The sequence below is a fragment of the Streptomyces sp. NPDC015171 genome, assembly GCF_043079545.1.
GTDB lineage: Bacteria > Actinomycetota > Actinomycetes > Streptomycetales > Streptomycetaceae > Streptomyces.
In genome coordinates this window covers 70,258-160,468 of sequence record NZ_JBIBUO010000005.1, presented here as the reverse complement: position 1 = coordinate 160,468, position 90,211 = coordinate 70,258, and the positions used below count along the sequence as shown (strand labels likewise).

Here is a 90,211-nt window from a genome sequence, read left to right as displayed (position 1 = left end):
GCAGGCGGGGGCAGGCCCCAGACCCCACGGCGCACAGCCGGGCCGCCCGCCAGGGCGCCAGGGGCGCGGGGAACTGCGCGAGGCGGAGCCACCGGCCGCGGGTGAGGACGGGGGGCGGCCCCGACGATGCCGCCAAGGCCGCGCCTAGCGACTCCGCTGGGAGCGCCAGAGCAGGTAGAGGGCCGAGGCGACCGCCGCGCCCCGGACGACCCACGGCCACGTCCCCGAGACCGCGTCCGCCATATGGCCCTCGGCGATCGGGGCACCCCAGCGCCCCTCCTCGCGGCCCCACAGCCACACCAGGCCGGCCGCGACCGCCGCACCGGGCAGCACCATCACCGCCCACTGGACCTCACCCCGGGTCAGCCGGCGCGAGCCGTACGCGATGGCCCAGCCGAGGAGCAGCGCGAACCAGTTCCCGAGCACGGCCCCGGCGACCAGCGCGGCGGCGGCCAGCAGCAGCAGCGGGTTGGACCAGCCGGCCGCCGGTCCGGGCAGGAGCCGGCGGGGCGCGGGCACGGCGCCGTCCGCCGGGACGCTCGCGCGGGCGGGGCGCAGGCCCAGCAGCCTGCGGCGCGGGGCGGCGGCAGGCGCGGCGACGGGCACGGCCTCGGCGGGCTCAGCGTCCTCGGCGTCATCCTCCAGCGGAGGCCGCTTGAGCAGCTCCGGGATCTCCACCCCGCCGACGAACCCCGGCACCGGATCCGTGTCCGCCATCGGCCCCGCCGTGCTCACCCGCCACCAGTCGGGCGACACCGCGCTGCCCCCCAGCTCGTGCGCGGGCGCCAGATGCGGCGGGGCCGGCGCGTCCGGCACGGACGGCTCCGGCTCGGCGGGGCGCGGGCGCGGCACGACCCGGCGCAGCCCCTTCGGCCGCTCCCGCTCCCGCTCCCGGGGCGCCGCGGGCTGTGCCGGTACGGCGGTGGACGGCGAGCGCGGCCCCCCGCCACCGGCCGCCGCCACCACGTCGTCGGGGCTCCCCAGCCGTTCCAGGATGCGGCGGACCGCCGCCGGCGAGTCCACCGCGGCCTGCGACCGATGCCGGTCGATCTCGTTCCGCAGCTCCGACACGAGCCGCATCCGGGTCGACGACGGCAGCTGCCGCTGCTGCGCGACGTCGCCGACGCGGCTCAGATACTCGTAGACGACCTGGTCGCTCTCGATCCCCACGGAACCCCTCCGGCGTGCGCCGACCGATACCCCGTGAGGACGGTACCGGTTCTCCCCCGCCGCCCGGGACGCCGTGACTGTCCCCTCCGGTCCGGCCGGGATGTCCGCTAACGTTGGCCGGATGAGCCCCGAGGCCCACTCAGCCCCTCGGTCCCTGGCGGAGGCGCTCCGCGCCCGGGACGACGCCTCCCTGGCCGCGCTGCTGCGCAGCCGCCCGGACCTCATCACCCCGGTCCCCACCGATCTCACCCAGCTCGCCACCCGCGCCGGCACCCGCGCCTCGGTGCTGCGCGCCCTGGAACGCCTCGACCGGTTCGCGCTGCAGACCGCCGAGGCGCTGGCCGTGGCCCCGGACCCGGCGTCGTACGCCACCCTGCTCGGGCTGATGGCCGGGGACGCGGGCGACGAGCAGGTCGCCGGCGCGCTGCCGCGGGCCGTCGCCACCCTGCGCGAACAGGCGCTGGTGTGGGGCGGGGACGACCGGCTGCGGCTGGTGCGCACCGCCCGCGAGCTGCTCGCCCCCGCGCCGCAGCACCCCTCGCCGACCGGCCTCGGGCCGAGCGTGCAGGAGGCCACCGCGGGCATGTCACCGGGGCGGATCCAGGAGATCGTGACGTCGGCCGGGCTGCCGTCGACGCACGACTCGGTGTCCGCCGCGGCCGCGCTGACCGCCCTTTTCAGCCACCGGAAGAAGATGGCGAAGCTGCTCGCCGGGGCCCCGGAGGCCGCCCGCGAGGTGCTGTCCCGGCTGGTGTGGGGGCCGCCGTACGGGCAGGTCACCGCGGATCCGGCGGCGCATCTGCGCTGGCTGCTCGACCGCGGCCTGCTGCTGCCGACCGCGCCCGGCACGGTCGTGCTGCCCCGCGAGGTCGCCCTGCATCTGCGCGAGGGCCGCGCCCATCGCGCGCCCGAGCCGCTGCCGCCCGCCGTGGCGCCGGGCGCCGCCCACAGCCGCCAGGTGGTGGACGCCACGGCGGCCGGGCAGGCGTACACCGCCCTGGCCACGGTGGAGGAGCTGCTGAAGGACTGGGACGAGGGCGGTCCCGCCGTGCTGCGCGCGGGCGGGCTGAGCGTGCGCGACCTGAAGCGGACCGCCGTGGCGCTCGACGTGTCCGAGCCGGTCGCCGCCTTCTGGACCGAGCTGGCGTACGCGGCCGGCCTGATCGCCTCCGACGGCGAGGCCGACGAGCGGTACGCGGCCACGCCCGCCTACGACGAGTGGCTGGAAATGCCCCCCGCTGTGCGCTGGGGCCTGCTCGCCCAGGCATGGCTGACGGCCACCCGCGCGCCGGGGCTCGTCGGCGGCCGGGACGCCAAGGACCGCACGCTGTCGGCGCTCGGTCCGGGCCTGGACCGGTCGGCCGCGCCCGAGGTACGGCACCGGGTGCTGGTGCTGCTCGCCGGGCTGCCGCAGGGCACGGCCCCGGACGCCGGGTCGGTGCTGGAACGGCTGCACTGGGAACGGCCGCTGCGCGGTGCCGAGCGGCCCGAGGGCGACGACCTGCGCTCCCGGCTGGCCCGCTGGGCCCTGTCGGAGGCGGAACTGCTGGGCGTGACCGGACGGGGAGCGCTGTCGGGCCACGGGCGCGCGCTGCTCGGCGCCGCGGCCGACGCTTCCGCGGCCGGCGGCCCGAAGTCCGGCGCGGCCACCGGGTCCGGCGCGGCCTCCGGGTCCGCCTCCGCCTCCGCGGAACCCGCCGGTCCCGGGGACAAACTCCCGGTGCACCACCACCGGGCGCCCGACCGGCCCGCGACGCTCTCCGCCGCCGAGCGGGCCGCCGCGACCGCGGCGGCGGTCCGGCTGCTCGCCCCGCTGCTGCCCGAGCCGCTGGACCATGTGCTGCTCCAGGCCGACCTGACGGCGGTGGCCCCCGGCCCGCTGCGCCGCCCGCTCGCGGACACGCTGGGCGTGCTCGCGGACGTGGAGTCCAAGGGCGGCGCGACCGTGTACCGGTTCACCCCGGCGTCCGTGCGGCGGGCCCTCGACGCCGGCCGGACCGCCGCCGACCTGCACGCCTTCCTCACCGAGCACTCCCGCACCCCGGTACCGCAGCCGCTCGCCTATCTGATCGACGACGTGGCCCGCCGGCACGGCCATCTGCGGGTCGGCGCGGCCTCGGCGTACGTGCGCTGCGACGACGACGCCCTGCTGAACGAGATCCTCGCCGACAAGCGGGCCGCCGCGCTGCGGCTGCGCCGGCTGGCCCCGACCGTGCTGGCCGCGCCGGTCGATCCGGCGGCGCTGCTGGAGGGGCTGCGCACGATGGGGTACGCGCCCGCCGCCGAGTCGGCCGAGGGCGATGTCCTGATCACCCGCGCCCACGCCCACCGCACCCCGCCGCGCACCGCGCCCGAGCCGGTGCCGGACGGCCCGCCGCCGCCCGACACCACCCTGCTCTCGGCGGCCGTCCGCGCGATCCGGGCCGGAGACCTGGCCGCCACCGCCCCGCGCAAGCCCGTGGGCGAGCCCCTGGCGGGCGGCGACCTGCCCCGCACCTCCTCGGCCGAGACCCTGGCCACCATGCAGGCCGCCGTCCTGACCGGCGAGTCCGTATGGATCGGCTACGTCAACGCCGAGGGCGCGGCCAGCCAGCGGGTCATCGCGCCGGTCCGGGTGGAGGGCGGCTTCGTGACGGCGTACGACCACACGGCGGACGAGGTCCGCACGTACCCCCTGCACCGCGTCACCGGCGTGGCGGAACTGGCGGACGACTGAGCCTCCCCCGGCGGTCGCGCCCACCGGCCCGCGCCGGCGGCAGGCGGCCCGTCCGCTCGCCGCACCTCCTGGCACCCCCGCCCGATGAGGCACACTGGAGGTTTGGTGTTGACGAAAGGGCGTGCCGCGCGTGAATGGTCCACTGATCGTCCAGTCCGACAAGACCCTGCTGCTGGAAGTCGACCACGAGCGGGCCGACGACTGCCGGCGGGCCATCGCGCCCTTCGCCGAGCTGGAGCGGGCGCCCGAGCACATCCACACCTACCGGGTGACGCCGCTCGGCCTGTGGAACGCGCGCGCCGCCGGGCATGACGCCGAGCAGGTCGTGGACGCCCTCGTGCAGTTCAGCCGCTACCCGGTGCCGCACGCGCTGCTCGTGGACATCGCCGAGACGATGGACCGCTACGGCCGCCTCACCCTCAGCAAGCACCCCACGCACGGACTGGTCCTCACCACCACCGACCGCCCGGTGCTGGAGGAGGTGCTGAAGTCCAAGCGGATCGCCCCGCTGGTGGGGACGCGGATCGACCCGGACACCGTGCTCGTGCACCCCTCCGAGCGCGGGCAGATCAAGCAGACGCTGCTGAAGCTGGGCTGGCCGGCCGAGGACCTCGCCGGGTACGTCGACGGCGAGGCGCACCCGATCGAGCTGCTGGAGGACGGCTGGGCGCTGCGCCCGTACCAGCGGCAGGCCGTGGAGAACTTCTGGCACGGCGGCAGCGGAGTCGTGGTGCTGCCCTGCGGCGCCGGAAAGACGCTGGTCGGGGCCGGGTCCATGGCCCAGGCGAAGTCGACCACGCTGATCCTCGTCACCAACACCGTCTCCGCCCGGCAGTGGAAGCACGAGCTGGTGAAGCGGACCTCGCTGACCGAGGAGGAGATCGGCGAGTACAGCGGCACGCGCAAGGAGATCCGCCCGGTCACCATCGCCACCTACCAGGTGCTGACGACCAAGCGGAAGGGCGTCTACCCGCACCTGGAGCTGTTCGACTCCCGGGACTGGGGGCTGATCGTCTACGACGAGGTGCACCTGCTGCCGGCGCCGGTCTTCAAGTTCACCGCCGACCTCCAGGCCCGCCGCCGGCTGGGGCTCACCGCCACCCTGGTGCGCGAGGACGGCCGGGAGTCGGACGTGTTCTCCCTCATCGGGCCCAAGCGGTTCGACGCGCCCTGGAAGGAGATCGAGGCGCAGGGCTACATCGCGCCCGCCGACTGCGTCGAGGTCCGGGTGAACCTCACCGACTCCGAGCGGCTCGCGTACGCGACCGCCGAGGCCGAGGAGAAGTACCGCTTCTGCGCGACCACCGAGACCAAGCGCAAGGTCACGGAGGCGATCGTGCGCCGGTTCGCCGGGCAGCAGATCCTCGTCATCGGCCAGTACATCGACCAGCTCGACGAGCTGGGCGAGCATCTGAACGCCCCGGTGATCAAGGGCGAGACCTCCAACGCCCAGCGCGAGAAGCTCTTCGACGCGTTCCGCGAGGGCGAGATCAGCGTGCTGGTGGTGTCGAAGGTCGCCAACTTCTCCATCGACCTGCCCGAGGCCACGGTCGCCATCCAGGTGTCCGGCACCTTCGGCTCCCGGCAGGAGGAGGCCCAGCGGCTCGGCCGGGTGCTGCGCCCCAAGGCCGACGGCCACCAGGCCCACTTCTACTCCGTCGTCGCCCGCGACACCATCGACCAGGACTTCGCCGCCCACCGGCAGCGCTTCCTGGCCGAGCAGGGCTACGCCTACCGGATCATGGACGCGGACGAGATCCTGGCGGAGGGCCAGGCCGGTCCGGCCTAGCAGACCTGGAGGGCCTGGAGGGCCTAGAAGAAGGAGTGGCTCTCCATCCAGCCCGTGGTCTTGCCGGACTTGCCGTAGTACCAGGAGCCGCCCTTCGCGGTGCAGTACACGCGCACGTTGCTGCCCGCGAACACGGACTTCTTCACCTTGGACTTGAAGCTGGGGCTCGTGTACATGTCCGCGTGGTCCCACTGGACGACCTGAAGGGTCCTGTCCTTGATGTTCTTGGTGCACGCGGAGGAGCCCACGGCCGAGGCGGCGGGCGCGGCCAGCACGGTGGCGCCGAGGGCGAGGGCGGTGACGGCGGTCAGGCCGCTCACCGCCTTGCGGAACGAAAGCGTCGAGAAGGACATACTGGTTTCCCCGTTTGCTCGGTCGAAAGGGTCGGACAACGGCTGATCATGCTGTCATACGACAGGAGCAGCCCGAGCGGCAGGAGGGGGTAGGCGGCGGCCAACGGCTGCTGCCACCACGGAAGTTCCAGGTCGAGGGCGCCCTCGTGGGGCACCAGCCATATCGTGCGGGCGGTGAAGACGAGGGCCGCGAGCGCGGCCGTGCGGGTGCGGCCCTCCGCCAGCAGCACCGCGAGCAGCGGCACGCACCACACCCAGTGGTGGGTCCAGCTGATCGGGCAGATCAGCAGGGCCGTGAACGCGGTCAGCAGGACGGCGTGGCTCTCCTGGCGAGCCCGGCCGGCCAGCACCAGGCCGGTCACGGCGACCGCCGCCGCCGGGAGCGCCCAGGCGGGCCCCGGCGCGGGGTCGTGCAGCGCGCGGGCGATCAGTCCGCGCAGGGACTGGTTGTCCACGATCCACGCCTTGCCGACCCGGCCCGTCTCGTACAGCCGCCGGGTCCAGAAGTCGGTGCTCGCCGCGGGCAGCAGCAGGAAGCCGAGCAGCACCGTGGCCAGGCAGCCGGCCGCCGCCGTGGCCGCCTCCCGCTTGCGTCCGCGAACGATCAGATGGACCACGAAGAGGGCCGGTGTGAGCTTGATGCCGGTCGCGAGGCCGAGGGCCAGACCTCTGGCGCGGGCGCCGGCCGGACGGGTCAGGTCCCACAGGACAAGGCAGGCGACGGCCAGGTTGATCTGGCCGAACAGCAGGGTCTGGAAGACGGGCTCCAGCCAGAGCGCGGCGGCGGTGGCCGCGCAGAGCGGGGCCGGGGGCAGCGGGCGGGACGCCAGCCGGGCGGAGAGGGCGACGAGGACGGCGAGCAGGAGCGCGTTGCCCGCCAGGAACGCCGCCTTCAGGACCGGCAGGGGGAGCCAGACGGCGGGGACGAACAGGATCGCCGCGAAGGGCGGATAGGTCGCCGGGAGGTGCCACTTCGTGACGGTGAAGCCGTAGAGGTCGGTGCCGTGGGCCACGGCCGCGCCCTCGGCGCGGTAGACGAGGAGATCGGCCATGGGCGCGCCGCGCAGGGCGCACAGCGTGCCGAAGGAGGTGAAGGAGAGGGCGAGGAGGAACAAGGCCGTCCGTTTCCGCACGGACGTGACCCTATGCGGTTACTTGCGGCGTACGCCCGCTTCCTCGCCGTACTCGCCGAGGATCACGACACTGAACGCGGCCTCCACGAACACCTTGACGGCCCGCAGGGCATTGCCCAGGAGGTGCAGGTGCGGGCCGTCCACGGCCGTGGCGCCGGATGGGGGACGGACGGAAGCCGGGGGAACGATTGCTGCGCTCATACCTCCATGATGGAACTCGGGCATACCGTGCGCATCGGTCTGCGGGTCCAGATCCGCGGGCCCGCGCGTAGACCTCCGGGCGGACCGGCACCCCGAGCCGGACGGACCCCGGGCGCACCCCGTCCCCTAGGGGATCCCCGGGGACGGCCGCGGCCGGGGCGGCGTCCGGGGGACGCGCACGGAAATTCATTGGCGATCACCGCACCCGCTCACTAAAATCCTCGCTCTTGCCCGCCTCCCTCGCGGAGTGCCGCCGCCCGGCCGGAAACCGGACGGCACCGTCGTAGCCGCGCAGCAGTCCCAGCAGCAGTCCCATCGGAGGCACTCCCTTGTCCGCGCCCGCCCACGAACCGACCGCCGGCCAGTCGGCCGACCCGCTGTCCCGAGAGCGCGCCCACCTCTCCGAGTCCCGGTCCGCCCTGCGCGCCATGCGCGAGGACGTGGAGGCGCTGGACATCAGAGACGTCACCGCGAACTGGGTCAACGCCGAGGTGCTCGCCCGCCAGATCGACGAGCGGATCAAGGCGCTGGCCGACCTCAGCGACACCCCGCTGTTCTTCGGCCGGCTCGACTATCTGCACGCCCCGGGCGCGGACCGGGCCGAGGGGGCCGAGGGGGAGCGGTTCTACATCGGACGGCGGCATGTGCACGACGCCGGCGGCGACCCCATGGTCATCGACTGGCGCGCGCCGGTCTCGCAGCCGTTCTACCGGGCGTCCAAGAAGGAGCCCATGGACGTCGGGCTGCGCCGCCGCTTCGGCTACACCGGCGGCGACCTGACCGCGTACGAGGACGAGCACCTCTCCGATCCGGCCGAGGCCGCCGAGACCACCAGCAGGCTGCTCCAGCAGGAGATCGAACGGCCGCGCGTCGGTCCGATGCGGGACATCGTCGCCACCATCCAGCCCGAGCAGGACGAGATCGTCCGCTCCGGCCTGTCCGGCACGGTGTGCGTGCAGGGCGGTCCGGGCACCGGGAAGACCGCCGTCGGCCTGCACCGGGTCGCCTATCTGCTCTACGCCCACCGGGAGCGGCTCGCCCGCACCGGCACCCTGGTCATCGGGCCGAACCGGTCCTTCCTGCACTACATCGAGCAAGTCCTGCCCGCGCTCGGCGAGTTGGCCGTGCAGCAGGCCACGGTGGACGACCTGGTCGCCCATGTCGAGGTGCGCGGCACGGACGAGGCCGCCGCCGCGGTCGTCAAGGGCGACGCCCGGATGGCCGAGGTGCTCCGCCGGGCCCTGTACGCCCAGGTGGCGTTCCCGACGGAAGCCGTCGTGGTGGTGCGCGGCTCCCGGCGCTGGCGGGTGCCGGCGTACGAACTGGAGGAGCTGGTCCGCGAGTTGCTGGACCGGGACATCCGCTACGGCGCCGCCCGCGAGGCCCTGCCGCAGCGCATCGCGCACGCGGTGCTGGTGCAGATGGAGCGGGCCGGGGAGGCCCCGGACGACCGGGTGCAGGACGCGGTCGCCCGGGGCAGCGCGGTGAAGGCGGCCGTGAAGACGGTCTGGCCGGCCGTCGACCCGGCGAAACTGGTCCTGCGCCTGCTGACGGACGCCGGCTTCCTCGCCGAGCACGCCGAGGGCCTCCTGGACGAGGAGGAGCAGAAGACGATCCTGTGGGCCAAGCCGGTGCGCAGCGTGAAGTCGGCCAGGTGGTCGGCGGCGGACACCGTGCTGATCGACGAGGCGGCCGACCTGATCCAGCGCACCCACTCGCTCGGCCATGTCGTCCTGGACGAGGCGCAGGACCTGTCCCCGATGCAGTACCGGGCCGTCGGCCGCCGCTGCACCACCGGCAGCGCGACCGTGCTGGGCGACCTCGCGCAGGGCACCACCCCGTGGGCCACCCGCAGCTGGGCCGAGGCGCTGGCCCATCTCGGCAAGGCGGAGGGTGCCGTCGAGGAGCTGACCGCCGGTTTCCGGGTGCCGACGGACGTCATCGCGTACGCCTCCCGGCTGCTGCCGCACATCGCGCCCGGCCTCACCCCGGTCGCCTCCGTCCGGGAGAACCCGGGGTTCTTCGAGGTCCGTACGGCCGAGGGGGCGGCCGACGCGGTCGCCGCCTGCGCCGAGTTGCTGCGCAACGAGGGCTCGACCGGTCTGATCGCCGCCGACGCCCGGATCCCGGCCCTCGCCGAGGCCCTGACCGCGGCCGGCCTCTCCTGGCTCGCCCCCGGCGAGGAGACCACCCGCGAGACCCGGCTGACCCTGGTCCCGGCCTCGCTCGCCAAGGGCCTGGAGTACGACTACGTGGTCCTGGACGAGCCGCGGTCCGTGGTGGACGGCGAGCCCGACGAACGCACCGGCCTGCGGCGCCTGTACGTGGCGCTGACCCGCGCGGTGTCCGGCCTGATCGTGACGCACGCGGCACCGCTGCCGGCCCAGCTCGCCGGGTAGGGCGCCGCGCCGTCCGGCAGGCCCGCCGGAAGGACCGGCGCGGGACTCTCCCGAGGCGCGGGCCTCTCCCCCGGAGTCGGGGCTCTCCCCAGGACGCGGGCCTCTCGGTCAAGGCGCGGGACTATCGCTCAAGGCGCGGGCCTCTCTCTCAAGGCGCGGGCCTCTCGCTCAAGACGCGGGCCTCTCGCTCAAGACGCGGGCCTCTCGCTCAAGACGCGGGCCTCTCGCTCAAGACGCGGGCCTCTCGGTCAAGACGCGGGCCTCTCGCTCAAGACGCGGGCCTCTCGGTCAAGGCGCGGGCCTCTCGCTAGAGGGTCCCGTCCCCGTCGACCGCCACCCGCCAGCGCGCCACCGCGTCCGCCGAGACCGGGCCCTGCCAGCCGTCGGGGCGGGCCGCGCCGCCGATGTGGAAGGCGTCGAGGCCGCCGGCCCGCAGCCGCGGGACGTGGTCGAGGCGCAGGCCGCCGCCGACCAGTATCCGCGGCTCGTAGCCGGGCTCGCCGCCGCGCGTCGCCTCGGCGAGCAGCGTCGGCAGGCCGTCGTCCACGCCCGCCGCGGAACCGGCCGTCAGATAGGTGTCGAGGCCGGGCAGGTCGGCGAGCTGCTTGCGCAGGGCGTCGCGGTCGGCGGCCCGGTCGATCGCCCGGTGGAAGGTCCAGCGGCAGTCGCCGAGCACGCCGGCGATCCGCTCCACCGCGTCCAGGTCGACGCCGCCGTCCGCGGCGAGGAACCCGAGGACGAACTGGTCGGCGCCGGCCTGGCGCAGCTCGCCCGCCACGCCGACCAGCCGGTCCACGTCGCCGGCCGCGAACCCGTCCGCGAGCCGGAGCATCACGCGCAGGTCGATGTCGACGGCGGCACGGATCGCGGCGACGGTGGCGGGCGAGGGGGTGAGCCCGTCGGCCGCCATCTCGGTGACCAGCTCCAGCCGGTCCGCGCCTCCGGCCTGGGCGGCGACCGCGTCCTCGACGCCGAGGGCGATCACCTCCAGGACTGCACGCTTGCTCATGGCACCCCATTCATCGGCGACTACAGGTCTAGTCCAATTCAAGAGTACGCCGGTACCGGAGCGCCACAGGGCCACCGGTCATCCGAAGATGTTCAGTTCCCCCTCCTGCGCCCCCGCCAGCTCATAGGCCCCATCCGTCACAGGCCGCCCGGCGTACAGCCGTACGAGCGTGGCGGCGTCGCCGATGTACCGGGCCGGCGGGCCGACCGGGACCGGCGCCCCGAACCTGAGCGGTTCGTCCACCTCGTCGAGGTCGGCGTGGAGCGGCAGGTGCTCCCGCTGCCGGGTGACGCGGGCCAGCAGGGTCAGCGCGTGCGGCAGCCCGGCCCCCGCGTAGGCCCCCGGCTCGCCCCACACCTCCCGCACGTCCCCGGCGTGCACCCACTCCCCCAGCGCGAGCACGTCCATCCGGCCGTCCCCCCGGGCGAGCACCGGACCGGCCTCGGTCATCCCGCGCTCCAGCTCGTCCACGATCCGCGCGTTCGGCCAGCCGGCCCGCTCGGCGATGTCCCGGTCGTTCGACTCGGGCGAGAACACGCCCTTCTCGAACCGGCCCTCCACCACCCGCGTCAGCGCGGCGGAACAGTGCGCCAGCACATCGCGCACCGTCCACCCCGGACACGCGGCCGTCGCCAGCGCGAAGTCGTCGTCGGACCGGGACCGCAGCAGCGGCAGGAGGGCATCGCGCTCGACGGCCAGCAGCCGTCCGGGCAGTTCGGGGTCCCGTGCTTGCGTCATCTCCGTCATCTCCGTCATGGGGATCACGCTAGGGGCGCCCGCCGGCCGGCGTCACGCGGTGGGACGACAGCGAGTTCGCGGGCGGCCGGGCCGAGCGGGCCGGCCGCCGGCCGGCACGCGAGAATGGGCGCCATGGCCGACCTCGACGCCCTGCGCCTCCGCTTCGCCCGCGCCCTGGAAGCGGCGCGCGCCCCCGGCGGCGGCCCCGACCCCGCCCCCTACGCCGACGACCTGCTCACCCGCTGGCAGGAGCCGCAGCGCCGGTACCACACGGTGGCCCACCTCACCGCCGTGCTCGACCGCGTCGACGTCCTGGAGGCGTACGCGGCCGATCCGGACGCGGTCCGGCTGGCCGCCTGGTTCCACGACGCCGTCTACCTTCCCGAGCGGTCCGAGAACGAGGAGCGGTCCGCCCGGCTCGCCGAGCGCGCCCTGCCGGAGGCCGGCCTGCCGGACGCCACGACGGCCGAGGTGGCACGGCTGGTCCGGCTCACCGTCACGCACGACCCGGCGGCCGGCGACCGCGACGGCGAGGTGCTGTGCGACGCCGACCTCGCGATCCTGGCCGCGCCCCCGTCGGTGTACGCGGCCTACACCGCCGAGGTCCGCGAGGAGTACCACTTCGTCCCGGCCGACGCGTTCCGCGAGGGCCGGTCGGCGATCCTGCGCCAGCTGCTCGCCCTGCCCCGGCTGTTCCGGACCCCGTACGGCGAGGAGCACTGGGAGGCCACCGCCCGCTACAACCTCGCGGGCGAGCTGGAAATGCTGTCGACCTGAGGGCGCGGCCCCCGTACTGTGCGCGCATGCGAGCCATGAGCGGGGACCAGGTGGAGGCGGCCGTCGCCCACTGCGCGGGGACACTGCGCCGGGCGCTCGACCGGGACTGGGACGCGGTGAACGCGGCCGGCCTGGAGTGGAGTTGCCGCACCACGGCGTTCCACATAGCCGAGGACTTCACCGCGTACGCCAGCCGCCTCGCCGGCCGCGCCCGGCACCGCCTGCCGCTCGGCATCACCCTGCCCGAGGGCACCGACAACGCCGGCCTGCTCCAGGTGATCGAGGCGACCGGCGCCCTGCTGGCCGCCGCCGTCCGCACCGCCCCGCCCGGCGAACGCGCCTTCCACCCGGCGCAGTTCGGCAGCGCCGACCGCGAGGGCTTCGCCGCGATGGGCGTCGCCGAGGCGCTGCTGCACACCCATGACATCGCCCGGGGCCTCGGCCTCGTCCACGAGCCGCCCGCCGGCCTCGTCGCGTCCGTCCTCGGCTGGCTCTTCCCGCACGTCCAGCCGGGCGCCGAGCCCTGGCCCACCCTGCTGTGGGCGACCGGCCGCGGCGAGCTGCCGGGACGCGCCCCGGTCACCGACTGGACCTGGTACAACAACCTCGTCGTCCCCGCCGGACGCCTCACCCTCACCGGCATCCGCCCGGCCGTGGCCGACGATCTGCGCATGGGCGGCACGGGCGGCCTCGACTGGATCGGGGGCGGCCCCCACGAGATCACCCGGCAGACCTCCGCCGCCCTGCTCAAGGCGTACGAAGCGGGTGTGCACCGGCCGGAGTTCGGCTCCTTCGCGCTGGTCAGGAACGAGGACGGCCGGGCGGTCGGCGGCATCAACTTCCACGGCGCCCCGGACGAGGAGCGCCGGGTGGAGATCGGCTACGACCTCCTCGCCGGCGCCCGGGGCAACGGCTACGCGACCGAGGCGCTGCGCGCCCTGACCGAGTGGGCGCTGGCCCGCGACGACGTCGACACGGTGGTCGTCGCGATCAAGCGGGACAACCTGCCCTCGCAGCGGGTGGCGTCCCGGGCGGGCTTCCTCAGGGCGACCGTGGACGAGGAGCGCCTCGCGCGCACCGAGTACGACCTGGACGCCGGGCTGCTGCTCTACGTCCGCCGTTCCTGACGCCGCTTGGGCCTGCGCAGCCCGGCGGACTTCAGCAGCCGCACCACCTCGCGGCTCCTGACCCGCACCGCGCCCGCGGCCACCGCGTCCGCGTACCGGTGGGACGGAACGTCGTAGTGATCGCCGTCGAAGGCCCGCCGGGGAATGCCCAACCCGGCGGCGAACCGGTGCAGTTCGTCGTAGGACACATCGCTCACCAGGTGGGACCAGAGCCGCCCGTGGCCGGGCCAGTCGGGCGGGTCGATGTACACCGTCACGGGCGCCTCACGAGGTCGTGACCCCGCCCGTGGCCTGCCCCAGCGAGCCGACCGAGGCGACCTTCACCCCGGCCTTGTGGCACACCCAGTGCGGATCGGGGCCCAGTTCCGGCTCCACGTCCAGGGCGTGCGGGTCGCCCGAGCCGCACACCGGGCACAGCGGCCAGCGGCCGTACCGCTCCAGCAGGGCGTCCTGCACGTCCTGGGCGACGAGTCCGGCGACGAACGCCGCGCCGTCCGGCCACTGCTCGACCCACCAGCGCCGCTGGACGATCGACTCCTCCACCAGCGAGACCACGTCCGCCTCCGCGACCTGCCCCGCGACGAGATCCGCGAGCACCAGGGCGCGGGCGGCGTGCAACACCTGTTCCAGGGGGCTGATGGGGTCCATGCCCCCCATTGTGCGCACTCTTGACCGCGAGGCCGAACCGAAAATATCTTTCATCATGTGAACCAGGACGTGAAGGAAAGTTTCGGAAGTCCGGGCGGCTCGCTCGCCGCCAAGGTGCGCACGCTCGCCCCCTCCATGACCCGGTCCATGCAGCGCGTCGCCGAGGCCGTCGCGCACGACCCGGCCGGCTGCGCCGCCCTCACGGTCACCGGCCTCGCCGAACTGACCGGCACCAGCGAGGCGACGGTCGTACGCACCGCCCGGCTGCTCGGCTATCCGGGCTACCGGGATCTGCGGCTCGCCCTCGCCGGGTTCGCCGCCCAGCAGCAGTCCGGCCGCGCGCCCGCCATCACCACCGACATCGCGGTGGACGACCCCATCGCCGACGTCGTCGCCAAACTGGCCTACGAGGAGCAGCAGACCCTCGCCGACACGGCCGCCGGCCTCGACACCGTCCAGCTGGACGCGGCGGTCGGCGCGCTGGCCGCCGCCCGGCGCACCGATGTGTACGGCATCGGGGCGTCCGGGCTCGTCGCCCAGGACCTCACCCAGAAGCTGCTGCGGATAGGTCTCATAGCCCACGCGCACAGCGACCCGCACCTCGCGGTGACCAACGCGGTACAGCTCCGTGCGGGGGACGTGGCGATCGCCATCACGCACTCCGGGTCGACGGGGGACGTCATCGAGCCGCTCCGGGTCGCCTTCGAGCACGGCGCGACGACGGTGGCCGTCACCGGCCGTCCGAACTCGCCGGTGACGCAGTACGCCGACCATGTGCTGACGACGTCCACCTCCCGGGAGACCGAGCTGCGGCCCGCCGCGATGTCCTCCCGGACGAGTCAGCTGCTGGTGGTGGACTGTCTGTTCGTGGGGGTGGCACAGCGGACGTACGAGAGCGCGGCGCCGGCGCTGGCCGCGTCCTACGAGGCGCTGGCCCACCGGCACCGGAGCGCTCCGCGCTAGAGCGTGGCCCCGCGCCGGACCGCAGAACCGAATGATTCCGGGGGCCGTCCGCGGGTCCGGCGTGGCTGATCGCGCAGTTCCCCGCGCCCCTGGGGAACCGACCCGCCCTGAACCGGAGAGAGCCACCCCCATGACCTCGCCTGACCTTCGCACCGAGCTGGCCTCCCTGACCACCGAGGCCTTCCGGCCCGATCTCGCCGAGATCGACCGGCTGCCCACCCTCGACATCGCCCGCCTGATGAACCGTGAGGACACGGGCGTGCCCGTGGCGGTGGCGGCCCAGCTGCCGCGGATCGCCGCCGCCGTCGACGCCGTGGCCGCCCGCATGGCCCGCGGCGGACGGCTCGTCTACGCCGGTGCCGGCACCGCCGGGCGGCTCGGCGTGCTGGACGCCTCCGAGTGCCCGCCGACCTTCAACACCGAACCGGACCAGGTCGTCGGCCTGATCGCGGGCGGCCCCGCGGCCATGGTCACCTCCGTCGAGGGCGCCGAGGACTCCGCCGAGCTGGCCCGGCGGGACCTCGACGCGCTCGACCTCACCGCCGACGACACCGTGGTCGGCGTCTCCGCCTCCGGCCGCACCCCGTACGCCGTCGGCGCCGTCCGGCACGCCCGCGCCCTCGGCGCCCTGACCGTCGGCCTCGCCTGCAACGAGCACAGCGCGCTCGCGGCGGCCGCCGAGCACGGCATCGAGGTGGTCGTGGGCCCGGAGCTGATCGCCGGCTCCACCCGGCTGAAGGCGGGCACGGCGCAGAAGCTGGTGCTGAACATGGTGTCGACGATCACGATGATCCGGCTGGGCAAGACGTACGGGAACCTGATGGTCGACGTGCGCGCCTCCAACGACAAGCTCCGGGCCCGCTCCCACCGGATCGTGGCGCAGGCCACCGGGGCCGGCGACACCGAGATCGAGAAGGCCCTCACGGAGACCGGCGGCGAGGTCAAGCAGGCGATCCTGGTCCTGCTCGCCGGCGTCGACGGCCCCACGGCCGCCCGCCTCCTCCAGGAGTCCGCCGGCCACCTGCGCACCGCACTGGCCAACGCACCCCGCTGACACCGCTGCCCCGCCCCCCGCCCTGGCCGTCCGGCGGGCCCGGCGGACCGCTCCCCGGGCACGCCGAAGACGCTTCCTGGTCACCGCCGCCCTCACCGCCTGCGCCGCCGCCCGCGCCGGCGAACAGCACCGGACCGCCACGGGCACCGCCCGGTGCGCCGGTGCGCTCGTCGTACGCCCCGCCGTCGAGAGCACCAACCCGCTGCCGCCGGCCTTACCGCCCCCGCACGACGAGATCACCGGCCCCGGCCCGGTCAGGGGGCGGGTGCCCGCCAGACCAAGGTGTAGCGCCAGAACAGCCGGCGGCGCAGTCGGGCGCCCGGCAGCAGCCGGCGGGACGCGTGGGAGACCTCGGCGAAGGTCATCTCCGGGGCACGGGTGCGGGCCGTCATCGACACGGGGCGGTGCGGCGCCGGACGACCGCGGTTCTTCGTCCAGCCCGCCAGGGCGTTGAGCGGTACGGCCGCCAGACCGAGGGCGTGGTCGACGGGGCCCGCCGGCCGCGCGCAGCCGACGACCAGCAGCGTGCCGCCGGGTGCCAGCTCCCGCCGGAGCCGGGCGAGGGTCTCGGCGAAGGGGAGGTGGTGCAGGACGGCGACGCAGGTGATGACGTCGTAGGGGCCGGGCGGAAGCCGCCTGGAGACATCGGCGACGCTGTAGCCGACAGGGGCGGTGCCGGCCGTCAGCTCCCGCGCCCTCGCCACGATGTCCGCGTCGGCGTCGACCCCGTGCACCCGGAGCGCCCGCCGGCCGAGCAGCCGCGCCAGCTCCCCGCTCCCGCACCCCACGTCCAGGGCGGCCCCGAAGCGGCGGGGCAACTGCCGCAGCAGCCAGGGATGGTAGTGGGCGTTGTGGTCCCAGGGGTGCGCGGCGTTGAACCGGTCGAGGGCGGCGGACACCCGGGCCGCGAAGGTCGTCGTCACGGCACCCACTCCACCACGCGCCCGCCCCGCGCCACCGGCCCCGTCCGCCGCCAAGGCGTACCTTCTACGGGGAGGAGGCGACCCACCGACATGAACCACGCCCAGCTCACCGCCCTCGGGCGGGCCCTCAGGCTGCTCGGGGAACACGGCGAGACCCTGACCACCGACACCCCGGACGCCCGGCTGCACGAGATCAAGAACGATCTGCGACGGGCCCTCGACCTGCTGGACGAGAGCGTCACCACCGGCGTGCCCGCGACCCGGTGCCCCGAGCACCCGCAGGGGCCGGTGGACGAGAGCGCCCCCGATCTGTGCCTGCTGTGCGAGACCCGGCGCCGGGCCGCCCGGCGCTCGGAGTTCCAGGGCGGCAGGACCCGCCCGGGCGAACCGGCCCCCTCGGCCCCCTCCCGGTACGGCGTGCGCGCCGACCGGCCGCAGCCCCAGCAGCGGTATCTGCCGGAGCTGTGGACCGGGCAGGAGTGGCAGCTGTGCGGCACCCCCCGCCGGGACCGGCACGAGGCCGAGGCGTACCTCGCGGCCCAGCGGCGCGGGTCCCGGCCCGCCATGGCGTACCGGCTCGTGCACGAGTTCACCGACTACGAGGTGCTGCGGGTGTGGGGGACACCGGTGCACGTGGACATCGAGCCCATGGGTAATCTGTAGCGGCCCCCGGACCCCGGTCAGCTCAGGGTCTTCACCGCGGACGTGTCGTACGGCCGCAGCTCGCCGAGGCGGTCGGCGAGGACCTTGGCCGCCCACTCGGGGTCCTGCAGCAGCGCGCGGCCCACGGCCACCAGGTCGAACTCGTCGGCCTCCAGCCGGTCCAGGAGGTTGTCGATGCCCTTGACCTCGGAACCCTTGCCCTGGAAGGCGTTGATGAAGTCGCCGTCGAGGCCGACCGAGCCCACGGAGATGACCTGCTTGCCGGTGAGCTTCTTCGTCCAGCCGGCCAGGTTCAGGTCGGAGCCGTCGAACTCGGGGTGCCAGTAGCGGCGGGTGGAGGCGTGGAAGACGTCGACGCCGGCCGCCGCCAGCGGGGTGAGGATGGCCTCCAGCTCCTCCGGGGTCTCCGCGAGGCGGGCGGTGTAGTCCTGCTGCTTCCACTGCGAGTAGCGGAAGATCACCGGGAACTCCGGGGAGACCGCGGCACGCACGGCCGCGACGATCTCCGCGGCGAACTTGGTACGGGCCACCGGGTCGCCGCCGTACGCGTCGGTACGCCGGTTGGTGCCCGCCCACAGGAACTGGTCCAGGAGGTAGCCGTGGGCGCCGTGCAGCTCCACACCGTCGAAGCCGATGCGCTCGGCGGCGGCGGCGGCCTCGGCGAAGGCGCCGATCACCTCGTCCAGGTCCTGCTGGGTCATCGCCTTGCCGGTGGGCTCGGCACCGGCAGCGGCGAGGCCGGAGGGGCCGACGGCGGGGGCGTCCGGGAACGGCGGCTTGCCCTGTTCGCGGACCATGCCGATGTGCCACAGCTGCGGGACGATCGTGCCGCCGGCCGCGTGCACGTCCTCGGCGACCTTGGCCCAGCCCGCCAGCTGCTCCTCGCCGTGGAAGCGCGGGACGCTGTCGCTCTCACCGGCCGACTCGTGGCCCACGTAGGTGCCCTCGGTGACGATGAGGCCGACGCCGGCGGCGGCGCGGCGCGCGTAGTACGAGCGCACGTCCTCGCCGGGGACGCCGCCCGGGGAGAACATGCGGGTCATCGGCGCCATCACGATCCGGTTCGGGACGGTGAGGCCGTTCAGCGCGATGGGGCGGGACAGTATCCGGGCCGCGCGGGAGGCGGAGGGCGTGACGGTCACGTGGAGGGCTCCTCGACGATGGCGGGGTCAACCGACTGGTATGTGCGTGCGCATTGTTGCAGCTCCTGAAGTAACAACGGGCGCACCGCCCCGCATTCCGGCCCGGCCGGGGATTGTGGCGTGACCCCGGACACGCCCGAGGGCGGCACCCCCTGCCACAGACAGGGAGTGCCGCCCTCGGAGAAGGACAGACGATCCGGGACGGATCAGAAGTCCATGTCACCGCCCGGCATGCCGCCGCCGGCCGGCGCGGCGGCCTTCTCCGGCTTGTCGGCGATGACGGCCTCGGTGGTGAGGAACAGCGCGGCGATGGAGGCGGCGTTCTGCAGGGCAGAGCGGGTCACCTTCGCCGGGTCGATGATGCCCTCGGCGACCAGGTCGACGTACTCGCCGGTCGCGGCGTTCAGGCCGTGGCCCGGGGTCAGGTTGCGCACCTTCTCCACCACGACACCGCCCTCGAGGCCGGCGTTGACGGCGATCTGCTTCAGCGGGGCCTCAAGGGCGATGCGCACGGCGTTGGCGCCGGTCGCCTCGTCACCCTGGAGCTCCAGCTTCTCGAAGACCTGGGAGGCCTGCAGCAGGGCCACGCCACCACCGGCGACGATGCCCTCCTCGACGGCGGCCTTCGCGTTGCGGACGGCGTCCTCGATGCGGTGCTTGCGCTCCTTGAGCTCCACCTCGGTGGCGGCGCCGGCCTTGATGACCGCGACACCGCCGGCGAGCTTCGCCAGGCGCTCCTGCAGCTTCTCGCGGTCGTAGTCCGAGTCGCTGTTCTCGATCTCGGCGCGGATCTGGTTGACCCGGCCGCCGACCTGCTCCGAGGAGCCGGCACCGTCGACGATGGTGGTCTCGTCCTTGGTGATGACGACCTTGCGGGCGCGGCCCAGGAGGTCCAGGGTCGCGTTCTCCAGCTTGAGGCCGACCTCCTCGGAGATGACCTCGCCGCCCGTGAGGATGGCGATGTCGCCGAGCATGGCCTTGCGGCGGTCGCCGAAGCCCGGGGCCTTGACGGCGACGGACTTGAAGGTGCCGCGGATCTTGTTGACCACCAGGGTCGACAGGGCCTCGCCCTCGACGTCCTCGGCGATGATCAGCAGCGGCTTGCCCGACTGCATGACCTTCTCCAGCAGCGGGAGCAGGTCCTTGACGGAGGCGATCTTGGAGTTCGCGATGAGGATGTAGGGGTCCTCCAGCGAAGCCTCCATGCGCTCCATGTCGGTGGCGAAGTAGGCGGAGATGTAGCCCTTGTCGAAGCGCATGCCCTCGGTGAGCTCGAGCTCGAGACCGAAGGTGTTGCTCTCCTCGACGGTGATGACGCCTTCCTTGCCGACCTTGTCCATGGCCTCGGCGATCAGCTCGCCGATCTGGGTGTCGGCGGCGGAGATGGAGGCGGTGGAGGCGATCTGCTCCTTGGTCTCCACGTCCTTCGCCTGCTCCAGCAGGGCGGCGGAGACGGCCTCGACGGCCTTCTCGATACCGCGCTTCAGGGCCATCGGGTTGGCACCGGCGGCGACGTTGCGCAGGCCTTCCTTGACCAGGGCCTGGGCCAGCACGGTCGCGGTGGTCGTACCGTCGCCGGCGACGTCGTCCGTCTTCTTGGCGACTTCCTTGACCAGCTCGGCGCCGATCTTCTCGTACGGGTCCTCGAGCTCGATCTCCTTGGCGATGGAGACACCATCGTTGGTGATCGTGGGGGCGCCCCACTTCTTCTCGAGGACGACGTTGCGGCCCTTGGGGCCGAGCGTCACCTTGACGGCGTCCGCGAGCTGGTTCATGCCGCGCTCGAGGCCGCGCCGCGCCTCCTCGTCGAACGCGATGATCTTGGCCATGTGAAGTGGTCCCTCCAGGACTGGGGGTGATTCCTTCGGACCGCGCCCGCGCCCGCGACGGACGGCTCGCATGCCTCGTGGTTCCTTGCCCCACCCGGCCTGCGGGCCTCACCGACCCGGTCCTTCACTGTCACTCTCACCTTCAGAGTGCTAACGCAATGATTAGCACTCGGCATGGTCGAGTGCAAGCGCCCGGCGGGGGTACGCGGCGTCCGTCAGCCGCCCGCGAACACCGGAGCCGGGCACGGCGAAGGGCCCGCACCCTCTGCGAGGTGCGGACCCTTCGTACAAGAAACGTTCAGGCGCTGAGGCGAACCATGTCGGCCTGCGGGCCTTTCTGGCCCTGCGAGATCTCGAACTCCACCCGCTGGCCCTCTTCCAGGGTGCGGTAGCCGTCCATCTGAATGGCGCTGTAGTGGACGAAGACGTCCGCACCACCGTCGACCGCGATGAAGCCGTACCCCTTCTCCGCGTTGAACCACTTGACGGTGCCCTGAGCCATGCCTAACTCCCCTATTACTGGCCCTTGCACAGATCCGCACTTCGCGAACCCGGGTCAGACCTCACCCCCCATTTGGACGGGGGCGTGCGCCGGAACGCGTCGACCGCGGCTGAATGTATCTGTCCAACTGCCGTCTGCAACAGGTCAATCGGACGAGAATTCTGGACGCAAGCGGTCCGGAATCTAGTGAGAATTCGCCCGACTCAGGGCAAGTCGGGCCCCATAAAAGCCATAAATGCCGCAGATCACCCGCGCACTTTGGCTACTTCTTGTCGGGCGTACGACATGAATCCAGGGCCCGGGAACCGGGGGCCGCGACCGGGTTCCCCAACTGTACCGCGCTCAATCACGCAGAATTGCCCCCTCCGCTTCTCTCACGGAGGGGGCAATTCGTTGAACAATCAGTAACCGCGGTTACCGAAGGTAATGATCAGCCGCCGGCGACGGCCGGGATGATGGAGACACCGGCGCCGTCCGGGGTGACGGTCTCCAGGCCCTGCTCGAAGCGGACGTCGTCGTCGTTCACGTACACATTGACGAACCGGCGCAGCTTGCCCTGGTCGTCCAGGACGCGCGCGGCGATCCCGGTGTGGTTCTTCTCCAGATCGGCGATGACCTCCGAGAGCGTCGCGCCCTCGGCGGCGACCTCGGCCCGTCCGTCGGTGTAGGTGCGCAGGATGGTGGGGATGCGAACGGTCACGCTCATGCGAGGCCAGCCTCTCGGAAGGAGTCCAGGGTCGGACGGATGGTGGCGGTGAGGCCGGTGCCGGCCACCGCGTCGAGGGTCTTCAGACCGTCGCCGGTGTTGAGGACGACCGTGGTCTTCGCCGGGTCGAGGACGCCGTCCTTGAGCAGCTTGCGGGTGACGCCGACGGTCACCCCGCCCGCCGTCTCCGCGAAGATGCCCTCGGTGCGGGCCAGCAGCTTGATGGCGTCCACGACCTCCGCGTCCGTCACGTCCTCCACCGCGCCGCCGGTGCGGCGGGCGATGTCCAGGACGTAGGGCCCGTCGGCCGGGTTGCCGATGGCCAGGGACTTGGCGATGGTGTTCGGCTTCTGCGGGCGGACCACGTCGTGCCCGGCCTTGAAGGCGGCGGAGACCGGCGAGCAGCCCTCGGCCTGCGCGCCGAAGATCTTGTACGGCCGGTCCTCGACCAGACCCAGCTCGATCAGCTCCCGCAGCCCCTTGTCGATCTTGGTGAGCTGGGAGCCGGAGGCGATCGGGATCACGATCTGCTCGGGCAGCCGCCAGCCGAGCTGCTCGCAGATCTCGTACGCCAGGGTCTTGGATCCCTCCGCGTAGTACGGCCGCAGGTTGACGTTGACGAAGCCCCAGCCCTCGCCGGCCGGGTCGCCGATCAGCTCGGAGCAGAAGCGGTTCACGTCGTCGTAGTTGCCCTCGATGCCGACGAGCTCGCCGCCGTAGACCGCGGCCATGACGATCTTGCCCTGCTCCAGGTCGTGCGGGATGAACACGCAGGAGCGGAAGCCGGCCCGGGCGGCGGCGGCGCCGACGGCGCCGGCCAGGTTGCCGGTGGAGGAGCAGGAGAGCGTGCTGAAGCCGAAGACGCGGGCGGCTTCGAGGGCCTGGGCGACCACCCGGTCCTTGAAGGAGTGCGTCGGGTTGCCGGAGTCGTCCTTCACATACAGGCCGCCGGTCACGCCCAGCTCGCGCGCCAGGTTGTCCGCCTTGACGAGCTTGGTCCAGCCCGGGTTGATGTTGGGCTTCTCCGTGACGTCCGCGGGGACCGGCAGCAGCGGCGCGTACCGCCAGATGTTCGCGGGGCCCGCCTCGATGCGGCGGCGCAGGTCCTCGGTGTCGTAGCCGGAGAAGTCGTAGGCGATCTCCAGCGGGCCGAAGCACTCCTCGCAGGCGAAGACCGGGCCGAGCGGCACGCGGTGGCCGCACTCGCGACAGCTCAGCGCCGCGGCGGGACCGAGATCGACGGTGGAGTCGCTGGTGGTTGCAACTGTCTGCACAGCCATGGAGGCGAGGCCCTTTCTCCTCATCTTCCTCGCGACGCACTTCGCCGCGAGACGGAATTGGCACCTTCCCGAGCCAGGAGCCTCGCTTCGGAAGACGAGTACTGGCCGGAGGGTTGCCGGGGCTTCATCGGGCCGTGTCCCTCTGCCCCTCTGGATGAGCGGTATTCGGTTGTGGACGCACGCGACCCCCGACATGCGATGGTCATCGGCGTTGTTCAAGACTGTAACCGACGGCCAGGACAGTTGAGATAGTCGTCCGAACCGCGAGATGGGTCACACGGTGACGTGTGGTCGTGACAGTGAGGAGCCGCCCACCGTGCTGGAAGAAGTCGAGCGCTGGCTGAGCACCCGCTCCTGGTCCGTGGCCGACCGCCCGCTGCACCAGGTCCTGGCCGCCAAGCAGCGCACCGGCCGCACGATCAGCGTCGTGCTGCCCGCCCTCAACGAGCAGGAGACGGTCGGCGAGATCGTCGCGGTGATCCGGCGCGACCTCGTGGAGCGGGCCCCGCTCGTCGACGAGATCGTGGTCGTCGACTCCGGCTCCACCGACCGCACCTCCGAGGTCGCCGCGCGCGCGGGCGCCCGGGTCGTGCACCGCGACGACATCCTGCCCCGCGTCCCGGCCGTGCCGGGCAAGGGCGAGGTGCTGTGGCGCTCGCTGCTGGTGACCGGCGGGGACATCCTCTGCTTCGTCGACGCCGACCTGCGCGAGTTCTCCTCCGCGTTCGTCTCCGGGATCGTCGGCCCGCTGCTCACCGACCCGGACGTCGACCTGGTCAAGGCGATGTACGACCGCCCGCTCGCCGGGGCGGCCGGCCAGGGCGGCCGGGTCACCGAGCTGATGGCCCGCCCGCTGCTGAACATGCACTGGCCGCAGCTGGCCGGCTTCGTGCAGCCGCTGGGCGGCGAGTACGCGGCCCGCCGCTCCCTGCTGGAGCAGCTGCCGTTCCCCGTCGGCTACGGCGTGGAGCTGGGCATGCTGGTGGACGCGCTGCACCTGGTCGGCCTGGACGCGCTGGCCCAGGTGGACGTGGGGGTGCGCAGGCACCGGCACCAGGACGGGCAGGCCCTGGGCCGGATGGCCGCCGCGATCTACCGCACGGCCCAGCTCCGGCTGGCCCGCGGCCATCTGGTCCGCCCCGCGCTGACCCAGTTCGAGCGGGGCGAGGACGGGTTCGAGCCACGCACCTACTCGGTGGACACCGAGGAACGGCCGCCCATGGTGGAGATCGCGGAGTACGCCGACCGGAAGGTGGCCTGAACGGGCCGTATACGGTCCGCTGCCCGGCCGGACCCGTACGTTTGAGCGTTTACGGGCCGGGCTAGGTTGAGGCGTATGGCTTCCACGCGCGGTGCTGCGGACAAGGCTCAGGTGCTGGTCGCGTCGAATCGCGGCCCGGTTGCGTATCAGGTGGGCGAGGACGGCTCGCTGCACGCCCGGCGGGGCGGTGGCGGACTGGTCTCGGGCCTCTCCGCCATCGGGGCGGACGCGGACTCCGTATGGGTGTGCGCCGCGCTGGGCGACGGCGACCGGGCGGCGGTCCGGCGCGCGGCCGGCGGGCTGCTGCCGGCCGAGGAGACCGGCGGGCAGCGGGTGCGGATGCTCGACATCGACGCGACCGTGCACGCCGAGGCGTACAACGGCATCGCGAACTCGGTGCTCTGGTTCGTCCACCACATGCTCTACCAGACCCCGCTCGAGCCGGTCTTCGGCACGGAGTTCCGGCGGCAGTGGGCCTCCTACGAGGCCTACAACCGGGCGTTCGCCGAGGCGCTGGCCGAGGAGGCGGCCGAGGGCGCGGCGGTGCTCATCCAGGACTACCACCTGGCCCTCGCCCCCCGGATGCTCCGCCAGCTCCGCCCCGACCTGCGCATCGGCCACTTCTCGCACACCCCGTGGGCCCCGCCGGACTACTTCCGGCTGCTGCCCGACGACATCGCCGCCGAGCTGCTCGGCGGGATCCTGGGCGCGGACCGGGCGGCGTTCCTCACCCGGCGGTGGGCGGACGCGTTCACGGACTGCTGCCACACGGTGCTCGGGCCCGGCATCCCGTCCGGCACCCGGATCGGGGTGCACGGCCTCGGCGCGGACGCGGAGTTCCTGCGCAAGCGGGCGCAGGAGCCCGACGTGGCCGAGCGGATGGCGGCGCTGCGGGCGGAGATCGGGCCGGGCCGGCGGACCATCGTCCGGGTGGACCGCACCGAGCTGTCCAAGAACATCGTGCGCGGTCTGCTGGCGTACGAGCAGCTGCTGGCGGGCCGTCCGGAGTGGCGGGAGCGGGTCGTCCACGTGGCGTTCGCCTACCCGTCCCGGCAGGACCTCGCCGTGTACCGCGACTACACCGCCGAGGTGCAGCGGGTCGCGGACGGGATCAACGAGCGGTACGGCACGGCGGACTGGACGCCGGTGGTGCTGCATGTGAAGGACGACTTCGCGCGGTCCCTGGCCGCGTACCGGCTGGCCGACGTGGCGCTGGTGAACCCCATCAGGGACGGCATGAACCTGGTCGCCAAGGAGGTCCCGGTCGTCTCGGACGAGGGCTGCGCGCTGGTGCTGTCCCGGGAGGCGGGGGCGTACGAGGAGCTGGGCGAGGACGCCTTCGTGGTGAACCCGTACGACATCACGGGGACGGCCGAGGCGCTGCACGAGGCGCTGAGCCTGCCGGCGGACGTGCGGGCGGAGCGGTCGAAGCGGCTGGCCGCCGCGGCGACCGCGCTGCCGCCCGCCCGCTGGTTCCTCGACCAGCTGAACGCGCTGACCGGTCAGCCGAGCTGAGCCGCCAGCGTCCGCAGCAGTTCCACGACCCCCGCCGGGCCGTCCACCACGAGGTCGGCGCGTTCGGCCAGTTCGGTGACCTCGGTGCTGCCGCTGCAGACCAGCAGGCCGGGGATGCCGGCGGCGCGCAGTTCCCCGACCGCGGCGAAGGCGGGGAGGTCGCCCAGGTCGTCGCCTGCGTAGACGACGCAGCCGGCGCCGACGGCACGGGCGTGGTCGAGCAGGGCGACGCCCTTGTCCATGCCCGGCGGGCGCAGTTCCAGGACCATCCGGCCGGGTTCGACGATCAGGCCGTGCCGGGCGGCGAGGTCGGCGAGCGGGGCGCGCAGGGCCTCGAACGCGGCCTGCGGGTCGGCGGCGCGGCGGGTGTGCACCGCCACGGCCCGGCCCTTCTCCTCGATCCAGGTGCCCGGACCGGTGCCGATCCGCTCCAGCAGGCCCGGCAGCTCGGCGCGGACGGCGGCGACACCGGGGTGCGGCGGGGGCGCGGTGAGGGTGCCGGTGGCCGCGTCCCAGCGTTCGGCGCCGTAGTGCCCGAGGACGGTCAGGTGGGCGAGGCCGGGGACACCGGCGAAGCCGCCGTAGCGGACGGCCACCTCGGCCGGGCGGCCGGTGATCACGGCGACGGAGGCGATCCGGGGGGCGAGCGCGGCGAGCGCGGGTACCGCGCCGGGGTGCGCCCTGGCCTGCTCGGGGTCGGCGACGATCGGGGCCAGGGTGCCGTCGAAGTCCAGGCCGACCAGCGCGGTGCGGGGGCGGGCCAGGAACGCGGCGAGGCCGTCCCGGCCGGCCGGGGTCGCGGGGGTGGGCAGCGGGTGCGGGAGGTCCTTCGGATCCGTCGTCTGGGTTCCCATACGGCGACCCTATCCACGCGGGCCCCGGTCCACGCCTCAGCGCTCGGCTCGCCGCGCCTCGCGCACCCGGCGCAGCCGGTTCACCGTCACCGGGTCGTGGGCCAGCGCCCGCTCGTCGTCCAGCAGGGCGTTGAGGAGCTGGTAGTAGCGGACCGGGGCCAGGCCCAGCTCCTCGCGTATCGCCCGTTCCTTCGCGCCGGCGCCGGGGATGCCCCGGCGCTCCAGCGCGAGGATCGCCTTCTCGCGGGTGCCCAGTTCCATGGGTGCCACGGTAGCCCCGGGCGCGGACAACCGGGTCAGTTCGCGTTGCTGCTGTCGGCCGCCGTGGCCGTCGCCTGCAGCCGGGTCAGGACGCCGGAGGGGCTGCCGCCGGGGGCGACCGCCTGGCCGATGTTCTGCTTCACGGCCGCGCTGACCGCCGCCCAGGACGTCTTGCCGACCGGGTACAGCTCCGAGGTGGGCAGCTGGTCGAGGAAGGGGTGCAGGGCCTGGTCGGCGGCGGTGTCCGAGGCGCTCATGGCGTTGGAGGCGGAGCCGGTGACCGGCAGCAGCCCGTACGTCCGGGAGAAGTCGAGGACGTTCTTCGTGGAGTAGGCGAAGTCGAGGAAGTCGCCGATCTGGTCGGCGTGCCCGTTCTGCTTGAAGCCCATCATCCAGTCGGCGACGCCCATGGAGGCCCGGGACTTGCCGGTGCGGCCCGGCATCGGCACCATGCCGAACTTCACGCCCTTCTTCTCGGCCTGCTGGATCAGCGTGGGGTGCCCGTTGACCATGCCGACCTGGCCGTCGGCGAAGGCGGAGAAGGCGGCGGCGCGGTTGAGCTTGCCGGGGGCGACCGGGCCGGTCAGGCCCTTGCCGACCAGCTCGTCCTTGAGCCAGGTGAAGGTCTCGACGTTGGCCGCGGAGTCGATGGTGTAGGTGCCGACGTCGTCGGTGTAGCCGCTGCCGCCGTTGCCGCCGCTGAGCAGCCACTGCATGGTCTCGGCCTGGGCCTCCTCGGAGCCGAGCGGCAGCGCGTACGGGTACTTCACGCCCTTGCCCTTGAGCGCCTCGGCGTCGGAGGCCAGCTCGTCCCAGGTGGTCGGCGGGGTGATGCCGGCCTTGGCGAACAGGGTCTTGTTGTAGAAGAGCACCCGCGTGGAGGCGGCGAACGGGATGCCGTACTGGGTGTGCTTCCACTGGCCGGCGTCGGAGAGCTGGGAGAGGAAGTCGGCCTGGGTGCGGATGGAGAGCAGGTCGGAGGCCGGGTAGAGCTTGCCGGCGGCGGCGTAGTCGGCGTAGGCGCCGATCTGGGCCAGGTCGGGGGCGTGGCCGGCGTCGACCATCTCCTTGACCTTGCGGTCCACGTCGTTCCAGGAGTAGACGCTGACCTCGACCCGCACGCCGGGGTGCTTCTTCTCGTACTGCTCGGCCAGGCCGTCCCAGTACTTCTTGGAGCTGTTGGCGGCGGAGTCGCCGTAGTCGGCGGCGACCAGTCTGAGGGTCACGTCCGAGGAGCCCGAACTCCCGCAGCCGCCGAGGGCCGCCGTCAGGCCCAGTGCGGACACCACCGCGATCGATCCTGCCGTACGCCGACGCACCCTCAAAGCCCCAACCCTGCTGTCTGACCGTTCAACATATGGACAGATAAGGTCTACACCACGCGAGTGGACTAGACCTCTCCCGGGTGGGAGGGCCACACTAGGCCCGTGGTGAGACATGTCATCGCCCTGGACGTGGGCGGAACCGGGATGAAGGCCGCCCTCGTCGGCGACGACGGTGCGCTGCTGCACCGCGCCCGCCGCCCCACCGGCCGCGAGCGCGGTCCCGAGGCGGTGCTCGCGGGCATCCTCGACTTCGCCGCCGAGCTGCGCGCCCACGGCGTCGAGCACTTCGGCGGGCCCGCCGTCGCGGCCGGCATCGCGGTCCCCGGCATCGTCGACGAGCGGACGGGCACCGCCGTCTACGCGGCCAACCTCGGCTGGCGGGACGTACCCCTGCGGGCGCTGCTCGCCGACCGGCTCGGGGTGCCCGTCGCCCTCGGCCACGACGTCCGCACCGGCGGCCTCGCGGAGGGCCGGATCGGCGCGGGCCGGGGCACGGACCGGTTCCTGTTCGTGCCGCTGGGCACCGGCATCGCCGGCGCCATCGGCATCGACGGGCGGGTGGAGTCCGGCGCGCACGGCTTCGCCGGCGAGATCGGCCACATCGTCGTACGCCCCGGCGGCACGGCCTGCCCCTGCGGGCAGCGCGGCTGCCTGGAGCGGTACGCGTCCGCCTCCGCCGTCACCGAGGCCTGGGCCGCGGCCGGCCAGGACCCCGGCGCGGACGCGGCCGACTGCGCCCGGGCCGTCGCGTCCGGCGACCCGGACGCCGCCCGGGTCTGGCAGGAGGCGGTGGACGCGCTCGCCGACGGCCTGGTCACCGCGATCACCCTGCTGGACCCCCGCACGCTGATCATCGGTGGCGGTCTCGCCGAAGCGGGGGAAGTGTTGTTCCGACCCCTGCGGGACGCCGTCCGGCAGCGGGTCACCTTCCAGAAACTGCCCGCCATCGTCCCCGCCGCCCTCGGCGACACCGCCGGTTGCCTGGGCGCGGGGCTGCTGGCCCGCGATCTCCTCGGCTCCGCCGGCCCGGACCCCACCGACCTCGACCCCACCGACCCTTCGGAGGTAACTGCCTGATGGCTCCCAGCTTGGTTCTCGCAGGTGCTCGGGTGGTGCTGCCCGGCGCAGTGGTGGACGACGGACGCGTCCGCGTCGAGGGTACGAAGATCACGGACGCGACCGCCGGGGCGGCCGGGGACGCCGAGGTCCTCGACGTGAGCGGCCACTGGCTGGTGCCCGGCTTCGTCGACCTCCACAACCACGGCGGCGGCGGCGCCTCCTTCTCCGGCACCGCCGAGGACGTCCTCACCGCCGTCCGCACCCACCGGCTGCACGGCACCACCACGCTGGTCGCCTCCACCGTCACCGACGAGATGGACCTGCTGGTCCGTCAGGCGGGGCTGCTGAGCGAACTGGCCGAGCAGGGCGACATCGCGGGCATCCACTTCGAGGGCCCGTTCATCTCCCCGTGCCGCAAGGGCGCCCACTCCGAGGAGCTGCTGCGCGACCCGGAGCCCGCCGAGGTCCGCAAGCTGATCGACGCGGCGCGCGGCAGGGCGAAGATGGTCACCCTCGCCGCCGAGCTGCCGGGCGGCGTCGACTCCGTACGGCTGCTCGCCGAGCACGGTGTGATCGCGGCGATCGGCCACACGGACGCCAGCTACGAGCAGACGGTCGAGGCCATCGACGCCGGCGCCACCGTCGCCACGCACCTCTTCAACGCGATGCCCGCCCTCGGCCACCGCTCCCCGGGCCCGATCGCCGCGCTGCTGGAGGACGAGCGGGTCACGGTCGAGCTGATCAACGACGGCACCCATCTGCACCCCGCCGCGCTGGAGCTGGCCTTCCGTCACGCGGGCCCGGACCGGGTCGCGTTCATCACGGACGCGATGGACGCGGCCGGCACCGGCGACGGCCGCTACATGCTCGGCCCGCTGGAGGTCGAGGTCAGCGAGGGCGTGGCCCGGCTGGTCGAGGGCGGCTCGATCGCGGGCTCCACGCTCACCCTGGACCGCGCGTTCCGGCGGGCGGTGACCGTCGACAGGCTGTCGGTGCCGGACGCCGTGACCGCCCTCTCCACCAACCCGGCCCGCCTGCTCGGCCTCGCCGACCGCGTCGGCACCCTGGAGCCCGGCAAGGACGCCGATCTGGTCCTGCTGGACACCGACTTCGAGGTGAAGGGCGTGATGCGGCGGGGTGAATGGGTGGTGGCGCCCCAACTGCCCTGATCCGTACCGGCGTCCGGGAGACGGTGGCCGACCCGCGCACTGGGCCCGCCGCCGTCTCTTTGGCATGATCGTGGCCCCGGAAACCGAGACAGGCCAATGGACTTCGAGGGAGGTCGGCCCGGGTGATCCTCACGGTCACGCTGAACACCGCTCTCGACATCACGTACCGCGTGCGGTCGCTGCGGCCGCACACCACGCACCGCGTCTCCGAGGTCGTCGAACGGCCCGGCGGCAAGGGGGTGAACGTGGCCCGGGTGCTGGCCGCCCTCGGACACGAGGCGACGGTCACCGGGTTCGCGGGCGGCGCCACCGGCGAGGTGGTGCGGGAACGCCTGTCGGCCGTCCCCGGGGTGACGGATGCGCTGGTCCCGGTCGCGGGCGCGACCCGGCGCACCATAGCCGTCGTCGACGAACTCTTCGGGGACACCACCCAGCTGAACGAGCCGGGCCCGCAGATCGAACCGGCCGAGTGGGGCGCCTTCCTCGACCGGTACGAGGAACTGGTGCCCCGCGCCTCGGCGGTGGCGCTGTGCGGCAGCCTGCCGCCCGGGGTGCCGGTGGGGGCGTACGCCAACCTGGTCCGCGGCGCACGCGCGCACGGCGTCCCCGTCCTCCTGGACACCAGCGGGGAGCCGCTGCGCCGGGGGGTCGCCGCCCGCCCGGACATCATCAAGCCGAACACCGGGGAACTGGCCGAACTCACCGGCTCCCACGATCCGTTGCGCGCCACCCAGGACGCCCGCCGGCGCGGGGCCCACGCGGTGGTCGCCTCCCTCGGCGCGGACGGCCTGCTCGCCGTCACCCCCGAGGGCCGCTGGCGTGCCGCACCGCCGTCCCCCGTCCACGGCAACCCGACGGGCGCGGGCGACTCGGCGGTGGCGGCCCTCCTGTCGGGCCTGGTCCACCGCCGCCCCTGGCCGGAACGCCTGACCCACGCGGTGGCCCTGTCGGCGGCGACGGTCCGCTCCGCCACGGCGGGCGACTTCGACCGGGTGTCCTACGAGGAACTGCTGGGCCGGGTGGCGGTGTCGGGGGAGTTCAGCGCGGCCTAGCCCTGGCGCTTGATGTGGCCCGGCTTGATGTAGAGCTTCTCGATCAGGACGTTGCACTTGTCGCCGGACTGGCAGGAGACCGCGAGCGTGTTGGACCCCTTCTTCAGGGTCGGCCACACGTAGGACGTGGTCCAGCCGCTGGCGAAGTCGCCGTCCTTGGCGTGCCGGTAGTTGTCCAGACCGAACTTGCTGCCGAACGAGCTGCCGTTGACGGTCACCGACATGGACTGGTCCTCGCCGGCCGCGCTGTAGTCGGCGAACAGCGTGTACGGGCCGTCGGAGGGGATGTCGACCGTCCAGGTGACCGAAGCGCCGGGCTGGTTCAGGCCGCCCACATAGCTGCCGTCGGCGGACTTCGCGCCCTTGACGTCCGACGCCTTCGCCGCGCCGCCCGCCAGCTGGAGGGCGCCCGAGGACGTGTCCGCCTCCAGCTCGCCGCTGCCCGCCGAGCTGCTCCCGGAGGGGCTCGGCTTGTGGTTCTCGGACTGGCTCGGGGACGCGCCGACCTGGTCGGCCGCCTTGTCGTCGTCCGAGTTGCCGCCCAGCATCGCCATGCCGATGCCCACTACCACCGCGGCGACCACCGCGATCGCGCCGATCAGCAGGCCCTTGGTGTTCGGACCGCGGCGGCCGGGGTTCCCGGCGGGCGGTGCGGACCTGTGGCCGGCCGACGGGCCGCCGGCCATGGTCTCCGGCGCCTGGTAGTGGGCGTTCGGCTGACCGTAGGCACCCTGCTGCTGGGGCACGGCCTGGCCGTAGCCACCCTGCTGGGGCACACCCTGGCCGTACGTGGCCTGCTGCGGCTGACCGTACTGGCGCTGGCCGACCGCGCGCACCCTGTTGACCGAGTTCGGGTAGCCGTAACCACCGGACGGCGGCTGGGCTCCCCTGGCCTGGCCGTCGGCGTACAGATAGCCGAACGGGTCGTCGTCCTCGGGCGTGCCTGCGCCGTTGTCGCCGGGCGTCATCCCTTGGTACTCCTCAACAGATGCGGTCGGATGCGGTACGGGTTGGAATGGCGAGCCTACCCGCTCTCACTCGTCCAAACGGGTGACTCAGACCGCATCAACTCGCTGACCTGCGGATCACCCGGCGCGTCGATGTTGTTTGGGACGAGATCGTTTCTCGATGTACATCCGCTCGTCAGCGGACTTCAGCACCTCGTCCGCCGTCATGCCGCAGTGCGCCCATCCGATGCCGAAACTCGCGCCCACCCGCACGGCCCTGCCCTCGGCCCTGATCGGCTGGATGATCTCGTTGCGCAGCCGGACGGCCAGGTCCTGGGCGTCGGCCCTGCCCAGGCCGTCGGCGAGGATCACGAACTCGTCGCCGCCGAGCCGGGCCACCGTGTCGCCGTCCCGGACCCCGCGGGAAAGCCTGCGGGCCACCTCGATGAGGACCGCGTCACCCGCGTTGTGCCCGAACCGGTCGTTGATCGACTTGAAGCCGTCGAGGTCGCAGAAGAGGACCGCGAGGCCCTTGGCCCCGTCGTCGCGGTCGTCCTCGGGGGCGGCCGTGTGCACATGGTGGTCGTAGGCGTCGTACGCCTCCGCGCCCGGCGTGAAGTCGAAGCCGTGCCCTGCCGGCGCGTCGTGGGCGGGACCGGCCGGGGTGTCGAAGGCGGGGTGGCCGTAGGCCGCGTCCAGGGACTCCACGGCGCCGGCGTGGGCGGGGCGCTGGCAGAGCCGGGCCGACAGGCGCGAGCGCAGCTCGGCGGAGTTCGGCAGACCGGTCAGCGAGTCGTGGGAGGCGCGGTGGGCGAGCTGCAGCTCGCGCCGCTTGCGCTCCTCTATGTCCTCCACGTGGGTGAGGAGGAAGCGGGGGCCGTCGGCGGCGTCCGCGACGACGCTGTTGCGCAGCGAGACCCATACGTACGTGCTGTCCCGGCGCCCGAGCCGCAGCTCCGCGCGCCCGCCCTCGGCCGAGGTGCGCAGCAGGGTGCCGATGTCCTCGGGGTGGACGAGGTCGGCGAAGGAGTAGCGGCGCATCGCGGAGGCGGGCCGGCCGAGCAGCCGGCACAGCGCGTCGTTGGACCGCAGGATGCGCCCGTGCTGGTCACCGCCCATCTCGGCGATGGCCATGCCGGAGGGGGCGTACTCGAACGCCTGCCGGAAGGATTCCTCGCTGGCACGCAGGGCCTGCTGCTCGCGCTCGAGGCGGACCAGGGCGCGCTGCATGTTGGCGCGCAGCCGCGCGTTGCTGATCGCGATGGCGGCCTGGAAGGCGTACATCTGCAGGGCCTCGCGGCCCCAGGCACCGGGGTGCCGGCCGTTGCGCGGCCGGTCGACGGATATGACGCCGAGCAGCTCACCGGAGGAGCCGCCCTGCACACCCGGCGTGTACATGGGCGCGAAGAGCCGGTCGGAGGGGTGCCACTCGTCCTCGAAGCGCGGCTCGGGCCCGTCGGTGTACCACTGCGGGACGTCGTCGTCGTCGAGGACCCAGCCCTCGGTGTGCGGTATGAAGACGAGGTCGCCCCAGCGCTCTCCCATGTTCAGCCGCCGCTCCCAGGACTCGCGGGAGCCGACCCGGCCGGTGATGAGGGCCTCGGCGGCGGAGTTGCCGGAGAAGGCGGCGACCACGAGATCCCCGTCGGGGCGCACGAGGTTGACGGCCGCCATCTCGTAGCCGAGGGCGCCCACCGCGCCGTCGGCGACGGACTGCAGTGTGTCCGCCAGGCTGCGTGCCGTGTTCATGTCGGCCATGACCTGGTGCAGCTGTCGCAGGGACGCAAGGCGGACATACGGCTCCGACTCGGTCTCCATGCTCGCCCTCCCCCCGAGACCTCGCAGCGAATCAAGGGTTGTCTTCGGCGCTGCTCTCGCGTTCTTTCGCTGTGGCTCTTTGCGTCGCCCTTGCGTTGGTCTTGCAGCTTCCCCGCCACTGAATCACAGCGCGCTGCCCACTCGGTACACAGGGTCAACAATTCCTGCCTCTTGTGACTCAAGTCACAGAAGAACGTGAACAATTGAGTGGAGTTTCTGCTTTTCACCTGTGTGTTTACTGAACACACGGCGTGTGGTTGTGGCCACAAGTCGCTCGCACGAGTGCGCCCTATGACACCTCATGACACGCCATGGCACCCCATGCGTGCGCCGCTGGTCCTAGGACCCGGCTCGGGCGCAGGGCCGATGCGCCCCGCGCCGGGCGAAGACTAGCGTTTCCGGCGTGCTGAAGACTCCCTCCCCCACCACCCCCCTGCCTTCCGGGCATGCTGAGGGGGTGAGCAACGACGAGTTCCGGGCCGCGATGTCCCGGCTGGCCGCCGGCGTGGTCCTGGTCACCGCGCAGGAACCGCCGCTGGACCCGGACGACCCCGACGCGCCGGGCACGGAGGACGTCGGCATGACCGCCACCGCCTTCGTGTCGGTCTCCCTGGATCCGCCGCTCGTGCTGGTCAGCCTGCGTGAGGGCTCACGCATGGACGACCTGCTCGCCGAGCAGCCGCTGTGGGCGGTCTCGGTCCTCGCCGAGAGCCAGCGGCACATCGCGGGCCGCTTCGCGATGAAGGGCCGCATCAGCGACCGGCTGCTCTTCGAGGACATCCCGTGCACCCGTGGCCGGGCCAGCGGCGCCCCGCTGGTCGGGGGCGCGCTGGCCACCCTGGAGTGCCGCACCGAGCAGCGGGTGGCCGCCGGGGACCACACCCTGGTCGTCGGCCGCGTGCTCACCGCGAACGCGCCCAGCGCGGAAGGCGGCCCGCTGCTCTATTTCCACGGCCGGTACCGGCAGTTGGGCTGAACAGGGAATTCCACGGTCCCCGATATTCCGTGGCCGGGAAATCACGTGTGCTTAAGGTGCCAGGATGACACTCCGTCTGGAAGAAGTGACACCAGGGAACTTCGACGCCGCCGTGGGTATTCGCGTCCGGCCCGACCAGGAACAGAACGTCGCCCCGGTCGTCACCTCACTCGCCGAGGCATACGTCCGTCCCGCGGGCGTCGCCTGGCCGCGCCTGATGATGGACGGCGACCGGGCGGTCGGCTTCCTGATGGCCTTCCTCGACATCGACTGGCACGGGGACGGCAGCGTGCGCCGCTCCGGGCTGTGGCGGCTGAACATCGCCGCCGGCGAACAGGGCCGGGGCCGCGGCCGGTTCGCCGTCGACGCCGTGGCCGCGGAGATCCGCCGCCGCGGCGGCACGGAGATGTACGTCAGCTGGCACCCCGGCCCGTCCGGCCCCGGGGAGTTCTACCTGCGCCTCGGCTTCCGCGCGACCGGCGAGGTCAGCGGGGACCAGACGGTCGGCGTCCTGCGGCTGTGAAGAGCGCCCAGGCCGCCCAGGCCGCCTAGGCCGGCTCGACGGTCATACCGGCCAGGCGGGCCGGGTCCGTGACGATGTCGATCACCGCGATGCGGCCGGCGACGAAGGCGAAGGCCAGCACCCGCTCCGGGCGCCCCGCGGCGAACACGGCCAGCCCGGTCGCACCGTCCACCAGCACCGGGCGCGCGACCCGCGCCAGATGGGCGAAGCTCGCCGCACCGGCGGCGACCCGGGCCGCACCGCTGTTCACCCCGGCCTCGCTGCGGGCCACCACGTCCGGGTCGAGCACCGCGAGCAGCCCGTCGAAGTCGCCTTCCCGCGCGGCGGCCAGGAAGGCGTCCACCACCTCCCGCTGCCGGACCAGATCGGTCTCCGGCGCCTCGACCCCGCGCACCCGGCGCCTGGCCCGGCTGGCGAGCTGCCGCGCGGCGGCCGGGGTGCGCCCGAGGACGCCGCCGACCTCCTCGAAGGGCACCCCGAACAGGTCGTGCAGCACCAACGCCAGCCGCTCGGCCGGCGAGAGCGTGTCCAGGACGACCAGGAGGGCCAGGCCGACCGAGTCGGCGAGCAGGGCGTCCTGCGCGGGGTCCGGGTCGGCGGACGGCGCCGGGCGCCAGGTGTCCAGCGGCTCCTCGCCCCGGGAGCGGCGGGAGCGGAGCATGTCGAGGCAGACCCGGCCGACCACGGTCGTCAGCCAGCCGCCGAGGTTCTCCACCTCCCGGGCGCCGGACCGGCTCAGCCGGAACCAGGACTCCTGCACGGCGTCCTCGGCCTCGGCGGCGGAGCCGAGCATCCGGAAGGCGACGGCCCGCAGATGCCCGCGGTACGCCTCGAACCGCTCGGCGAGAAAGTCGTTGTCCGTCATGGTGGGCCGGCCTCTCCGTCGTCCGCGGCGCTCCTGCGCGCCGCCCGCGCACCACCCTGACGAGGCGGGGCCCGCGGATGTGACACGGCCGCGCCGGCCCGGCCGGGCTAACCCCAGTCCCGCCCCGTGCGGCCCCGCTTCGTCTGCGAGCGCTGCTTCTTCTCCCGCAGCCGGCGTTCGTTGATCCCGCGCGGGATGCGGGTGGGTCTGCGGGGCTTCGGCGGCGGCGCGCTGGCCTCCGCGAGGAGCGCGGCGAGGCGTACGGCGGCGGCCTCCCGGTTGCGCCACTGCGAGCGGTGCTCGGAGGCCCGTACGGACACCACCCCGTCGACGAGGCGGCCGGCCAGCCGCTCCAGCGCCCGCTCCCGCCACACCGGGGGCAGCGCCTCGGTGCGCGCGAGGTCGAAGCGCAGCTCCACCTGCGAGTCACTGGTGTTGACGTGCTGTCCGCCGGGCCCCGAGGACCTGGAGAAACGCCATATCAGCTCGGCCTCGGGAAGCGAGACGGAGCCACGGATGAGGTAGGGCCCGGACATGCATCCCATGTTCCCGGTCCGGCGCGGTGTGCGTCACCTGGATTTCGGGCTCGGTAAAAAAGGTAAAGGGATCCGGAACCACGGGGACCCCCCTCGACGTTGTCCCGGGTGACGGTAGCTTCGTCGGCACAGATGTGCACGTATACGCACGGGTATCCAAAAGGAAGGGACTCCCAATCATGGCTGTAAGCCTGTCCAAGGGTGGCAACGTCTCGCTCACCAAGGAGGCTCCGGGCCTGACCGCCGTCACCGTGGGCCTCGGCTGGGACGTCCGCACCACCACCGGCACGGACTTCGACCTGGACGCGTCCGCGATCGCGGTGAACACGCAGGGCAAGGTCTACTCGGACGCCCACTTCGTGTTCTTCAACAACAAGCAGACCCCGGACAACTCCATCGTCCACACGGGCGACAACCGCACGGGTGAGGGCGCGGGCGACGACGAGGCGATCAACGTCAACCTGGCCGCGCTCCCGGCCGACATCGACAAGATCGTCTTCCCGGTCTCCATCTACGACGCCGAGAACCGCGGCCAGAACTTCGGCCAGGTCCGCAACGCCTACATCCGCATCGTCAACCAGGCCGGCGGCGCCGAGATCGCGCGCTACGACCTGTCCGAGGACGCGGCCACCGAGACGGCCATGGTCTTCGGCGAGCTGTACCGCAACGGCGCGGAGTGGAAGTTCCGCGCGGTCGGCCAGGGCTACGCCTCGGGCCTGGTGGGCATCGCCCAGGACTTCGGTGTGAACGTCTGACGCACGCCGGGCGATCGGCGCGGGGGCCCGCCCCGCGCCCGCGCGCGGCCCCGGGCGGCGGCACCCCCGCGCCCGGGGCTCTGTGCCCTACCGAGCCTTCCGTGCCTTCCGTGCCTTCCGCGTCTTCCCTGCCCTCCGTGCTGTCCGTCACGGACGGGCCGGCTTGCCGTCCCCGTACAGCCAGTCCTTCCAGATGCGGCTGAAGTCCTTGTCCGGGGCCATCTTCTCCACGTACGCGGTGAACTCGGCGGTGTCGGCGTTGCCGTGGCGGTGGGCGGCGGCCCAGCCCTGGATGATGTCGTAGAAGGTGTCGTCGCCGGTCTTCTGGCGGATCTTCTGCAGGACCATCGCGCCCCGCTCGTATACGGGGCTGTCCGAGATGTGCGCGGCGCTGGACGGCCTGGCCGGCGGGAAGGCCCAGATCGCCTCGTGGTCGCCCTTGTAGTAGTCGTCGAAGGTCTCCTGGGCGGAGGGCCCGCCGTGGTCCTCCGCGTACAGCCACTCCGCGTAGGTCGCGAAGCCCTCGTTGAGCCACATGTCCCGCCAGGACTCCGGGGTGACCGAGTCGCCGTACCACTGGTGGGCGAGTTCGTGCACCAGGGTCGAGGTGTCGGGGGCGCCGGGGAAGACCGGGCGGTTCTGGGTCTCCAGGGCGTAGCCGGCGGAGTGCGGCGGGGCGACGACCGCACCGGCGGAGGAGAAGGGGTACGGCCCGAAGTTGTACTCCTCCCAGTCGAGTATGTCGGGGATCTTCGCGAGCACCCCGGCGCTCGCCTTGGCCTGCGAGGGGTCCACCGCGGTGAGGACGGGCAGCCCGTGCGGGCCGGTGCTCCGCTTGATGTCGTAGTGGCCGATGGCGACGGCGGCGACATAGCTCGCCATGGGCTGGGCGGTGTGCCAGTGGTAGGCCGTACGGCCGCCCTTGTCGCTCTGCTCCGTCAACTCGCCGTTGGAGACGGCCTGGAGGCCCTTCGGGACGGTGACCGCGATGTCGTAGGTCGCCTTGTCCGAGGGGTGGTGGTTGCCGGGGAACCAGGCCATGGAACCGACGGGTTCGCCGAGGGCCAGCGCTCCGTCGCCGGTCGGCAGCCAGCCCTCCTCGGCCCCGTCGGGGTCGGTGACGGTGTGCGGGGTGCCCGAGTAGCGGACGGTCGTGCGAAACGTTTCGCCTTTGGTGAGGTCGTCGTGCGGGCGGACGGTGAGTTCCTGTCCGCTGCGGTTCCAGCGGGCGTCCTCGCCCTCGACGCGCACCGAGTCGACATGCAGCCCGGTGAGGTCGAGGTCGAAGGCGGACAGGTCCTTCGTGGCCCGCGCGGTGATGACCGCGGTGCCGGTGAGATGCCGGGTGGCCGGGGTGTAGTCCAGGGTGAGGGCGTAGTGGCCGACGTCGTATCCGCCGTTGCCCGCCTTCGGGTAGTACGGATCACGGACACCGGAGCCACCGGGGGTGCCCCGCACCCCGCCGTCGCACGCGGTACCGGCCAACGCGAGGGCGAGGACGCCGGCGACAGCCGGGACAAGACGCACGGATCTGGACATGTCAGCGATCTTAGGCGAACGGGAGCCAAGGGGGGCGGGGTTCGGGGGCCGGAGGTCAAGGGGCGAGGTTCCGGAGGGGCGGGGTTCGGCGGGGAAGGGGTTCCGCCCGGCCGGGGGTCGGGGGGCGGGAGTCAGGGGGCGGGAGTCAGGGGAGCGAGGGCCAGGGGGTGAGGTTTCCGGAGGGGCGGGGTTCGGCGGGGGCGGGGCGAAGCTTGAGGCTGGGCCGGCCGGGGCGGGGGCCGGGGGGAGCGGGCCGATGGCCAGGGCGCCGGGAACGGGTGGGGTGAGCGGACCTGGCGCAGCGAAGGGACCGGGCGAGCCAGCGGACCAGGCGCAGCGAAGGGACCGGGGCCGGGGGCGGCAGGCCGGGATCCGGGCCGCCGGGGGCAGGGCCGGGGCCTGCGGACCGGCGGGGTGGGGTCGGCGGACCGGGCTCCCGGCCGCCGGCCGGGGCCGGGGACCCGCGAGCCGACAACCGCGACCGGCAGGCCCAGCGGCCGGACCGGCAGGCCGGAATTCCGGCTGAGATCCGGAGCCGGGGTCGGGATCGGGGTCGGAGCCGGGGTCGGGGCCGACAGGCGTGACCGGCGGACCGCAGTTCCCGGGCCGACAGCGGGGGCCCGGGATCCGGCAGCCGGGGCCGGTCCGCCAGGGGACTGGATGGTCGAGGGTCAGGGGCAGGGCCTGTGCACCGGAGGCCGAGGTGTTCGTGGCGGCGTGACACCATCTCTCCGTGCTCGACATCGGCTATGCCCTCTCCAACCGGTTCCCGGACCCGCCGCAGACCGACTACCGCCGCGCGGACGTGCACGCGCTGCGGCACGACCTGTTCTGCGGGGACGTCTATCTCGCGGACACCGAGACCGACCGGGAACTGTCCACAGCCTGGGGATGGGTGCCGGTGCTGGACTTCGCCTGGGCGCTGTGCGACATCGCGGAACGGCTCGACCGGGACCCGATGGGCTCCCGCGCCGCCCGCCCGCAGCGGGCGGAGCTGGACTTCACCGAGTCCACCGACCGGCTGCTGTTCGAGCGCCGCTTCGGCTGGGTCGACATCACGTCCGACTGGACCCCGGCCGAGGAGAAGCCGCTCTCCTTCTCCCATGCCGAGCTGCGCCGCGAGGCCCGCGACTTCCTCCACGATCTCCTCGCCGACCTCGTCGACCTCCACGAGGACCTGGCGGACAACCCGGCCGTCTGGACGCTTCAGGCTCGCTTCCCGCGGGTGCCGTGAGGCCGCGGGACGTCCCGCACGGTCACGGGACCGCAGGGCCTCCCACAGCGCTCCCCGCCCTCGCCTCGCGACTCAGCCCTCGACCCTGATCCCCAGCTCCGCCGCCAGTACCGGCGCCAGGTCCAGCAGCTGTCCGGTGCTGATCACCGCACCCGACAGCCGGTCGAGGCCGCGGGCGATCTCCAGCGGGGCCGCGCCGCGCAGGTCCACGTCCGCCAGGGTCGCCCCGCCGAAGTCCGCGCCCTTCAGCGCGCAGTCGGTGAACTCCACCCGCTCCAGCCGCGCACCCGCGAAGTCCGGCTCGACCAGGACACAGGACTCGAAGACGACGTCCTTGAGGCGGGACTCCCGCAGATTCAGATAGTCGATCTTGCCGCCCCGGATCACGACCCGCTCCAGCACCGCCCCGTGCAGCTGCGTGCCGCCCAGACGCGGCTCGACCAGCTCGACGTCGCGGAACGTGGACTCGGCGAGCCGGGTGCCGACACCGCGCAGCCCGGTCAGCACCGAATCCAGCACCCGGGCCCGGCCCAGCGCCGTCTCGTCCAGCGCGCAGTCCGTCAGCGCGCAGTCCATGAACCGGGCGCCCACCGCGTCCTGCCCGGCCAGGTCCAGCTCCCGGAACTCCAGCCCGTCGTAGTCGCCGTCCGGCTCCAACTCCTCCTCGGCCCAGGGCCGAAGCGGCGGCAGCCGCACCTCCGGCCGTCGCACGCCCCGCCCCTGCGCCCGGCCCGCTGGCCGGCTTCCGCTCGCTCGCCTCACCATGCGCCCATGCTGCACCCCGCCACTGACAGTCGCCGGGGCCGGCCGCCCTTGACCTCAACCGCGCTTGAGGCCGAAGGGTGGTCCCACCACACGTCCACCGCGGCGAACCGGCGCGCGAAACCGGTGCGCGAAACCGGCGCGCGGAACCGGTGCGCCGAACCGTATCCCTGGGGGGTCTCCATGCACGCCGTCCGCCTGTACGCCTTCGGCCCGGCCGAGAACCTGACCTACGAGGAGATCCCGGATCCGGACCCGGGCCCCGGCCAGGTGCGGATCGCGGTCGCCGCCGCCGGGGTGCACCTGATGGACGCGGCCCTGCGCGCGGGCAACCGGGGCCCGGCGCCCGAGCTGCCCGCCCTGCCGACCGTGCCCGGCCGGGAGGTCGCCGGCGTCGTGGACGCGCTCGGCGACGGCGTGGCCGGCCACTGGCTCGGCCGGCGGGTGGTGGCCCACCTCGGCTTCGCCCCCGGCGGCCACGCCGCGCTCGCCGTCACCGGCACCGAGCGCCTGCACGACGTCCCGGACGGCGTCGACCCCGCCACCGCCGTCGCCATGATCGGCACGGGCCGTACGGCGCTGGGCATCGTGCGGTTCGCCGAGCCGGGACCGGAGGACGTGGTGGTCGTACCGGCGGCGGCGGGCGGCATCGGCACCCTGCTCGTGCAGTACGCCAAGAACGCCGGCGCCCTCGTGGTCGGGCTCGCCGGCGGCCCGGCGAAGACCGCCCGCGTCCGCGCGAACGGCGCCGACCTCGCCGTCGACTACAGCTCCCCCGACTGGCCCGCCGAGGTCCGCGCCGGGCTCGGCGCGAGGGGCGCGGGGCCCGCCACGATCGTCTACGACGGCGTCGGCGGCCAGGCCGCCCGCGAGGCCGTCGCCCTGCTCGGCCCCGGCGGCCGGCACCTGGTCTTCGGCTGGTCGGCGGAGGGCATCGGCCAGGGCCGGGGCCACTTCGTGGAGGGCGTCTCCCAGTCCGTGCTCGGCCCGGCCATGCTGCGCGCGGCGGGCGGCCTGCGCACCCTGGAACTGCGCGCCCTCGACCAAGCCGCCCGGGGCCTGCTGCGCCCGGCCGTCACCCGCTTCCCGCTCGCCCGGGCAGCCGCCGCACACCGCGCGCTGGAGCGCCGCGACACCGTGGGGAAGGTCGTACTGGAACCGTGAGAACGCGGAACGCGCGCCCGGGGTGCGACACGGCTCCCGCGCATCACCGCCACCGAGCGCCGCCCCGCCGGAAGCCCCGCCGGCCCCCGCCGCCGGACCCGGCGGCGCCTCAGTGCCGGCCCGCCACCCGGTCCGCCGCCTTCGCCAGCCGTGACGACTCCGTGCCGGGGTGCAGCCGTTCGCGCTGGTCGGCGGCGCGATAGGTGGCGTACATGCCCTGGACGCCCAGCCAGCGCAGCGGCTCCGGCTCCCACTTGCGGACCTTGTGGTTCACCCAGGGCAGGTCCGTCAGCTCGGTCCGGCCGCCCTGACCGGAATCCCGCTGCACCAGGTCCCGCAGGGTACGGGCGGCGAGATTGGTGGTGGCGACGCCGGACCCGACGTACCCGCCGGCCCAGCCGAGGCCGGTCGCGGGGTCCAGGGTCACCGTGGCGCACCAGTCGCGCGGGACGCCGAGGACACCGGACCAGGCGTACTCCACGCCCACCCCGGCGAGCGACGGGAAGAACCGGGTCAGGATGTCCCGGAGCGCCTCGATCGTCGCCTGCTGGGTGCGGCCGTCGTTGTCGGTGCGCGAGCCGAAGCGGTACGGCACCCCGCGCCCGCCGAGCGCGATGCGGCCGTCGGCCGTGCGCTGGGCGTACATGTACGCGTGCGCCATGTCCCCGAGCGTCTCCCGGCCGCTCCAGCCGATCGCCGCCCACTGCTCCTCGGTCAGCGGCTCGGTGGCGATCATCGACGAGTTCATCGGCAGCCACGTCCGCTTCTGCCCCTTCAGCGAGGCCGTGAAGCCCTCGGTGCAGCGCAGTACGTAGGGGGCGCGGACCGTGCCGTACGGCGTGACCGCGTGCTTGGGCCTGATCTCCGTCACCGGCGTCGACTCGTGGATGGTCACCCCGAGCCCCTCCACGACGGCCGCGAGCCCCTTCACCAGCTTCACCGGGTGCAGCCGGGCCCCGTGCGGGGTCCAGGCCGAGCCCACCGCGTCCGCGACCCGGATCCGCTCGGCCGTCTCCCGGGCGCCGTACAGCTCCCGGTCCTTCTCGCCGTACGCCAGTTCGTGCGCGTGGAACGCCTTCAGCCGCGCCAGCTGCGCCGGGGTCGTGGCGACTTCGAGCACCCCGCCCTTGTGCACATCGGCGTCGATGCCCTCCGCCCGGGCGACCTCGATCACCTCGGCCACCGTGTCGTTCATCGCCTTCTGCAGCCGTACGGCGGCCTCCTGGCCGTGCAGTTTCGCGTACCGGTCCCGGCCCGCGATCCCGTTGTACAGCCAGCCGCCGTTGCGGCCCGAGGCGCCGTACCCGCAGAACTTCTGCTCCAGCACCGTGATCCGCAGGAAGGGCGCCGCCTTCTTCAGGTAGTACGCGGTCCACAGCCCCGTGTACCCGCCGCCGACGATGACGACGTCGGCGGACGCGTCCCCCGGCAGCGGCTCCCGCACCGCGGGAAGACCGTCGTCCGCGTACCAGAACGAGATGCCACCGTTGACGACCCTGCTTGCCGAGCTGCTCATGGCCGGGACGTTAACCCCTGAACCCGGCCAGTGTCTCCTTCGGATTCCATGCTTTTCCGCGCCCCCTGACCAGCGGATAGCAGGCCAGTCCGATCAGTGCGGCGAGGAAATGCCCGAAGTCGGTGAAGGTCGGCGCGTCCGTCAGCGGCAGCCCGAAGACGATCAGCACCGCCGCCAGATAGGCGTACCGCCAGGGCGCGGCGAGCCGGTACCCGAGCACCGCGATCACCCCGGCCAGCGCGTAACTCACCCCGATGTCCAGGGTGTTGACCGCCGCGTACGGGGCCATGTCCTTGCGGATCGCCGCCAGCAGCATGGCCTCGCTGATCAGCGAGGCCAGCACATGGGCCAGCGCGCACACCGTCAGCCAGCGGAGCGTGCCGAGCCGGCGCTCGGCCGTCGCGTGGAACACCGTGTACAGGAAGGCGTACGGCACCCAGTGGCCGCCGTCGATCCACATCGCGCTCGCCACCAGCGCACGGACCGGGTTGCGGGACAGCTCATGGATGTTCGTGGACCGCTGGCGCAGGAAGTGCTGCTCGAACTCCGGAGACATGTGGTGCAGCGCGACCGTCGTGACGAACAGGACGCCCAGCCACACATAGGTGCCGGGAGCACCGCGGACGTACCGCCACACCGCGTCCAGGCCCCGGTCAATTCGCATGACCCGATTCACGCACGCCAGTATCGTCCCATTCGTGATCGACATTCCGGGTGAGCTGGCAGCGGCGCAGGAGACGTACAACGGCACCCGGGGGCGGGCCTTCATCGCGGCGCTCCCCGACCTCGCGGCCGGCTTCCTCGACCGCTGGCGGCTGCGGATCGACGGCCCCTCCCTGCACGGCGTCAGCGCCCTGGTCCTGCCGGTCGTCCGCGCCGACGGCCGCCGCGCCGTGCTCAAGCTCCAGCTCCGGGACGAGGAGAGCGAGGGCGAACCGGTCGCGCTGCGGATCTGGGACGGCGACGGTGCCGTCCGCCTCCTCGACCACGACCCGGACACCGGCACCCTGCTCCTGGAGCGCCTGGACGAGACCCGGATGCTGGCCGCCCTTCCCAGCACCCGCGAGGCGGTCCAGGTCATCGCCGGCCTGCTGGCCCGGCTGACCTCCGTCCCGGCCCCGCCCGGCCTGCGCCGGCTCGGCGACATCGCCCACGCCATGCTGGAACAGACCCCCTGGGCGCTCACCCGCACGCACGACCCGGAGGTCCGCCGGCTCGTCGCCGACTGCGCCGCCGCCGTACGCGAGGTCGTGCACGAGCCCGGCGACCGGCTCCTGCACTGGGACCTGCACGACGAGAACGTCCTCGCCGCCGACCGCGCGGACTGGCTCGCCATCGACCCCAAGCCCCTGGCCGGCGACCCCGGCTTCGAGCTGTGGCCCGCCCTGGACAACCGCTTCGACGCGGACGAGGTCGTCTGGCGCTTCGACGCGATGACCGACGTCCTGGGCCTGGACCGGGAACGCGCCCGCGCCTGGACCCTGGGCCGCCTCCTCCAGAACGCCCTGTGGGACGCGGAGGACGGCCGCCCGACCGAGCCCCGCCAACTGGAGATCGCCCGCCGCCTGCGCCCCCGATGAAAGGACCGCCGCGGTGGCACCGGAGCACGCGAAACCCTGCTGCTCGCAGGCGGCCGTGCGCGTACCGTCGATCTGAACCATGGGGGGTGGACGTCTGTGCTGTACGCACACGAGGTGGTCCTGAACGAACTCGCACAGGGGCTCAGACCGGTGTCCGAAGGCGTCGCGTGGTTCGAGGGCCTCTCGGAGGACGACCGCCGAAGGGTCCTGCACGCGCTGGTGCTGTTCTGCGGGCAGGCCCGCGCCCGCGAGGAGGACGTGCCGGAGAGCATCGCGCGTTCCGGCATCCGCCCCACTCACACGCCGGCGGTGATGCTCACGAAGTGGCGCTTCGGAATGGAGGCGCTTCCGGCCTACGAACTCACCAAGTCCTTCCGCCTGCTCCTCGCCCTCTTCAGCATCGCCGACACCCGCAGGCGGACGCTGCACTGCGCCGGCGGATGTACCCACGCGTGGCACAACCTGCCGGATCCGCCCGGCGCCGCCGCAGGCTCCGCTGAACGGCGGAAGAGCACCTAGGGACGTCCCCAGGTGCTCTTCCGAGAGAGCCCCCTGTCGGATTCGAACCGACGACCTACGCATTACAAGTGCGTTGCTCTGGCCAGCTGAGCTAAGGAGGCCCGCACGCGCGCGTGGCGCGTCTGCGCCTGTGCAGTGTACCCACGTCCCGGTGCGGCTCCTCGAAAATTTCCGCGAAGTTCACGGGGCTCCAGGTACTGACATGGCGGGTGAACGCCAGGTACCGTCCTGATCCAGTTCACCCGTGCGGATGACGCCGGGCGGACTGCGTCACCACCTTCCTACAACGGATCGTCCGGCACGTTCCTGCCGGTAGAAGGGGGCCCATTCACCATGGCCACTGTCACGTTCGACAAGGCGACCCGGATCTACCCGGGTTCCACCAAGCCCGCCGTCGACGCGCTGGAGATCGCGATCGAGGACGGCGAGTTCCTCGTCCTGGTCGGCCCGTCCGGCTGCGGAAAGTCCACCTCCCTGCGGATGCTCGCAGGTCTCGAGGACGTCAACGCCGGCGCCATCCGCATCGGCGACCGGGACGTCACACACCTGCCGCCCAAGGACCGGGACATCGCCATGGTGTTCCAGAACTACGCGCTCTACCCGCACATGACGGTCGCCGACAACATGGGCTTCGCGCTCAAGATCGCCGGCGTCAACAAGGCGGAGATCCGGCAGAAGGTCGAGGAGGCCGCGAAGATCCTCGACCTCACCGAGTACCTGGACCGCAAGCCGAAGGCGCTCTCCGGCGGTCAGCGCCAGCGTGTCGCCATGGGCCGCGCGATCGTGCGCGAGCCGCAGGTCTTCCTCATGGACGAGCCGCTGTCCAACCTGGACGCCAAGCTCCGCGTCTCGACGCGTACGCAGATCGCGTCCCTGCAGCGCCGCCTCGGCATCACCACCGTCTACGTCACCCACGACCAGGTCGAGGCCATGACGATGGGCGACCGGGTGGCCGTGCTCAAGGACGGTCTGCTCCAGCAGGTCGACTCGCCGCGGAACATGTACGACAAGCCCGCCAACCTCTTCGTCGCCGGCTTCATCGGCTCCCCCGCCATGAACCTGGTCGAGGTCCCGATCACCGACGGCGGCGTGAAGTTCGGCAACAGCGTCGTCCCCGTCAACCGCGAGGCGCTGAGCGCCGCCGCCGACCGGGGGGATCGCACGGTGACCGTCGGCGTGCGCCCGGAGCACTTCGACGTGGTCGAGCTGGGCGGCGGGGCCGCCACGTCCCTGTCGAAGGACAGCGCGGACGCCCCGGCCGGTCTCGCCGTCTCCGTGAACGTCGTCGAGGAGCTGGGCGCCGACGGCTACGTCTACGGCACCGCCGAGGTCGGCGACGAGGTCAAGGACCTGGTCGTACGCGTCAACGGCCGCCAGGTCCCGGAGAAGGGCGCCACGCTGCACGTCGTGCCGCGGCCGGGCGAGATCCACGTGTTCTCCACGTCCACGGGCGAGCGGCTGTCCGACTGACCCCCGGCCGACAGATCGGCGAGCGGGCCCCGCGGTCTCACCGCGGGGCCTTTCGCATGGCGTGAGATACCCCGGCACAGCGATCATTTCGGGCGGCGGCCGTCAACCCCTTACCCAGAAAGCGGCGCCCTCTCATCCCCCATAAGGGTGACTCAATGTCTCCAAATCATCACTGGGCGCTACCCTCACACGCGTGAAGCACTCCACCACCCCTCAGACGCGACGCGGCCACCGGGGCGGCCCTGCCCGCCGGATCGGCCGTACCCTCGCCCTCGTCCTGCCCGTCTTCATGGTGCTCTCCGGGACCCTCGCGGTCACCCGGGTGAACTGGACGGGGAGCCCTTCCAGCTCGGTGCTGGCCGCCTCCGACGTCTCGTCCGCGGAGGTCACCGCCAAGAAGGCGGCCGCCCGCGCCCCGCAGGACGTGCTGCGCGACCAGCTGATGACCGAGCTCCAGCACCACAACCCGGGGGTGGTCCTGACCCACCTCCAGCAGGCCGTCAGCCAGCGCCCCTCGCTGGCCCGGCACTGCTCCTCCCTCGCCCGTGCCCTCGGCCGGGCCGCGGTGCGCATCTACGGCGCCCCGCGCGCCCAGTCGTACGCCCGCCCGGTGTGCGACACGGCCTTCGCCTCGGGCGTCCTGGCAGCGCACAGCTGAGTCCCGGATCGGCCGGCTTCCGCCGGGAAGCCGGTAACGGCTCCGTGAGGAGCGCATCACCCCCGGCACACCCCGGTGGGGCGCCACGTACAGTGCGCTCATGACCCATCCGAGCGCCGCGTCGCGCCCCACTCAAGCAGTGGTCCTGGCCGGTGGCCAGGGCTCCCGGCTGCGTCCGTACACCGACGACCGGCCCAAGCCGATGGTCGAGATCCCCGGTACGGGCACTCCGATCATCGGCCACCAGCTCACCTGGCTCGCCGAGGAAGGCGTGACGGACGTGGTGGTCTCCTGCGGCCACCTCGCCGACGTCCTGCAGAAGTGGCTGGACTCGGCCGACCTGCCCGTCTCCGTCACCACCGTCGTGGAGAGCGAGCCGCTCGGCCGCGGCGGCGGACTGCGGTACGCCGCGGCGCGACTGCCCCACCCCGACCAGCCCTGGTACGCCACGAACGGGGACATCTGGACCCGGTTCTCCCTCAGGGACATGGCCGACTTCCACACCGAGCGCGACGCGCTCGCCACCCTGGCGCTGGCCCGCCCGCGGATCCCGTGGGGCGCGGTGCAGACCGACGGGTTCGGGCACATCACCGACTTCATCGAGGCACCGCCGTCGACGTTCGAGATCAACGCCGGTGTGTACGTGTTCTCGCCCGAGTTCGCCGCCCTGCTGCCGGAGCGCGGCGACCACGAGCGGACCACCTTCCCCCGCCTCGCCCGCGAGCGGAGGCTCGCCGGGTTCCCCATCCCGCAGGGCGCGTACTGGCGGGCCATCGACACGGCCAAGGACCTGACGGAAGCGGCCAAGGAACTGGCGGCCCTGGGGCGGTAGCCGCTCCGGCCTCCTCCCCGGGCCGACCGGTGGCCCCCACGGCCGACAGGGCCCCGTACCTTCGCGGTACGGGGCCCTGTCGCTCGCGGTCCGGGTCCGTCAGCCCAGCAGTCCGCCCACCAGGCCCGGCTGGCCCGTGGAGGTGCTGCTGCCGCCGCCGCCCGAGGACGAGCCGCCGCCCGTCGCGGAGCCGCCGGTGCTGGTGCCGCCCACGCTCGTCGGACCCGCCGTCGTGCTCGGGGCGCCGCCCGTCGGGGGCGCCTGGCGCGGCGGGACCTGGCCGGAGGTGCCCCGCGTCTGGCTGGGCGTCGTGACGGCGGTGCCGGCGCTCTGGCTGGCGCCCGGGGTCGTGGCGGCCCCGCTCGGGCTCGCGCCGGCCGTGGCGCCGCCCGTGGGCGAGCTGGGGGCCGTCGGGGTCTTCTGGTGCCGCTTGCCGGGCTCCTGCGGGAGCGGGGAGCCGGGGAGCTGGTTGCGGGGCGCCTCGCCGGGCCCGGGGACGACCACGCGGCTGGAGTCGCGGACCGCGCCGCCCAGCAGGGAGCCGATCAGCAGGGTCAGACCGACCGTGACGACCGTGATCAGCGCGCCGCGGCGCAGCACGTACTGGCGCAGCTCCCAGATGTCGGAGCGGGGGCCGAGCCGGCGCCAGGCGCTGCCCGCGAGGCGGCCGTCCACGGAGTAGACGGGGGCGCCGGCGATGATCAGCGGGGACCAGGCGGCGAGATAGATGATGTCCGGCGCGTCGTAGGCCGGGACGGTCTTCCAGCTGACCGTGACGATCAGGGCGGCGGAGAGCAGCACGCCGACGACCGCGGCCACCCGCTGCCAGCAGCCCAGGATGGTCAGCACGCCGACGACGACCTGGAGGAAGGCGATGACCAGGCCGGAGCCGACGGGATGCTGGAGGGCGAACTGGCGCAGCGGCTCGGCCACGTCCCAGGGGTGCAGCGTGTTGAGCCAGGTGACCATCGAGCCGCGCTTGCCGCCGTCGAAGTAGACGGGGTCGCACAGCTTGCCCATGCCGGCGTAGATGGAGATGAAGCCGAGGAAGACGCGCAGCGGGAGGAGGACGACTCCGAGGTTCAGCCGGCGCCCGGGGTAGTAGGCGTGCCGGGCCGGGTCGTCGCCCTGGCGCCGTGCGATGCGCTGACCCTCGGCATCGGGGTCGGGGTCGGGGTCGGCCGGGTACCTGTCGTACGGCTCGTAGCCGGAGTCCGGGTGGCCGGGGTCGTCGTCATAGGCGCCGGTGGCCGTGCGCATGTGCGGCAGCAGGCGGGTGCCGTCCGCTTCGGCGGCGGTGCGCTGGTGGCCGACGACGGGCGTCTCGACGGTCTGGTCGAGTTCGTCGTAGGTGTCGGCGTAGCCGGTCTGGACGCGCGGGATGACCCGGGTGGCGCCGCCCTCGGGCTCCTCGGCGTGGCGGACGCTGCTGCCCCGCACGGCCTGGAGGAGCCGGTGGGCGCCGGTGTCGTCGGGGGCGGACTTGCCGCTCCACACGACGGGGCGGCGGCGGCCGGCGGCGCCGGCCCGGCCCGCCGTGCCCACGACGGGCATCCGGGCGGTGTCCTGGGCGGCACTCAGGTGCCGGGCGATGCGCGGGGATCGGGTGTGCTGGGCCGTCGCGCCCAGCTGCACGCGGAAACTGGCGTGGTTGACGATGACCTGCGCCGGATCGCTCGGCACCTTCACCATGCTCAGCGCGGGAACGTCGTCGTATCCCGACGAGCGGTCCCCCGTGGGTGTGCGGGGTGTTCTGGTGTCCACACTCATCTAACCGAGTGACGTGGTGTTAGGACACTGCTTTGGCTGAGCGGATGTGTCCGGACCCCGTCAAAGCCGCCCCGAACACCACGAGGACGTCTGAATCACCTCGCAAGGGTGAAGATCCGGGCGGAGGTTCGACTCCGCCCGGACCGTCGGCCGGCCACGCCCGCGCGTGACCCGCCCCCGCGTCAGCTACGGCCGCGCGCGGCCTCGTACAGCACGATGCCCGCGGCCACACCGGCGTTGAGCGACTCGGCGCCGCCCGGCATCGGAATGCGCACCCGGTAGTCGCAGGTCTCGCCGACCAGCCGGGACAGGCCCTTGCCCTCGCTGCCGACGACGATGACGACCGGGCCGCCCAGGGCCGCCAGGTCACCGAGCTCGACCTCGCCGTCCGCCGCGAGACCGACCACCGTGAGGCCGGCCTTCTTGTAGGACTCCAGGGTCCGGGTGAGGTTGGTGGCGCGGGCGACCGGCGTACGGGCCGCCGCACCGGCGGAGGTCTTCCAGGCACCGGCGGTCATGCCCGCCGAGCGGCGCTCGGGGACGATCACACCGTGGCCGCCGAAGGCGGAGACCGAGCGGACGACGGCGCCGAGGTTGCGCGGGTCGGTGACCCCGTCCAGGGCGACGACCAGCGGGTCCGCGCCCTCGTCGGCGGCGGCGTCGAGCAGGTCCTCCGGGTGCGCGTACTCGTACGGCGGGACCTGGAGGACCAGGCCCTGGTGGTTCAGGCCGTTCGTCATGCGGTCCAGCTCGGGGCGCGGGGCCTCCATGAGGTTGATGCCGCCGCGCTCGGCGACGAGCTGGAGGGCCTCGCGGACGCGCTCGTCGTTGTCGATGAACTGCTGGACGTAGAGGGTCGTGGCGGGGACGCCCTCGCGGAGCGCCTCGACCACCGGGTTGCGGCCGACGACCAGCTCGGACGTCGACCTGCCCGCGCCCCGGCGCTGCGGCGGGCGGCCCTGCGCGCGGCGGGTCTTGGCGGCGGCGGCGCGCTGCTTGACGTGCCCCTTGCGCATCTCGGCGGGCGGGGTCGGACCCTTGCCCTCCAGGCCCCGGCGCCGCTTGCCGCCGCTGCCGACCTGCGCGCCCTTCTTGCCGGACATGCGGCGGTTGTTCGCGGCCATGACCTACCTGTTCTCTGCGGCGGCGCCACGAAAAGGCACCGCGGATATGTTCGTACGTCTATGCAGTGTGCCGCCCGGAGGGCCGGGCGGCACAATCGATCTTCGGTGACCGCCGCGGATCAGCGCGGTCCGAGGCTCCAGCGCGGACCCTGCGGGCCGTCCTCGATGGCGAGTCCGGCCTGCGCCAGCTGGTCGCGGATGGCGTCGGCGGTGGCCCAGTCCTTGCGGGCGCGAGCGGACTCGCGCTGGTCGAGGACGAGCCGGACCAGGCTGTCGACCACGCCGTTCAGGTCCTCGCCGCGGTCGCCCTCGCCGAGCCAGTGCGGGTCGAGCGGGTCGAGACCGAGGACGCCGAGCATGGCCCGCACCTCGGCGAGCCGGGCGACGGCGCCCTCCTTGTCGTCGGCGTCCAGCGCGCTGTTGCCCTGGCGGACGGTGGTGTGGACGATGGCGAGGGCCTGCGGGACGCCCAGGTCGTCGTCCATCGCCTCGGCGAAGGCGGGCGGGACCTCGGCGGCCGGGTCGACGGTCTTCCCGGCCAGCTCGGTGACCCGGTGGACGAAGCCCTCGATCCGCGCGAACGCCGACTCGGCCTCGCGCAGCGACTCCTCGCTGTACTCGATCATCGAGCGGTAGTGCGGGGTGCCGAGGTAGTAGCGCAGGACGACGGGCCGCCACTGCTTGACCATCTCGGAGACCAGCACGCTGTTGCCGAGCGACTTGGACATCTTGTCGCCCGCCATGGTGACCCAGGCGTTGTGCACCCAGTACTGGGCGAAGTCGTCGCCGTAGGCCTTGGCCTGGGCGATCTCGTTCTCGTGGTGCGGGAAGATCAGGTCGAGGCCGCCGCCGTGGATGTCGAAGGCGGAGCCCAGGTACTTGTGGGCCATCGCCGAGCACTCCAGGTGCCAGCCGGGGCGGCCGGGACCCCAGGGGGTCGGCCAGCTCGGCTCGCCCGGCTTGGCCGCCTTCCACATGGCGAAGTCGCGCTGGTCCCGCTTGCCGGTCTCGCCCTCGCCGGACGGCTGGCGCAGATTGTCCAGCTCCTGCCGGGACAGCTCCAGGTAGCCGGGGAAGGACCGCACGTCGAAGTAGACGTTGCCGTCGGCCGCGTAGGCGTGCCCGCGCTCGATGAGGCCCTGCATCATCTCGATCATCTCGGTGATGTGGCCGGTGGCGCGGGGCTCGTACGTCGGCGGGAGGCAACCGAGGGCGTCGTAGCCCTCGTTGAACGCGCGCTCGTTCGCGTACCCGATCGACCACCACGGGCGGTTCTGCTCGCGGCTCTTGGTGATGATCTTGTCGTCGATGTCGGTGACGTTGCGGATGAACGTCACGTCGTAGCCGCGGTACGCGAACCAGCGGCGCATGATGTCGAAGTTGAGGCCCGAGCGGATATGGCCGATATGCGGCGCCGCCTGCACGGTGGCACCACAGAGGTAGATCGAGACACAGCCCGGCTTGAGCGGGGTGAAGTCACGGATCTGCCGGGCGTTGGTGTCGTACAGGCGAATCGTCACCACTCCAGGGTAGTGGGCGCCGGGCCGTGCCATGCGCCCTTCCCCGGACGGAGGGCCCTCACAGCCGCCCGACGACCTTCCGTGGCCGGATCCGTACGACCACCCGCTGGGCGTCCTGCGCCGAGGCCGGGTTGAAGTCCGCGTACTTCCGGCCCGTGTACTTCCGGCTCAGCGTGTCGATGAGTTCCGGGCCGCCCTCCGTCGTCGTCTCGGCGGTGCCGCGGATCTCGGCGTACTCGTACGGCTCGTCGGGGTTCACGACGACCACCGTGACCCGGGGGTCGCGGTCCAGGTTGCGGAACTTGCGGCGGTCGACCGTGGTGGAGACGAGGAGCTCCTCGCCGTCGCGCTGCACCCAGACCGGGGACATCTGCGGGCTGCCGTCGGGCTGGACGGTGCCGAGGACGACGAACACCTTGTCGTCGAGCAGGGACTTCAGGCGGTCGGACAGAACGGCGGACATGGGTACCCTCCGGAGTCACGGGATCGCTGGCCGTGTGGGTACCCTCGCACGCCCTCAGTCCACCCGCACCACGAGTGCCGTGGCCACCGCCATCAGCCCCTCCTCGCGGCCGGGGAAGCCGAGGCCGTCGGTGGTCGCGCCGGAGACCGACACGGGGGCGCCGGCCGCCGCGGAAAGGATCTCCTCGGCCTCGTCCCGGCGCTTGCCGATCTTCGGCCGGGGGCCGACCACCTGGACGGCGACGTTGCCGACGGCGAAGCCCGCCGCGCGCACGATCCGGGCGGCCTCGGTCAGCAGGGCGACCCCGGAGGCGCCGGACCACTCCGGGCGCCCGGTGCCGAAGTGCTGCCCGAGATCACCGAGGCCGGCGGCGGAGAAAAGGGCGTTGCAGGCCGCGTGGGCGACGACGTCGGCGTCGGAGTGGCCGGCCAGACCGGCGCCCTCGCCCTCCCACTTCAGGCCCGCGCACCACAGCTCGCGGCCCTCCTCGAAGGCGTGGATGTCGGTGCCGATACCGACCCGCGGCAGCGGCCAGGGCGCCTCAGAAGCCATCGTTCAGCCTCCGCCGGGCCAGGACCGCCTCGGCGAGGACCAGGTCGAGGGGGCGGGTGACCTTGAAGGCCTCCTCGTGGCCGGGGACGGCCACGACGGTCAGCCCCAGCTGCTCCACCATGCTCGCGTCGTCGGTGACGTTCTCGGTGACGGTCTCGTGGGCGCGGACCAGGGTCGCCCGGTCGAAGCCCTGCGGGGTCTGCACGGCACGCAGCCGGGCCCGCTCGGGGGTGGCGACGACCGGCTCGGGCCCGCCGGGCTCCTGCGCGGGCCTGACCTCCTTGACGGTGTCGGCCAGCGGCAGCGCGGGCACCACCGCCGGGGCGCCGTCGCGCACGGCCTCGATGACCGCGTCGACCGTGTCGACCGGGACGAGCGGGCGGGCCGCGTCATGGACCAGGACGACGCCGTACGCCGGCGGCAGGGCGTCGAGGCCGAGCCGGACCGACTCCTGGCGGGACTCCCCGCCGGGCACGACCAGGAAGTCGGTGCGGTCGGGCAGGGCGTGCGCGTCGAGCAGGGACTTGACCTCGGCGGCGCCGTCCGGCGGGGCCACGACGATCACCAGCGAGACATGGCGGGACGCGGCGAGGGCGCGGACCGCGTGGATGAGCATGGGCGTGCCGTTCAGCGCGCGGAGCGCCTTGGGGGCGCCCGGACCGAGGCGCACGCCTCGGCCGGCGGCGGGAATCACGGCGGCGACGGGGGTCTGCGCGGGCTGAGGGCGCGATTCGTCAGACATCGGTTCCTGTCAGGTTTGTGTGCTCGACCTACGTGGGTATGGCCTGGAGGAGTGCCGGGCGCGACGCCTTGACCGGACCCTTTCCGTGACCCTGGTCGAGCCATCCGCCCGGGCCCGGCACCTCAAGTATCGGGGGCTTCCCCGAGATGTACGGCAGGTGTTTCGGCGTACCGTCCGGTGGCCGGAGCCCTCGGAGCCGGGTCGGGGTTTCCCGCACCGGGCTCTTCTCGGGTCGTTCCGGGGACGAACATGCCGCAGCGCCCGGCGACAGGATCAGTGTCATCGGGCACCGCGGCATTTCACTGGGCTGAGCGTGCCGGAAGCGAGGGTTCGCTGCCGCTGCGCGTCAGGAGGCGAGCACCTCGTCGAGCAGGGCCTCGGCCTTGTCCTCGTTGGTGTTCTCCGCGAGAGCCAGCTCGCTGACCAGGATCTGGCGGGCCTTGGCGAGCATGCGCTTCTCGCCGGCGGAGAGTCCGCGCTCGCGCTCGCGACGCCACAGGTCACGCACGACTTCCGCGACCTTGATGACATCGCCGGAGGCGAGCTTCTCCAGGTTTGCCTTGTAGCGACGGGACCAGTTCGTGGGCTCCTCGGCGTACGGCGCGCGCAGCACCTCGAAGACCCGGTCGAGCCCGTCCTGACCGACCACATCACGCACGCCGACGAACTCCGCATTGTCCGCTGGCACACGTACCGTCAGGTCACCCTGGGCGACCTTCAGCACCAAGTAGGTCTTGTCCACGCCTTTGATCTGGCGAGTTTCGATGGCCTCGATCAGCGCGGCCCCGTGATGGGGATAGACCACGGTGTCGCCAACCTTGAACGTCATGTGACAGGTACCCCTTCCGTGGCTATCCAGAGTAACACGGATACGGCGTCTTCTGAATGGCGTTTTCGCAGGTCAGGGCATATCTCGGGGCTTGACAACAGCAACCGGAACGTGCTGCGAGGCGCCCGCGCGAGCGGGTATTCGCAGGTCGGAGGGGCTCTCCGGGCGAGGCGAAACGCGTACGCTACACCCCCCGCGAGCCCGCTCCAAGTGGTGTAACGTCCCGATTTGTCTGGTGCCAAGCGTACGACTTCCGCTACTCCGTTCGGTGACCCGAGGTGGATGTGAGACGAATCCGGAATTGATCAACAGCGGCCGGACGGGTGCTCCGTGATCAATATCGGGGAGGGTCGCGCATTCCTTCACGGAAAATTTGCGAGGGGCGTTCAGAGGGGGCCGAGAGGGCGGCACCACCGTGTTATGTGAATGACAGACGAGCTGCTCCGCAATGTGACCGCCGAGTCACTTGTGCCCCGCGGGGTACCCCCACCTGGAGGGAAGCCCGGCGCTTGGGGGAGGGTCGGGTGTGATGGCGTGGGAACGGCTCGGTAACCTAAGGCCGCTGACAGACACTTAGGGCGGCTTTATCAGGGAGCCGCCCGTGCGTTCAAGGAGTTGCCGCCGCCGTGAGCAGCAGCCTTCGACGCGGCGCCCTCGCCGCCTCCGCCATCGTCTTCTCGATCGCCTCGCTCGCCGCCTGTGGCGCCGGCAACAACTCGCAGACCCTGGAGATCAAGCCGGACAACGCGGCGACCAGCGTCGGCACCATCAAGATCCAGAACGTCGTGGTGATCACCCAGCCCGACCTGGAGTCCACGGGCCCCGCGGCGATCTCCGCGACCCTGTTCAACTCGGGCCGCACCGACGAGACCCTCCAGTCGGTCACCGTCGGGAGCTCCGGCACGTCGGCCCGGCTGACGCCCGCCAAGGGCAAGAAGCTGACCGTCCCGGCCGGCGGCTCGCTGGTCATCGGCGGCAAGGACAACGCCTCCGCGGTGCTGGCCAGCGGCCGCGAGGCCGTCCAGGACGGCAACGTCCAGAAGGTCACCTTCACCCTCAGCAAGACCGGCGAGGTGAACCTGAGCGCCTTCGTGGTCCCGGCGACCAGCTACTTCGGCAAGTGGGGCCCGTCGCAGATCCCGTCCGCCTCGGCGTCGGCCTCGTCGTCCGCCTCGGCGTCCGCCGGCGGCGCCCCGGGGGCGAGCGCCTCCAGCAGCGGCAAGCCCGGCAAGAGCGGCGAGCCGAACCCGTCCGGCTCCGCCTCCGAGTCCGGCGCCACCCCGAGCGACTCGGCCTCGCAGTCGGCCGCCGGCCACTGACCGACGCCACGCACGAGGGCGGCACCCCGCACGGGGTGCCGCCCTTCGTCGTACGCGCCGGCCGCGTCCTCGTACGCCCGCGGTCTACGGCTCGAACTTGTAGCCGAGACCGCGCACCGTCACCAGGTAGCGCGGGGCGCCCGGGTCGGGCTCGATCTTGGCGCGCAGGCGCTTGACGTGGACGTCCAGCGTCTTGGTGTCGCCCACGTAGTCGGCGCCCCAGACCCGGTCGATCAGCTGCATACGGGTGAGCACGCGGCCCGCGTTGCGCAGCAGCATCTCCAGGAGGTCGAACTCCTTCAGCGGCAGGTCGACCTTGGAGCCGCCGACGGTCACCACGTGCCGGTCGACGTCCATGCGGACCGGGCCGGCCTCCAGCGCGGCCGGGGTGACCTCCTCCGGCTCGCCGCGGCGGCGCAGGACGGCCCGGATACGGGCGACCAGCTCACGGGAGGAGAAGGGCTTGGTGACGTAGTCATCGGCTCCTATTTCGAGACCGACGACCTTGTCGATCTCACTGTCCTTCGCGGTCACCATGATCACGGGGACGTTGGAACGGCCGCGCAGCTGACGGCAGACCTCCGTGCCGGGCAGACCCGGCAGCATCAGGTCGAGGAGGACCAGGTCGGCGCCGTTGCGCTCGAACTCGTCCAGTCCGTCGGGACCGGTCGCCGCGACGGCGACCTCGAAGCCCTCCTTGCGAAGCATGTACGACAGGGCGTCGGAGAAGGACTCCTCGTCCTCGACGACGAGCACTCGGGTCACGGAAGGACCTCCGGGGCGGGAAGCGGTTCGTACGGGGATGAGTCGGTGACCCCTGCCTCGTCCTCGAGGTCGGGGTGCTGGTGTGCGCGGTCGCGGGCCGCGCCCGCCTCCGGCAGCCTGAGGGTGAAAGTGGAGCCCTGGCCTTCGGCGCTCCAGACCGTGACCTCCCCGCCGTGCGAGGCGACCACGTGCTTGACGATGGCGAGACCCAGACCGGTGCCGCCGGTGGCCCGCGAGCGAGCGGGGTCGACCCGGTAGAAGCGCTCGAAGATGCGCTCCTTGTCCCGGTCCGAGATGCCGATGCCCTGGTCGGTCACGGCGAGTTCGATCATGTCGCCGCCGGGCGCGGAGACCCGGCGGGCGGCTATGCCCACCCGGGTGCGGGCCGGGGAGTAGTTGACGGCGTTCTCGACCAGGTTGCCGAGGGCGGCGGCCAGCTGCCCCCGGTTGCCCCAGACGTGCAGGTCGGCCGTGCCGCCGGCGGCCATCGTGATCTGTTTCGTGCCCGCCTGGTGCCGGCAGCGGTCGATGGCCTCGGCGACCAGCTCGTCCACGCGGACGGGCTCGGCGTCCTCCAGCGGGTCGTCGTTCTGCACCCGGGAGAGGTCGATCAGCTCCTGGACCAGGTTGGTCAGGCGGGTCGCCTCGATCTGCATGCGGCCGGCGAAGCGCTGGACGGCCTCGGGGTCGTCCGAGGCGTCCATGACGGCCTCGGAGAGGAGGGACAGCGCGCCGACGGGCGTCTTCAGCTCATGGCTGACGTTCGCCACGAAGTCGCGTCGCACCGCCTCGATCCTGCGGGCCTCTGTCAGATCCTCGACCAGCAGCAGGACCAGGCGGGAGCCGAGCGGGGCGACGCGGGCGGAGACGGCGAGCGCCTCGCCGCGTCCGGTGCCGCGCCGGGGGAGATCCAGTTCGACCTGGCGTATCTCCCCGTCCCGCCGGGTGTCCCGGGCCATCTGGAGCATCGGCTCGATGGAGAGCTTGCCCCCGCGCACCAGCCCGAGGGCGTAGGCGGCGGAGCTTGCCTTGACGACGGCGTCGGCCTCGTCGAGGACGACGGCGGAGGAGCGCAGCACCGAGAGCACGGTGTCCACGCCGGGCGGGAGTACGGGGTCAGTGTGCAAGGAAGTCCTGGTCGGTCTCTTCTGGTCGCGTTCGCTCCAGCGGAACGCCAGCATGGCGATGACACCGGTGAGCACCCCGGCGATCGCTGCCGCTGCGGCGACCGCCGCGTTCACGTCCATGCTTCCAGGTTAGGCATGCCGTACGACATGCCCACAGCCGTGGAGGTGCGACCTCGAACACTCGTCGCCCAGAGTTCACCTAGGAGCCAGTATTGGTTCATTTAGGGGGGCGGAAACAGACGCGTACGGGGCACAGCGTGGAAGCGTGGGGTTCGTACCGCCGGTTTTCGCCACGGGACGCGCGCGTGAAGTGACGGCCCCTGAACCCCCCGAACCACGACGCACGAGAGGGAACCCTGATGCGGGACGCGTACCACGAGGAACTTGACTCGATCGGCGACGGGCTGGTGGAGATGGCCCGGCTGGCCGGATCGGCGATCGGACGCGCCACGACCGCCATCCTCGACGCCGATCTGAAGCTGGCCGAGAGCGTGATCGAGGCCGACCAGAAGGTCGATGAGCTCCAGCACGACCTGGAGGCCCGGGCGATAGCACTGCTGGCCCGGCAGCAGCCGGTGGCGACGGATCTGCGGATAGTCGTCACCTCGCTGCGGATGTCCGCCGACCTGGAGCGCTCCGGCGACCTCGCCCAGCACGTGGCGAAGCTGGCCCGGCTGCGCTTCCCCGCGCGCGCGGTCCCGCAGGACCTGCACGCCACCATCCTGGAGATGGGTCAGCTCGCGCAGCGCCTGATGGCGAAGGCGGCCGAGGTGATCGTGACGAAGGACGTCGACCTGGCCCTCCAGCTGGAGCAGGACGACGACGAGATGGACCTGCTGCACCGCACCCTCTTCCAGCACCTGATCGACGACCGCTGGAAGCACGGCATCGAGACGGCCGTGGACGTCACCCTGCTGGGCCGCTACTACGAGCGGTACGCCGACCACGCCGTGGCCGTCGCCAAGCGCGTGGTCTACCTGGTCACCGGCGAGCACGCGGACGAGCTGCAGTCCGACATCCAGCCGGTGAAGGGCGTCGAGGGCGCGTGACCCCGCCGGGGGAGCCGGAGCCGCCCGGGCCCGGAGCTGCCGGGGCCGGGCCTCCGCCGTGCGGCCCGGCGCCCCCGGTCGGGACAGGCGCCTCCGTGCGCCGTTGATGCGCCCGGCGGAATGGGCATGAAATGGCCGAGGGCATCCCTGCCCCGAGGTCTAGGAGGGACCCATGGCCGAATCCCCCGGCACCACGCCCGACCCGACGCAGGAGCGCGAGACCGAACAGCCCGCCGAGATCAGGAGCCTGCCGCTGTTCGGCGCGTGCGGCTGCGGCTCGGGCTGCGGCTGCGGATGCCAGTCGGGCAACCCCTGCCAGTGCGGCTGAACGACACCCCGGGGCCGGTGCGACTGGTTCGCACCGGCCCTTCGCCGTACCGGCGGGGCAAAGGGGCCTACCGGGTCGGGCCCGGTCAGCCCCGGTCGTGCGTGGCGGCCGTCTCGGTCACCGAGCCGAGGAGCGGGCGGAGCCTGCCGGTCAGGGACCCGTGGTCGGCGGCGCGGCCGTCCGACCACTGGGCCAGGCCGACCACCAGCAGCCTGCCGGTACCGGCGAAGGACCGCACGAGCCCGCTGTCCGCAGGCAGCGCGCGCAGACCGGACCCGGCCGAGCCCGGCTGCCACCAGAAGGCGCCTACGCCGCCGTGGCCGCCGCGTGGCCGTGGCCGCCGCGCGCTCGGCGGCGCTGGGTTCGTGGATCGTCGCGTTCTTCTCGGACTCCGTGCCCTTCGGCGGCGACCGGTCGCCGCCGGGGCGCTCACTTCCTCGAATCCGGTGTTTCCGGATGGGTGGCGTGCCGGGCCCGGCTCTTCGTCGGGAGCTGACCGACGAGTTCCCAGAAGCACACGAGCGCGGTGACCGGTGGAATTCCGAAGATCACTAAGGAGAGCAGCTCACGGGAGGAGTGGCTGACGCACAGCGCCACGGCCATCGCGGAGGCGGCCAGCACAATGCCCCAGGAACGCCGTGCGCTGCGGCGTTGTGCGGTGGCCCGCAGAACGGAAAGCGCGGCGACGAACCACGGCCCGTACACCGTCAGCGGCCAGTAGCGCGCCAGTTCCGGCGGGAGTACCACGCAGGCGATGACACGCAGTTGGCTGTACGAATAGCAGACCGACCAGCCGAGCATGCACACCGCGCACAGCGAGACCGTCGCGATCAGCAGGGTGATGTGCGTGACGCGCCGGCCGCCGTCGAGGAGGTGGGATTCCTGGCGGAGCCGCCGGCGCCCGCCCCGGCGCGGGGCGGGCACGGACAGCGGGGTGGCGGGGGCGGAGTGTCCGCCGGTCGGCGTGGACAGTATCTGGGCCAGTTCCTCGACCGGGTCCCAGTCGGGCGGCGCCAGGTCCGGCTCCGGGACGGTCCAGGTGTGCTCGTAGACACCCGCGTCGTAGAGACCCGGTTCGTAGAGACCCGGCTCGTAGAGACCGGTTTCGTAGAGACCCGTGTCGTGCTGAATCCTGTCCATCGATAAACCTCCGCCCCCGCCTCAGGATGCTCCGTACAGAACCGCCAACGCCCGCCAGTATTCATTTTCCATGGCGTTGATTCTCTTCAGGAAATCATCGAGCAGATCCGAGCATGACATGCTTTCCACATCGCCGTACCGGCGTAGGGTCGTCGTCGGATTATCTTCGGCTGCGCGCCAGTCCAATCGCGTCACGGTCACCTAACGACCGCCACCCGGTGTGAGATTTGGAGCATTCGAGGGATGCGCGTCACCCGAACGGGGCGTTCACGGGTCGGGCCGGGGCCCGTGTGATGAAACCGTGAATATGCAGGCAATTACATTCCGCGAATACTGGAATTAAATGGTCGACGGATTTGCCCGCGGCCCGTGCGCCGGTCAGGCCGTACGCACTTCGGTCCCGGCGTCGGCCTTCGGGGCGGCCACGGCCTGGGTCTCCCTCGGCAGCCCCCGCATCAGCAGGGCGTACCCGAGCCCGGCCGCCGTCCCCACCACCGCGCACATCCCCCACAACCACTGAGCGCCCCACCGGTCGATGACCGCGCCCGACATCAGCGGGGCGACCAGGGCGGCGACGGACCAGGACAGCGTGTACACACCCTGGTAGCGCCCGCGGCCGTGGACCGGGGAGAGCCGCACGACGAGGCCCGTCTGGGTCGGGGCGTTGACGATCTCGGCGAGGGTCCACACGCACACGGTGAGCATGAAGACGCCGACCGACCCGGCGAAGGCGGTGAGCCCGAAGCCGTACCCGGCGAGCAGCGAGGAGATGACGAGCAGCCTGCGCGGGTCGCGGTGTTCGATGAACCGGGTGACGGGGATCTGCAGGGCGACGATCAGGACGCCGTTGAAGGCGATGGCCAGGCCGTAGTCGGCGGGCGTGTACCCGGCCCGGCCCATGGCCACCGGCAGTCCGACCGCGCCCTGCTGGAAGATCAGGGCGACCAGGAAGGACAGCCCGACGACGGCCATGTACCGCCCGTCCCGCAGCACGGTGCGGAGGCTGACCTCCGCCTCCGCCTGCCGGGCGCCGGGGGCCGGCCGGGACTCGGGCACCTTGGCGAAGACGACGACCGCGCAGGCCAGGGTCATGCCCGCCTCGATCAGGAACCCGGCGAGATAGCTGAACTCGGCGATGAACCCGGCGGCCATGGAGGAGACGGCGAAGCCGAGGTTGATGGCCCAGTAGTTCAGGGAGAAGGCGCGCACCCGGTCCTCGGGGCGGACGATGTCGGCCATCATCGCCTGGACGGCCGGCCGGGAGGCGTTGGAGGCCATGCCGACCAGGAAGGCGACGGCGGCGATGGCGGCCGGGTCGGTCATGAAGCCGAGCAGGGCGACGGAGGCGGCGGTGGCGGTCTGGGCGATCAGCAGGGTGGGCCGCCTGCCGAGCCGGTCGGCCATCACCCCGCCGCCCAGCGAGGAGACGACCCCGCCGAGGCCGTGCAGGGAGGCGACGAGACCGGCGTACGAGGCCGAGTAGCCGCGGTCGAGCGTGAGGTAGAGGGCCATGAACGTGGCCACGAATGCGCCGAGCCGGTTGACGAGCGTGCTGGTCCACAGCCACCAGAACTCGCGGGGGAGCCCGGAGACGGAATCCCGGGCGGCACGTCTCAGACGGGCTGATGGCATCGAGGATCCCCCACGGCGGTAAGCAGCTAATCCAGCGAGCACACGTTACAAACGGTGATCTCCGCGCCGCCACCCAATTAGCAGGAGGCGTCAATCGGACCGCGGTGCGCGCGGCGCCGGGGCGTCCGGCGCGGTGCCGCCGGGCACTCGGCGGCCCGTGCGGTCCGCTCGAAGCGGCTCTGGAACGGGTACTTCCGCTCCAGGAAGGCGCGGATCGCCCGCTGTGCCACCGCCCGGTCCGCCGGGTCGGTGTCCACGTCGTTGAGGCAGAAGAAGTCCACGTCCTCGCCGGCCGCGAGCCGGGCCAGCCGCCGCCGCATGTCCGGGGTGCCCAGCTGCACGTACCGGAAGCGGTAGTCGGCCGGCACGCCCCGGCCCGTCGCGATCGCCCAGTGGTGGTGGAGCGTGGACGCCGGGGCGACATCGGCGGTGGACCGGAAACGCGAGTACGCCGTCCGCTCCAGCTCCTCGATGCCCTGGTCCTCCATCTCGCGCATGACGGACAGCAGTTGGGGGTGCGGGGTGTGCAGCGACTTGTGGGTGGCGTATCTGCCGTGGAAGCGCCGGATCACCTCGCGGGCGTTCTTCCCGGCGGAGTTCGGCGCCGGCTCCAGCGGGTGCGGGGCGCCGGCCCCGAGCTTGAGCGGGGACAGCGGGATGCGCGCGATGCCGTTGCCGTGGAAGAAGTGCTCGGCGCGCACCGGGCGGTTGATGAAGACGTCGTCGTTGAAGTACAGGTAGTGCTCGGACAGGCCCGGTATGTGGTGCAGCCGGCTCTCGATCGCGTGCGAGTTGAAGACGGGCAGCGCGTCGGCCGGGAGGATCTCCCGGTGGTCGACCACGGTCAGGCCCGCGGTGTCCGGGTCGAGCCAGGCCGGGATCTGGGAGTCGGTCACGAGGTAGACGTGCCGGACGAACCCGGCGTACATCTCCAGCGACCGCAGCGCGTACTTCAGTTCGTCATGGCTGGTGTAGCGGGAGGCACCGGTCTCCCGGGGCGCGATGACGTCGTCGGTGAGCGCCTGATGGGCACGGCGCTTCACGGCCATCGCCGGGTCGTCCCCGTCGACCCAGGTGTACACGACGTCGACGGGGAAGCAGACCTGGTCGATACCGGGTTCGGCGAACGCGGCGAAGGTCGGCACGGCACGCCGGCGCGGGGTGGGCGGCGTCGGCGCGGGCGGCGCCGGCCGGGGGCTGGTTCCCGTCTGCACCGGGGATCCGGTCACTGTCACCGGGTGCGGCCCTTGCGGAGCCATGGCCCGCGGCTCCTGCCGGGTCACCGGCAGCGCCTGCTCTGCCGGCGCGTGCGGCTGAGGCTGCGGCTGCGGCTGCCACACAGCCCGCGCCCGCTCCCCCGGCACCTGCGGCTGAGGCACTGCCTGTGGCTGCTGCTCCCCCGTCACCTGTTGCTGGGGCTGCTGCTCCCCCGGCACCTGTCGCTGCTGCGGCTGCTGCTTTCCCGGGCTCGGCCGGGCGGGTACCGCCTGCGGCCGGTGGTCCGGCACGCCGTCCGGCTGCCGGGCCGCCGCCACCATCGCCGGCTGCCACGCCGTGGCCGGCAGCACCTCGGCGACGGCGTTGCGGCGCGGGGCGACCAGCGCGGGGCCGAAGTCGTCCTGCAGCCGGGTGCCGGGCACGGTGAGATGCCCCGGGTCCGCGCCCAGCTCACGGCCGTAGCGCCAGAACTCGATCTCGCAGCCCGTCTCCAGGCCGCCGAGCACCTGCCCGCCGGGCCCGAGGCGCAGCTCGCCCGTCCGCAGCACCGGCGCCCGGCGCAGTGCCCGCGGCAGCCTTCCGTCGGCCCACAGCACAGCCCGGCTGACGGATCCGTCCGCGCCCACCGCGCCGACGTACCCGGCGCTGCGGGCGAAGTGCCGCCGGGCCCGGGCGAGCACCGCGCCACGGTTCGACTCCTCCACCCCGACCACCGGCCGCGGCACCCCGGGCCCCTCTTCGGCGGGGACCAGGAAGTACGGGACCCCGGCCGCCTCCAGCAGGGCGCACACCTGCTCCAGGTCGGCGGCGGCGGCCTCGGCCGCGGTGTATCCGGTGACCGTGCGCCCGTACAACCGCGCCGGCCCGCAGGTCACGCGGCGCAGCCCCGGCACGGCGGTACGCAGCCGGCGGCGGGCCGGGGCCGCGCGCAGCGCCCAGAGCCGGGCCGCCAGCCACAGCCCCAGCCGCACCAGCAGGTCCCGGGCGGCCCGCAGGCCCGGCGGCGGCGATGCCAGAAGGCGACGGATGCGGCGGATGCGGCGGATCTGGCGTACGCGGCGGATCTCGATGGCCATGCTCCGCCGCCCGTCAGCTCTGCAGCTCGGCGGAGCCGAAGAGGTCGAAGGGGCCGGCGGGACGCTCGGCACCGGCGGGGCCGGAAGCACCGGCGGACGGCTCGGGCTTCTCGAAGGGGCTCGGGAAGGGGAAGTAGTCCTCCAGGAACTCGTGCATCCGGACGCTCACCTGCTCCCGCTCCTCCGGCGGCACGTCGACGTCGTTGAGGCAGAAGAAGTCGAAGCGGCGGTTGCGGCGCAGGTCGGCCAGGCGGCGCGCGGCGTCCGGCCGGCTGATGTTCACGTACCGGAAGCTGAACTTGCCGGGCACGCCGCGGCCGGTCATCAGCGCGTACTGGTACAGCAGCGGCGCGGTCATGGCGATGTCCTCGGGCGAGCGGAAGCGGGACGCGGTGGTGCGCCGGATGTCCTCCGGGAACAGCTCCTCCAGCGCCCGCAGCGCCCCGCGCTGCTGCGGCAGCGGGGTGTGCATGAAGTTGTTCGTCGTCATCCGCCCGAACTTCTCCAGCAGCAGCCGGCGTACGTTCTTGCTGGCGGAGTTGGTCGCGGTCTCCTCGGCGTGCGGCTTGCCGACGCCGATCTTGAGCGGGGACACCGGGATCTTCATCAGGCCGCTGCCGAAGAAGAAGTGCTCCGCGGTGACCCGGCGGCCGACGAAGACGTCGTCGTTGAAGTACAGGTAGTGCTCGGACAGGCCCGGGATGTGGTGCAGCCGGGTCTCGATCGCGTGCGAGTTGAAGACGGGAAGCACGTCCTCCGGGAAGATGTCGCGGTGGTCGACGACCGTGATCCCCGGGACGCTGTCGTCCAGCCAGTGCGGCTTCTGGCCGTCGGTCACGATGTAGATGTGCCGGACGAAGTCGGCGTACATCGCGAGCGAGCGCAGCGAGTACTTCAGCTCGTCGTGGCTGGTGTAGCGGGAGGCGTTGGTCTCCTTGTCCAGGATCTCGGCGATGCCGCGGTCCTGGTGGCGGGCCCGCTTGGCCCGCATCGCCGGCTCCTCGCCGTCCACCCAGGTGTAGACGATGTCGACGGGGAAGGTCACCTGGTGCACGGTCGGCAGGGTGAGCGGGACGAAGCTCGGCAGCTCCCGGTCGCCGACCCGCACGGTGGCCGGCCGCTGCTCGCTCGCCGGCAGCACGTCCGTGATCCCGTTGTTGCGGGGGGTGACGAGGGACTCGGCGAAGATGTCGGCCGAGGCCTGCGGCTGCACCTTGGCGAGGCGCCGCGGGCCGTCGGCGGAGGCGAGGAGTTCCCCGCCGTCCTCCCAGAACTCCACGTCACAGGCGAGTTCCGGGCCGGCGAGCAGCTGGCCGGCGGGGCCGAGGTGGTTCTCGCCGACGCGCAGCACGGTGGCCGTGCGCAGCGCGGCGGGCAGGGCGCCGTCCAGGAACATGGCGAGGTGCTTTAGCTGGCCGCCGGGCAGGGGGCGGCCGATGAACACGGCCGTACCCGCGTTGCGGGCCTCCAGCGCGGCGAGGAACCGCTCGCGGTCGGCGGCGTGCACCCCCACGGTGTGGCGGGTGCGGGCGGCCGGCACCAGGAAGTAGGGGATGCCCTCCTGCTCCAGCGCGGCGACGACGAGGTCGAGATTGGCGGCGGCCGCCTCGGCCGCGCTGAACCGGTCCACGACCCGGCCGTAGAGCTGCTGGCCGCGCACCGCCACCGGGCGCAGCACCGGATCCGTGACCGCCGCCTTGCGGCGCCGCCGCATGGTGCGCAGCTGCCAGACCCGCTCGGCGGCCTTCCGCTCGACCCGCGGACGCATCCGCCGCGCAAAGGAACGCACGGTCACGTTCTGAACCCCTCTTCCCCGACGCCTCAACTTTCCTGGCGATAACCAGACAGATGGGCGTGGCGAAGGGTTGTAGAAGAGTTAACCGGAATTTGGCTCGCGGGAGACCTGCCTCTGGGCCGGCTCCTGTCCGCCTCTTGATCCGGAGTGGTAGGTCCGTGCCGGTTCCCGTGCGCGGCGCGGCCCCCAGATCCCTTAGGTAGGCTCAGGACCATGGCCGACGCACCGTACAAGCTGATCCTCCTCCGCCACGGCGAGAGCGAGTGGAACGCGAAGAACCTGTTCACCGGCTGGGTGGACGTCAACCTGAACGAGAAGGGCGAGAAGGAGGCAGTCCGCGGTGGCGAGCTCCTGAAGGACGCCGACCTTCTCCCCGACGTGGTCCACACGTCCCTCCAGAAGCGCGCGATCCGCACCGCGCAGCTCGCGCTGGAGGCCGCTGACCGCCACTGGATCCCGGTCCACCGCAGCTGGCGCCTGAACGAGCGCCACTACGGCGCCCTCCAGGGCAAGGACAAGGCGGCGACGCTCGCCGAGTTCGGCGAGGAGCAGTTCATGCTCTGGCGCCGCTCGTACGACACCCCGCCGCCGCCGCTCGCCGACGACTCGGAGTTCTCGCAGTTCGACGACGCGCGCTACGCGACCCTCCCGCCGGAGCTGCGTCCGCGCACGGAGTGCCTGAAGGACGTCGTCGTGCGCATGCTCCCGTACTGGTACGACGACATCGTCCCCGACCTGCTGACCGGCCGCACGGTCCTGGTCGCGGCCCACGGCAACAGCCTGCGCGCCCTGGTCAAGCACCTGGACGGCATCTCGGACGCCGACATCGCCGGCCTGAACATCCCGACGGGCATCCCGCTCTACTACGAGCTGGACGCCGACTTCAAGCCGGTCACCCCCGGCGGCAAGTACCTCGACCCGGAGGCCGCGGCGGCGGCGATCGAGGCGGTCAAGAACCAGGGCAAGAAGAAGTAGGCATTGTGATCATGCCTCCCACCTGCGCAGACGGCGCGGGCGGGAGGCATTTTCGTGCCCTGGAACTGCCTGGGACCTGCCTGGGACCTGCCTGGGACCTGCCTGGGACCTGCCTGGGACCTGCCTGGAACCTCAGGCCGAGTGATGGCGAGCTGTCGGTACTTCTGTCTCCCCTGACGGCCATCCGCACGGGTGCGGCCTGTCGTCACCGTTCCGTCACAAGTGGTCGCCGCACGGAACCCTGCCGCTCTCCCGCCCTGTCTGCACTCACGGACCACGACCACGCGTACCGCGGGGCGACAACCGACGACCGAGACCCGCGGACGAGACGACTCAGGGGGACGACAGCATGCGTCACACCAACGGCATTCGCAGAGCGGCTCTGGCGACGACGGCGGTCACGGCCGTCGCGGCGGCGGTGACCGGCATCCTGCCCGGCACCGCCATGGCGGCGACCACCACCTCCACCCCGCCGCCCGCCTGCGCGGCCTCCGCCCTCCAGGTCAGCGCCTGGCAGGCCGTCCACCGGCCCGTCGGGACCGGGACCGGGGCGGCGGTCGTGCAGTTCACCAACGTCTCCCGGAAGACGTGCGTCCTGAAGGGCCATCCGACGGTCGCGGGTGCCGGCAACGGCTCCCCCGCCCACAGCACCCCGCTCAAGGTCACGCCCACCGGCAAGGCGGCCACCGTGACGGTCCGGCCGCACGGCAAGGCGTGGCTGAAGCTGACCTTCGTGCAGGTCCAGGGGGAGGCCGACGGCTACTGCGTGTCGGGCAAGGACCCGGTGACGTTTCCGACGATGGTCATCGGGCTGCCGCACTCCGGGAAGCACCAGGTCGCCCTGAACGACGGGGTGTGGGCCGAGTGCGACAACAAGGTGACCGTCACCCCGGTCTCGACGGTCAAGCCTTCCTGACCCCCCGGTCCCCGCAAATCGAGCAGCCACAAACTCGCGTCCGTCGAAGTCCGATGGCAAACGGTCAAGATCCAGTGGCAGGGGACAGGGGGTAACCGTCACGGCCCCGGTGAGGGGGGTGTGACGGGCCTCTGTCCGGGAGCGTCACACCTGTGCCTGCCCAAGGGTTCGGGCGTGACGCGGCCGTCACACCGTTACGGTGTGACGGCCGCCGTCAGGGCTTCTGCCGGAGGCTGACGCGCAGACCGGGGCCGGGACCTGTCTGGAACCTCCGAGGTTGACGAGCAACGACAGACAACGGCCACCGACAACCGCGTAAGCGCCTTCGCGTGAGCCCCCTGCCTGCGAGTTCTCCGCTGACAGGGCTTCTTCGTGGACTGGGCCGACGGCGGGCCCTCAGACCCCGCACCGCCGCAAGGGCCGCCGCCGTACGGGCCGCAGTCCGGCAACGATCCCGGCTAACGCACCGCGACGATCTCCTCGACCGCGGCGAGAACCAGATGCCACGGGTACCCCTCCGCCCCGCCCAGGCCCGGCTGGTGCGGGACGAAGCCACCGTCGCCGTACAGCACCCGCACACCCATCTCCCGCAGTTCGGCCACGCTCCGCTCGAACTGCCGGTGCCGCACATAGGCGGCGTTCACGCAGGGCATGGCCACCAGGGGAATGCCCTTGCCGATGCCTTCGGCGACGACGCCGACCACGAAGTCACGGGTGATGCCGAGAGCCCACGCGTTGACCGTGTTGAAGGTCGCGGGCGCCACCGCGATGACGTCCGCCTTCGGCCACACGTCCGGCTCCCCCGGCAGCTTGTACGCGCTGCGCACGGGGTGCCCCGTGAGCCGCTCCAGCTCCGCACGCTGCGGGTCCAGCCAGCGAGCCGCGGTCGGGCTCAGACCGAGGCACACGTCGAACCCGCGGTCCTGTGCGTCCGCGACGACCCTCGCCATGTCGAACACCGGTGGGGCGGCGCAGCCGAACAGGTAGAGGACGGGGCGCGCTGTGGTCATGGGCCTATCCGACCACACGCAACCGCACCCAACCACCGGATCCCACAGGCGAGTAGGGGCGGAATCCACGTACCCGTACGGCCCTCCGGGTATGTTCCCGGCGGGTGCTCAGAACGGAGACCGCCATGCCCACACGGGACGACGACCACACGGGCGCACGCATCAAGGGGCAACGCAAACTGTCGAGGCTGACCCAGCGGCAGCTGGCCGAGCGGCTCCCCTACTCCTACAGCTACCTCAACCAGGTCGAATGCGGCGCGCGCCCGGCCACATCCGCCTTCGTCGCCGCCTGCGCCAGAGCCCTCAGCATCGACGTCACGGCCCTGACCGGGCAGCCGTACGTGACCGAACTGCAACGCGACCGCCTGGCAGAACTGGTCCGGCCGATCCGTGAATCCCTCGACCTGTACGACCTCGGCCCCGACCCCGCCCTGACCACCCGGCCGGCCCAGCAGCTCATCGCCGGGGCGGACCGCCTCTGCGCCGAAGTACGGGCGACCCGCCTGCGCAACGCGGCCCGTGACCTCCCAGGACTCATCACCGAGCTGACCCACACGGCATGGTCGACACCGTCCACCGAACTGTGGCAGGCACTCGCATCCGCATACCGCACCGCACACGACATCAGCGTGAAGCTCGGTTATTACGACCTGTCCGCAGTAGCCCTGGACCGCATGGACTGGGCGGCACAGCGCGCTTCCGATGCCTGCCTGGCGGCCGTACGGCAGTACATGCGGGCCCTGGTCTACTTCCGCGAGGGCGAGTACCGGATCGGACAACGCCTCCTTGCAACCGGGCACAAGGTGATCGCGCAGGAACCTGATTCAAGAGCAGCGCTCACGGTCGCCGGACAGCTGCACCTCGGCGGCTCCGTGATCGCCGACCGCGCCGAGCAGCAGTCGGCGGTCGAACAGCACATCAACGAGGCCCGGCAGATCGCACAGCGCACCGGCGACGCCTCCGACGTGCACTGGCTCAGCTTCGGCCCGGCCAACGTCGTCCTGCACAAGATGTCCGCCGCCGTCGAGATGTGCCTGTACGACGACGCTCTGAAGCAGGCCCGGAACATCACTCTGCCCTCGCAGTTGCCCACTTCCCGTCGCGCCCACTTCCTGATCGACCGAGCACGCGCCGAGATGGAGACCGGGCACACCGAGGCCGCCCTGAAGTCACTCACGGAAGCCCGCCGTCTGGCGCCCGAACAGACCCGCTACCATCCCGCGGCCCGCGAGACGATCACCGGTCTGGTGCACCAGTCCCGCCGCACCCCGGAGACGCTCAACCACATGGCGGCCTGGATCGGCCTGTAGACGCACTCATCACGCTCACAGAACTGTGAGCGTCGCGCCCTCCGCAGGTTGTCACTGTTTACTCACATCCCGCCCGCGACGGTACGAAGTCGACGAGGCGAGTGCGCCCCCGGCGGCCGAGCGAAGGGCCCCGACCGGCCCACGCTGCCAAGGAGCGTCGACATGACGAACGCCGCATGCCCGCCCCCGGACCACCGGCCAGCCGCCAAGATGACGATCAGGGTGTACCGGGTGAACCAGCATGGCACCGTCACACAGGAGCGCGGCACGGTGACCGTGGCACCCGTCGAGGGGCCGCCACCGCTCACCTCCGCCTTCCCGTCGTGCGAGTGCCCGGCCTGCCGGGCCGGAGAGGCGGCAGCCCGGTGACTCGCGCCCTAGGAATCCCGGCGACGGGGAGGACCGCGTCGGCTGTACGGCCACCCGTGCCCGAGCGGACGGTTCGCCGGGGCTACTGGTGCGAGTGCTGGACCGAAGATCTGCCCGGCGGGCGGCAGCCGGCACTGCTGGCATCGTTCGACGCCTACTCCGCTGCCCAGGCCGACCGTTGGGTAGCGGTGGCACTCCGCACGATCTCACCGGCCCTGGACACGGACGCCTCGGACAAGGCGTGGGAATGGCTGCAAGACGGCCGCATCGAAACGCGCCGAGCCCTACTGAGTACTGGGGTTGGGTTGTCTTTGCGGTGCTGGTCGCGGGCTGATTGACCTTCGACTTCGGACCGGTCGTGCTCGTGGTCCTGTCCGGGGTCAGCGCCTTCTACTTCTTCTTCAACGTGCCCGTCTGGTGCGGAGCCGCGGGACGTGGTGGCGCATGCCGCCACAACAGCCACGGCGTCCTCATGGGCTGCCATCTTCGCCAGCACAAGTGGCAGAAGCTCAAGATGATCTTCTGGACCGCCCGATGGGCACGGCTACGGCAAGAGCTGTTCCAGAACGCGACCACCACACTGGCGAGCCTTGGTGGCATCCTCGCCGTGACGTCAGGCGTGGCGTCCACCTTGCAGCCGCTGTTCGGCGGAGGTTGGTAGCGGGGTTCGCTGGCATCGACGTCTGACATCAACGACAGTGGACAGCAGCCGTCGGGCGCGTTCCTCGACGGATTATGTCCACTTGGTCAGACAGCCATGGAGACGCCTCGGACCGAACTCGGCGACGCCGCCGACGGCGGTGACGGCAGCGCTGACGGCAACGACGGCGGACGGCAACGGCACTCAGCAACCCAGCGCAACACTGGCATGGTGCCGACAGTCCACCCCAGCAAGGTGCGCCCGCTTCTTCTAAGCGCCGGGTCTGGTTCGCGGGTGAGTGTCTAACTGCGTGACAACGCCGACGCACAGCGGCGGACGAGCGCGGACGGCTGTGGACGCTCGCAGCAGGTGAGAGGCCTACCGCCCCATGGTCGGCCACCCGCGCAAGTCCCTTCGGGACGAAGAGGTCGTGAGCTAAAGGCCGTCGCGCTCGATCAGCGAGCCGTCGGGGCCGAACGTGTACACGCGTGGCGGTCCCATGGCTTCCACGGCCCTTCGCAGCTGCGCTTCCTGCTCCGCGGGGTCAGGGCCGTGCGGGTCCCGCACCTGGAAGCCGTGCAGTCGGATGTTGTCTGCGTCGACGTCGTGCGGCTCGGGGCGGCCCTCCTGGGTGAATCCGCACAGCGCTCGTAGTGCGTCTTCGCCCAGTTCCAAGGGGTGGAACGGCAGCGGGTAGGTCTCTTCGTCCTCGTCCGGCCAGGGGATGACGTCGGCTGGGCAGTCTCCGGCCCAGTAGGGCAGCTCAAAGGGGAGCGGTTCGCCGATGTTCTCGATGATGCCGCTGTCCGGAGACAGGCTCAGGGAACGGACGAGTCGTCCGTCCTCCCACAGGGCGAATGCCAGCCAGTCGACGACGCTGTGCATGGCGTGCAGGACGAGCCGTCGGCCGGCGCTTGCCGCCACGAGGTGTTCGGGAAGCTGGGAGGGGGCATCGATCATCACCCTCTGATCACCGATGAAGTCCACGCCAGGCCAGCTGGCCGCGTACGTCGTCCCCTCCGGTGGGTACACGCCGTGCCAGAGAGTCGAGCCCTCGCACTCCTCGATCTGCCAGCCTGGGTAGAGCCGTCGCATCATCGTGACGGTCCGATCAAGGTCCGCTGCCCCCGCTCGCCGCAGCGCCCCTGGCACGTCGCCGTCGGCGTACACCAGCAGTCCCGTCTTGGCTCCCAAAGCAGCCCTCCCCAAAGCGTTGACCTCGATGGCGGACGCACCATAGCGCCACCCACTGACAACGAGGGCGACTCATTTCTCCTGGCCCCGCTGGGCCGTCTCTGGGCCGTGCGAGGGCGCCCGAGGCCGACCGAGGGCGACCGAGGACGACCGACAGTGACAGCCGAGCCGGAGCCGCTATACGCGGAACCCCAGGTCACAGCGTCCTGGGGTCACGCGTTTCCCCCAGGGGTGGCGGTCAGGCAAGATGGGGTGTTTCTTGCCTTCTTCCACTTATGCACCAGATTGACTGTGGTCGACGGCATGCCCCCAATATCGTGGCCGAGGCTGGCGGGGTTGCAGCAGGACACACACGCGCGCCTGCTCGGTCGACGTACTCGCCATCGTGGCTGACTGTCGTGGACTGAGGTCCAGACCAGCAGACATCAACGGATGGGATGGGAGTAGGGGTGAGTGGTCGGCAGGGTGCTGTGGGCGCTCTCTCGCAAATGCGCCCCTTCTGATCCCCTGGGCAACTACGGTGCTCACGACATTCACAGTCCGAACGGGAGCAGCAGTGCACGTGGGCCCGGCGCATTTCACAGTGAAACTTTTGCACCAACTCGATGCCGAGCCCAGTGAGGTCTGGATCTTGGACGTCGAGAGCCTTGAAATGAAGTCTGACGAGGTCGTCAAAGAGCTGCAGGACCTGACTTGGCGCCCCGGAGCGCGTTACCCGCTCATGAGTAACATTAGCGCGCGGCAAGGCATCTTGAACTGGGGCGCTTCGTCATCGCTCTCTCAGTTCCTGTTGGAGATGAGCGCTGGTGGACTCGGTGGCATAGAGGCCGCAGGCATCGCGGCAGCGATCCGCTACACCTACGGCAAGTTTCGCGACCGATCCCGGGGTGCCCCCTGGGGCAAGTCCATCTCTGAGGACGTGGCTCTAGCTCAGGCGAAGGCTCGTGTCGCTGAGCACTATGGGGTCACTGAGGACGCTCTCTCCGTACAACGGGCAGAGACCAACGCTGCAGACAAGCGCTTTGAGTTCACGTTCGCTCACACCGATGGGAGATCGTTCGGCGCCGAGGTTGGGGTGATCAAGGACTCCCCCACATGCATGCGTCTCTGGCGGGAAGCTCCGCGCACGTGACGTCTGGCTCGATTGCGGGCGCTGCAATACGAGGACGTTCAGCGTGTCGTCTCCGTAGGTGATCGAGGAGTTGACGCAAAGGATCTCTCAGACGCCGGCGAGCTTCCGTCCTGACATCCACGTCCGAAATCAACGGCGACAGCCAGCAGGAGCCCTGGGAAACCCGCGGCGGCCTCACACCCCGAGCGTCTGAGGCCCATGAGACCAGGTGGATCGAACTCCCAAATCGAGTGTCGCCGTTCGAGTTCTGCCCGCCATCAGGACTGAGTGGATTTTCGGACGGGGATCACGCGAGGGTGACGTGCATGCCGCCGTCGGCTAGGACATCAAGGACATGGGCGAATAGATCGTAGGGCCGGCCGTCTGGGGTCATGGTCTGGGACAGGCGCTCGCGTGCGGTCCCGGCGTTCCGCCAGAGCAGGGTTGCGGGGGCGGTGTAACCGAAGGTGCCGCGCAGGCAGTCGTCGAGGGCGGCCAGGTAGCCGCCGAAGTAGCCACCCGGCCCGTTCACCGCCTCCCCAAGCGCCAGATAGAGGCCCGCGTCGTCGGTGATGTGCCGGCCGTCGAGTTCGTAGGCATGACCAGGCGGCCGGTCGCGGTGAGAGCGCCGGCATGCCCGCTCGCGGACGAGATCGAGCCAGGCGCCGCGGCGCCGGGTGTCGAGCCTCGCCCAGCCACCCAGGGTGTCCGGCGGCCCGGCGAGCCACCGCTCCCAGATGGGCTGGGCGAATGAGGGAACGGGGGTGAAAAGCTGCCCGTCAAGCTCCAGGTCGATCAGATCTGTCCCGTAGGAGGATGGACACCAGGAGCGGACTTCGGCCCGCAGCAACCGATCGGTGAGCGGCTCGCCCTGGGCGTCCTGAATTTCCAGGGCGGCCTCCTCGAGGTCCAGCGCGCGCCGGGTGCCCTTCAGCAATGCAGCTCGCAGCTGATCACCCTGGGCAAGCCCCCGCAGGACGAGGAGGGGCGCCGCTTGCTCGGCCGGCAGGACGCGAGTGAATTCGCGGCAGGAGCCCAGCCACCGATGCTCGTCGTGCACTCGGACACGACCCGTGTGTCCCTCAGGCGGACCTTCGTAGTCGTCCAGGCCAGTGAGCACGAGACTGCCAGTCCCCAAGCGCTGTCCAGAGGTCTCCGCGTCCTCCAGCAGCCACGGCTCAAGTGCCTCGTCGTCCGGCACCAGCCACACCCGGCTGCCGACCCAGCCCCGGGCTTGAGTACCTTCCTGCACCCAACCGAACAGTTCATACGTCCCGCGCCGGGGCTCCCCAAAGAGTCCGTCTACTGTGGCGCACACGCCCCAGACATCGCCGCACTCCGTCTCCGTCAGCCTGTACCGCCCATGCCTGCGATGGTCCCAGTCCTCACGCACGGTGGTAATCATGCCCAGACCAGGCTTTCACGACGAAGTCTTTTCCCAGTCGGTCAAGGTGCCTCAACAGCGGGCAGACGTCTGCGAACCATTAGCCCAGGTGAGAGACACACCCGCCCAAGGCGGTTATCCCATGCAAGTTGCTTCGGGGCAAAGAGGTCATCACGCAATGTTTCACGTACCCGCTTCCGAGTAGCGGCTTGTGCTGTTCGACGGCCGACAGCGTGGTCCAGGCTGGCGGGGGCACAGCGAGGCACACGCGTGCCTGCACGGGCGGCTGACGCATCGTCGTGGCTGACTGTCGTCGGCTGAGGTTCAGACTGGGCGCATCGAGGGTGCTGGCCGTCAGCCGAGCGCGCTGAAGCTGGGCCGTCCCTGGGCCGTCCGAGGTCGCTCAACAGCGGCCAATAACGACCAACGACGACCACCAAGCGCACGAGCTCACCGCCCCTGACCAGCAAAAATCCAGCTCACCAAGATCCCCGGCAAGACCCAGGGCAAGAAGAAGTAAGCGCCCTCGCCTCAAGGGCCCCTGCCGGCGGCTCGGCCCGTCGGCAGGGGCCTTTGTGCTGTTCCGGTGTCGGCACCGGGCCCCGGCAAGCCCGGCAGGTCGGCCTACTGCCGGAAGAACCCGGACTTCAGGTCGCCGATGACGGCGTCGAGCGGGTGGCCGCTGACGATGAAGGGGCCGCTCCAGGGCGCGCTGAGTGCGAAGAGCAGCGCCAGGCTCAGCCCGACCACGCTCGCGACTCCCACGACGAGCAGGGACGTGCGCAGGCTGCTGCGGAAGACCAGTGCGCCGGAGTTCGCGATCAGGGCCAGCCCGCTGACCACGAGCGTGACGACGTAGAGCGCGGGAACATCGCGCGCGGCGGCCGCGACTCGGGCGCGACGACCACTGGTGACTCCGTCCAGGGAAGCCACCAGCTCCGTGCCTGTCGGGGTTCCCACCTCGGGCCGGCCCGCCTCGGCACGTACGCTCCGCTCCAGCCGTGCGATCGCGCGGCCGGTGGCCGGGTCGTCACCGGACGCCGTCGCCGTGCCCTGCCATTCCCGGGCGCGCGTGGTCCGCAAGTAGTCCAGCAGAGCCTCATGGATCGGCTCCGACCGGACTCGCGGGCTTGTCGCCGCCCATGCCAGGCGGGAGGCCGCGGCGGCCTCGTCGCTCACCAGTCCCTCTGCCGCGCGCAGGTAGCCGGCCTCGCTGGCCAGTGAGAGTGCCGCGAAGATCGCGAAGGCGGCGCCGAGCGTCGGCATCAGGGGCGTGGCGATCTGCGGCACCCGGTCCTGTTCCCCGACCGGCACCAGCGCCCGGACGCCGAGCCGGGCCGCCGCCGCGACCAGCAGGGCGAGCAGCAGCCCGCCCGCAACCAGCGCCACGGCCGGCAGCGAGGTCAACCAGTTCACCACATCACCCACAGCGCGTTCCCGCGAGCGCCGCAGGCGGCGGCATCTGCCCCGCAGCCTGAAGCTCCTCGTCGATGACTCTCAATGAACGCCTCATCTTGCGCCGCGACGCCGGGCACGGCATCTCGGTCAGTGGGCCGAATGGCCGAGGACGGCACGGCACCCGCCCCTGCGGGCCCGATCGTGAGCCCGGGCTTCCGCTAATCGTCGAAGCCGGCCCAGTTGGCCTTCGTGATGGGCGGCACCGCGCTCGGAAGGTTGGTGTCGTTCTTGCAGCCGGCTTGCTCGGCGACGTCGTGGGCCAGCTGGAGCATGATGTCCAATCCGGCCTCACGTGCCTTGGTCGCGGACAGGCCACTGCCCTTCATGGGCCGTGCGAGGACGTCGACCTTGATGTACTTGTCCCGCTTCATATATGCGGGAGCGCCGGTGGGCAGGTCGGCGGTGCACTCGAAGAACACCACCTGCGACGCACGGAGGTAATAGGCGAGGACGCCCATGTCCATTCGCGTCCGAGGCTCGTTCCCGTGGGCGTCGGAGGTGGGAAGTTCCTTGACCGGGAGAGCGTCGTTGTTCCAGGCCAGGTCGACGTCGAGGACGGTGTTCAGCGAACCATCGCTCTGGGCCTCGTATTGGCAATGGCTGGGGTAGTGCTCCTTGATCAATCGGAAGTCCCCTTGCTCATGCAGGAGCTTGCTGCCCGGTCCGAGCAGCTTCTGCAGGGAGGCACGACGCGGTGTGCCGTCCCAGCAGGGTTTGGCCGGGGCCTTCAGCGCGTCGGCGCCACCGTCGTCGGAGCGGGCCGACCAGACGTAGATTCCGACTCCCAGGATCGCGAGTACCACCACGACACAGAGCGCTGCGGCTCCGCGGGACATTCTTCCGACGCTCATGTCTTCCCTGCTCGATCACTCGCTGAGACTTCGCCGATTGTCGCTGAGCTCATGTCACTTCGGGGGGTTGCGCTGGTAGTAGTCCTTCGCTTCGCGCTGGAGTTCCTTCCCGTGGTCGAAGCCCTCGCCCGTCTGCTGTGTCACGGAGCGGTGCATGTCCGTGGGGTCGACACCTGCCGGGGTACCGGCGACCCGGAGCCCGGTCTCCGCCTGATCGAGAGCATTCTGACGGGCGTCGAAGGAGGACTGCCCCGCCGTGTACGCCGTTTCGGCGGCGGTGTTGCGTTCCGCTCCTTCGACCATCTCGCCCACTACGACTTCGGTGACGCCGTTGATGACTTCACCGGCGATGGGTACACGCTCGGTGGCCAGACCGACCGTGGATCCGAAGGCCGTGTTGAACATGTCCGCCCGCTTCTGCAACGCCTCGTTGTAGTCCTGGTCGCTCTGCTGGCCCCCGGTGACGATCTGATCGTGCCGGGCCCCGGAGAGGATGCCCTCCACCGTGCCGGTGTTGTACGCGGTGTGCTTCAGGTTCTCGGCCGTGGTGCCCGCGTACTTGTCGGGGTGCGCCACGACGTCGTGCATCACTTGGGCCGAGTGGTTCTCCGCGCCCAGCGCGGCCTCGGCGTAGCCATCCGGATTTCTGCCGATGGTGTCGAGGAACTCCGCGGTGGCGAGTGTGCTGGTGAACTTCCGCGGGCTGCCGTAGAGATCGTCGAACCCGTCGGACTGACTCAGCGTCGAGTTGACCTCCGGCATGTACTCGCCGGCCATCCGCCCCAGGCTGTCGGCCATCGTGTCGTCGGCCAGCTTGGGATTGGCCGCGACCGCGTTGACGACCTGGTCCATGATCTCCTGGCGCTGCTCGGTGTGCTCCGGGTGCGCGCCGACATCGCCGTGGTCGTACGGGAGTCCCGACACCGCCGCTTCGAGAGCGTGGCCCAGCGCGTCCTTGCCGTAGATCACGGGGTCCTTGGCCGCGAAGGGAGCTGTCATGTCAGGGATCCACTGCCGCGCGCCGTCGCCCTTGCCGTCCGAACCCGTCCCCATCAGATAGTCCAAGTTGGACATCTGTTTCCCGGGCCCGGCAACGTCCGCGTGGAAGAAGCTGGTGGCGGCGTCAGGATTATGGCCGTACGCCTCCAGAAGACCCGTGACCGGATCCCAGCCTCGGCCGCCCTCTTTGTCGGCGTTCAGACCGAAATCCTTCATACCCGCGTAACTCCCGTCGGGACGCCCCCAGGATCCCCCGTCCCGCTCATACGCGATCATGTCGTCGCCGACCTTGTCGAGGAAGCTCGCCGGGTACGTCCCGTGCCGCAGAAGCGTGCCGAGCACCTGATACCCCTTGGGAACCATCTGGTTGCCCTGCATCTGAAGATCGAGGTCGCTGCGCCCCACGCGCATGAGCTCGTCGGTCCACTTGTCGCCCAGGTTGGGGGTGGCGGTGGCCAGCGCCGTACCCATACTGTCCTGGATGCTCCGGGCGAGGGTCAGTTGCTCGCCGCCCTCCGCGGTACCGTCGAGCGAGAGCTGAGCCTGGAACCGCAGTGCCCCCTCCTGACCGAGTCCGCGGTACAGGTCCGTCGCGAACTCCTTGTCATCGGCGTTGTACTTGATCAGCGTCTGGAGTTCACGGAGCTCCTCCGTGGATAGCTCCTTGCCCTCCTTGTAGAGTCGCAGACTCTTCTTGGCAAGCTCTTCCGCGCGCTGCTCCTGAGCATCATCAAGTGACGTGTAGCTCTCATGGCCGAAGTTGAACTCGTCATTTCCATGACTCTTACGCAGTGCGCGGCTCACGGAATCGTCGATCTCGCGTGCGTGCGAGATGATGCCGGCGATACGGTCGGCGAGTTCCTGAGCGGTGTTGAGTTCGCTCTGGGTATGGGTGTCATCGGTGGTTCGATCGTGCGGATAGAAGACATGCACGTTGCCGTCACCCGTGTCGCTTACCCTCAGACCCAATGAGGGGGCCTCGTTGTGCAGGGCGTCGTTCAGCTTCTTCTGCAGAGCCAGAAGCTCAGTGCAGGCATCGGCGAGCACCTTGTAGATGCTTGAAGCCTCGGCGTGGGCGTCGGTGAACTCCTTGGCCGTCTTCTTGACGAACCCTCGTGTCACATCGGCGTTGACGCCAGCCCAGCGGGCGCTCTCAGACTTCGAAAGCAGCCCTTTCTGCGCTCTGTCCGCGAGCCTTTCGAGACTGTCAGTGATCTTCTCCCAGTCGGCGACGGACGACTTCAGCTTTCCGAGGTCGACCTCGGAAAGGTTCGTCATGGTAATGCCGGACACTCCAGCCCCCGCTTACTTGAAGTACTTGTCGAGTTCCGAGGCAGACCTACCGGAGCCGTCCCTTCCCTTTACCTCCATTGAGATCTGCTGGTCGTCGTTCGCATGGAGCTTCTTCGAGAAGTCAAGATGATTGGAGATGAGGGCACAGGCATCCAGCAGGGACTTCACCTGACTCGTCCATACCTCGACCGTCAGGGAAAGGCTGCCTCCCAGGGCGAAGTTCGAACTGGACAGCTCTGCCGCGGCTTGCATCGTGTGCCCCGCCCCGTGGGCATCGACTCCCATGCCGGCGACGTCGGCCTGGCCGTGCAGGTCGCTGTGCAACGCGTGAGCCTCGTTTCCCACGGCGCCCAAGTCGTCCTGGTGGACTACGAGGTCCGGCGAGCCCCCGCCGCCTCCGGCATCCGGTACGTGGTTCAGGCGCACGCGGGTCGATCCGCGCTCTGCCGCCTGGGCCTTGAGCTGTTCCCACTCGTCCCACGCCACTTGAGCCTCCCCCGTGCGTGAACAACAGAACTGGCCAAACCGCAAGGGAACTTAGCCCTATGGATTCGTCGCCGCAAGCTCTGAAATAGGCTCCAGATCACGGTCCCTGTCGGCCAGTCAGCCGGGCGATGGCGTCCTTCCTGATCACAACGGCTGCAGAAGGATCGCGGCAGATATTCCGGAGCGATGCGCGCGTTCCGCGCCGTTCACGGTGAGGGCGTGAAGCCGGTGGGCAGGTCGAGGTGGAAGGGGGAGCCGGGGAGGGGCGGGGTCCAGCCCTGGCTCAGGGCCAGCGTGATGGCTCGGGTGACCGTCGAGGGGAGGACCGGTGCGGTCTCGCGGCCCAGCCAGTTGCCCGGGTGGGGCCGGTCGGTGGTGACCACCAGCGTCGTGCCCGGGCTGTCCGCGTGTTCTACCGCGAACGTGCACGGTGACCAGGCCAGGCCCTGCGAGTAGGTGGGCCTGCGGCGCAGCCGCCAGCGGTAGGCCGTGCCGTCGACGACGATCCGCCGGGCGCCCTTACGGCCGAGTGCCATGGCTCCCCGTCCGCCGGGGGGCTGTCGCTGCACGCGCGCCGGTGTCGCGGAGCGCGCTGACCGCGGACTCGGCGGTCGGCGGCACGTCGGCAAGGGCCAGGGCGGGGGATCGGTCCGCCAGGGCGGCCTTGTTGTGCCTGCTGCTCGGACCGGGCAGCCGGCGTCCGAGGAGCATCGCATCGTGCGGCAGCACGTCGTCGCAGGCCAGTGTGAGGTGTTCGACCGTCATCTCCGTCCCCGTCCCCGTCCGCGTCCCCGCCCGTCGCTGTCCGGCGGCCCTTTCTAGGATTGTCCGATGGACTCGGGTGGGCAGGGTGGGCAGGGTGGGCGGCAGGTCACGCGGATCGCGCAGAAGTGGGGGTTCGGGCTCGCCCCGGTCAAGGCGGATGTGCAGCGCGGGCGCGTCGCGGCCGCGCGGACGGTTCTGGAGACCCTGGCCCAGGGGCGGCACGCGGCCCTCGGCCGGCTCGATGACCTCTCGACGGTCAAGGGGCTGTTCACCCGGACGTACAAGAAGGACCAGTGGGACTGGTTCACGGTCTGCGCCCAGCTGGGTTATCCGTCCCTGAGGGAGGCACGCCGGGCGTCCGGGACGCTCCAGCACCTCCGGCAGTGCCTCCGGGACGCTGACTGGCAGGCGGCGAAGGAAGCCGCGGCGGTCCTGGAGGCGGCCGGGATCCCGCGACGGCTCGGAGACTTCGTCACCGGCACGGCGGCCTCCCTGGACGGCCGCGGCTTCGTCTACGTCCTCTCCACCCGCGAAGCCCCGGAGATGCTCAAGATCGGTTACACCGACCGTGATCCCCTGACCCGGGCCAAGGAGATCAACTCGGCCACCGGCGTGATCATCCCCTGGGGCGTCCGCGGCGCCTGGACCGTCGCCCATGCCCGCCGCGTCGAAGCGGACGTCCACGCCCTTCTCGCCGAGTACCGCGTCCGCAAGGACCGCGAGTTCTTCCACATGCCCTTCGCGGAAGCGGCCCGCGTCATCGAGGAGTACGCGGCCGGGACGGCGCCGCGAACCACGGCGTGAGCCCTCGGAGCGTCCGCCGCCGCTAGCTGCCCGACGGGTCGGTCGTGTTGCCGTTCGAGCAGGTGTTGTAGTCGGAGAGGTAGTCGGCGACCGCGGGCACCACGGCCATTTCCTGGAAGCAGACGTCCGCCGCCGTGAAGTTCCAGTTGTTGGCGGCGTTGACGCCGCTGCTGAAGTTCCTGTCGTCGTCGGCGTGGGCGGGGGCCGCAAGGGCCAGGGCGGCCAGCGCGAGCGTCGCGGTTGTGATGATCTTTCGCATGCCCGCTGCAACGACGGGGGTGACCGAAGGGCACGGCCGTTCCCTCGAACGTGCGATCCGGGCCCCGGACCGCGCCGGTGACCCACCTCACATTCCCCCATGTCACATCCCCCCGCCCCACCCCGTCAGAAAGGTGAAAGCAGGCGCAACCACACGGGAGCAGATCATGGAAGCTCGGCTCAACCTCCACGCCAACCCCCTCGTCGGCAAGCTGTTCAAGCACTTCAACGCCGCCGGCAAGGTGCTCACGGACTCGACCCTGCCCGCCGCCACCCAGGAGCTGGTGAAGATCCGCGCCAGCCAGATCAACGGGTGCGCGTTCTGCACCGACATGCACACCAAGGACGCCACGGCCGCCGGCGAGAGCGTCACGCGGCTGCACCTGGTCGCGACCTGGCGCGAGGCCACGGTGTTCACCGAGGCCGAGCGGGCCGCCCTGGAGCTGGCCGAGCAGGGCACGCGGATCGCCGACGCGGCCGGCGGGGTCACGGACGAGGCCTGGGCGGACGCCGCCAAGCACTACGACGAGGACCAGCTCGCCGCCCTGGTCGCCCTCATCGCGCTGATCAACGCCTACAACCGCGCGAACGTGATCGTCCAGCAGCCGGCCGGCGACTACGTGCCCGGCATGTTCGGCTGAGGGACGGCCCGGAGGGGGCCCGGCTACGGGTGCATCCGGGCGCCCTTGAGGACCTTGTCCACCGCGTTGCGCGGGCCGTGCACCGCGAGGCCGACCAGGTCCAGCTCGGCCGTGGGGACGGCCCGGACCGCCGCGCGGTTGTCGCGGTCGTTGCCGGTGGCGAACAGGTCCGAGGTGAAGACGGCGCGCGGCAGGGCACGGCTCAGTGCCCTGCCGTGGGCCGCCTTCAGGGTCTCCTTCGTGCCCTCGAAGACCAGGACCGGCTGGCGGAACATCGGGAGGTACGCCACGCCGTCCGCGTCCGCGTACGGGTCGCCGATCACCTCGGGGACCGCCGTGCCCAGGCCGCTGACCAGGAACGCGGTGACGTTCAGGCGCTGCCAGGGCTCCAGGTCCGCACGCAGCAGGACGGCGATCTTCGTGTCGAAGCGGATGGGTTCAGTGCTCATGGAGCGAGACTGCCGGGCCGCGGACGGCCGGGTCTTGTACGTTTTTTGCATGGCCGGCGGACAGGAAGTCACCGCGTGGCGCCCCCGGGTCCCGGGCGTCACGGAGGTCTTCCACGCCCATTTCACCGAGTACGCGTACCCGATGCACGTCCATGACGCCTGGACGCTGCTCATCGTGGACGACGGGGCCGTACGGTACGACCTGGACCGGCACGAGCACGGCACCCCGCTCGACACCGTGTCGCTGCTGCCGCCGCACGTCCCGCACAACGGCTCCCCCGCCACCCCGGACGGCTTCCGCAAGCGGGTGGTCTACCTGGACGCCAGCCGGCTCGGGGACGATCTGATCGGCCCCGCCGTGGACGCGCCCGACCTGCGCGACCCCCTGCTGCGGCGGCGCGTCGGACAGCTGCATTCCGCACTCGCCCGGCCCGGTGACGAGCTGGAGGCGGAGAGCAGGCTGGCCCTCGTCGCCGAGCGGCTGCGCGGACATCTGCGGGAGCGCGAGCGGGAGCGGGCGGTGCGGCGGCCGCAGCGGCGCGACGAGCACGAACTCGCGGGTCGGCTGCGGGAGTTGCTGGACGCCAGGGTCGTCGACGGCGTCGTGCTGGAGGAGGCCGGACGGGTGCTGCACGCCCATCCGGCGCATCTGGTGCGGGCGTTCAGCGCCGCGTACGGCATCGCCCCGCACCAGTACCTGATGTCACGGCGGGTCGGGCGGGCCCGGCGGCTGCTGCTGGACGGGCTGCCGCCGGGCGAGGTGGCCCCGGTGACCGGGTTCTACGACCAGGCCCACCTCACCCGGCACTTCAGGAAATGGGTCGGGGTGACCCCGGGGCGCTACCGGAGCAGCGCGCGCTGAGCCTCGTACAGGTTGCGCGGGCGTACGGCGTTCGCGGTGCCGTACAGCTCAAGGCGGGAGTGCAGGTCGCCGGTGAAGTCGGGGACGTCGATCTGGTCGAACTCCGTGACGGTGTTGAGGCCGACCGTCGCCGAGTACGGCGCGAGGCCGTCGATCTTCATCAGGCCCGCGCGGCCGTTGGTGACCCGGATGTTCCAGTGGGTGAAGCGGGCGCCGAACAGCGGACCGGCGCTCGCGTCGCCGCCGTGCCGGCCGTCGTTGTTCACCGTGATGTCCGTGCGGACGTTGGCGAACGGCAGTCCGCGGTGGCTGTCGAAGGTGCCCGTCTCCATCGTGCCGCGTGACCAGACGTTGTACGACGACAGGCCCTCGACGTTGATGCCGTGCAGCTGGGTGCCGGCCGGCGCGGGGACCGTGCGCCGTTCGACCGTGAAGTCCTCGACCAGGTTGTCGTGGGAGCCCTCGCGGCAGAAGTACGGGTGGTGCGAGCCGCGCCCCGCGACCCGGGTGCGGCGCAGGGTGCAGGCGGAGGCGGCGACCAGGCCGAAGCCGTTGTCGACGTGCCGGACCGTGACGTCGTCCACCCAGCAGTCGTAGGCGCACTGGAGGACGACGCCGTTGTAGCCCTTGTCGAGGAGGTGGGGGGACTGCGGGGTCTCGACCGCTTCGAGGGTGAGCCCTTCGACGCCCGATCCGGTCAGTTCCGGTACGTGGGTGGTCAGCCGGGGGTCCCACTCCGGGCGCAGGTCGAGCGGGAGGGGGCGTTCGAGGGTGACCCGGCGGCCGTGCACGCGGGTGACGCGGACGGGCCATTCGTAGGGGACGTACGACGTCAGCTTGGTCTTGTCGTCCCACACGTAGGCGGCCGGGCCCGGGCCGTCGCCCGCCATGTGCCGCAGCAGGGTGTGGGCGGCGTCGTCGGCGAGGCGGAGCAGGACGAGCCGGCCGGGGCGCAGCGCGGAGGCGTCGGCGACCGTGACCGTCCAGGAGCCCCGCTTCGCCGGGGCCACGGTCGTCAGGGTGGTCCACTCGTCCCGCGCGTTGCCGGTCCAGCCCTCGAAGGGCCACGCCTTGGCGCGGATCGCCGCCGTCAGGGAGTCCCAACGGGCGCGCGGGGCCAGCCAGACGAGGCCGCCGGCCCATGACCAGGAGGACTTGTCGCCGCCGTAGCGGGAGCCGTAGACGCCGATCAGTTCGGTGAGGTTCTTCGTCGCGTACAGCGTCGTACGGCCGCTGCCGGCGCCGCGCAGGACGACGTTCGAGTCGCCGACGCGGATGACGTCGTCGATGCGGTAGGTGCCGGGCGGGATGGTGACCGTGCCACCGCCGGCCCTTCCGGCGGCGGCGATGGCACGGTTGATCGCGGGGGCGCAGTCCGTGCTGCCGTCGGGTACGGCGCCGTAGGCGGTGACGTCGGCGACGACCTGGGGGCGGGGCAGGCGGGTGGCCCCGGCCCGCCGGCCCGCCCGGCCGACGTACGGGATCTGCGGGTGGGTGAAGGGCCTCTTCCGGAACTCCGCCCAGAGCGGGGGAGCTTCGTCGGCGCGGGCGGTGCCGGCCGTAGCGGTCAGGGCCACCGCGGTCGCGCCCATGAGCAGGGTCCGTCTGGTGAGGTGCGCGCTGTTCATGTCCACCCGCCCCTTCATATTCATGGATATGAACGACGTTCAGAAGTGCGTTGGCGGTGAGCATGCCATCAGACACCCCGGGTGGGGAAGAGTCGCGCGGAAGTCCCTCGTCCGGTGATCGTGACGGGCTAGCGTCCCGGCCATGGATGACATACAGAGAGCAGAAGAAACGGACACTCCTCGCGATCCATCCATCAGCTCCCGTCCCCGGCGGCTGAGGCGGCTCTCGACCGCCGTCGCCGGTGCCGTGGCCCTGGTCGGCCTGAGCGTCGGGGTGGCCCTGGCGGCTACCTCGGGCGACGACTCCGGCCCCCGGCACGGCGTCACGAGCACGGTCCCGCCGGACGGGGACACCGCGGGCACGACCGGCGACGGGACCGACGGGGGGACCGTGGGGGCGAGCGGCTCCGACGGGGGCACCACCGACGCGGGCACGGACGGCGGGGGCCCGGTCACCGACGGCGGCACGAGCGAGGGCGGCGCCGACGGCGGCACCGTCGGCGCGAGCGGCTCCGACGGCGGCACGAGCGAGGGCGGCAGCGGCGGAACCACCGGAGGCACCGGGGACACCGGAGGCACCGAGCCGAGCCCGACGCCCACCGCGTCCGACGACCTGGCCGAGCTGAACCGGCGCGTCACGGAACTCGACCGGAAGGTCGATCAGCTGCCGACCAAGAAGGAACTGGCCGACGCCCTGCGGGCCTTCGCCGACGAACTCGACAAGAAGGGCGGCGGGGAGCCCGAGCCGGACCCCTCCTGAGCGTCCCGCCGGCCCGGGGTCAGTCGGCCGAACGCCGAGTCAGATGCGCGAACGCGTCCAGGTTGCGCGTCGACTCGCCCCGGGCCACCCGCCACTCGTACTCCCGGCGGATCGAGGAGGCGAAGCCCAGCTCAAGGAGCGTGTTGAAGGCGCCGTCGGACGCCTCCAGGACCTGGCCGAGGAGACGGTCGATCTCGTCCGGGGTGACGGAGGCGAGCGGCAGCCGGGCGGTGACGTAGACGTCGCCGAGGCGGTCGACGGCGTAACTCACGCCGTACAGCTTGAGGTTGCGCTCCAGCAGCCAGCGGTGGACGCCCGGCTCGTTCTCGTCGGGGTGGCGGATGACGAACGCGTTGAGCGAGAGGGAGTGGCGGCCGACGCGGAAGGAGACCGTGGTGGAGAGCTTGCGGGTGCCGGGGAGCTTGACCACGTAGGTCCCGGACTCGGGGCTCTCCCACTCCAGCTCGGCGTCCCGGAAGACGTCCGCCAGGACCTGACCGGCCTGTTCGGCCCGCTCCGCATCACCCATGGGGCGAGCGTACGCGACGGCGGTGGGCCTGGGTCGCGGCCGTGTAGACGTCGGCGGTGGCGGCGGCGGCCGTGTCCCAGCCGAAGCCCTGGGCGTGCCGGGCGGCGGCCTCGCCCATGCGCTCGGGCAGGACCGGCTCGTCGGCGAAACGGCCCAGCACGCGCGCGTAGTCGGCCGGATCGTGCCCCTGGACGAGGAAACCGGTCTCGCCGTCGCGCACGGCCACCGGCAGCCCGCCGACCGAGGCCGCGAGCACCGGGGTCCCGGCCGCCTGCGCCTCTATGGCGACCAGGCCGAAGGACTCGCTGTACGACGGCATGACGAGCACGGACGCGGCCCGGAACCAGTCCGCCAGCTGCTCCTGCCCGACCGGCGGCCGGAACCGTACGACGTCCGCCACGCCCAGCCGGGCCGCGAGCTTCTGCAGGCCCTCCGGCTTGGCGAGCCCGCTGCCGCTGGGGCCGCCGACGATCGGCACGACCATGCGGGAGCGCAGCTCCGGGCGTTCGTCCAGCAGTACGGCCACGGCGCGCAGCAGCACGTCCGGTGCCTTCAGCGGCTGTATGCGGCCCGCGAAGAGCGGGATCAGGGCGTCCTGCGGGAGCCCGAGCCGGGCGCGGGCGGCGGCGCGGCCGTCGGCGGTGCGGAACCGGTCCAGGTTCACGCCGGGGTGCACGACGGCGACCGCGGCCGGGTCGGCGGCGTAGTGCCGGACCAGTTCGTCGGCCTCCTCGTCGGTGTTGGCGATGAGCCGGTCGGCGGCGGACACGATCTGGGTCTCGCCGATGACCCGGGCGGCCGGTTCGGGGGTGTCGCCCTCGGCCAGATTGGCGTTCTTGACCTTGGCCATGGTGTGCATGGCGTGCACCAGGGGCACGCCCCAGCGCTGGGCGGCGAGCCAGCCGACGTGGCCGGAGAGCCAGTAGTGGGAGTGGACGAGGTCGTAGTAGCCGGGGCGGTGGCCGGCCCACGCCTGCATCACGCCGTGGGTGAAGGCGCACAGCTGGGCCGGCAGCTCCTCCTTGGCGAGGCCCTCGTAGGGGCCCGCGTCCACGTGCCGGACCAGGACGCCGGGGGCCAGCTCGACACAGGGGGGCAGGCCGCCGGCCGTGGCCCGGGTGAAGATCTCGACCTCGATGCCGATCGCGGCAAGGCGCTGGGCCAGCTCCACGATGTAGACGTTCATACCGCCGGCGTCGCCGGTGCCGGGCTGGTGGAGCGGGGAGGTGTGCACGGAGAGCATGGCGACCCGGCGCGGCCGGCGCGACAGCCGCAGCCGCGGGGCGGCCGACGGGGAGCGTCGCCCGAGCCTGCTGACGTACTGGCTCACCTGGCGGTCCTCCTTGCTGCGGGCATGCGGACGGAGGGCCCCACCTCGCCCTCCAAGGAGGTCCAACAGCGGCGGGGTGGCCGGCCATTTCCCGATCAAGCGGCTTTGCTCAATCATTACCTTCTCTCGCTCAACGGTTCGAACGCGCCCGACGTGGACCGGGGACGGGCGGTGCCCTTGCCGGGAGACGGGCGGGGACCCCGCCGGGGAGGCGGACAAGCCCTGTCAGGGAGGCAGGTGGCGCCCTCCCGGAGAGACGGGCGCGGGGCCCACCGGGGAGGCGGACAGTCCCTGTCAGGGAGGCGGGCGGCCTACCGGGGAGACAGACGGGCCCCTGTCAGGGAGGCAGGTGGCGCCCTCCCGGAGAGACGGGCGCGGGGCCCACCGGGGAGGCGGACAGTCCCTGTCAGGGAGGCGGGCGGCCTACG

General features: G+C 72.0%; 90 protein-coding genes, 1 tRNA gene, 1 pseudogene and 1 riboswitch. Of the genes and pseudogenes, 37 read left to right on the top strand and 55 right to left on the bottom strand.

Annotated features, from left to right (window positions below):
• Positions 1-144: 144 nt before the first annotated feature.
• Positions 145-1,170 carry a hypothetical protein gene (locus ACF073_RS15960; protein WP_392070287.1) on the bottom strand — a complete coding sequence of 342 codons (1,026 nt, stop codon included), beginning with the start codon at positions 1,168-1,170 and terminating at the stop codon, positions 145-147.
• Positions 1,171-1,291: 121 nt separating this feature from the next.
• Here ACF073_RS15960 and ACF073_RS15955 point away from each other — a divergent pair, with 121 nt between their 5' ends.
• Both ACF073_RS15955 and ACF073_RS15950 read left to right on the top strand, forming a co-directional pair.
• Positions 1,292-3,886, top strand: coding sequence for a helicase-associated domain-containing protein (locus ACF073_RS15955; RefSeq protein ID WP_392070286.1), 2,595 nt, complete (start codon positions 1,292-1,294; stop codon positions 3,884-3,886).
• Between the two features lie 130 nt (positions 3,887-4,016).
• Entirely contained in the window at positions 4,017-5,675 is a 1,659-nt protein-coding gene (locus tag ACF073_RS15950; RefSeq protein WP_392070284.1) for a DNA repair helicase XPB, read from the top strand.
• Between the two features lie 23 nt (positions 5,676-5,698).
• Here the strand turns inward: ACF073_RS15950 and ACF073_RS15945 are convergent, their stop codons facing one another.
• From ACF073_RS15945 to ACF073_RS15935, 3 genes are read right to left on the bottom strand one after another with little or no spacing between them, the layout of a single operon-like run.
• Positions 5,699-6,028: a hypothetical protein gene (locus ACF073_RS15945; RefSeq protein ID WP_392070282.1), complete on the bottom strand. Its 330-nt coding sequence runs from the start codon at positions 6,026-6,028 to the stop codon at positions 5,699-5,701.
• Positions 5,992-7,161 (bottom strand): glycosyltransferase 87 family protein, encoded by a 1,170-nt coding sequence (locus ACF073_RS15940; protein ID WP_392070280.1) that lies wholly within the window; start codon positions 7,159-7,161, stop codon positions 5,992-5,994. Before ACF073_RS15940 ends, ACF073_RS15945 begins: the two co-directional genes overlap by 37 nt.
• An 18-nt stretch (positions 7,162-7,179) precedes the next feature.
• Positions 7,180-7,362 carry a hypothetical protein gene (locus ACF073_RS15935; protein WP_392070278.1) on the bottom strand — a complete coding sequence of 61 codons (183 nt, stop codon included), beginning with the start codon at positions 7,360-7,362 and terminating at the stop codon, positions 7,180-7,182.
• Between the two features lie 329 nt (positions 7,363-7,691).
• On the opposite strand from ACF073_RS15935, the gene ACF073_RS15930 reads away from it, so the two are divergent.
• Positions 7,692-9,761, top strand: coding sequence for a HelD family protein (locus tag ACF073_RS15930; protein ID WP_392070276.1), 2,070 nt, complete (start codon positions 7,692-7,694; stop codon positions 9,759-9,761).
• A 307-nt stretch (positions 9,762-10,068) separates the two neighbouring features.
• On the opposite strand, the gene ACF073_RS15925 is transcribed toward ACF073_RS15930, so the two are convergent.
• Both ACF073_RS15925 and ACF073_RS15920 read right to left on the bottom strand, forming a co-directional pair.
• Positions 10,069-10,770, bottom strand: coding sequence for a copper homeostasis protein CutC (locus tag ACF073_RS15925; RefSeq protein WP_392070274.1), 702 nt, complete (start codon positions 10,768-10,770; stop codon positions 10,069-10,071).
• 78 nt (positions 10,771-10,848) lie between these two features.
• A complete protein-coding gene (locus tag ACF073_RS15920) occupies positions 10,849-11,526 on the bottom strand; it encodes a maleylpyruvate isomerase family mycothiol-dependent enzyme (protein WP_392070272.1) in 678 nt (225 codons plus the stop codon).
• 114 nt (positions 11,527-11,640) lie between these two features.
• Here ACF073_RS15920 and ACF073_RS15915 point away from each other — a divergent pair, with 114 nt between their 5' ends.
• Together ACF073_RS15915 and ACF073_RS15910 are read left to right on the top strand one after the other, a co-directional pair.
• Positions 11,641-12,285 (top strand): hypothetical protein, encoded by a 645-nt coding sequence (locus ACF073_RS15915; protein WP_392070270.1) that lies wholly within the window; start codon positions 11,641-11,643, stop codon positions 12,283-12,285.
• A gap of 26 nt (positions 12,286-12,311) precedes the next feature.
• Positions 12,312-13,412, top strand: coding sequence for a GNAT family N-acetyltransferase (locus ACF073_RS15910; RefSeq protein WP_392070268.1), 1,101 nt, complete (start codon positions 12,312-12,314; stop codon positions 13,410-13,412).
• Here ACF073_RS15910 and ACF073_RS15905 read toward each other — a convergent pair.
• Both ACF073_RS15905 and ACF073_RS15900 read right to left on the bottom strand, forming a co-directional pair.
• The gene (locus ACF073_RS15905; protein ID WP_392070267.1) at positions 13,394-13,669 is read right to left on the bottom strand and encodes a DUF4031 domain-containing protein; all 276 of its coding nucleotides are present in this window, start codon (positions 13,667-13,669) and stop codon (positions 13,394-13,396) included. The genes ACF073_RS15910 and ACF073_RS15905 overlap by 19 nt on opposite strands.
• Before the next feature lie 7 nt (positions 13,670-13,676).
• Positions 13,677-14,060: a hypothetical protein gene (locus ACF073_RS15900; RefSeq protein ID WP_392070266.1), complete on the bottom strand. Its 384-nt coding sequence runs from the start codon at positions 14,058-14,060 to the stop codon at positions 13,677-13,679.
• A gap of 57 nt (positions 14,061-14,117) precedes the next feature.
• Between ACF073_RS15900 and ACF073_RS15895 the strand changes: the two genes are divergently transcribed.
• Positions 14,118-15,023, top strand: coding sequence for a MurR/RpiR family transcriptional regulator (locus ACF073_RS15895; RefSeq protein WP_392070264.1), 906 nt, complete (start codon positions 14,118-14,120; stop codon positions 15,021-15,023).
• Between the two features lie 130 nt (positions 15,024-15,153).
• Positions 15,154-16,077: an N-acetylmuramic acid 6-phosphate etherase gene (murQ, locus tag ACF073_RS15890; RefSeq protein WP_392070263.1), complete on the top strand. Its 924-nt coding sequence runs from the start codon at positions 15,154-15,156 to the stop codon at positions 16,075-16,077.
• A gap of 254 nt (positions 16,078-16,331) precedes the next feature.
• On the opposite strand, the gene ACF073_RS15885 is transcribed toward murQ, so the two are convergent.
• The gene (locus ACF073_RS15885; protein WP_392070261.1) at positions 16,332-17,000 is read right to left on the bottom strand and encodes a class I SAM-dependent methyltransferase; all 669 of its coding nucleotides are present in this window, start codon (positions 16,998-17,000) and stop codon (positions 16,332-16,334) included.
• A gap of 90 nt (positions 17,001-17,090) precedes the next feature.
• On the opposite strand from ACF073_RS15885, the gene ACF073_RS15880 reads away from it, so the two are divergent.
• Positions 17,091-17,663, top strand: a complete 573-nt coding sequence (locus ACF073_RS15880) for a hypothetical protein (RefSeq protein ID WP_392070259.1) — start codon at positions 17,091-17,093, stop codon at positions 17,661-17,663.
• Between the two features lie 17 nt (positions 17,664-17,680).
• Here ACF073_RS15880 and ACF073_RS15875 read toward each other — a convergent pair whose 3' ends face one another.
• The 5 genes from ACF073_RS15875 to thrC all read right to left on the bottom strand — a co-directional run bounded on the left by ACF073_RS15875 (position 17,681) and on the right by thrC (position 23,122).
• On the bottom strand, positions 17,681-18,805 hold the full coding sequence (locus ACF073_RS15875; protein WP_392070257.1) for an NADH:flavin oxidoreductase: 1,125 nt from the start codon (positions 18,803-18,805) through the stop codon (positions 17,681-17,683).
• Between the two features lie 206 nt (positions 18,806-19,011).
• Positions 19,012-20,634 (bottom strand): chaperonin GroEL, encoded by a 1,623-nt coding sequence (groL, locus tag ACF073_RS15870; RefSeq protein WP_392070255.1) that lies wholly within the window; start codon positions 20,632-20,634, stop codon positions 19,012-19,014.
• Positions 20,635-20,932: 298 nt separating this feature from the next.
• Complete coding sequence (locus ACF073_RS15865) at positions 20,933-21,136, bottom strand: cold-shock protein (protein ID WP_004929928.1); 204 nt, start codon at positions 21,134-21,136, stop codon at positions 20,933-20,935.
• A gap of 430 nt (positions 21,137-21,566) precedes the next feature.
• Entirely contained in the window at positions 21,567-21,842 is a 276-nt protein-coding gene (locus ACF073_RS15860; RefSeq protein ID WP_392070253.1) for a MoaD/ThiS family protein, read from the bottom strand.
• Positions 21,839-23,122, bottom strand: coding sequence for a threonine synthase (thrC, locus tag ACF073_RS15855; RefSeq protein WP_392070252.1), 1,284 nt, complete (start codon positions 23,120-23,122; stop codon positions 21,839-21,841). The genes ACF073_RS15860 and thrC overlap by 4 nt, the downstream gene beginning before the upstream one ends.
• A gap of 17 nt (positions 23,123-23,139) precedes the next feature.
• Positions 23,140-23,283, bottom strand: a riboswitch (SAM riboswitch).
• A gap of 155 nt (positions 23,284-23,438) precedes the next feature.
• Between thrC and ACF073_RS15850 the strand changes: the two genes are divergently transcribed.
• Together ACF073_RS15850 and ACF073_RS15845 are read left to right on the top strand one after the other, a co-directional pair.
• On the top strand, positions 23,439-24,383 hold the full coding sequence (locus ACF073_RS15850) for a glucosyl-3-phosphoglycerate synthase (protein WP_392070251.1): 945 nt from the start codon (positions 23,439-23,441) through the stop codon (positions 24,381-24,383).
• Positions 24,384-24,458: 75 nt separating this feature from the next.
• Positions 24,459-25,898 (top strand): trehalose-6-phosphate synthase, encoded by a 1,440-nt coding sequence (locus ACF073_RS15845; RefSeq protein ID WP_392070249.1) that lies wholly within the window; start codon positions 24,459-24,461, stop codon positions 25,896-25,898.
• Here ACF073_RS15845 and otsB read toward each other — a convergent pair.
• The 3 genes from otsB to ACF073_RS15830 are packed head-to-tail and all read right to left on the bottom strand — an operon-like array spanning position 25,886 to position 28,302.
• Positions 25,886-26,752, bottom strand: coding sequence for a trehalose-phosphatase (gene otsB, locus ACF073_RS15840; RefSeq protein WP_392070247.1), 867 nt, complete (start codon positions 26,750-26,752; stop codon positions 25,886-25,888). The two genes, ACF073_RS15845 and otsB, sit on opposite strands and share 13 nt — an antisense overlap.
• A gap of 36 nt (positions 26,753-26,788) precedes the next feature.
• A complete protein-coding gene (locus ACF073_RS15835) occupies positions 26,789-27,013 on the bottom strand; it encodes a DUF3263 domain-containing protein (RefSeq protein ID WP_392070245.1) in 225 nt (74 codons plus the stop codon).
• Positions 27,014-27,048: 35 nt separating this feature from the next.
• Complete coding sequence (locus ACF073_RS15830) at positions 27,049-28,302, bottom strand: extracellular solute-binding protein (RefSeq protein WP_392070243.1); 1,254 nt, start codon at positions 28,300-28,302, stop codon at positions 27,049-27,051.
• Between the two features lie 180 nt (positions 28,303-28,482).
• On the opposite strand from ACF073_RS15830, the gene ACF073_RS15825 reads away from it, so the two are divergent.
• The 3 genes from ACF073_RS15825 (at position 28,483) to ACF073_RS15815 (ending at position 31,618) form a co-directional block, all read left to right on the top strand.
• Positions 28,483-29,415, top strand: a complete 933-nt coding sequence (locus tag ACF073_RS15825; protein ID WP_392070960.1) for an ROK family protein — start codon at positions 28,483-28,485, stop codon at positions 29,413-29,415.
• Positions 29,415-30,566: an N-acetylglucosamine-6-phosphate deacetylase gene (gene nagA / locus ACF073_RS15820; protein WP_392070242.1), complete on the top strand. Its 1,152-nt coding sequence runs from the start codon at positions 29,415-29,417 to the stop codon at positions 30,564-30,566. The genes ACF073_RS15825 and nagA overlap by 1 nt, the downstream gene beginning before the upstream one ends.
• A 122-nt stretch (positions 30,567-30,688) precedes the next feature.
• A complete protein-coding gene (locus ACF073_RS15815; protein ID WP_392070240.1) occupies positions 30,689-31,618 on the top strand; it encodes a 1-phosphofructokinase family hexose kinase in 930 nt (309 codons plus the stop codon).
• Here the strand turns inward: ACF073_RS15815 and ACF073_RS15810 are convergent.
• Entirely contained in the window at positions 31,615-32,586 is a 972-nt protein-coding gene (locus tag ACF073_RS15810) for a carbohydrate-binding protein (RefSeq protein ID WP_392070238.1), read from the bottom strand. The two genes, ACF073_RS15815 and ACF073_RS15810, sit on opposite strands and share 4 nt — an antisense overlap.
• Positions 32,587-32,703: 117 nt before the next feature.
• The gene (gene cdgB, locus ACF073_RS15805) at positions 32,704-34,383 is read right to left on the bottom strand and encodes a diguanylate cyclase CdgB (protein WP_392070236.1); all 1,680 of its coding nucleotides are present in this window, start codon (positions 34,381-34,383) and stop codon (positions 32,704-32,706) included.
• Between the two features lie 403 nt (positions 34,384-34,786).
• On the opposite strand from cdgB, the gene ACF073_RS15800 reads away from it, so the two are divergent.
• Together ACF073_RS15800 and ACF073_RS15795 are read left to right on the top strand one after the other, a co-directional pair.
• Complete coding sequence (locus ACF073_RS15800; RefSeq protein WP_392070234.1) at positions 34,787-35,359, top strand: flavin reductase family protein; 573 nt, start codon at positions 34,787-34,789, stop codon at positions 35,357-35,359.
• Between the two features lie 64 nt (positions 35,360-35,423).
• Positions 35,424-35,882 (top strand): GNAT family N-acetyltransferase, encoded by a 459-nt coding sequence (locus ACF073_RS15795; protein ID WP_392070232.1) that lies wholly within the window; start codon positions 35,424-35,426, stop codon positions 35,880-35,882.
• Positions 35,883-35,907: 25 nt separating this feature from the next.
• Here ACF073_RS15795 and ACF073_RS15790 read toward each other — a convergent pair whose 3' ends face one another.
• On the bottom strand, positions 35,908-36,747 hold the full coding sequence (locus tag ACF073_RS15790) for a sigma-70 family RNA polymerase sigma factor (protein ID WP_392070231.1): 840 nt from the start codon (positions 36,745-36,747) through the stop codon (positions 35,908-35,910).
• A gap of 107 nt (positions 36,748-36,854) precedes the next feature.
• A complete protein-coding gene (gene arfB, locus ACF073_RS15785; protein WP_392070229.1) occupies positions 36,855-37,283 on the bottom strand; it encodes an alternative ribosome rescue aminoacyl-tRNA hydrolase ArfB in 429 nt (142 codons plus the stop codon).
• Between the two features lie 179 nt (positions 37,284-37,462).
• On the opposite strand from arfB, the gene ACF073_RS15780 reads away from it, so the two are divergent.
• Entirely contained in the window at positions 37,463-38,038 is a 576-nt protein-coding gene (locus ACF073_RS15780) for a TerD family protein (RefSeq protein WP_020940795.1), read from the top strand.
• A 147-nt stretch (positions 38,039-38,185) separates the two neighbouring features.
• Here the strand turns inward: ACF073_RS15780 and ACF073_RS15775 are convergent, their stop codons facing one another.
• Positions 38,186-39,577 carry a M1 family metallopeptidase gene (locus ACF073_RS15775; protein WP_392070226.1) on the bottom strand — a complete coding sequence of 464 codons (1,392 nt, stop codon included), beginning with the start codon at positions 39,575-39,577 and terminating at the stop codon, positions 38,186-38,188.
• A 733-nt stretch (positions 39,578-40,310) separates the two neighbouring features.
• Here ACF073_RS15775 and ACF073_RS15770 point away from each other — a divergent pair.
• Positions 40,311-40,811, top strand: coding sequence for a hypothetical protein (locus ACF073_RS15770; protein ID WP_392070224.1), 501 nt, complete (start codon positions 40,311-40,313; stop codon positions 40,809-40,811).
• 72 nt (positions 40,812-40,883) lie between these two features.
• Here ACF073_RS15770 and ACF073_RS15765 read toward each other — a convergent pair whose 3' ends face one another.
• Positions 40,884-41,576, bottom strand: a complete 693-nt coding sequence (locus ACF073_RS15765; RefSeq protein WP_392070222.1) for a pentapeptide repeat-containing protein — start codon at positions 41,574-41,576, stop codon at positions 40,884-40,886.
• 180 nt (positions 41,577-41,756) lie between these two features.
• Here ACF073_RS15765 and ACF073_RS15760 point away from each other — a divergent pair, with 180 nt between their 5' ends.
• Positions 41,757-42,737 (top strand): zinc-binding dehydrogenase, encoded by a 981-nt coding sequence (locus ACF073_RS15760; protein ID WP_392070220.1) that lies wholly within the window; start codon positions 41,757-41,759, stop codon positions 42,735-42,737.
• 109 nt (positions 42,738-42,846) lie between these two features.
• Here ACF073_RS15760 and ACF073_RS15755 read toward each other — a convergent pair whose 3' ends face one another.
• Together ACF073_RS15755 and ACF073_RS15750 are read right to left on the bottom strand one after the other, a co-directional pair.
• On the bottom strand, positions 42,847-44,253 hold the full coding sequence (locus ACF073_RS15755) for an NAD(P)/FAD-dependent oxidoreductase (RefSeq protein ID WP_392070218.1): 1,407 nt from the start codon (positions 44,251-44,253) through the stop codon (positions 42,847-42,849).
• Between the two features lie 10 nt (positions 44,254-44,263).
• Entirely contained in the window at positions 44,264-44,917 is a 654-nt protein-coding gene (locus ACF073_RS15750; protein WP_392070216.1) for a rhomboid-like protein, read from the bottom strand.
• On the opposite strand from ACF073_RS15750, the gene ACF073_RS15745 reads away from it, so the two are divergent.
• On the top strand, positions 44,916-45,833 hold the full coding sequence (locus ACF073_RS15745; protein WP_392070214.1) for an aminoglycoside phosphotransferase family protein: 918 nt from the start codon (positions 44,916-44,918) through the stop codon (positions 45,831-45,833). The genes ACF073_RS15750 and ACF073_RS15745 overlap by 2 nt on opposite strands.
• 96 nt (positions 45,834-45,929) lie before the next feature.
• Positions 45,930-46,352: a DUF5958 family protein gene (locus ACF073_RS15740; RefSeq protein WP_392070212.1), complete on the top strand. Its 423-nt coding sequence runs from the start codon at positions 45,930-45,932 to the stop codon at positions 46,350-46,352.
• A gap of 27 nt (positions 46,353-46,379) precedes the next feature.
• Here the strand turns inward: ACF073_RS15740 and ACF073_RS15735 are convergent.
• Positions 46,380-46,453: transfer RNA gene (locus ACF073_RS15735), tRNA-Thr, on the bottom strand.
• Positions 46,454-46,685: 232 nt separating this feature from the next.
• Here ACF073_RS15735 and ACF073_RS15730 point away from each other — a divergent pair.
• The 3 genes from ACF073_RS15730 to ACF073_RS15720 all read left to right on the top strand — a co-directional run bounded on the left by ACF073_RS15730 (position 46,686) and on the right by ACF073_RS15720 (position 49,312).
• Positions 46,686-47,822 (top strand): ABC transporter ATP-binding protein, encoded by a 1,137-nt coding sequence (locus tag ACF073_RS15730; RefSeq protein WP_392070211.1) that lies wholly within the window; start codon positions 46,686-46,688, stop codon positions 47,820-47,822.
• A 193-nt stretch (positions 47,823-48,015) separates the two neighbouring features.
• Positions 48,016-48,480, top strand: a complete 465-nt coding sequence (locus tag ACF073_RS15725) for a hypothetical protein (protein WP_392070209.1) — start codon at positions 48,016-48,018, stop codon at positions 48,478-48,480.
• Between the two features lie 100 nt (positions 48,481-48,580).
• Positions 48,581-49,312, top strand: coding sequence for an NDP-sugar synthase (locus ACF073_RS15720; RefSeq protein ID WP_392070207.1), 732 nt, complete (start codon positions 48,581-48,583; stop codon positions 49,310-49,312).
• Between the two features lie 99 nt (positions 49,313-49,411).
• Here the strand turns inward: ACF073_RS15720 and ACF073_RS15715 are convergent, their stop codons facing one another.
• The 7 genes from ACF073_RS15715 to ACF073_RS15685 all read right to left on the bottom strand — a co-directional run bounded on the left by ACF073_RS15715 (position 49,412) and on the right by ACF073_RS15685 (position 56,312).
• A complete protein-coding gene (locus tag ACF073_RS15715; RefSeq protein WP_392070205.1) occupies positions 49,412-51,082 on the bottom strand; it encodes a DoxX family membrane protein in 1,671 nt (556 codons plus the stop codon).
• 182 nt (positions 51,083-51,264) lie between these two features.
• Positions 51,265-52,206, bottom strand: a complete 942-nt coding sequence (gene rlmB, locus ACF073_RS15710; RefSeq protein ID WP_392070204.1) for a 23S rRNA (guanosine(2251)-2'-O)-methyltransferase RlmB — start codon at positions 52,204-52,206, stop codon at positions 51,265-51,267.
• Positions 52,207-52,325: 119 nt separating this feature from the next.
• Positions 52,326-53,726, bottom strand: coding sequence for a cysteine--tRNA ligase (cysS, locus tag ACF073_RS15705; protein ID WP_392070203.1), 1,401 nt, complete (start codon positions 53,724-53,726; stop codon positions 52,326-52,328).
• Between the two features lie 58 nt (positions 53,727-53,784).
• Entirely contained in the window at positions 53,785-54,189 is a 405-nt protein-coding gene (locus ACF073_RS15700) for a PPOX class F420-dependent oxidoreductase (RefSeq protein ID WP_392070202.1), read from the bottom strand.
• 54 nt (positions 54,190-54,243) lie between these two features.
• Positions 54,244-54,741, bottom strand: a complete 498-nt coding sequence (gene ispF / locus ACF073_RS15695; RefSeq protein ID WP_392070201.1) for a 2-C-methyl-D-erythritol 2,4-cyclodiphosphate synthase — start codon at positions 54,739-54,741, stop codon at positions 54,244-54,246.
• Positions 54,731-55,483, bottom strand: a complete 753-nt coding sequence (ispD, locus tag ACF073_RS15690) for a 2-C-methyl-D-erythritol 4-phosphate cytidylyltransferase (protein WP_392070198.1) — start codon at positions 55,481-55,483, stop codon at positions 54,731-54,733. Before ispD ends, ispF begins: the two co-directional genes overlap by 11 nt.
• A 346-nt stretch (positions 55,484-55,829) precedes the next feature.
• Positions 55,830-56,312 (bottom strand): CarD family transcriptional regulator, encoded by a 483-nt coding sequence (locus ACF073_RS15685; protein WP_003953493.1) that lies wholly within the window; start codon positions 56,310-56,312, stop codon positions 55,830-55,832.
• 626 nt (positions 56,313-56,938) lie between these two features.
• Here ACF073_RS15685 and ACF073_RS15680 point away from each other — a divergent pair.
• Positions 56,939-57,631, top strand: a complete 693-nt coding sequence (locus ACF073_RS15680; protein WP_392070196.1) for a DUF461 domain-containing protein — start codon at positions 56,939-56,941, stop codon at positions 57,629-57,631.
• 84 nt (positions 57,632-57,715) lie between these two features.
• On the opposite strand, the gene ACF073_RS15675 is transcribed toward ACF073_RS15680, so the two are convergent.
• On the bottom strand, positions 57,716-58,396 hold the full coding sequence (locus ACF073_RS15675; RefSeq protein ID WP_014673455.1) for a response regulator transcription factor: 681 nt from the start codon (positions 58,394-58,396) through the stop codon (positions 57,716-57,718).
• Positions 58,393-59,643, bottom strand: coding sequence for a sensor histidine kinase (locus ACF073_RS15670; RefSeq protein ID WP_392070194.1), 1,251 nt, complete (start codon positions 59,641-59,643; stop codon positions 58,393-58,395). The genes ACF073_RS15675 and ACF073_RS15670 overlap by 4 nt, the downstream gene beginning before the upstream one ends.
• 239 nt (positions 59,644-59,882) lie before the next feature.
• On the opposite strand from ACF073_RS15670, the gene phoU reads away from it, so the two are divergent.
• Both phoU and ACF073_RS15660 read left to right on the top strand, forming a co-directional pair.
• Positions 59,883-60,572 (top strand): phosphate signaling complex protein PhoU, encoded by a 690-nt coding sequence (phoU, locus tag ACF073_RS15665; RefSeq protein WP_392070192.1) that lies wholly within the window; start codon positions 59,883-59,885, stop codon positions 60,570-60,572.
• A 172-nt stretch (positions 60,573-60,744) separates the two neighbouring features.
• Complete coding sequence (locus tag ACF073_RS15660; RefSeq protein ID WP_202515382.1) at positions 60,745-60,900, top strand: hypothetical protein; 156 nt, start codon at positions 60,745-60,747, stop codon at positions 60,898-60,900.
• Positions 60,901-60,985: 85 nt separating this feature from the next.
• Here ACF073_RS15660 and ACF073_RS15655 read toward each other — a convergent pair whose 3' ends face one another.
• The 6 genes from ACF073_RS15655 to ACF073_RS15630 form a co-directional block, all read right to left on the bottom strand.
• Positions 60,986-61,138 (bottom strand): hypothetical protein, encoded by a 153-nt coding sequence (locus ACF073_RS15655; RefSeq protein ID WP_392070190.1) that lies wholly within the window; start codon positions 61,136-61,138, stop codon positions 60,986-60,988.
• 191 nt (positions 61,139-61,329) lie between these two features.
• Positions 61,330-62,040 (bottom strand): DUF2637 domain-containing protein, encoded by a 711-nt coding sequence (locus ACF073_RS15650; protein WP_392070188.1) that lies wholly within the window; start codon positions 62,038-62,040, stop codon positions 61,330-61,332.
• 21 nt (positions 62,041-62,061) lie between these two features.
• Positions 62,062-62,241, bottom strand: a complete 180-nt coding sequence (locus ACF073_RS15645) for a hypothetical protein (RefSeq protein WP_392070186.1) — start codon at positions 62,239-62,241, stop codon at positions 62,062-62,064.
• A 177-nt stretch (positions 62,242-62,418) separates the two neighbouring features.
• Positions 62,419-63,672 carry an MDR family MFS transporter gene (locus ACF073_RS15640; RefSeq protein ID WP_392070184.1) on the bottom strand — a complete coding sequence of 418 codons (1,254 nt, stop codon included), beginning with the start codon at positions 63,670-63,672 and terminating at the stop codon, positions 62,419-62,421.
• Positions 63,673-63,749: 77 nt separating this feature from the next.
• Entirely contained in the window at positions 63,750-65,966 is a 2,217-nt protein-coding gene (locus tag ACF073_RS15635) for a stealth family protein (RefSeq protein ID WP_392070182.1), read from the bottom strand.
• A 13-nt stretch (positions 65,967-65,979) separates the two neighbouring features.
• Entirely contained in the window at positions 65,980-67,761 is a 1,782-nt protein-coding gene (locus ACF073_RS15630) for a stealth family protein (protein WP_392070181.1), read from the bottom strand.
• A gap of 213 nt (positions 67,762-67,974) precedes the next feature.
• Here ACF073_RS15630 and ACF073_RS15625 point away from each other — a divergent pair, with 213 nt between their 5' ends.
• Positions 67,975-68,736: a phosphoglyceromutase gene (locus tag ACF073_RS15625; protein WP_392070179.1), complete on the top strand. Its 762-nt coding sequence runs from the start codon at positions 67,975-67,977 to the stop codon at positions 68,734-68,736.
• A 349-nt stretch (positions 68,737-69,085) separates the two neighbouring features.
• On the top strand, positions 69,086-69,652 hold the full coding sequence (locus ACF073_RS15620) for a DUF4232 domain-containing protein (protein ID WP_392070178.1): 567 nt from the start codon (positions 69,086-69,088) through the stop codon (positions 69,650-69,652).
• A gap of 458 nt (positions 69,653-70,110) precedes the next feature.
• Here ACF073_RS15620 and ACF073_RS15615 read toward each other — a convergent pair whose 3' ends face one another.
• Entirely contained in the window at positions 70,111-70,662 is a 552-nt protein-coding gene (locus ACF073_RS15615; RefSeq protein WP_392070176.1) for a flavoprotein, read from the bottom strand.
• 125 nt (positions 70,663-70,787) lie between these two features.
• Here ACF073_RS15615 and ACF073_RS15610 point away from each other — a divergent pair, with 125 nt between their 5' ends.
• The 4 genes and pseudogenes from ACF073_RS15610 to ACF073_RS15595 all read left to right on the top strand — a co-directional run bounded on the left by ACF073_RS15610 (position 70,788) and on the right by ACF073_RS15595 (position 73,002).
• Positions 70,788-71,972, top strand: coding sequence for a helix-turn-helix domain-containing protein (locus ACF073_RS15610; protein WP_392070174.1), 1,185 nt, complete (start codon positions 70,788-70,790; stop codon positions 71,970-71,972).
• A gap of 162 nt (positions 71,973-72,134) precedes the next feature.
• Positions 72,135-72,341, top strand: coding sequence for a hypothetical protein (locus ACF073_RS15605; protein ID WP_392070172.1), 207 nt, complete (start codon positions 72,135-72,137; stop codon positions 72,339-72,341).
• A gap of 56 nt (positions 72,342-72,397) precedes the next feature.
• A pseudogene (locus ACF073_RS15600) lies at positions 72,398-72,631 on the top strand (hypothetical protein); the annotation flags it as partial.
• A gap of 44 nt (positions 72,632-72,675) precedes the next feature.
• Positions 72,676-73,002 (top strand): hypothetical protein, encoded by a 327-nt coding sequence (locus tag ACF073_RS15595; RefSeq protein ID WP_361664886.1) that lies wholly within the window; start codon positions 72,676-72,678, stop codon positions 73,000-73,002.
• Positions 73,003-73,416: 414 nt separating this feature from the next.
• Here the strand turns inward: ACF073_RS15595 and ACF073_RS15590 are convergent, their stop codons facing one another.
• Positions 73,417-74,175 (bottom strand): DUF6928 family protein, encoded by a 759-nt coding sequence (locus tag ACF073_RS15590; RefSeq protein WP_392070170.1) that lies wholly within the window; start codon positions 74,173-74,175, stop codon positions 73,417-73,419.
• A 631-nt stretch (positions 74,176-74,806) separates the two neighbouring features.
• Between ACF073_RS15590 and ACF073_RS15585 the strand changes: the two genes are divergently transcribed.
• Positions 74,807-75,307, top strand: coding sequence for a hypothetical protein (locus ACF073_RS15585; RefSeq protein WP_392070168.1), 501 nt, complete (start codon positions 74,807-74,809; stop codon positions 75,305-75,307).
• Positions 75,308-75,593: 286 nt separating this feature from the next.
• Here ACF073_RS15585 and ACF073_RS15580 read toward each other — a convergent pair whose 3' ends face one another.
• The 7 genes from ACF073_RS15580 to ACF073_RS15550 all read right to left on the bottom strand — a co-directional run bounded on the left by ACF073_RS15580 (position 75,594) and on the right by ACF073_RS15550 (position 82,522).
• Positions 75,594-76,691 (bottom strand): barstar family protein, encoded by a 1,098-nt coding sequence (locus ACF073_RS15580; RefSeq protein WP_392070166.1) that lies wholly within the window; start codon positions 76,689-76,691, stop codon positions 75,594-75,596.
• A gap of 603 nt (positions 76,692-77,294) precedes the next feature.
• Positions 77,295-78,098 carry a hypothetical protein gene (locus ACF073_RS15575; protein WP_392070164.1) on the bottom strand — a complete coding sequence of 268 codons (804 nt, stop codon included), beginning with the start codon at positions 78,096-78,098 and terminating at the stop codon, positions 77,295-77,297.
• A gap of 188 nt (positions 78,099-78,286) precedes the next feature.
• Positions 78,287-78,979 (bottom strand): hypothetical protein, encoded by a 693-nt coding sequence (locus tag ACF073_RS15570; protein WP_392070163.1) that lies wholly within the window; start codon positions 78,977-78,979, stop codon positions 78,287-78,289.
• A gap of 54 nt (positions 78,980-79,033) precedes the next feature.
• On the bottom strand, positions 79,034-81,256 hold the full coding sequence (locus ACF073_RS15565; RefSeq protein WP_392070161.1) for a hypothetical protein: 2,223 nt from the start codon (positions 81,254-81,256) through the stop codon (positions 79,034-79,036).
• 27 nt (positions 81,257-81,283) lie between these two features.
• Positions 81,284-81,757 (bottom strand): hypothetical protein, encoded by a 474-nt coding sequence (locus tag ACF073_RS15560; RefSeq protein ID WP_392070159.1) that lies wholly within the window; start codon positions 81,755-81,757, stop codon positions 81,284-81,286.
• A 206-nt stretch (positions 81,758-81,963) separates the two neighbouring features.
• The gene (locus tag ACF073_RS15555; protein WP_392070158.1) at positions 81,964-82,293 is read right to left on the bottom strand and encodes a hypothetical protein; all 330 of its coding nucleotides are present in this window, start codon (positions 82,291-82,293) and stop codon (positions 81,964-81,966) included.
• Positions 82,277-82,522, bottom strand: a complete 246-nt coding sequence (locus tag ACF073_RS15550) for a ribosomal protein L7/L12 (protein WP_392070156.1) — start codon at positions 82,520-82,522, stop codon at positions 82,277-82,279. The genes ACF073_RS15555 and ACF073_RS15550 overlap by 17 nt, the downstream gene beginning before the upstream one ends.
• A gap of 66 nt (positions 82,523-82,588) precedes the next feature.
• Here ACF073_RS15550 and ACF073_RS15545 point away from each other — a divergent pair, with 66 nt between their 5' ends.
• Entirely contained in the window at positions 82,589-83,326 is a 738-nt protein-coding gene (locus tag ACF073_RS15545) for a GIY-YIG nuclease family protein (protein WP_392070154.1), read from the top strand.
• 22 nt (positions 83,327-83,348) lie between these two features.
• Here the strand turns inward: ACF073_RS15545 and ACF073_RS15540 are convergent, their stop codons facing one another.
• Entirely contained in the window at positions 83,349-83,585 is a 237-nt protein-coding gene (locus ACF073_RS15540; protein WP_392070152.1) for a hypothetical protein, read from the bottom strand.
• A 166-nt stretch (positions 83,586-83,751) separates the two neighbouring features.
• On the opposite strand from ACF073_RS15540, the gene ACF073_RS15535 reads away from it, so the two are divergent.
• Positions 83,752-84,225, top strand: a complete 474-nt coding sequence (locus tag ACF073_RS15535) for a carboxymuconolactone decarboxylase family protein (protein ID WP_392070150.1) — start codon at positions 83,752-83,754, stop codon at positions 84,223-84,225.
• 23 nt (positions 84,226-84,248) lie between these two features.
• Here the strand turns inward: ACF073_RS15535 and ACF073_RS15530 are convergent, their stop codons facing one another.
• Complete coding sequence (locus ACF073_RS15530; RefSeq protein ID WP_392070148.1) at positions 84,249-84,725, bottom strand: DUF2000 family protein; 477 nt, start codon at positions 84,723-84,725, stop codon at positions 84,249-84,251.
• On the opposite strand from ACF073_RS15530, the gene ACF073_RS15525 reads away from it, so the two are divergent.
• Positions 84,724-85,536 (top strand): AraC family transcriptional regulator, encoded by an 813-nt coding sequence (locus ACF073_RS15525; RefSeq protein ID WP_392070146.1) that lies wholly within the window; start codon positions 84,724-84,726, stop codon positions 85,534-85,536. The two genes, ACF073_RS15530 and ACF073_RS15525, sit on opposite strands and share 2 nt — an antisense overlap.
• On the opposite strand, the gene ACF073_RS15520 is transcribed toward ACF073_RS15525, so the two are convergent.
• A complete protein-coding gene (locus tag ACF073_RS15520) occupies positions 85,515-87,164 on the bottom strand; it encodes a glycosyl hydrolase family 28-related protein (protein WP_392070144.1) in 1,650 nt (549 codons plus the stop codon). The two genes, ACF073_RS15525 and ACF073_RS15520, sit on opposite strands and share 22 nt — an antisense overlap.
• A 142-nt stretch (positions 87,165-87,306) precedes the next feature.
• On the opposite strand from ACF073_RS15520, the gene ACF073_RS15515 reads away from it, so the two are divergent.
• Complete coding sequence (locus tag ACF073_RS15515) at positions 87,307-87,924, top strand: hypothetical protein (RefSeq protein ID WP_392070142.1); 618 nt, start codon at positions 87,307-87,309, stop codon at positions 87,922-87,924.
• Positions 87,925-87,943: 19 nt separating this feature from the next.
• On the opposite strand, the gene ACF073_RS15510 is transcribed toward ACF073_RS15515, so the two are convergent.
• Both ACF073_RS15510 and mshA read right to left on the bottom strand, forming a co-directional pair.
• Positions 87,944-88,453, bottom strand: coding sequence for a YbjN domain-containing protein (locus ACF073_RS15510; protein WP_392070140.1), 510 nt, complete (start codon positions 88,451-88,453; stop codon positions 87,944-87,946).
• Positions 88,446-89,783: a D-inositol-3-phosphate glycosyltransferase gene (gene mshA / locus ACF073_RS15505; RefSeq protein ID WP_392070138.1), complete on the bottom strand. Its 1,338-nt coding sequence runs from the start codon at positions 89,781-89,783 to the stop codon at positions 88,446-88,448. Before mshA ends, ACF073_RS15510 begins: the two co-directional genes overlap by 8 nt.
• Positions 89,784-90,211: the final 428 nt, after the last annotated feature.

What these genes read in the sequence shown, in the direction of transcription:
- ACF073_RS15955 (WP_392070286.1), top strand. Translation starts at nt 1,292, where the DNA reads ATGAGCCCCGAGGCCCACTCAGCCCCTCGGTCCCTGGCGGAGGCGCTC.
- ACF073_RS15945 (WP_392070282.1), bottom strand. Translation starts at nt 6,028, where the DNA reads ATGTCCTTCTCGACGCTTTCGTTCCGCAAGGCGGTGAGCGGCCTGACC.
- ACF073_RS15935 (WP_392070278.1), bottom strand. Translation starts at nt 7,362, where the DNA reads ATGAGCGCAGCAATCGTTCCCCCGGCTTCCGTCCGTCCCCCATCCGGC.
- ACF073_RS15925 (WP_392070274.1), bottom strand. Translation starts at nt 10,770, where the DNA reads ATGAGCAAGCGTGCAGTCCTGGAGGTGATCGCCCTCGGCGTCGAGGAC.
- ACF073_RS15920 (WP_392070272.1), bottom strand. Translation starts at nt 11,526, where the DNA reads ATGACGGAGATGACGGAGATGACGCAAGCACGGGACCCCGAACTGCCC.
- ACF073_RS15915 (WP_392070270.1), top strand. Translation starts at nt 11,641, where the DNA reads ATGGCCGACCTCGACGCCCTGCGCCTCCGCTTCGCCCGCGCCCTGGAA.
- ACF073_RS15910 (WP_392070268.1), top strand. Translation starts at nt 12,312, where the DNA reads ATGCGAGCCATGAGCGGGGACCAGGTGGAGGCGGCCGTCGCCCACTGC.
- ACF073_RS15900 (WP_392070266.1), bottom strand. Translation starts at nt 14,060, where the DNA reads ATGGACCCCATCAGCCCCCTGGAACAGGTGTTGCACGCCGCCCGCGCC.
- murQ (WP_392070263.1), top strand. Translation starts at nt 15,154, where the DNA reads ATGACCTCGCCTGACCTTCGCACCGAGCTGGCCTCCCTGACCACCGAG.
- ACF073_RS15880 (WP_392070259.1), top strand. Translation starts at nt 17,091, where the DNA reads ATGAACCACGCCCAGCTCACCGCCCTCGGGCGGGCCCTCAGGCTGCTC.
- groL (WP_392070255.1), bottom strand. Translation starts at nt 20,634, where the DNA reads ATGGCCAAGATCATCGCGTTCGACGAGGAGGCGCGGCGCGGCCTCGAG.
- ACF073_RS15865 (WP_004929928.1), bottom strand. Translation starts at nt 21,136, where the DNA reads ATGGCTCAGGGCACCGTCAAGTGGTTCAACGCGGAGAAGGGGTACGGC.
- ACF073_RS15860 (WP_392070253.1), bottom strand. Translation starts at nt 21,842, where the DNA reads ATGAGCGTGACCGTTCGCATCCCCACCATCCTGCGCACCTACACCGAC.
- thrC (WP_392070252.1), bottom strand. Translation starts at nt 23,122, where the DNA reads ATGGCTGTGCAGACAGTTGCAACCACCAGCGACTCCACCGTCGATCTC.
- ACF073_RS15845 (WP_392070249.1), top strand. Translation starts at nt 24,459, where the DNA reads ATGGCTTCCACGCGCGGTGCTGCGGACAAGGCTCAGGTGCTGGTCGCG.
- otsB (WP_392070247.1), bottom strand. Translation starts at nt 26,752, where the DNA reads ATGGGAACCCAGACGACGGATCCGAAGGACCTCCCGCACCCGCTGCCC.
- ACF073_RS15835 (WP_392070245.1), bottom strand. Translation starts at nt 27,013, where the DNA reads ATGGAACTGGGCACCCGCGAGAAGGCGATCCTCGCGCTGGAGCGCCGG.
- ACF073_RS15825 (WP_392070960.1), top strand. Translation starts at nt 28,483, where the DNA reads ATGAAGGCCGCCCTCGTCGGCGACGACGGTGCGCTGCTGCACCGCGCC.
- nagA (WP_392070242.1), top strand. Translation starts at nt 29,415, where the DNA reads ATGGCTCCCAGCTTGGTTCTCGCAGGTGCTCGGGTGGTGCTGCCCGGC.
- ACF073_RS15810 (WP_392070238.1), bottom strand. Translation starts at nt 32,586, where the DNA reads ATGACGCCCGGCGACAACGGCGCAGGCACGCCCGAGGACGACGACCCG.
- cdgB (WP_392070236.1), bottom strand. Translation starts at nt 34,383, where the DNA reads ATGGAGACCGAGTCGGAGCCGTATGTCCGCCTTGCGTCCCTGCGACAG.
- ACF073_RS15795 (WP_392070232.1), top strand. Translation starts at nt 35,424, where the DNA reads ATGACACTCCGTCTGGAAGAAGTGACACCAGGGAACTTCGACGCCGCC.
- ACF073_RS15790 (WP_392070231.1), bottom strand. Translation starts at nt 36,747, where the DNA reads ATGACGGACAACGACTTTCTCGCCGAGCGGTTCGAGGCGTACCGCGGG.
- arfB (WP_392070229.1), bottom strand. Translation starts at nt 37,283, where the DNA reads ATGTCCGGGCCCTACCTCATCCGTGGCTCCGTCTCGCTTCCCGAGGCC.
- ACF073_RS15780 (WP_020940795.1), top strand. Translation starts at nt 37,463, where the DNA reads ATGGCTGTAAGCCTGTCCAAGGGTGGCAACGTCTCGCTCACCAAGGAG.
- ACF073_RS15775 (WP_392070226.1), bottom strand. Translation starts at nt 39,577, where the DNA reads ATGTCCAGATCCGTGCGTCTTGTCCCGGCTGTCGCCGGCGTCCTCGCC.
- ACF073_RS15765 (WP_392070222.1), bottom strand. Translation starts at nt 41,576, where the DNA reads ATGGTGAGGCGAGCGAGCGGAAGCCGGCCAGCGGGCCGGGCGCAGGGG.
- ACF073_RS15760 (WP_392070220.1), top strand. Translation starts at nt 41,757, where the DNA reads ATGCACGCCGTCCGCCTGTACGCCTTCGGCCCGGCCGAGAACCTGACC.
- ACF073_RS15755 (WP_392070218.1), bottom strand. Translation starts at nt 44,253, where the DNA reads ATGAGCAGCTCGGCAAGCAGGGTCGTCAACGGTGGCATCTCGTTCTGG.
- ACF073_RS15745 (WP_392070214.1), top strand. Translation starts at nt 44,916, where the DNA reads ATGACCCGATTCACGCACGCCAGTATCGTCCCATTCGTGATCGACATT.
- ACF073_RS15750 (WP_392070216.1), bottom strand. Translation starts at nt 44,917, where the DNA reads ATGCGAATTGACCGGGGCCTGGACGCGGTGTGGCGGTACGTCCGCGGT.
- ACF073_RS15730 (WP_392070211.1), top strand. Translation starts at nt 46,686, where the DNA reads ATGGCCACTGTCACGTTCGACAAGGCGACCCGGATCTACCCGGGTTCC.
- ACF073_RS15720 (WP_392070207.1), top strand. Translation starts at nt 48,581, where the DNA reads ATGACCCATCCGAGCGCCGCGTCGCGCCCCACTCAAGCAGTGGTCCTG.
- ACF073_RS15715 (WP_392070205.1), bottom strand. Translation starts at nt 51,082, where the DNA reads ATGAGTGTGGACACCAGAACACCCCGCACACCCACGGGGGACCGCTCG.
- rlmB (WP_392070204.1), bottom strand. Translation starts at nt 52,206, where the DNA reads ATGGCCGCGAACAACCGCCGCATGTCCGGCAAGAAGGGCGCGCAGGTC.
- ACF073_RS15700 (WP_392070202.1), bottom strand. Translation starts at nt 54,189, where the DNA reads ATGTCCGCCGTTCTGTCCGACCGCCTGAAGTCCCTGCTCGACGACAAG.
- ispF (WP_392070201.1), bottom strand. Translation starts at nt 54,741, where the DNA reads ATGGCTTCTGAGGCGCCCTGGCCGCTGCCGCGGGTCGGTATCGGCACC.
- ispD (WP_392070198.1), bottom strand. Translation starts at nt 55,483, where the DNA reads ATGTCTGACGAATCGCGCCCTCAGCCCGCGCAGACCCCCGTCGCCGCC.
- ACF073_RS15685 (WP_003953493.1), bottom strand. Translation starts at nt 56,312, where the DNA reads ATGACGTTCAAGGTTGGCGACACCGTGGTCTATCCCCATCACGGGGCC.
- ACF073_RS15670 (WP_392070194.1), bottom strand. Translation starts at nt 59,643, where the DNA reads ATGGACGTGAACGCGGCGGTCGCCGCAGCGGCAGCGATCGCCGGGGTG.
- phoU (WP_392070192.1), top strand. Translation starts at nt 59,883, where the DNA reads ATGCGGGACGCGTACCACGAGGAACTTGACTCGATCGGCGACGGGCTG.
- ACF073_RS15660 (WP_202515382.1), top strand. Translation starts at nt 60,745, where the DNA reads ATGGCCGAATCCCCCGGCACCACGCCCGACCCGACGCAGGAGCGCGAG.
- ACF073_RS15650 (WP_392070188.1), bottom strand. Translation starts at nt 62,040, where the DNA reads ATGGACAGGATTCAGCACGACACGGGTCTCTACGAAACCGGTCTCTAC.
- ACF073_RS15640 (WP_392070184.1), bottom strand. Translation starts at nt 63,672, where the DNA reads ATGCCATCAGCCCGTCTGAGACGTGCCGCCCGGGATTCCGTCTCCGGG.
- ACF073_RS15635 (WP_392070182.1), bottom strand. Translation starts at nt 65,966, where the DNA reads ATGGCCATCGAGATCCGCCGCGTACGCCAGATCCGCCGCATCCGCCGC.
- ACF073_RS15625 (WP_392070179.1), top strand. Translation starts at nt 67,975, where the DNA reads ATGGCCGACGCACCGTACAAGCTGATCCTCCTCCGCCACGGCGAGAGC.
- ACF073_RS15620 (WP_392070178.1), top strand. Translation starts at nt 69,086, where the DNA reads ATGCGTCACACCAACGGCATTCGCAGAGCGGCTCTGGCGACGACGGCG.
- ACF073_RS15615 (WP_392070176.1), bottom strand. Translation starts at nt 70,662, where the DNA reads ATGACCACAGCGCGCCCCGTCCTCTACCTGTTCGGCTGCGCCGCCCCA.
- ACF073_RS15610 (WP_392070174.1), top strand. Translation starts at nt 70,788, where the DNA reads ATGCCCACACGGGACGACGACCACACGGGCGCACGCATCAAGGGGCAA.
- ACF073_RS15605 (WP_392070172.1), top strand. Translation starts at nt 72,135, where the DNA reads ATGACGAACGCCGCATGCCCGCCCCCGGACCACCGGCCAGCCGCCAAG.
- ACF073_RS15580 (WP_392070166.1), bottom strand. Translation starts at nt 76,691, where the DNA reads ATGATTACCACCGTGCGTGAGGACTGGGACCATCGCAGGCATGGGCGG.
- ACF073_RS15570 (WP_392070163.1), bottom strand. Translation starts at nt 78,979, where the DNA reads ATGAGCGTCGGAAGAATGTCCCGCGGAGCCGCAGCGCTCTGTGTCGTG.
- ACF073_RS15565 (WP_392070161.1), bottom strand. Translation starts at nt 81,256, where the DNA reads ATGACGAACCTTTCCGAGGTCGACCTCGGAAAGCTGAAGTCGTCCGTC.
- ACF073_RS15555 (WP_392070158.1), bottom strand. Translation starts at nt 82,293, where the DNA reads ATGGCACTCGGCCGTAAGGGCGCCCGGCGGATCGTCGTCGACGGCACG.
- ACF073_RS15550 (WP_392070156.1), bottom strand. Translation starts at nt 82,522, where the DNA reads ATGACGGTCGAACACCTCACACTGGCCTGCGACGACGTGCTGCCGCAC.
- ACF073_RS15545 (WP_392070154.1), top strand. Translation starts at nt 82,589, where the DNA reads ATGGACTCGGGTGGGCAGGGTGGGCAGGGTGGGCGGCAGGTCACGCGG.
- ACF073_RS15540 (WP_392070152.1), bottom strand. Translation starts at nt 83,585, where the DNA reads ATGCGAAAGATCATCACAACCGCGACGCTCGCGCTGGCCGCCCTGGCC.
- ACF073_RS15535 (WP_392070150.1), top strand. Translation starts at nt 83,752, where the DNA reads ATGGAAGCTCGGCTCAACCTCCACGCCAACCCCCTCGTCGGCAAGCTG.
- ACF073_RS15525 (WP_392070146.1), top strand. Translation starts at nt 84,724, where the DNA reads ATGGCCGGCGGACAGGAAGTCACCGCGTGGCGCCCCCGGGTCCCGGGC.
- ACF073_RS15530 (WP_392070148.1), bottom strand. Translation starts at nt 84,725, where the DNA reads ATGCAAAAAACGTACAAGACCCGGCCGTCCGCGGCCCGGCAGTCTCGC.
- ACF073_RS15520 (WP_392070144.1), bottom strand. Translation starts at nt 87,164, where the DNA reads ATGAACAGCGCGCACCTCACCAGACGGACCCTGCTCATGGGCGCGACC.
- ACF073_RS15515 (WP_392070142.1), top strand. Translation starts at nt 87,307, where the DNA reads ATGGATGACATACAGAGAGCAGAAGAAACGGACACTCCTCGCGATCCA.
- ACF073_RS15510 (WP_392070140.1), bottom strand. Translation starts at nt 88,453, where the DNA reads ATGGGTGATGCGGAGCGGGCCGAACAGGCCGGTCAGGTCCTGGCGGAC.